The organism is Cytobacillus sp. FSL R5-0377 (assembly GCF_038004385.1).
Lineage (GTDB): Bacteria > Bacillota > Bacilli > Bacillales > Cytobacillaceae > Cytobacillus.
The window spans coordinates 4,781,098-4,896,440 of sequence record NZ_JBBORA010000001.1 but is presented as its reverse complement, the minus strand read 5'-3'; the positions used below and the strand labels follow the sequence as shown (position 1 = coordinate 4,896,440).

The following is a 115,343-nucleotide window of genomic DNA, read 5'->3' as shown; positions in this document are numbered from 1 at the left end:
AGCTTTGAAAAAGGTGAAAGACGGCTGCTTAGTGCTTGAGCGGTTCTTCCTGCAAATTGATTGAAGAGCATGCCAAGAAAAGAAGGCAGAACAATCATCCCGAATAAACCAGCCATCATTGGCACAGTATCAATCTGAACAGATTTCTGAAAAAATACCGATAAAGTAAGCGGTACAATAAATGGTGACAGAAAGGTATCTACCAGAATAATGGACAATGTCAGCGGAATATTGCCGCGATATATGGATACCCAAATAAAGCTTGATATGCCAGTCGGGATGGTCATAGCCAATACCAGACCGGTAATGGTGAACGAATCATCACCGAACGCAAGTGTACCGGTACTCCAGGCAAATAGAGGCATCAGAATATGAAGCAAGATCAAAATGAGAAAAAGCGGCTTTGGATGATGAATGATTTCCTTTAAACTGCCAAAACTCGAGTTCAGACTGCCCGAAAACGTCATAAATGCAAAAACCCATGGAATGATAAAGGCATAATCCTTTATATAACCTGCCAGCATAACACCAAGAACGACGCTTATTGGAGTAATCAATGGCATCATTTTCTCCAGCTGTTTATTGATTTGAATCAGCACACTGAGTACTCTCCTTTTCTGATTAATTACTAAGATAACTATACATTTTAACATAATCCGGATATCAAAAGTGAAAAAGAGCCAAAATCGGCTCTTTCCTCTTATCTCCGTTTTTCCGGCATATATTTCAGCCATTTTCCCAGTCTCCAGCTGTTCACTCCATACCCAAAAAGCGCAATGGCAGCTATACCTGCAGAAAACTGTGTGATTAGCATTTCTTCTGTATAAACACCAAATCCTGCCCCTGCTAAACCTAGCAAGAATAGCTGAAAAAGCTGTCTTTTCCGATTTTCATAGATTGTAAACTGAAACTCCCTTCTTTGCCCGGCCTCATGCAGTTTTTCCAATTTACGCGGTGTTTCCAGGAACTCCGCTGCTGAATGGAAAATTTTAAAGAAAGGCTGGGACTGAATAATGTTCCAAATAAAGGACCACCTATTCCCCTGTGAACTCAGCCATTCCATAAAAACAGGTTTTCCAAGCTCAAGAAGATCATCTTCCCCTGCCAGTTGGCGAACAATCCCTTCTATAGTCATAAATGACCTGCCCAGAAAAACAAAGCGGGTTGGCACCTGGATCGGAAGAGCAGCAATCAGATCGTTAAGTTCAAGCTTAAGTGCCACTATATCCAGCTCTTTTACTTGAGAGAGATCAAATGCCATCCAGTCTGAAAGCAGATTCTCCATTGTTCCCGCATTCGCTTCCGGCAGAAGAAATCCCAGCTCTGAAAGACTTTCAACTGCTTTACTGTAATTTTTTGCGAGAATGGATTCTATTAATTTCTGAAAAGATACGGCATCTTTTTTTGAAATTTCACCAGCCATGCCGAAATCAAGAAGAATGATCCTCCCATCCCTTGTGAACTGCACATTCCCTGGATGGGGATCGGCATGAAACATACCAGGCTCCAGCCATTGCGGCAGGAAGAGCTTCATCAAACGGCGTGCCAGATCCTCGCGGGATATCTCCAGGTTTTCAATCGCTGCCAAATCATTGAGTCTTTTCCCCTCCACCCATTCCATGACAAGCACTTTTGGGGTGCAAAGCTCCTGATGCACGTCCGGAATTTTCACCATCTCACTGTCTTTAAATCGCTCCTTAAAATACAGCAGGGTATCCTTTTCCTTTGTAAAATCCAGCTCCCGTTCAATTACCTGCTTAAGCTCCTGAAAAAGGACTTTTAAATTAATGAATCCCTTAGGAATAGGGGCAAATCGATCCGCGAACCAAACAAGAATACTTAAAATTCTGAAGTCGATATGAACAATGGACTGTATATTGGGACGCTGCACTTTAATGGCGATAATTGTGCCATCCTGCAGAGCGCCTTTATATACCTCTCCAATTGAAGCGGAAGCTATGGCTTCTTTTTCAATCGCTACCACCCTTTTAGAAAGGCCGCTTTCCCATTCTTCGTTTAAAATACTCTGGATTTCGCTCCATTCCGATGAAGGTACTTTATCCGTCAGGTCTTGAAGCTCCTGAATGAACGCATTTGGAAGCAAATCAGAACGAATGCTGATGAACTGGCCAATCTTAATCAGGAGCCCTTCCAATTCAAAAAGTGTTGCCCGGCATTTTCTGCCGATGCCAGACCATAATTTTTCCCACTCTGCTTCTGATTTCCGTGTCCATTTAAACCAGTAAATTTGAAAGATAATGAGAAGTGCCAGCGAAAAAACTTTGTACATGCGGAGCCATTTACTTCTCGTATTCATTTCGATCATCTTCTTCCCCATGTTAAATGTACTGTCTTATTCTGCATAATAGGCTGAATCTCCTTTTATACGATATCATGATTAATAAGTTTCATGACATAAGAAAACAGCCCGCCCTACACAAAGGACAAGCTGCTTGCGATATTTTGCCGGATATACTGATGGATGATGTTCACAATCTCTTCCTTATCATGGTCCATAGATGCCACATGATAGGAGTTATAGAGGGATACAGCTTTCTTTTCCATGGAGCCAATATTATCCAGAATAAAATCCGTACACTCTGCAGGCACAACATGATCCTCTAATGATTTAAAGCCTATTACAGGTGTTTTAATGGACGGCAGTAAGTCTGGTGTATTTTCCATGACATTCTGCAATTCAAAGATGGAGCGGATAGGAACTTTCCCGTACGTAATTTCCTCTACTCCCTCTTTTTTTATATCCGGTGCCCCTTCATCCAGGTATCTTGGATTTGTTTTTCCTTTTAAATATTCATAGCATGGAACCCTTAGTGCGGCATTCATTAGTGCAATACCTGCAATTTCAGGATATTTATTTGCCAGCCAAAGAGTCAGGGCACCGCCCATGGATTGGCCTGCAGCAAAAACAGATGTGCATCTTTCTTTTAGGAATAGATAACCCTTTTCTGCTTCCGCAAACCAATCCTCATGAGTGGTATTTTCTATATCCTTATAATGCGTGCCGTGGCCTTTAAGCCTTGGAGCATAGACCGTATAGCCAAGCTTGGCAAATGACTCCCCCAAAAACCGTACACTCTGGGGAGTTCCCAGAAAACCATGTGTGATCAGAATCCCGATTTCATTGCCTTCATAGTAGAATGATTCTGCACCGTCCAAAACAGGATAATGTTCAGTCATAATCTGTTCCTCCCTCAGAATTAATTATTCACATTATATTACCTACTATTCCGACCTGTCAACTTGTATTTATTCAAAGAACTGTTTTATTACTATATGCAGCGGTTAGAACTAAGCAGTCTTAAACAGAATGCTGCAGACAAACAGAATTCAAATACTCCCTGCTATCCGCTCAGTAAAAATAATAAAAATAGCAACAAACTTCGCAAAAACAGTCAAAAATATGAAAAGTATAATAGTTAATCCCAATAACTCCAACAATCATCCATATTTTGAGCCACCCCCAAAAAACGGCTGCACTTTCACGTGCACCCGTTCATTCATAGCTTAATATCTTTCAAGCAATTCAATAATCACCTTGAAAGTTGAGGCTGTATCCATATAGGCATATTTGCCGTTCCCATTATAAAAGTTGCCAGTTTGAATGACTGGATATCCCATTCCTTCCATCAATCTGATTTTCTCATCCAGATTATCAACTACAAAAGAAATATGATGGACACCCTCCCCGTATGTTTCCAGATGCTCCTGCCAAGTACTTGGTGAATCCCCCGGTTCGATTAATTCAATTTGAATAAGCGGTGTATTGATGAACATATATCTTGATGAACCTTCTGTTGGCTGACCCCTGAACATAACCTGTGCCGTTTCACTTGGGCCTGATTGTATAATGGCCGGCATATCGGCACCGAGAAGCTTACAGTAAGCTTCTGCAGCTGCATCCAGATCTTTTACGACAATGGCAAGCTGCTCGACTTTATTTGTTCCAAGCAATGGACTGAGTAATTCAGGGGCAGCCGCAGTATTTCTTCCCTCAGAGCTTTCCAGAAGCTCAACCAATAGCTTGCAGTCATTCAAGGTATCTGCATAAATATATCTGCCTTCACTCGATGTAAATTCTCCGCTTTGCAGTAATGGGTACCCGCTTTCCTCGAAAAATGGCATCCGCTCGCTGATGGATTCCACATCAAAGGCAATATGGTGTATGCCTTCTCCAGCTCTATCCAAAAACTCCCGCATCGTGCCTGGTTCCTCATTTGGTTCAATCAATTCAAATTGAACAGTTGGCGTATTTAGAAATGCTAATTTGCTTCTTGATGCAGTAGGCTTTCCGCGGTAAATTACCTTTGATACTTCCTGATCACCTGTTAAAAACCATTCTGGCTTGGGAACTCCCAGTAATCCCGAAAAAGCCTCACATGCCTCTTCAATGTCCCGAACAACAAATGCCAGCTGGTTAATCGCCTGATTTCCTGCTAACGGCTCTTTAGCGGTTTTACTATTTGCCATAAGTACACCTCCTAAATAACGCTTCTCCTTCATGATAGTCCCCGTACAGCAAGTCCTCCATCACTGGAAATCACTTCGCCAGTTATGGCCCGGGATTGATCTGAAGCCAGCAATACATATGCTCCCACATGGTCTTCACTTGTCATGGCAATGCGAAGGGGATTCCGGGATTTAATGCTTTTCGCTTTCGTATCCTGATCGACTGCTTTCACAAACGGCTTAAGCGGATGGATGACATTAAGGGCGGTCAATGTGCCGCCAGGGGCAACTGCGTTCACCCGGATATCCGGGGCTAATTCAAAGGCAAGCTGGCGCATTAAGCCAATTTGCGCGTGCTTGCTGGCTGTATACCAGACTCCGCCCCCGTCCGGGTAAAAGCCGGCTCCGGAAACCGTAAAGATCATATTTCCATTTGTTTTTTTTAATTCAGCCATTGAAGCTTTTGCCCCATTAAAATAGCCTTTGACATTAATATTGAATAACAGGTCATAGGCAGCTGACATGGCCTCTGGTGATACTTCACTAAATTTGGCAAACCCGTCGAATACGCCGGCATTGGCAACGAACACATCCAGTTTCCCCGCCGCCTCCACAGCAGCTTCCACAGCGTGAATGTGATCCTCATATACAGTGACGTCCCCTTCCATGCATAGAACATGATCCCCGAATTCCTTTTTCAATTGCTCAAGGCCGGCTGCTGACTTATCCAGCACCGTTACAAAGGCTCCTTCTCGTATAAAACTCTCAGTAACCGCCTTGCCGATGCCGGAGGCGCCACCGGTTAAATAGACTGATTTTCCGCTAAGCCGTGCCATACTGGATGCTCCTCCTTATACAAAAATAGCTAGATTTCTCGTATTAAGTGTCGTCTGATCGACAATGAAAACCCTCTTGGATAATTTCCAGACCCCATCTTCATATATAAATTCATCACGCCGTTCTCCTGAAATCAGGTCATGATGGATGTCTGTACTGCGGCTGCGATAGATTAGCAGATAACTCTTTACAGATGCTTTTTCATTCGGGATATAGTCTTTCAATCTGACATTGCTTACATAGCGGCGGGTACGGGAAGGAGGAATTTCCGCCCAGGCATAATCCGTTTTTAACCGTTCGACTCTCAGACTCAGCAGCTCTATATCATCATTAAAAGAAAACATATCTGCCGCATAATCCGGCCTTTCAGTGCCTTCTTTATTGACACGTACAGGCATTTGATAAATCAGGGATGAATGCATTAGGCTAAACCAGCCGTCAAAATCTATATCATCAAGAAGTTCAGCTTCCCTGTAGAGCCATTGTTCAAATTCATAGGTTGCGAGCATTTTCTCTAAACTCATTCTGTATTCCCCCATTTCAGGCATCATTCCTGTTTACTTAAGCATTCATGAGATCGAGCCAGCAGCGATAGAAGTTCCGCTGATTTGCTTCGGAAAACTTATCATCATAGACAACACCAGGACCGCTGAAATCAGTGACCGGTTCACGGTGCAAGCCCATCGTATAATTGTAGACAAGCTCTTTCATAACAGGCATGTGGCCTGATGCGGCAGCAGTTATATCAGTAAAAACTTCTGTATCATCCTGTTCAAAAATGCCTGATGGGCTGAACGTTAAAATGAAAGAATCCCTTGAACGCTTCTTCCAGTCCTCTGCCGCATTTTTCTCTACCAGGAACCAGGCAATTACCTCCATTTTGTCAGGACCAATCGGCCTCCACATCCGAACAGTTGTATTCGAAATCAGCTGCCCTTTCACTTTTGTATGCGAAATGAGGAAGCTCAGGTTTGGAAAGATGTTTCCGATCATATTTTTCAAATTGGCCAGCACATCATATTGTTCATCTGTTAAATTGGATTTATATTCAGCTTTTAGTTCTTCCGGGAATGCGAAGTCAGGGTTAGGAGTGCCCAAATTTAAACCATGCCCGTTTATTGTGTGGATTTGGTACCCCTTTTTCGAATAGGTCGCACTTGGCACCATGCCCAATTTTGCAATGGATCCATGTGTGACCATTGTGTGGTAGGAATCGCCGACAAAGTTATCTGCTCCCACCTTCCAGTTTGAATGGATGATAAATCGTTGCGGAGGGCCGACGACTTCCATTTCAGCACGCCCGGCTAAAATGTCCAGATACCATTTGAAATCCCCGAGGAAATCTGAAAGTGACTCGGCTTCTTCATTCCAGGTTCCAAAAATAAGGCCTTTATACGATTCAATTCTTATTTTGTGAAGTCCCAATTTGGACTTATCCAGGTCAGTTCCGTAGATATCCTTTTGCAGAGGGACCCCAATAAGATCACCATTGTTTTTAAAATTAAAGCCATGATAGGGGCATACAAATGAGGATTTATTTCCTTTATCAGCACGGCATAATTTCATCCCCCGGTGTGTGCACATATTGTAAAAGCCGCGGATTTCATTCTCTGAATCTCTTGTAATAATAATCGAGTACCCTGCCAAATCTCTTAACATATAATCATTTTTATTGGGGATTTCCGATTCATGGCCAATAAAAAGCCAGGTTTTCATAAACACCTTTTTATGCTCAATATCATAGATTTTAGGATCTGCCAGGATAAAGGCAGGAATGGAGCCGGCCTCAGGCTGTACTGTTTCATTTAAGTAGTCGATGGTTTCATTTTGGGTCATTTCTTCTACATTTCTGGTTGTCGTTTTGATCATATGTAAATTCCCCCTTCGTCTTAAAATAAGCTTCTCCAAGGAGAGAGGAAAAGAATAAACGATTCTCTTCCTGCTTTTCACCAGGCTCACATCTCATCCAACCCGGATTATTTCTTCCCTATTTTTCAGTGAAGCCAGAATGCTTAGGGCTGCCAGGTAGCTTGTCTTTGGATTGTCAGGCATCGGGTCATTTTCGACTTGAAGCGATAGCTTTCCAAAAGAACCTGCTGCCTCAATCGTATGGCTATTTTTCATGACTGCCGGGTCGGATATGATTTTTACTCCGGTATTTTCGGCACCTAATCCCGCAAGAGACAAAATGATGGAAACATTGATATTCCTTGGGAACAATCGAATAGCTTCGGCCGCAGATCCCTCAAAAAGCACCTTTTCCTCATCAAGCGGGGCACCAGGAAGTGCGTGTGGAGGCTTCCTGGTGATAATGGAGACAGACTTCAGTTCCCCAATCGATTTAGCTGCTTTTAGTACATCCAGGCCGCCAATTGCCCCTGATGGCAAATGGATTTTCGTATGATTTAAAAGGCAGATCTCTTCAAGGCAATGATAAAATTCCCGGTCTGCCAGTGCCCCGACACTGCTGAGGACCAGATCTTTGCCGGAAAGCAAAATGGAAGCAGCATACTCTTCCACAGCTTCAACAGTTGCTGCTTCAATTACCAGGTCGGCATCTGATTTTAATAGGGATTCCACGTCTGAAAAGATTTCTGTTTTAAACTCCCGTGATAGATCCTTTGCTTTTTCCAGGCAGCGGGTATGAAGGCCTATAATTTTCGCATTAGGGATTAAGCAGTCTTTATTAATGCTTTGCAGCAGGAACCTGCCTATATTCCCGCCTCCTATTAAGGCTATTTTCATTTCGGTATCCTCCTAATTGGCAAAGCCATAGGAATCTGCAAAAAACTCCAGGCCGCAATGCCGCGTTTCACGTGAAAGTCCGCTTTCCTTTAAGCCTGGGAAGTCCAGATGGAGATCCTGAAAGACAGTATGATTATTATGAAAAACAGCACCTGCTTCTAATCGGTCTGCCAATTCAATTGCTTTCGTTTCATCTTCTGTCCATACAGAAGCCCTTAATCCAAATTCGCTGTCATTTGCAAGGGTGATGGCTTCCTCATCCTCTTTAAATGGAAGGATCGGAATGACAGGTCCGAACTGTTCAACGCGGACAATTTCACTTTGCTGATCCACACCGGTAATAATGGCAGGAAGTATGAAGTAGCCTTTATCCCAGGACTCCGGATCGAGCTGAATCCCACCTGTGATGACAGTAGCTCCGGATTTTCTGGCACGCTCGATCAGGCCATTCACATAGTCGTACTGAGATTTATTGTTCAAAGGTCCCATCTCGGCATCCGGCTGAATGCCGTTTCCAACCTTAATATGCTGAAATTCTTTTCTTAGCTTTTCTACCAGCTCTCCGTATCGTGATTCATGGACATAGATCCTTTTAATGGCTGAGCACACCTGGCCTGCTGCCCGAAGAACACCAAAACGCAGACGTTTTATTGCACCTTCATCCAGATTGGCATCCTTGAGGATAATAGCCGCATCATTCCCGCCAAGCTCCATATACACCTTTTTCACTGTGCCTGAAGCAGCCCGCATGATTTCTTTCCCGGTCTTCGTACTGCCGACAAATGCAACCGTCCGGATTCGCGGATCTGAGCAAAGCTTATTGCCAATCACCCCTCCTGAACCGGTCACAATATTAATGACTCCGTCAGGAAAATAGGAAGCTGCTATTTTGAGGAAGGACATAATTGTCAGCGGACAGCTCGTCGCCGGCTTTACGACGACTGTGTTTCCGGCAAGAACAGCCGGGATCACCCGCTTAAAGGTAAGAATCATTGGCGAGTTCCATGGAGAAATCACCGCTGTTACCCCGCTGGGACGCTTGCGGATCTGGACCTTCTGTGAACCGGGAATGGATTCAGGCTTCCACCATTCCAGCAGCTCATCGGCAGCTTCCTTCATAATATCGACACAGCGAAGAAGGTCCTTTTTCGCTTCAACCAGCACCTTTCCATTCTCCCGGATCAGCAAAGTAACGTTCTCTTCGATACTTGCTCTAATTTCGTCGGCAGCCTGCTTCATCCGGTTTGCCCGGTCCTCAATCTCACTTCCCGACCAGGTATTGAAGGCCTTTGCTGCAGCAGAAATGGCGGTTTCAACCTGATCTTCAGAACACAAAGCCACTTCTCCCACAATTTCCTGGTGATCAGCGGGATTAAGGACATGGGCAGTATTTTCTGACTGGATCCACTCACCAGCCACTAAATATTTTCCTGAAACAAATGGATACGTCGAAATCACTATAAATCACTCCCTTACAACTTTTTCGGTTTGAACGCTTCCGCCGCGCCAGGAGGCCCTCCAAATGGTTTCGCCATTGGCCCGACTGCTTCCATATCCACTACGATCATGGATGGTTTTCTCCTGTCTATTGCCTTCACAAGCTCCGATTCAAATTCTTCCGGAGAACCGATTTTTGCAGAATCAAATCCCATGGACTGAGCCAGCAAAACAAAATCGGGGCTATGTAAATCGACCGCAACTTGCCGTCCATAGGCGGCTTCCTGAATATTTCGGAGGACCCCATATCCTGCATCATCAAACAGGATGACGATTATTGGAAGGCTTTCCTGTACGGCCGTTGCCATTTCCCCTACATTGACCATAAAGCCGCCATCTCCAGCTAATAAAACTACTTGTTTATCCTTACATCCCATTTGTGCTCCGATTGCAGTCGGCAATCCTTGCCCAATTCCACCGCCTGAAGCATGAATGGATGTACGCGGCTGATAAATTTCAAATAACCGGCTGCCCCAGACGTTTGCCTGTACCGTAACATCACGCACCAATACAGTATCCCTAGGGAGCATGTTCCGCATAGCATCAGCTATTTTCTCATATGGTCCAAGCGTTGCCCGCAGCTGCAGACGCAGTTCTTTCCTTACTGAAAGGACTTCTTCCAAATATTCTTCAGAAGGCGATACTGCATCCTTTGCCAATTCTTCATTAATTTTTCTTAAAATAAGCTTAGCATCACCTGCCAGACCGATGGCGGCAGCATAATTTCTGTTCATTGCCTGCAGATCGGCATCAATGCTGATATGATTCTCAGGAACTTCTATTTTCCAGTTGGACGTTTCATTTCCTCTAAATCTGACCCCAATGCTGATCAGGAGATCCGATTGCTTCACTAACTCTTTTGTTAATTCAAATGAGGCAAAGTGGCCAATGCATTGAGGGTGATCCTCCGGAATGCTGCCCTTGCCTGATTGGCTCGTAATAACCGCTGCCCCGATTCTTTCGGCCAGCTCCTGCACTTCTTTGGAAGCCCCTGAGCTAATGACGCCCCCTCCTGCCCAAATGACCGGGCGGCGGGCCTCGCTGATCCTCGCAATAACCTTTTTAGGAAGATACGCTATGGAGCTGTTTTCCTGTACTGATGCATGCACCTCTTCCAACGAATAATCTGGTATGATCGCTGATTGGAAATCGATTGGGATTTCTACTGAAACAGGGCCCGACGGTGCAGCGGATGCTTCTTTAATCGCTTGCCTGATAACGGCTGATGCCTGTTCAGGCCTTCTTAGCCGCATGGCTTTTTTGCAAGAGCCCTCCATGATAGACAGCTGGTCTTTACACTCATGAATATAGCCACGTCCTGTTCCCAAATAGGGAGCTGCAACCTCGCCTGTTATATGAAGAACCGGAACTCCCGCTGCCCAGGACTCAATCAAGGAACCAGCTGCGTTTCCTGCACCTGTCCCTGTACTCGTGATGACCACTCCCAATTTCCCTGTTGCACGGGCATAACCATCTGCCATATTTGCCGCACCGCTCTCCCCGCGGGAGCATACGAGATGAATACTTCCATCACGGAGGATGGCATCATAAATCGGCATATTATGAATGCTGACAATCCCAAATGCCACCTCAACCCCAGCACGGACAAGTTCCTTCACAACTGCATCTGCTGCAGTAAAGTCCATTTGTTCACTTGCTTTTATCGGTGCCATTACCATTTGTTCCTGTTGGCTCATCCTGATCATTCCTGCCTTTACTTTAAATTAAAGCGCTTTCCCCAGCGCTCCAGCTGTTTCAATGGTAGATCCTGAAACATAACTTGCCTGCTTTGAGGCTAAAAAGAGAATGACACCTGCTACTTCTTCTGCTTCTCCAACCCTGCCCAGCGGGATCTTCCGTTTTGCTGCAAGATCTTTGTAATATTCCTCGGCATCCATATCAGGTGCGTTTTTCATCCGTCTGCGTTCCCACTGGTCAGTGCGGATTAGTCCAAGACTTACGGAATTGACCAGGATATTATTTGATGCAAGCTCTTGGGAAAGCGTTTTACTTAAGTTTAATAGACCTGCCCTTGTCGCAGCCGTAGCAACCATATGTCTTTCAGGTTCCTTTGCGAGCGTCGCATTAATATTGATGATCCGTCCGCCTCCGCGCTTCACTAAATATGGATGGACAGCACGTACCGCATGGATAATGGCAAAATATTTTAACTGAATCTGCTCCTGCCATTGCTCATCTGTAATATCGAAGAAATGGCCCATAACACTTTGTCCGGCTGCGTTAACTAAAATATCAATACCCTCAAGCCGGGATGCTGCCGAATCGACAAAACGATTCACATCCCCTTTATTTGTTACATCACAGGTGGCGGCAAAGATAGATTCCCGGGATCCGAATTGCAATAAATGGTCAAATGCTTTATCCTTCCTCTCTTCATTTCTGCCGCATACCGCAACGTTTGCACCTTCTTGAAGGAACATTTCTGCTGTTTTGAGGCCTACACCCGAGGTCCCGCCCATTATGACTGCTGTTTTTCCTTTTAAACCAAAGTCCATCACAATACCCCTTTCAAATCACTTTAGGTTAATGCATTCACGTTAACCCATCCTGGATCAGGCTTTCCGCCCATCGCTGCACGTGCTTCCGGTTTTGGAGGTCCGGCTATTCCCCATTGATCCATCAGGTGCGGAACCCTTTTCCATACTCGGGCCACCCATTCCTCTTCATCTTCAATGGTTTCCAGATAACACGTGTATTCCATGACAAATTTGGCAGGATCCTGAAAGTAACAGAAGATGTTATTCCCCGGTCCATGGCGCCCAGGCCCCCAAAGCTCCTGATAACCTGCTTTCCTGACATTTGAAATCCCACGCATCACTTCGTCCACTGTATCTACTTCATAAGCGATATGATTGACTGATGCATGCTGGTCCTGATTGAAAGCTATTGAATGATGCTTCCTGTTGCAGCGGAGGAACGACATTTGATGTTCACTCCAGTCCGTTACCTTAAATCCTAGAATATTAGTATAGAAGTCTGTGATCATATCAAGGTCTGCCGTATTCATGACAACATGATTGAGCTTTACCGGATCCACATTTTTCTTATTCCAGATTGTCGTGTGCATTTCCACCCATGCCGAAAGTTCAATGCAGCGGTTTTCCGGATCAGCAAAGCGCAGTCCGTACCCTTTGCCTTCTTCATCTAAATAGCCCGGCGGTGAAATAATCGGGATACCCTTGGAAGCCAAAATCTCCGCAGCCCTGTCAACGGCGTTCTTATCTACCATACCAAATGCAATATGGTGAAGCCCCGCTTTTTCTCCCCGCTTCAAATGTAAAATATGATTCTCTGAACCTGCACCTCTGAAATAGACAGAATCCTTATTTTCGGATACCTTATCAAGTCCCCAAATCTTCTCGTAAAATTCAGCCTGCTCCTCAAGAACTGGAGTAATGAGACTGATGTGCCTCAAGTGCGTTATACCTAACATCCCATGCACCTCCAAATTAATAGATTTTCAATTCTCCGCGATGAACGTTTTTTGTTAAAGGAACCGGGATGACCCGGCTTATATGCAGCGGATCATCCCGGTCAGAATGCCAGTTTGCGAGAAACGATTATTTTCCGTTGATGATAGCTTCTCTCTCTTTCGCACGCTGAATGCGCAGCTCTTCAAGAGCACTTCCTTTCGGATATGTAGGAAGATTTGGCTTTACTGCTCCAAGCATAACCAGCATTAACGCTTCTTCATCGCCATCGTTATGAATGCCGCGGTACACTCCCGGAGGTGAGCTGATGCAATCACGCTCATTCAGGCGAATTTCATGTACTTCGTCCTTCCCTTCTTCCTGAATAAGAGCCTTTACACTCCCTTTAAGGATAAAGAACACTTCCTCCACATCATCGTGAAGATGAAGGGGCCCAACACATCCGGCTGGAAGCACCATTGTGCTCAGTGTGAAATGCTCCGCTGCAATCACATTTGAATCATTATTCGCAGTAGCTCCGCGTCCGATATACCTCATTTGCGCCCTTTTGTACTTTGGATCAACTTCCTCCTGAAATTTAAGAACATTCCAATCCAGTGTACGATCTTGCAGCCTTGCTACATATTTCTTTTCGAAAGCCTGCACATCAAATTTTTCTGCTGACATATCCTATCACTCCTAAACTTATTATGTTTTATATACAAAACAATGTTTTACTTACAGGTTAATAATAAATCCCAACATTTAATATGTCAATTATAAATATTGAGAAAAATTAAATTATTAAAACTTCGTTTCAAATATAAAACTATTAAACGATTACTTTACTCTTTGGAGGAATGTGCTCAATCCGAAGCTCTGCCGCTTCTTTTTTGATTGTGAATATATAAGCGATGAAACCAAAGCTTGCTGCGATAATAAGCATAACGATAGACGGGCCAAAATCCCCGCCTGCAAGGTCTCTCATCCAGCCCATGATATAGCTTGAGAAACCGCCCAATATGTTGGTGAATCCCATAAGACCGGCAGCACGCCCCGCTGTTTCAGGAGTCGAAAATTTAACGATAAACAAATTGCTTAAATGGAAGACCCCGCCCTGAGTTCCCATCGCGAGTCCCATACAAATGCCAGCCAGCACCGGATGTGGTGCAAAGATAGCTGCCGTTAAGAAGACTGCCGTTAAACTGAAGAGAATCGTGGCCAGCAGGCTTGGTCGTCTCGTTTTGTCTGCCAAATATCCGCAGGATAATACAAAGCCCAGAGCAAAAAGCCAGGATAATGAAGTAATCCCTGTCATTGCCTCTCTTGAGAATCCCTTCGCCTCAACGAGATAAGTAGGCAGCCAAATGCTGATTCCGAAAAACAAAAACGATGACATTAACATCCCAAACCAAACGATCCAATAGCGGTAGTCCTGCGCAAAGCTTTTCTTTGGTTTTTCAGTGCCATCAGACTTGCGGATATACGCAAGCTCTTCTTGATCAATGGCATAATGCTCTTCAGGAGTATCCCGCGTAAGAAACCAAAACATAGGAATAACAATAAATAGATTAAAAGCAGCCAGGAAGAAAAACGCAGCTTCCCAATGGAAAGTGGCAAGAACTAAAGTCAAAATAACAGCCCCGCAGGCAGGTCCGAAATAATTGCCCGCAAGCCAGGTAGACTGTGCCCGGCCAAGCTCCCGCTGGTTAAACCAATTGGAAATGAATTTTCCGCAAACCGGAATCATCATTCCTTCACCGAATCCAAGAATGACCCTGCTGATTAAAAACATCTCATAAGATGTTGCCAAACCGCCTGCAATCATAGTCGCAGTCCAAATGAGCAGCCCGAATACAGCTGTTTTCCGAGGACCTGCCTTATCAATAATAAAGCCCCAAAAAATGTTTGAAACCGCATAGGAGATTGTAAAGATAAAAGTTATTAAGCCAATTTTGGCATTTCTGTCTGCCCCAGTAAGCCCCAGATCACTAAGGAAGCCGGGATCCGTTTGAATAACCGAGATTCCCAGTTTATCAATTTGTCCAAAAAACCAGAAAAAGAATATAGGCACTGCAATATACAGCCATCTTTTGTTCCCTTTCAGCATTTGTGATCCCCTTTCAAGATTAATGAAATCGCTTTCAAATGCATTATTCAAACATTATACTTTATAAAAATATCTCTTTTGAGTGGTAGATTTTGCCCTCCCTTCAGTCATTCTATGTTTTATATACAAAACAACGTTTACCACTTAGTAATAGTGTAAAGTTTTTCGAAAATTGAGTCAATGATATTTTTAAATTTGTTTTGTTTGCTAAATAGTGTTTTATATACAAAACAAAAAAGCTTGCAGCAGGTGCAAGCTTTTAATCATTCTTTTATTTATAGATGATATCCCATATATCCTGATAACTTTTTCGAAATCTCAAGCACTTTAGGGAGTGCTACTTGTTCAATAAACTCATCATGGAATGTTGTCTCTGTTGCTACAACATTAATCGCCGCCATGATATTGCCAGTTTTATCAAATATAGGTGCCGCTACTGACTGAATCCCATGGTGAAGCTCTCCTTTTGTAATCGAGTATCCATTTCTTCTGATGATTTCAACTTCATTTTGAAAATCTGCCAGGGATGTTTTGGTCCGATCAGTATAAGGCTTCAATTCAGATCCATAAAAAAGCTGCTTCAGCTTTTCCTGTGACTGATAGGCAAGCAGCAATTTTCCATTTGCTGTTGCATGAGCGGGAAGCCTCAATCCGATATTGACATTTATAGCGGATACTCCTCTGACAGGAGCACTGCCAACATACACCACTTCATGCCCATCCAAAATAGATAAATGGCAGGAAGCCCCTGTTTCATCTCTTAATGTTTCCAAATATGGCTGGGCAATTTCAGGAAGTTTTAGCGTACTTAAATAGGAAAAGCCCAATTCTAATACCTGGGGCGTTAAACTATATCTTTTTGAATTTTCGTCCTGGTCAAGATAACCAAGTGATTGGAGAGTATATAATAATCGATACGGAACTGTTCGGCTTACATTCAATTCTTTTGCAATTTCAACCAATGACAGTGTTGGACGGTCTTCATTAAAGAGCTTTAGGATTTCCAGCCCCCGTACCAGGGCATTGGCGTTATATCGCTCTTTCTCCTCTTTAGCCATACAGGTCACCCCCTATTTACTTTTTTACAAAAACCACGTTAGAAACAAGTAATATTTCTCTATGGTTACCTTTCTGCCAGTTCTTCTTTTTTGTATGCCCCTTTAAGGAAATTCAAAATAAGAGCATTAAAATAGTCCGGATCCTCCTGATAGCATAAATGCCCTGTTTTGGGAATGGTTTTCAGAATGGAATTAGGGATATACTGATGGAATATTTCTGATTCGCTTACAGGAGTCACTTTATCCAATGCCCCGCAAATAACAAGGGCAGGAACAGAAATGGAAGGTAAAATATCCATTTGATTTAAATTTGAAAGAGAAAAGGCAACAGAGCGATAACCCATCGGCCTGACCTGGGACATGATCCGTTCTGCCTCCCTCTTTACTTCCGGATTCGGGTTAGGAGCAAGAAGTTCTTTTACTCTTAATTGGGCCAATTCCTTCGGATGCAAAGTATCAATATTATGTAATCGATTCCTCAGCTTTCTTTCGTTTTCCTCATGGCTCTGCCCCGCTGCACCGCGTGTGGGATCGGCTATTATTAGCCTGTTCACCCTGGCAGGATATCGGCTGCAGAAATCCAGAGCAATGGCTGAACCCATTGAATGGCCTAAAAGATTAACCGTTTTATACTGCAAACCGTCAATAAAACCCTTCAACACCTCAGCAAATTGGCTGAACTGTGTAAATTCCACCTTGGGATCTGAACTTTTTCCATAGCCGGGCGCATCCCAGGCAATAACAGTAAATTCCTTACTAAGCCCTTCCAGCTGATTCTTCCAGGATTGTGAATTGTTTCCCAGCCCATGAAGAATAACCAGCGGTTCACCATTTCCTTCTGCTTGATAATGGATAGTTAAATCATTAACATTAATATAGGGCATTTTATTACCTCCACATATGTTTGTTTTGTAAGTAAAACATCGTTTCGGTTACCCTTATCATAAAACAAATTCTGGAATAGTCAACAGAATAATCGAAAAATTTTAGTTGTTAGCTATAGGCATGTTCTAAGACACTAACACAACAGAAAACCCGATCATCTGTGATCGGGTTAGTAACTTTGATAACAGCTTAAAGTGACAATTATTGACCTTGTGCTCCACTTGTCGTGACTTTTCGCACGTGATCTTCCTCGAAGCTGTTTTTTCTGGCTGCCTCTACTTTGTCCTCCAATAATTCCTTTTGGTCAACCTGGCCAGATGGACTATTGTTTTTCTTTGACATGATTACATTACCCCCAAAAATAATATTTTGTTACCCGCTTATTTTGGTTTGTTTTAGTAAAAATAAACATCTATATTTTTTGCATACTGAAGAAATTGCCGGTCAGAAATCCTTTTGTAAACTATAACCTTTCTTAAGTTGACAAACTAGTATGTTAACCATAAAATAAAAACAGTTAACCTATTAATCTGAATTGGAGAGGTATTATGAAAGTTAAAGAGATGACATACGTGGCCTTATTTGCAGCGGTAATGGGAGCACTCGGTCTTGTTCCTCCAATCATGCTGTCCTTTACCCCCGTACCGATTACCCTTCAGACACTCGGTGTCCTTTTGGCCGGCGGTATTTTAGGTGCCCGGCTTGGCGGAATCAGCATGGCCGTATTTTTGCTTCTGGTTGCTGCAGGTGCACCACTATTATCAGGAGGCCGCGGCGGCATCGGTGTATTCTTCGGGCCCAGTGCAGGATATTTGTTTTCCTATCCGCTTACCGCATTTGTTATTGGATATTTACTCTCACGCTTCAAAACGTTAAAATTAATGAATATCATGCTAATCAACCTGACTGCCGGCATATTCCTCATCTATCTATTTGGAATCCCTGTTCAGGCTTTTATGATGGATATACCTCTCGCAGAGGCAATCAAACTTAGCCTGGTCTATATTCCTGGAGATGTATTGAAAGCAACTCTCGCCTCGTTACTGGTCTACCGGCTAATGAAGCATCCCATTATCAATAAACAATTTTCTAAATCTCTGGAGACACTATAAAGTGTCTCCTTTTCGATAAGGAGAGAAGTACCATTGACGAATATTACATCCAATATTAATAAATACGCCGAAAAATCTCCAAACAAATCGGCAATCATTACAAAAAGCCAAACTGTAAGCTATCAAGAGTGGAGCTCTCTTATCAGCAAAACGGCCAACTGGCTTCATTCCTTTTCTGCTCCCAATAAAACTGCCGCAATTATGCTGCCCAATGGAATTCCTTTTCTGCAATTATTCACAGGTGCCTCCATGGCTGGATGGACAGCTGTGCCTTTCGACTTAAAATGGAAGGCCGAAGAACTTAGGGAGCGGATCGAAATTTCCAGTCCTTCCATCGTCATCACAGATAGAGAATCCTATGAACAGATTGACCGCCTGCACACTTCCGTTATTATCTGGGATGATGCCCTGGAGGATATCAGCGGTCAAAGCACTTCATTTTCGATAGACTCGGAGAGCAACCCTCCGTTTTATATGGGGTTTACTTCCGGCACCACGGGAAGCCCTAAAGCATTTATCCGTTCCCATCATTCCTGGAAGGCAAGCTTTGAGGTAAATACTCATGATTTTAACATGAATGAAGAGGAAAATGTCCTCATTCCTGGAGCTCTCATCCACTCTCATTTTTTATATGGAGCAGTAAGTACCCTTTGTACGGGCGGAACGGTTCATTTGCTTGAAAAATTCAGTGCAGCCCAGGTTCTATCATCCATCACGGAGCACCCTATCAGTACCCTTTATACAGTTCCAACCATGGTTTCTGCTATTTTAAGAGAAAAAAGAATCATAGAGAAACCGATTAAGATCTTTTCTTCAGGTGCGAAATGGGATGAAGCATCAAAGCTGGAAATCTGCAAAATATTCCCCCGCCTCTCCATGATCGAATTTTATGGTGCCAGTGAATTGAGTTATGTAACGTTCCTTGCGGATGAAGATATCGATGGATCAGTCGGAAAGCCCTGCCATGGAGTGGAAATTGAAATTAGAGATGCAGACGGCAGGAAGCTGGCTCCATATGAAACTGGAAAAATATTTGTCAGGAGCGAACTCATTTTTGATGGATACTTAATAAATAACACAGTACAGAGCATTCAGGATGAGTATGGCTGGGCCACCGTTGACGATATGGGGTATGTTGATGATAAGGGTTATTTATATATCAGCGGACGGGAAAAGAACATGATCTTATATGGAGCTATTAATATCTTTCCTGAAGAAATTGAGAAAGTGATCAGCTTGCACCCGGATGTTGTGGAGGTTGCTGTAATAGGTCTGGAGGATCCATATTGGGGGCAAATTGCAGCTGCCGTCATAAAAGGCAGCACAACTGCCCTTGAAATGAAACGCCTGTGCAAAGAACATTTAGCTTCATATAAGGTCCCGAGAAGATGGATTTTCACTGAAGAAATGCCATACACAGCAGGAGGAAAAATCGCCCGGGCCCAGCTGAAGGATTCTATCGAAAGAAAGGTGATCAGCCATTAAGAGAGCCGTGATTGTACAAGCAAAAAGAACACCAATTGGAAAAGCAAATGGCATGCTGAAGGACTTCGGGCCACATGAACTGGCTGTCACGCTGTTAAAATATCTGGCTGAAGGCCTGAAGGAAAAAATTGATGATGTCATTTTAGGGAATGTCGTGGGACCTGGCGGCAATATCGCCCGCTTGTCTGTACTGGAAGCTGGACTCCCACTGTCCGTTCCGGGGTTAACTCTGGACAGACAGTGCAGTGCCGGCCTCGAAGCCATTCGGCTCGCATGCCATCTTATCCAGGGCGGTGCGGGTACTTGTTATATAGCTGGAGGTACGGAAAGTGCCAGCACCTCCCCATTTTCTAAAAGAGCGCGTTTCTCACCTGACGATATTGGAGATCCGGATATGGGCGCCGCTGCGGAAAATGTTGCAGATAAATACAGCATATCAAGAGAAGATCAGGATACCTATGCCCTATTAAGCTATGAACGGAGCTGGAAAGCTTTTGAAAATGGAATCCTGGCAGATGAGCTGATTCCTTTTGGAAGCCATACATACGATGAAGAGTTTCTTAAAAAAAGAAAAATGGATAGTCTTTTAAACCGTGCTAAGCCAATATTTAAAAAGTATGGCACTGTAACAGCAGCCAATAGCTGCGGCATACATGACGGTGCATCTGCTGTGCTGGTGATGGAGGAAGAAACCGCCATAAAAAATGGATACAGGCCGATCCTGCGTTTTGCGGATAGTGAAGTATCCGGGGTAAATCCCAACTATCCGGGTATTGCCCCTGTTCCGGCAATCCAGGATATTCTGGTACGAAATTACTTAACCATCGACGATATCGATTTGATCGAAATTAATGAAGCCTTCGCCTCCAAAATAGCGGCCTGCTCCAATGAGGTATCTATTCCATATGAAAAACTGAACGTTAATGGAGGGGCTTTAACAATAGGCCACCCCTATGGAGCTTCCGGCGCTGTAATGGTGACAAAATTATTTTATGAAGTGCAGAGAAGATCTGACTGCAATTATGTACTGGCTGCCATTGGAAGCGGAGGCGGCGTCGGTGTTGCTATTTTGTTTGAAGTGGTGGAATAAAAGCTTGAAGATAGCCTGGAGACGTGTTATTCCAGGTTATTTTTTGGCAGGATATTCATCAGAAACCGACGTAATAGCACAATTTTATCAACTGCTAGCACATTGATAGTCGACAAATATCAACTGATATCACGTGGATAACTCTTTTTGTTACAGCAAATGTGTTTAATCAGCTGCCTTAATCAGCGCATATGCGCCAATAACCGCACCGATGAATTCCAGCCATCCCCCTGCAGCCAGCAGGACTCTTTTTTGAATACTTTCTTCATCTTCTATAAGAATTCCGATAGCATCGAGAACTGCCGCTACTGAAATTAATGAGTAGCCAAGTGCTTCCAGACTGCTGAGAAATTGATTTTCCCCGTATTCAACAGCTTCCGCTTCCAAAGCTGCACCCACGGATTGAATCGTACTTCCCAGTGCATTGAAGCCTGACACAGAAACTGAAGGATTTTGAATTTCGATATTGTTTGCAGCGGTGTTGATGGAGTTTCCGCCTGCCTGTGTAAAGCTCCCGATAATGCCATATAAATCTGTATCTTCATTTCCTTCGGCTAAATGAATTCTTCCAAACCCCTGGAAGCTGTTGCCAACCGCCTGGACTCCATTTCCGTCCCGTATCAATTTTTTGTTGAGATTGTTTTGATCCGGGTCTATGGTTTCACCAACGGCAGAAATAAATGTGCCCACAACTAGCAAATACGCTCCAATTGTTAGTAGCTCATCTCCGTCTAGATACATGCTTACCCCTCTCTACAAAAGTTCTTCATTTAGCCACACAGAAGATTTTGAGTCTGGTTCATTGTTTTCCTCACTGCCCTCAGTATCAGGGTCATGGTTTACCTCGCTGCTCTCAGTATCAGAATCCTGATTTTCGCCCTCAAGCACACCGATTAGGGATAAGACGGAACCGACCGCCTGAATCCAGCTTCCAATGGCAATAATATTATTAGAGCTATCTCCTGGTCCACCACTCTCTTTTTCCCTGAGATTGGCCGTACCTCCAATTGACTGAAGTGAATTTCCTATAGATTGAAGCAGGTTGCCATTTATATTAAAAGCCTGGCCGGGTGCAGTGGGATCTTCCAATTCTTCTCCAAGTGCAGCCGCTCCTCCAAGAGCCTGAAGCCAGTTCCCTGTGATTACTAATTTCTCCTCATTTTCATCCTCCAGATCTAAAGTTAAGCCGGCAATAACAATACTGTTGCCAATTGCCTGTATCTCATTGCCGAGCTTATCAAGTGAAGGTCCTATTTGCCCGTCCGCCTGAAGCGCGTTGCCTGTTCCCTGCAGGGTGTTTCCTACGATATCAAGGCCCTCAAATAATTTATCCATTTTTTCTGACGTTGCGGGTATGGTTGAGACAGCAGAAATGATCGTACCGATGGCAGCTAAAGTGGCTCCGACGACCTCTTTTAGTTGATTGTCCATAACATACTCCTTAGCTGACGTATGATTAATTGTATTCATTCAATTCATAATGGGTGCGGAGTGAAGATGGTGAAGTGGTTTGAGAGTTTGAATAGGGAATTATTTAATTAATGAGGCTTAACTAAATATATAGCTAAGCAAATTTCGAGATTAAAAAGAGCATTTATGCAAATCGGATTCCGCAGTGCCTGTACACTAAGTACAAATTTAGATGTATTTTCTTAATAAGCTCTGTCCATGCATTTTAAATAGAGTTGAGGATTCCGATTTAGATAGATTATTGTGAACATAGTGCGAATTTAAGTTAATTCAATGATTTTTCTGTGCGATTTGACTGAATTCCGTATGTTTAGCTTATTTATGTGTGCCTGTTGCCCCAACTATATGCGCTTAAACTTGATTTCTGTGCGGATAACCATGTTTTATGCGCATAGCCCTAATTTATGTGCGAATAATGAAATTTCTGTGCGCTTAGCTTGATTTCTGTGCGCTCGGCCGAGCTAAGCTATATTTCTAAGTGCCTACACCTATGCAATAAAAAAAGCCGAATTCCATAGCTTTGGAAAAGTCGGCTTCTATTATGTCTAATTTGTTTAGAGTTTGTGCTGCGCTATTATTTAGCAGCACGCCACCCTGAGCTTATACTAAATAAATTTGAAGAAAAAGGCGATTGAAAATGCCGCCTTTCAACTCCTTAATGAAGGTGGAGTAAAGGATTTAAAAGTAAGGGACATCGCAAAGTGCGCTGGGACTTCTCCAGCATCAATCTATAATTATTATGGGAGTAAAGAGAACTTAATTGTAGAAAGTCTGAAATCATTTTATTAGAAAGAATATCAAAAACTAAAACAGCTGGTCGAAAGTGATGATGTGTTTATAAATCAGCTGCATAACTATTTCCTTCAAAAGCCTAAAAACACCAATTTGTTCAGGGAAGATATCATTAAAGAAACTTTAAATGAAAATAGTGAATTAAATAATGTGGTAAAAGAATATCAGGCATTAATTCTCCCCCTTTTTATCCGGTGGATTGAAAAAGGACGCAAACAGGGATATATAAAAGAAAACATTACAAATGATATGGTAATGATTTACTACCAGTTGATGACGAAATCAATCGAGCATCTATTTCGAAATTTACCAGAGGAGCAAGATAAGGAAAAAATATATAAAGGAATTATAGAAATGTTTTTCTATGGTTTTATCGAAGAAAAATGAACATCAGCATTAATAAGGAAATCAGCTTATTTATGTAAAAAATGAATCTAAATCAATTTCGCCATTTATTTAGCTAGTTCCAAATCATAAAATTAATAATACTAAATCATTACTAGTGTTTTACTATGTTAGAAGGTAAAACAGGGACTTTGCATGCGCCTGGAGCTAACATTTATTAAGAAGTAAGGGGTTCAGGCCCCCTGCTGCTAATGATTCATGGTGGAGGCGGAGAAGCTGAGAAATTTCAAAGGGTTGCCGACAATCTTGCTGATAGATACTCTGTTGTTACGTATGACCGCCGCGGGCACTCCCGGAGTATTCTTGAATATCCAGACGAGGACTACAGTATACGCCGGCACAGCGATGATGCTCACCTGCTGATTAGCGAACTGGCAACTGAACCGGCATTCGTATTTGGCAGCAGCTCCGGTGCTGTCATTGCCCTCGATTTATGCATCCATCATCCGCCTTAATACCTCACGAACCAGTTTTAGTTCAGCTATTATCAGGAGATGAACTCGAACAGGCAAAGTGTTTTTTAAAATCTCTGCAAAAAAATCAGCAAAAAGAAATATTAAAATTACTGGCATCATCTGAACTCGATAATAAAGATTCCGAACTTACAAACCGTCTTTTAAGTAATTCAACTTACTTTGCTGAAAAGGAAATTCTAGGAATACTCAACTATACATTAGATAGCCATGCACTTAAGATTGCACTAACCTCTTCGCTGTTTCAGGTACTTCCTGCAGCCGGCAGGGCTTCACGGGAATCTTTCACTTATGGATGCTCGATTTTATTACCTCAACAGCTGGAAACAAACTTCATTGAGTTCCCTGGTCATCATGGGGGTTACAATTCAGAGGTTCATCATGAGTTTGCTGAGAAGCTGCATGATGTTATTTGCCGTAATCGAGGCGAGAATTGAATATCAAAAGATCAACACTCAGCAACAGCATAATCTGAGCGCTGATCTGGATGATTTAATAACAAATCATTGCATATCTATTTACGAGCTTTGGCTGCCTTTTCAAAAATTAATGCTCGCCCTCTGTATAAATTTGAAAGTTCACTCCAAATTTATCAATTACACTGCCATATGAAGGGCTGAAGAATGTTTCCTGAAGAGGCATGGTTACTTGCCCGCCCTGCTGAAGTGCATCAAAAAATTTCTTCGATTTTTCAGGGTCTGATGTAGAAAGGCAGATTGTCACCTGGTTCCCTGTTTGATGATTCTGGCCAGGGAATGTGTCGCTAAACATGAGTTCGTTCTCCCCAACCTTTATTGTGGCATGCATAATGCGGTCCTTGGCTTCTTCCGGAAGAGGATATTCAGGGTTTTCAGGACCTTCCTCAAACGTCTGCTTATACAATACTTCTGCCTCCAGCGCTTCTCTGTAAAATTCAATTGCTTCATTCGCATTTCCGTCCATCACTAAATAAGGTATCACTTTCACTGTCATTCTCATCAGCCCCTAAAATAGTTTTATTTTTCTTAAAACTTACTACAGATTGATTTTACAACAAAGAACACATGTTCGCAATAATTATTTTTAAAAAAACGGTCTACTTTTCTCCCTAAGTTTATATTTTATAGAAATGGTGCTGGAACTTGTACCACATTCTATAGGCAAAGGTGAGATGAGAATGTTTGCGGTCTATTATCTTGATGGGAAAAATGTTTTATTAAATCAGCTTCGCAAAAGTGTTCCACATGAGGGTGAAGAGGTCAGAATCAAGGGGCGCAAAGGAAAAGTAACCAGTGTAATGGCAGTGGAGGAAAGCAAAATTCATGTACAGGTAGAACTTGAAAGTGTAAACAAAGCGAAGCTTGCGGCAGCAGATGATAAAAAGAAGAAAAAGAAAAGATAATAGAAACCCGCAGAAATCTGCGGGTTTCCATGTTAATGCAGGTCTGCTCTAATCTCCTGCATTTTTTTTCTGACCAGGGGATAAAAGTTATTTTTAGCGCTGTCAGTGGAATTCCCGCCGAAGAACATAGTGCCGGGACAGGTTTTAACTGCATGGCCCCGGGAGTTATCCAGGACTCTTTCCCCCGTGTTTATATCCCACCAATGGTGATAGGTGATGCTGTCAATGGATGGCGTCAGGCCATATTTCAGCATGAGTAGAGCTGTGACGGTCACAATCGTTTCTTTCTGTTCAGCCGTCATTTGATCAGAGTCAAAATCGCCAATATTTTCGATTGCTATGACATCCGCTTCTATCCTGTGCATTATCTCTTTATTCTTCAGGCCGAAGGAGCCCTCTGGTGCTAAATCAAATGGCCGTCCGACAGCCACCGTTCCATCCGGGAATGTGGTCAGCTGCTGGCTGATCATCTTCCACTTCATTCCGCTGACATGATACTCCTCCATCCCCTTCATAATCGCAAAATGATTCTTGCCATTGAACTGCTTGTAGGATGGCCTGTAGGTGTGATGCTGCTGAACCTGGGCCACTTTTCGTTTGAATTTGTGATTGAAAATCCATTCCTGGAATTCCTCTCTTGTCATAAGGACAAACTTGCCATCCATAGCCATTTTCTCAGGTGCAATTTTTATCTTTTGCCCCGCATGTAACGCATCGGAGGACAGTCCATTTGTTTCCCTGATAATCTGTATACTTGAATCATATTTATCCGCCAGCCCCCAGAGTGTATCTCCTGGAGCCACGTTATGAAAGATTGGGACACGCAGTTTTTGCCCAGCAATTAGTCTGTCTGACTGCAGGCCGTTATATCGTTTTATGTCCCCTTCTGCTGATCCATATTTTTTAGCGATGATTTTCAGGGTATCCCCCTTCTTTACTTCATAGATATGGCTCGGGCTGTTTTCGGCATGTGCAGTGCTCCCAATTATTTGACAGAATACTGCGAGACTGAGGAAAAAAATCATGCATTTTTTCATACTGAATGTCCTTTCCATCCGGTTTTTAATATTTTTGTATAACGAATGAAAATTATCCTCTCTTTTTGGCATGATAATGAAAACCGCAGGGTATTTTCTATAGCAGGTAAAAACGAAAGGTGTGTATCAGCATGAATAATTTCTTCTCAGAGATCTGTGTGCCCATTCAGACTCCATTTGGATTTAAACCGGCTGAACAAGAACCATTTGATTTTACGTTCGACCGGAAAGACGTCTTTATCGACTGCCAGATCGAAAAGGATGGGCAGGTATATGACATCAGCCAGGATGACAATGGCCAGTGGTATTTATTCAAGTCATTTGGATGTGATTCTCTTGATGAACTTAAGCTTTCCAGGCAGATTTTCAGACCGCCCTATTTACATAACGAGAATTTGCCTCTAGTGGATTTAATGGAGGGAGCTGATATTCATCCTCTTTATGAAGGCCATGACAAAGCCTACGGCCATGCACTGGCTCTTACTGATAATCTCTCATCTGTTCCCGCTTTCCGGCAGGCAAGACTGGCAAATTATGATGGCTCTGATGACCCCACCATTATAAAAAGAATTCATTATATCCAAAACGAATACAAAGAAGAAAGCACCCGGTTTATTTCCGGCTTTGAAACACGTTCTTTTGCAACGCTTACAGAGAATGAATATTATGCACGAGAAATTCACCTGCCGAAAAATGCACGAACCTATTTGAAGCTTTTTGTTTACTTTTCCAGATATGGCAGACTTCCTTCACAGCAGATGATGCCGCGTTTCCTGGCCAATTTATGGGCTTCTGCACAGACCTTGAATACTTCAGCCAATTCTGCCCTCTATAAAATGGAAGAAATAGAAGCACAATAGGGCCGCTCCTCCTAATCCCAGCGGGCCCCTCCATTTTAACCGGATGTCCCCATTTCTTTTATTGAAACATCAATGATGAATTTTACCGGTACCTCGCTAAACGTGGCATCCCAATTATTTTTAACCTTATTCCACTCTTGAGGGTAGCTGATTTGAAGGCTTTTTCCAAATCCGAGCACATCCATTTTATACTCTTTCTGCGTTTTCTCTAATACCTTTTCCGCCAGACGCCTAATCTCTTTTTCCGTAGCTTTCTCTGCTTTTTTCATGTTCTTTTCGTCAAATGACTTTCTGTTAATATCCCATTGCTCCGCTATACGCCCCTCCGTTTCAATTTTAACCGTGAACGAAATCGACCCTTTATTTACTGAAGGCTTAATTTTACTTTTCATTGACATACTTTCATACACAATGGGCTGGCGGGTCTCTTCATCGTAGCTATTTACAAGCCCGCCTTTTCCTTTCCCTTTTATCCAGGTCACGCCTTCAACCTCTTTATCGTCCAGAAATGCACGGAGGGTTTTCGTTTTTCCATCAATCATAGCAGCGCCTGAAAGCTTTCTGCCGTTCTTTTCTGCCGCAACGGACTGTAAAAGAAAGCTATTTCCTGAATTCAGCAGCCCTTCTATTTTAGCCATTGGCATATGTGTAAGGATTTTCGTGGTTCGATCCGCACCCTGTATCATTTCAACAAGCTGGATTGCAGGTATTACAGTGGGTTCGGCTGATTCCAGGGTTTTACTCGCATTTCCTTCAGCAATAACAAAAAGGGTACTTGGACGTAATTCCTGTTCCCGGCGAAAAAAATCAAGCACCTGTTCAAGATTGTAGCTGCGGGCAAGTTCTTCACCAAGAACGACGATTTTTGCATGTTCACCAAAAGCACGTTTGTCAGATTGCAGAACCATATTTCTTAAAGCTGGTATAACCGCATCGCCTGTTTCGGTTATATTTTTATAGGGTCTCACTTGTGCTTGCCCGCCATTTGTGGCATTATTGGCTGTCTCTGCCGTAACCAGCTGATTCGTCAGCTTGAAAACATTGCCAGTATCCTGTTCATTGGTTTCCAAATCAACTGCCGTAGCTATGATCAGGCCAAGGTCCTCAATTTCTTTGCTGCTCCAGCAGCCAGTTAATGTAATGAAGACTAGGGTCAAAGTTAAAAAAAGTTGTACAGCCTGTTTTCGCCTCATGCTTTAACACCCTTTATTTTTGAAATGATAAGCAGAACGAAGGGCAATAAAACAAATAATAAAAAGGCGGTGATTCCAATCATGTCGCCCATCGCAAAAACTTCATTCATGTTGCGCGGAATCATGCCCATCAGGTAGATAACAGGCAGAAGGGCAAATTGAATGGGTCCGATCTTCTTTTTTGAGATTTGTGCAAGGCCCAGGGAAGCGGCATAAAAAGTGATGGTGAAGGTGGTAAAGATCTGCATGATCCAAATAATCAGCAATAAAGACTCAAATCGTTCGAAAATGAGGCCTTGAATTTCAAAACTTCTAATCAGATCGATCGTTGGCCAGGTTTTTGTTACTACTCCATCTACAGACAGCGCTCCTATAACCATCACCACTGTCATCAAATAAAAGCACATCGAAGTTCCCGTCCCAATTAAGACAACCTTTACTGCCTGTGATGGCTTATCCATAAATGCAACAATAATAAGCATAATTTCAATTCCCAAAAATGCGAAAACGGTTGTACCCACACCTTTTACCAGAGGCATTATACCTGAACCTAAAACGGGACGGAGGTTATCCAGTTCAAAGATCCCAAAACTCATGCTGATGACAATCAAAAAGATGATGACCGTAATCGGAAGAATAGCTCAAATAACCGGGCAATGGGATCAATGCCGCCAGAGATCAGGTAAAGCCCTATCCACATAAAAGGCATAATGATGGCCCAAATCGGAGTGCCTTCAAGCAAAAATAAACTGGTTACCTCTGAAAGTACCCTTACCTCATACGCAGCCAGGCTAAAAAAATAAATGACCATGAGCAAACTGAGAAAAATGCCTGCCCATTTGCCTGCAATTTCCTGACTGTATTTATAAAAGGTTCTGCCAGGATATCTTTGACTGAGCTTTACGATGATAACGCCTGCACACATAGCCAAAAGGCCCCCCAGAATAACGGTTATCCAAACATCAGGCGAGTTTATTTTTTCTGCAGCAGTTCGCGGAAGCGTAAGTATGCCTGCAGCAAGAATATAATTAACCAGTATGACTGCTGCTTGTACACTTGATAGCTTTTCCTTGGAACCGATTTTCAAGCAAATGACCTCCTGTGAATCAGATTAGCCTTTCCTGCCGGGATCTTTTGGACTAAGCATACTTGGCCTTTGTTTCAATACTTTTAACGGAAAACGTATGATAAAGTCCTTCCAGTCGCTTAGACGATATGGGACCGCCAGGCTGATATAGGGAACACCAAAGCTTTTGAGCTTGACTAAATGGCTGCTGAGCAAAAGGAAAAACAAAATCACTCCATACAACCCAAACACAGCAGCAAAAAACATACATCCAAATCGAAGGTAGCGCAGGGAAATCCCCAGGCTGTATTCCGGAATAGCAAAGGATGAAATAGCAGTAACCGCAACGACAATAACCATAATCGGGCTGACAATGCCGGCTGAAACTGCTGCCTCTCCAATAATTAAAGCACCGACAATGCCGATTGCAGGACCAATCGGCTTCGGCAATCTAAGCCCGGCCTCACGAAGAATTTCAATGGCCACCTCCATGATCAGAGCTTCTATTATGGAAGGAAATGGCACTCCATCTCTGGTGCCGATTATGGACATAGCTAATTTAGTCGGAATCAGACCCTGATGGAACGATACGAAAGCGATGTAAAGTGCCGGCCCAAAAAGCGAAACAAAGATCGCAACAAAACGCAATAATCGAATGAGTGAGCCGGAAACCCACCGTTCATAATAATCCTCAGAAGCTTGAAGCATCATGCTGAATGTGACAGGAACCAGGAGTGCAAATGGGGTGCCATCAAGGAGAATGGCCACTCTTCCTTCCATTAGAGCAGCCATTACCCTATCAGGCCGTTCCGTATTCTGCACCTGGGGAAATGGACTAATGTAATTGTCCTCTATAAGCTGTTCGACATACCCTGATTCCATCACATGGTCGATGTCAATTTCCCTGATTCTTGTTTTTACTTCCTCAACAATGGATGGATTTGCAATATCTTCAATATAAGCAACAATAAGATCCTTTTTGGTGCGCTTTCCTACAATGAACTTGGAGAACGTAAGCTTAGGTCCGCCATTCTTCCGCAAAAGAGCTGTGTTATCACAAAGGTTTTCATTAAAGCCTTCACGAGGCCCTCTGACAGCCTGCTCGGAAACAGGCTCTTCAATACTTCGTGTTTTCCCCTTTGCTGTTCCTAACACAAGCATCTCTGAGGAACCATCCAGGAGAAGAACAGCAAAGCCCTTAAATATATGCGGTATCGTTTCATTTATCCTGGCGGCTGTTTGAACATCGCTAAGGAAAAGAATATGTTTTTTTATATTATCAATGGTATATCTCTTTTTTTCATCAAGCCGGCCATCATGCTGTATATCTGTAAACCCATGCATTAGCGACTTTATGATATATTTATCAATCAGATCTTTATCAGAAAGGCCTTCAACAAAAATCAGTACGCCTTGAACATTTGTAAGCCCAAGATTGAACCCGCGAAAATGGACGTCTGAATTATGGCCGATTTCTTTTTTAAATGCCTCCAGATCCCTTTGTAAATCACCAGATAGTCTGTCCGGAACTTCATTTTCATTCATCATGTCATGAATGGTTCTGGTTTTTAATGGTTTCTTTCTTACCCGGAAGATCTTCATTTTGGCGAACCATCCTTTGAAGGCCCAATTTTCCTGAAGAATGCTGAAATTCCTAGTGGTACAATCAGGACGGCAAAACTCTGCAAATATATCTCCCATTCAGGCAGATGGGAAATGACGGTTTTCCACATTTTACTCACCCTTTAAATTACCTAAAATATACTGCATTATGTAGTTAGGCTTCCACTTCTTGCCTATAAACATCCATTCAAATATCTTTTTTTCAGGCAGGCACCCTGTTTCGCCACAAAGAGCCATTTTCCGACCTTCCGGCGCAGGAAAAGTCTAATCCTGCGCTTTCCCGAGAAATATACAATGTTGATAAAGCGCTTACAATGCTGAAAAGCATAGATTTGGGAGAGTTGAAAACAAAAAAAGCAGGGAAATCATTTCCCCGCTCATTTGCCGTCCGTTATTTGTTTTAATATTTCATAGGAACGCTTTTGTTTTTCTTCATCATAGATATATGATACCGCCATGATTTCATCCACATTATACATACTCTGGAACTGCTCCAGCTGCCCTTTAACTGTTTCTTTGCTGCCCATCAGGGTCACGCTTGACATTCCCTCTGCCGCTTCCTTCTCCATTGGGTTCCAGATAGAATCCAGGTCCTCCACCGGAGGGCTCAATTTCATGGAAGTTCCTCTGACCACGTTCAGGAAGAACTGTTTCATCGTCGTTGACAGGTATTCAGCTTCCTCATCCGTTTCTGCCGCAATGACATTTAAGCAGACCATCATATATGGTTTATCCAGAAATTGTGAAGGCTTAAAGTTGGCACGGTAAATCCGGATGGCGTCCTCCATCCATCTTGGAGCAAAGTGTGAAGCAAATACATAAGGAAGCCCCAGCTCAGCAGCCAAATACGCTGAATCTGTCGAAGAACCAAGAATATAAATGGGAATGTTTGTTTCAACCCCCGGGTGTGCTTTCACATAGCTCTGCTCCTCTAAAGGGCCAAAGTATGTCAGCAGCTGCTTCACATCCTCAGGGAATGTATAAACAGAGTCATTCTTTGAACGGCGAAGCGCATTAGCTGTCATCATATCCGTGCCAGGTGCCCTTCCAAGTCCCAAATCGACCCGATCCGGATAAATAGTTGCCATCGTTCCGAATTGCTCAGCAACCACTAATGGTGCATGATTCGGCAGCATAATTCCACCGGAGCCAACGCGGATCTTCTTTGTATGCTCCAAGGCATGCTTTATTAAAATGGCAGTAGCAGAGCTGACCAGTGTAGGGGTATTATGATGCTCCGCAATCCAATAGCGCTCGTAGCCCATCTCCTCTGTTGCCTGAGCCAGATCAACAAGATCCTCGATTGCCTGCCTGCTGTCCTTCCCTTCCCTGATAGGTGCCAGGTTCAAAACAGAAACAGGTATTTGTATATTCGTCATTTTATGATCTCCTTTGTGAAGAATTGATTTTATTTTAACAACCGAAATAAATTAAGGAAACTTTAATGCTTAGTGTGAGCAGAATTCATGAAAAGCTGTGGTTTTATGAGGAGTTTCTGCAATGGAGTGGGAAGATATCAATTTAACCGCCAGTGCTTAATACAAAAAATCCAGCCCCCTGCTGTAAGGGACTGGCTATCAGCTTACTCTTAATGGTTCTTCACTTTCAACAGAATCACTGGTTTTTGCCGGTTTTTTCTTATTCAATGCCAGCAGCAGAATCATGCCAAAGATACAGGCAGTACCCGCCCATTGAAACATACCGAATGGTTCGTTCAGCCAGAGTACCGTAGTAAACACTGCGGCCAGCGGCTCCAGGCTGCTTAATAGGCTGGTTTCTGATGGAGACAGCGTTTGGAGACTTTCAATATAAAACCAAAACGCCAGCATCGTCCCAAAAATAATAACGAAAACCAAGTACAGGTATGCTTCAGCCGTTAAGCTGCCGAACTCCATTTTCCAAGGGGGATGGATGAAGCTCAATGCTGTTCCGCCAATCACCATCGCCCAGCCAACCACCACTAGGGAATCATACTCCTTAAGCAGCGGGATGGCATATAACGTATAAAATGCCAGTGCCACGCCGGATAGAATTCCCCATACAATCGCAGGTGACGGTACGGACAGCTGGGAAACAGAACCATTGGTCAATAACAGAAAGCATCCCGCTAAAGCAAGGGAAACGGTCACCATGTCCTGTCTGGTAAACACGGTCTGCTTTCGCAGGACCAGATAAATGATAATCATAGCCGGTGCCAAATATTGAAGCAGCGTGGCCACAGCCGCATTGCCATGATGAATGGATGCCATATAGGTATACTGTACACCCAGCATTCCCGCCAATCCAAAAATCAGCAGCATACCAGCTGCTTTTTTATTCTTCCACACACCAAACACCTGTGAGCGATCTTTGAGTGAAAATTGGACGGCCAAAAGAAGAACACCAGCAATCAGAAGCCGGGCTGTGACAAGCCAATCAACAGATATTCCAAATTCCTGAAAGAGCTTTTGGGCAACTGTCCCGCCAACTCCCCAGAATGAAGCTCCAAATATAACGAGCAGTAAGCCCGTAGTCCTTGAACGTCCTTTCATGTGCGAAGCCACCTTAAATATAATAATAGTGTTATAATAAACCAAATTAATTGATAAAAATAGCTAGATATCATAAAAAAATATAACAATATTGAGGTGGCTTTTATGCAGATTACAGATTTTGAAGTGGATGAAAGCCTGAAGGAAATGACGAAACACAGGACGGTGGTCATCCCTGTTGCCTGCTACGAAACGAAAATTGCAGATAATATCCATGGAAAAATCCCCTTGCACTGGCATGAGGAAATTCAATTTCTCCTGACACTCAAAGGCGACGCCCTGGTTCAGGTCAATGAGGAAAAATTTTCGGTTAAAGAAGGAGACTGCCTTTTCATTAATAGCGGATGTCTTCATTCGGCCCAGGATATTAGCGGTGATTGCGTTTACCTTTGTTTAAATGTATCCCCTCATTTCCTGCTTCCCCAGGAACTATTCAGCAGCTATGTTACTCCATATATTTCAGCCGCCAATCTATCATACCTCGTTCTGGACGGGTGCAAGGAATGGGGGAAAAATATAGTAGACAGCATACTTGAAATCAGGGACTTAATTCATGAGAGTCCGCCATTTTATGAGATGGACATTGCCTGTCTGCTTGCACATATTTGGCAGCAGTTAATCAGGAACGGATTCCAGCTGGAACACACCCGGACTGAGGATGAAAAACACAAGCGGATGAAGGAGATGCTGAATTGGATCCATGAGCATTATGCTGAAAAAGTCACCCTCAGCGATATTGCCAAAGCCGGCAGACTGAGCAAATCGGAATGCTGCAGATATTTTAAAAAGATACTAAAGACCACACCCATTCATTACCTGACTCAGCACCGCCTGCAAAAAAGCCTTCCCCTGCTTCAGGAGCCAGACTCGAATGTTACAGAAGTTGCCTATAAAGTAGGCTTCAACAGCAGCAGCTACTTTATTGAAAAATTCCGCATGACGATGAATATGACACCTTTAGCGTATAAAAAGAAGCGGAACTGAGGTCAGGAAATCGCCAAAGATGGCCCGAACCTTTCCTGGACATGGGGTGAAATCCGGCAATCTAAACTGATAAGATACTCGGCCATGCTTCCCTGAAAAACAACATCTACATTTTCCAGTTCCATAAACTCATGCGGCATAACAAGCGAGGGCGGTTTAGATAATTGGACAATTTCACATCCCTGCAGGACTGTTGCTACAAACTGAGAGCAAAAAAAAGCCTTTTTTCTTGAAAGCTGTTTATTAAACATAATGGCAAAAAGGCCAAGGAGGTTATAATTGTAGTCTTGTTTTTTAGATTCTATCTTATTTATGAGTGCTTTAAGCCTGCTGTGCTGTTCATCTGTAACAGAACAGCTAATAACGGTACATCTGGAGTTGCTAAAAAGTTCACCTCTGATATTTTCTTGAACAAAACCGCCTATGAATGGATTTTTCGCCGTTTTCCTGCCAAAACTGTACACTTCTTTCAATTCTGGATCAAGTGAGATAGAAGCATGATTATAAGGCTTTTTGGTGTACAGCTTAATAAGCCGCGTGAATAACGTTCCGGTATCCGTAAGGAGTATATAGATTTTTTGGTTAGACATAACGCATCTCCTTATCAAAAATATGAATACTTTTATGATATAGAGATGCGTATTTTAGAATAAGAAGCCTGCGCTGTATTTGGAGATAGGTCTTGAGGCTTAGGGGTAATGGGGGTGGTTGGGACACTATGTTAAGTTAGGACTCTGATTGCCTCTTTTCCCCTTCTTGTGTTCAAAGTTGGCTCAGGTTCTGACTCTAGTTGACTCTTTTCTCTTTTTTGGTCAGAAGTTGGACCAGGTTCTGACTCTAGTTGCCTCTTTTCTCTTTTTTGTGTCCAAAGTTGGCTCAGGTTCTGACTCTAGTTGACCCTTTTCTCTTTTTTGTGTCAGAAGTTGGACCAGGTTCTGACTCTACCTGTCTCTTTTCTCCTTCCTGTGTCAGAAGTTGGCCTAGGTTCTGACTCTACCTGTCTCTTTTCTCCTTCCTGTGTCAGAAGGTGGACCAGGTTCTGACTCTACCTGCCTCTTTTCCCCTTCTTGTGTCAGAAGGTGCTTCCGGTTCTGACTCTAGTTGCCTCTTTTCTCCTTCCTGTGTCAGAAGGTGCTTCCGGTTCTGACTCTAGTTGACTCTTTTCCCCTTCTTGTGTTCAAAGTTGGCTCAGGTTCTGACTCTACCTGCCTCTTTTCTCTTTTTTGTGTCAGAAGTTGGACCAGGTTCTGACTCTACCTGCCTCTTTTCTCTTTTTTGTGTCAGAAGTTGGACCAGGTTCTGACTCTAGATGACTCTTTTCTCTTTTTTGTGTCCAAAGTTGGCTCAGGTTCTGACTCTAGTTGACTCTTTTCCCCTTCCTGTGTCAGAAGTTGGCCTAGGTTCTGACTCTACCTGTCTCTTTTCTCTTTTTTGTGTCAGAAGTTGGACCAGGTTCTGACTCTAGTTGCCTCTTTTCTCTTTTTTGTGTCAGAAGTTGGACCAGGTTCTGACTCTAGTTGCCTCTTTTCTCCTTCCTGTGTCAGAAGGTGCTTCCGGTTCTGACTCTAGTTGCCTTTTTTCTCCTTCCTGTGTCAGAAGGTGCTTCCGGTTCTGACTCTAGTTGCCTCTTTTCCCCTTCTTGTGTTCAAAGTTGGCTCAGGTTCTGACTATACCTGCCTCTTTTCTCTTTTTTGTGTCAGAAGTTGGACCTGGTTCTGACTCTAGATGACTCTTTTCTCTTTTTTTGTGTCAGAAGTTGGACCTGGTTCTGACTCTACCTGCCTCTTTTCCCCTTCCTGTGTCAGAAGGTGCTTCCGGCGAGCACTCTACCTGTCTCTTTTCCCCTTCCTGTGTCAGAAGGTGCTTCCGGCGAGCACTCTACCTGCCTCTTTTCTCCTTCCTGTGTCAAAAGGTGGACCTTGGTTCTGACTCTACCTGCCTCTTTTCCCCTTCCTGTGTCAGAAGTTGCTCCCAGCACGCACTCTACCCGCCTCTTTTTCCCCTTCCTGTGTCAAAAGGTGGCCCGGTCTATGACTCTACCACCCCCAAACCCGCCATCTCTATCAGAAGCTGCACTCACCCAGCCCCATAAAAAAAGAGCATGCCCACAAAGGACATGCCCCTCACTCACTCCGGCATATTCAGCCGAGGGAAAAACTCTTTCACTAAAAATATCCCAAATGGCACTGTAAAAATAGCCAGCAAAAAGCCGCCAGTAAACAGCAGGCCAATGCTGAATAAAAGGGTGATGACGCCAAACCATGCTGCGAATGAAGAGAGCGTGTACTCATACATCCAGCCCAGGAAGGTGAAGGTTCTCCCAAGGAACTCTCTTTTCTCGCCTGCTTTTTTCACATGAATCATGGTTAAGATAAAGCTCCAAAGCAATAGCAAGGGAAGTCCCCCTACTAGTAAATAGCCAAAAAGTTTCATGCGTCTCCTCCAAAAATTACTCCATAAATCTCATTAAGTCCCCATGTACAATATCATCGGAGAATCCAAGTTCTTTTCTGGAGATATCCATTAAGGGTTCACAGCCCGTAATATCTGTTTCTTCTTCCGATTCGGTTTTATAGCATTTTCCGGATTTGTATAAATACTCTTCAGCTATGAAACTTCCATCCCGGAAGGTAACAGGATGCTGGGGATCCCTGGTAAACAGGTTCTGTCCGAAGCTGAAATTATCTTCAGCACTTATGCCGAGCAGGTGAAGAATGGTTGCCCTGATATCGATTTCTCCGCCAACATTGGAGAACGTTTTACCGCCCTCAAGACCCGGCACATGAATAATCAGCGGCACACTCTGCAGCTTCATGCGGTTCACCATCGTATCTTCCTGGCCCAGCAGCTCAATCACGCCATGCTCATATTTGTCTGAGATGCCATAATGGTCGCCGTACAGGACGAACATTGTATTTTCATAGAGTCCGCTCTTTTTTAAATCCTGGAAGAACGTTTTAATGGCTTCATCCTGGTATCTGACGGTTGTGACATAGCGGTTGACCACTGTTTCACTGGTATTGGCCTCAGAGATAAACTGATCTTCCTCCTCCAGCAAAAACGGAAAATGGTTTGTTAATGTAATAAACCTTGCATAGAAAGGCTTTTGCAGTTCCTCCAGATGCTGAATGGATTGCTGGAAAAATGGGATATCCTTAATCCCGTAATTCACAGAGTTCTCAGCACTGACCATATAATCTGCTTTTGAGAAATAACGATTATAGCCTAAAGAATCATACATGGTCTCCCGGTTCCAGAATGAAGCGTCATTCCCGTGGAAAACGGCTGAGTAGTAGTCCTTCTCGGCTAAAATATGGGGCAGGCTCCGATAGGTATTGCCAGGTTTTCGGACAAATGCCGAGCCGCTCGACAACGGATATAAGCCTGTATCTACCATGAATTCCGAATCGGACGTCTTGCCCTGTGCTGTCTGATCATAGATCCGGCTGAAATAGAAGCTGTCTTCTATCAGGGAATTAAGGAAAGGGGTTATTTCCTGGCCGTTCACCTTCTGGTTGATCACAAAATTCTGCGTGGACTCCATGCTGATCAGAACGACATTCATCCCTTTTGCGGCACCAAAGTAATCCGATTGCTTTTCTTCGTGGGATTGAACATAATCAGCCGAAGCCTTAGCGTCGGTCGCGCTCGCAAAAACGCGGTTAAGCGGGGTTGCAGCAGCAATGCCGATATCATAAAGATGATACTGATACAAGCCAATATGCTTCACAAGCTGCTGGCGATTATAGGATTCCGAGAATAAATGAGGCACCTTCACCATCCCGAGAGTAATGGTGATCAGAACAAACATTAGACTGACTGCACCGTAAAGCCTTTTTGATTTATTTTCAGCCTTCACGCCTCCTGATTTCCTTTTTACATAAAACAGCCAAAAAATAGCCAGATCCACCAATAACAGAAGATCCCATGGACTAATCAATTCAAAAGTACTCGGTCCAATCCCTCCAACATTTTTGAACTGAAAAAGGATCGGAACGGTTACAAAATCTGTATAGAAACGATAATATAGAAGATCGCCAAAAAGAATGCCGGTCAGAACGGCCATCACTGCAAAAATTGCTCCCGGTTTGACCTTCCGCTTAAAATAGAAAGGGATTCCGAGAATGACCATGATGGCACCAATCGGGCTTAAAGTCATAAATAAAACATCGGTCCAGTTCTCAGGGTGCATATTGAATCCAATAAAGGAGACAGCAACTGTCTTGATCCAGATCAGGATGACGGCAGCCGTAATCGGTGAAAGCTTGTTAAATAGCTTCATAATCATACCGCTTTTCAGACTGTTTTTTAATTATGTCTGCCATCATTTCGATAGCTGTCATGACCTTCTCTTCTTCCTGTGCCCCCATAAGTGCCACCTGAACCCAATTCCTTTCAAGCAGGTACCCGCTTTCATAGCTTAAAAGGATGCCTTTCTGTCTGCATAAGTCGCCAAATTCCCTGCTGGATATGCCCTCCGGCAAATGGACAGTAAGGATGCCCGGTGAATAATCGTCCCCGCCCAGAACGGTGAAGCCCTTCTCCTCCAGTACTTCTCTAACTTTTACAGATATTCGTGCTATTTTCTCATAATCTATCAGCTTTACACTCTCTTTTAATGCGTTAACCAGATTGGAAGAATGGGTGTATGGGATGCTTTCATGGTCCTCATACATCTTTAAATCCAGGTATCTGGGAACACTTCTATTCCCCTTAAATCTGTCTCTATGGAACACGATCGCAAGGCCAGGATATGAGCCAAATCCTTTTCCGCTTACAGTGGATGCCATATAAATTTTCTCAAGATTAAGCGGAACGATCCCTGCTGTACTGCATGCGTCCACGCAAAGCTCGGCACCATGCTTCTCACATATTTCTTGAATTCCGCTGATATCAAATAAATATCCGGTCGAGGTTTCACAGTGGACAGTCCAGACCCATTTTATAGAAAGATTTTCTTTCAGCATGAAGGCAATTTCTTCATGCTGAATCGGCTCATTCCAGTCCTTTTCAATCGTCTGAAAAGATAACTGAAATCTTCTGGCGTGATCAATGAGACGATAGCCAAATTCACCATTGGCCAGGATCAGCCCATTCCCCTCCAAGTTTTTCAGCTGGGCAGCGACAAGATCGTTGGATAGTGTTCCGGTCCCAACAATTACCTGCGCGCAGGAGGCACCGGTCATACTGCATAATTGTGCACGCAGCTCCTTCAAGCCCTGGATAAAATCATGATTGCGATGAGAGACGGCTTCCTTGGCAAAAGCTCTTTTCACATTCTCATGAATAGGAACCGGTCCAGGTAAAAAAGAGTGCTCAGAGTTTCTGGCCATTAAGCGTTTAAAGACCTTTGTGGAACGTTCGAAATTCTCTTTTGTTAAGTACATGGGCTGAAACTGGGCTCCTTCTTCTCCTGTCAGAGGGCCAAACGGCAAAAAGCCGATCCGCTTATATAATTTCAGCTGCCTCACAGTCCCAGATATCAGTGCCATCGTATAATTTTGTTCAAGACAAAGCTCAACAAGCTTTTCACAAAGCTGATAAAAGACTCGGCTGCTGCGGTATTCTTTCTTGACTGACAGCAGGCGTACCTCGCAAAATTCCCCTTTAACAGGCAAGTATTCTTCGAGATTGGGAAGTTTATAGTCTAGCGAAAACGGCCTTTTCGCACGGATGGCGATCATTCCTGCCACTTCATTGCCAGCCTTGGCAATCACATATGTATTTTCTTCATGGAATTTATCTATTAATTCCTGATTTTCATTTTGCTTATGCTGCGGAATTTCTTCCACAAATGTCTGATAGTTCAGCTGATGGATTTGTTTAAATTCATCAGGTTCAGCTGCGATTTTGCAGATAATATTCATAGTTTACCTCCTATGTTTAGGCATGATGAAATTTGTATGGGAAAGCAGAACGATAATTAGCATCACAGACAGGCCTGCCGCAATAATGAATGAATCCCCAATCATCCATGCTGCAATGGGAATAGAAGATATGGAGATTAAACCGGATAATGTATATTTCCGAATAACTGCGTACATGATTCCCATTACGGCAGCCATGATGGCAATCGTTAGCGGCTCCATAAACAAGGCAGAAGCCAGATAGACAACCACTCCTTTTCCGCCGCGAAAACCGATCTGAATAGGAAAAAGATGGCCCAGCAAAACGCAAACAGCGCTAAGAATGAATACAGCATCACCCTCAAAAAAGAGTCCAGCTGCATATAATGCTCCCCAGGTCTTTCCCGCATCCACTGCAATGGTCAGCAAAAACCCGCTCTTCCCGAGCGCTCTTCCGGCATTCGTAGCTCCTGCATTCCCGCTCCCTATATACCTTATATCCTCTTTCGCTAAATATTTAACCACATAATAAGCTCCTGTTATACACCCCAATGCGTATGAAAGAATCATAACGATCAGAGCGGACCAAACATCATCGATCATATACACCTACCCCGCCTCTACTAATTAAACGATCAAAAAGGGTAAAAAGTTTCATATACTTACAAATTTACAATCAGTTTTTTCTTGAATCTCACCTAATTTTACCATTAAACAATCAATATACCAGAGTCATAAATCATAAATCGCTATTTTATGGCATCTCTAAATTTTCAGTAATAATAAATTTTTGTGTTGACATTGTTTAGCATTCGCATATAATTTGCATTAAGGCAAAACTTTTTAATATATCCATAAATCTTGTCCATATGACGTTAAATTGCGTTATGACAATTAATTTGAATATGTTTAAATTTGGAAAATACAGGAGGATAAAAAATGAAGGATCCAGCGATCAGCATACAGGATTTGCATGTCTCCTATTTTGGAAATGAAGCGGTCACAGGAGTCAGCTTATCGGTAGATACCGGCAATCTGGTGGGCATCATCGGTCCGAATGGCGCAGGTAAATCAACTTTTCTAAAAGCCATGCTTAATCTCATACCAAAGGATAAAGGCGCAGTTAAAGTGCTGGGAAGACCCATCACGGAAGTACGCAAAAGCATCGCCTATGTCCCGCAGCGGAATGACATAGACTGGGATTTCCCCATCACGGTTCTGGATGCCGTTCTGATTGGGACCTACCCCCATCTAAAACTGTTCCGCCGGCCGAAGAAGAAGGATAAAGAATGGGCCATGGAATGCCTTCAGCGGGTCGGCATGCAGGACTTCAGCAAAAGACAAATCGGCGAACTGTCAGGCGGCCAGCAGCAGAGAGTTTTTCTTGCGAGAGCCCTTGCCCAGAAAGCGGAACTGTTTTTCCTCGATGAGCCGTTTGTCGGGGTCGACGTATCGAGCGAGGAAACGATTGTGAACATTTTGAAGGAGCTGTGCAGTCAGGGAAAAACGGTGATAGTCGTCCACCATGATTTAAGCAAGGCGAACGATTATTTCAATCAGTTAATCCTGCTGAATAAGGAATTGATCAGCTTCGGGACGGTTGAAGAGGTCTTTAAACCGGAAGTAATTGCAAAAGCCTATCAGGGGCAATTTGCATTTATGAAAGAGATTGGGGTGTCATTATAATGGCTTTTATCGAAGCGGTAATGCAATATGGTTTTCTGCAAAAGGCGCTATTAACCTCGATTATGGTCGGAATTATCTGCGGAGTGATTGGCTGTTTTATTATCCTGAGAGGAATGGCCCTCATGGGGGATGCCATTTCACATGCCGTCCTTCCAGGTGTCGCAATATCGTATATGCTCGGTGTTAACTTCTTCTTCGGGGCTGTAATCAGCGGTGTCATCACGGCGATCGCTATCGGGTTCGTCTCGCAAAACAGCCGGATAAAGCATGATACGTCCATTGGCATTATGTTCACTGCTGCCTTTGCTTCAGGAATCATCATTATTACGATGCTGAAAAGCAGTACAGATTTGTATCATATTTTATTCGGGAATGTACTGGCCGTAAGATCATCCGATATGTGGATTACACTTGCCATCAGTCTGATTGTATTGGGGGCTGTTTACCTTTTTTACAAGGAGTTATTGGTCACATCATTTGACCCGACAATGGGCGCAGCTTACGGTCTGCCTGTCCGTTTTATTCATTATTTCCTGATGACTCTTTTAACAATGGTAACTGTCGCATCCCTCCAAACAGTAGGAATAGTGCTCGTGGTTGCAATGCTGATTACCCCGGCTGCGGCAGCTTATCTGTTAACCGAGCGGCTGTGGGTAATGATCTTCCTGGCGTCCGGCATTGGGGTGATTTCATCCATCACAGGGCTTTACTTTAGCTTCACCTATAACTTAGCTTCTGGGGCAACGATTGTCATATCTTCCACCGGTATTTTCATTCTCGTTTTCTTATTCTCCCCTAAGCATGGGCTAATCTGGAAAACGCTGAAGGTAAAGAAAAAGAGAGCTTCATTAGTGTGATAAAAAATTTAGGAGGTTATCCCAATGTTAAAAAAAAGCTTCATACTGCTGGCTGCATCCCTTCTATTCCTGTCATTTTTGTCAGCCTGCAGCAGCGAAAAGAGCACCACAGCCAATTCAGATGGAAAAATACAGGTTGTCACTACCTATTCAATTGTGTATGACATTGTAAAAAATGTAGGCGGGGATTTGGTTGAGATTCATAGCCTGGCTCCTATCGGCTCCAATCCCCATGAATATGACCCGCTTCCTGAGGATGTGCAAAAAACAACGGATGCTGATGCTGTATTTTATAACGGCCTGAATCTCGAAGCCGGGAACTCATGGTTTAACAAGCTTATGGAAACCGCCGGAAAAGACGGTGAAGATGCGCCGGTCTTCCTGATGAGCAAAGGTGTTGATGCCAGACACTTAACAACAAAGGGAAAAGAAAGTGAAGAAGACCCTCATGCATGGCTCGACATCCGTAATGGGATCAAATATGCGGAAAATGCCAGAGATGGACTTATAAAAGTAGATCCAGACAATAAAGAAGTTTACGAAAAGAACGCGGAAGAATATATCGCAAAGCTTCAGAAGCTGCATGATGAAGCAGTCGAACAATTTAATAAAATTCCTGAAAACGAACGGGTTCTCGTCACAAGTGAAGGTGCATTTAAATATTTCAGCGAAGCCTACGGTTTCCAGGCAGAATACATCTGGGAAATCAACCAGGAAAACCAGGGAACACCAGAACAAATTACAAGAATTGTAGATATCATCAATGAAAAAGGCATTACAGGATTGTTCCTGGAAACCAGCATTGACGCCAGAAGCATGGAAGCTGTATCCGATGAAACCAATGTACCGATCATGGGAAAAGTGTTTACCGACTCTCTGGCAAAACCGGGTGAAGACGGAGATACGTACATCTCGATGATGGAATGGAATATTAAAACCATTAAAGAAGGCTTGACGAAGTAATTCCAGCAAGCAGGTGAAACATGTGATCCCCATTCGTATTAAAAGATATATTCTTGAAATTTATATCTTACAGGAAGCCCATGGGCATGCAACCATTTCCGGCCTTGCCAAGGTATTAAAGGTCACCGCCTCAGCAGCATCCAAAATGGCCGGAAAGCTTAGAGAGGACGGTTACATATACTTTCAGCCCTATGGAACCGTTACTCTGACAAAACTGGGAAAAGAAATGGGCAAAAAGCTGTTCGAGCATCATCTGGTTTTAATGGAGTTTTACCAATTAATTGGCGTTGAAGACAAACTGATCCGAAATAAGGTCAGTGAAGTTGAAATGCATATGGAAACAGAAGTTATTGAAAAAATTAAGAAATTTATAGAAGAACATAAGAAAAACGCTTGAAGTATTCAGTGAACACTTTCAAGCGTTTTTTGTCTATCAGGCCGTCTTTTTCCACATGTTTTCCATGTTCTCAAGGGTCTTCCCTTTTGTTTCCGGTACAAACTTCCAGACAAAGATTGCTGACAGAACACTCATCAATCCATAGAAGCCGTACGTTAAGCCGCCGCTGAATTCCATCATCATCGGATAAGTGGATGAAATGAAATAGTTGGCAGCCCATTGTGCTGCTACAGCGACTGCAACAGCCTGTCCGCGGATTTTGTTCGGGAATATTTCCGAGATCAATACCCAGCAAATTGGACCCCATGACATCATGAAGGATGCTGTGTAAATAATAATGAAAATAAGCGTGCCTATTCCAATGATATTGGAGAAGGCCATCCCTGCAACGCCGAACATCCCGATCGCCATGCCAATGGATCCTGTGATTAATAATGGCTTGCGCCCCCATTTATCTACCGTTAAAATAGCCACGACTGTAAAGACGACATTGATGACACCCATAACAATCGTCTGCAGCATGGACGCATCCTTTGCCGCTCCCATGCTTTCAAAAATACGAGGTGCATAATAGAGGGCCACATTAATTCCGACAAATTGCTGGAATACAGACAGCATTATTCCAATAACAATCACTAATTTTCCATAAGCAAACAGCTTTTCTGCCGGAAGATTGGCAGAGGCTCTGACTGATTTTTTGATTTCTCCCAGGATCGTTTTAGCCTCAGCTGCCCCGTTAATTTTCGTCAGTACATCCAGCGCTTTATTATCCTGGTTTTTAATGGCCAGGTACCGGGGGGTTTCCGGAACCAAAAGCAGGAGAAGACCAAAGGCAAGTGCCGGAATCGCTTCTGAAGCAAACATATACCTCCAGCCAATATCATTGATCCACTCCAATGGCCGGCCACTGGCAATGCCCCAGTTGACAAAGTACACGACAAGCATTCCGAAAATGATCATAAACTGATTAAATGAAACCAGGCGTCCGCGGATATCGGCAGGGGCAATTTCACCGATATACATAGGAACAACGGCTGACGCCAGGCCAACCCCTATTCCGCCAATAATGCGGTAAAGATTAAAGGTCAGCAATAAAGAAATAGTCGGCTCCCCTTTAGTGAAAAATAAAAATTCAGGAAAAGCAGAACCTAAAGCAGATAAGAAGAATAGGACAGCGGCAGCAATCAGTGACTTTTTACGCCCAAACTTTGACGCAAAATAACCGGATATCAAACCGCCAATAATGCAGCCAATTAATGCACTGGAGGTTGTCGCCCCATGTGCCAGCGATCCTAATCCCAAGCTTTTAATCAAATAAATTTCTAATGACTTTTCAGCCCCTGAAATAACAGCCGTATCATATCCAAAGAGCAAACCGCCGATCGCAGCAACCAATGTAAGTGAACCAATATATAGTGAGTTCCGATTCTGTTTCATAGTGTGTAAGACAGATTTGAATAAAATAGAACGCTTACATTTTTACCTGTTACTCAAATCTGTCTATACTCCTTTCTGCTGGTTATTAAACAACGAGAAACTTATAACTGGTCGTTGTTTTGAAGACTTCATTTTTCTCCAATACAATAGAAGGAAAATGTTCATGGTGAACAGCATCAGGCAGACATTGCGTTTCGAGGCACAGTCCCAAATGCTTTTTGGACTGCACGCCTCTAATTTGAAAATCGTTTCCAAGCATGTTCGATGTATACAAAACAACACTCGGCCTGTCCGTTGTCACTGCCAGTTTTCGCCCGCTTTCAAAATCCACTAGCGTCAATTCACCTGAGTTTAATTGAAAGGGATGATCATACCCACCGCCCACGAGCAGATTCTGCTGATGGCAAGACTCTACACCCTCTTTAATTTTCTTCCCTGCTCTGAAATCAAACGGAGTATTTCGAACAGGGATGAATTTTCCGGTCGGAATCAGGGTTTCATCAAGCTCGAGAAAGTGATCACTGTTTATGGACACCTCATGGTCAAGGATGTCCCTTTTTAAATTTCCGCTCAGGTTAAAATAAGTATGGTTAGTCAAGTCAATGACCGTTTTTTTATCAGATACTGCTTCATAGCTTATGATAAGTTCATTCTCATTGTTCAGAGTATAGTTTACCATCACCTCAAGTGTACCGGGATACCCTTCTTCTCCATCCGGGCTTCTATAGAAGAACTGGACGCTCGCTTCATTCAGGCTCTTTTTGGCGGCCGATTCCCAAATGACATTGTAAAAGCCGCCGCTGCCTCCATGAAGCTGATGTTCGCCATCATTCTTTGGCAGCTCATAATCAGTCCCATCAAGAGTAAAAGCAGATCCCGCTATCCTACCGGCCACTCTTCCGATAATAGCACCGAAAAATGGTGAATGATTGATATACTCTTCAAGTGTGTCAAACCCAAGGACTACATTCTCTATCGTTCCTTCACGATCAGGAACCGAAATATCCGTGATGATTCCCCCGTATTCGATACACGTTACACTCATTCCATGGTCATTGCTGATGGTATAAGATTTAATACGCTTTCCATTCAAGTTTCCAAAGATACTCTCCGTTATGTTCATGTAAGTCTCCCTCAAGTCCGCTTACTTTTTCCTAAATCCGGCCAGACTCTCATTCAGCTTCCTGGTCTCTGCATAAACTTGTTTGTATAACTGGAAAAGCTCCTGATAATTCTTAACATTTTCAGGTATCGGCGAATACGTTTTTTCGTATGTGATGAACTCATTTGCACAAGCTTCAAGAGATTCGTACCATCGGCATCCGTATGCCGCAAGCATAGCCGCACCTACAGCAGGGCCCTGCTCACTTGAAAGTTTAACAATGGTGCTGTTGAAAATATCAGCCTGTATTTGCAGCCAGGCATCACTTTTGGCTCCTCCGCCGATAGAAATGACGGTATCGATCAGCTTTCCGCTTTCTCTGAAAATCTCAATCGATTCATTTAATGAAAAAGTAATTCCTTCAATAACCGAGCGGACAAAGTCGTTCCGATTATGAGAAGAGTCCATGCCGATAAAGCTGCCACGAATTTGTGAATCCGCATGTGGCGTTCGCTCACCGGCCAGATAAGGTGTAAACAAAAGACCGTTTGATCCAATGGGAACGTCGCTTACACCAGACAGCAGGGAATCAAATGATTCCGTTTCGGCAAATGTATCTTTGAACCAGCTCAAACTATGTCCAGCAGCAAGGGTTACCCCCATTGTGTAGTAGGCATTTTCTTCACCATGGTTAAAATAATGGACCTTCCCCTGAAAATCCTTGTCATTCTGTTCTTCATAAGATAAAACAACTCCGGAAGTGCCAATGCTGCACAAGGTCTTGCCTTCAGAAAGAATTCCTGAACCGATCGCACCGCAGGCATTGTCAGCTCCGCCTGCAAATACCTTTGTTTCAGGAGATAACCCGGTCTCCTCAGCAATTTCTGGCTTTAGCGACCCTACAAATTCATGGGATTCAACAAGTGGAGGACAAATATCCACATCTATTCCGGTTAGCCTGTACATCTCCTCACTCCACATTTTCTCGCCAACATCAAGGAGCAAGGTGCCCGCTGCATCGCTATATTCACTATGAATCTTTCCGGTCAGTTTAAAACGGAGATAATCTTTAGGGAGCATAAAGACAGCTGCTTTTTCGAATAGTTCCGCCTCATGCTGCTTCACCCATAGCAATTTAGGCAATGTGAAGCCTTCCAGCGCCGGATTTTTAGTAATTTCCAGGAGACGCTCCTCACCGGCCATCTCATAAATCTGATTACACTGCTCTGTCGTGCGGGTATCATTCCAGAGGATTGCATTGCGCAACACCCTATTCTCTTCATCCAGAAGGACAAGGCCGTGCATTTGGCCTGAAAAACTAATTCCCTCTATATCTTCAGCTCTTCCTGCGAACTGGCCAGTAAGCTCTCTAAGAGCTTCGACTGTTTTATCAATCCATTCGGCCGGATCCTGTTCACTGAAGCCTGACTTTTCATGAATGAGGGGATAGGATTTGGAGACTTCGCTGCAAACTTCTCCCTTTTGATTCATTAGTAGTACTTTTACCGAGCTCGTGCCAAGGTCAACCCCGATTACATATTTCATGATTGATCATCCTTTAGATAATGAAATGTATGCTAAGCTGTATTTTTAAAAATGTACTGGGACCATATCGGAACCCCAGTACATTTACCTTTTTCTATCAATCTCTTATGCTTTTACACTCGCATAGGCTTCAAGAATGTATTTATTTAAAATCGCTTTTAACTGTTCCTGTCTTCCGGATTTGTTTTCGATCTTTTCAAGTCCAAGCGCATATTTCTCAAGTTTATGGAAGTCTGTTTTTCCTTCAACAATGTCAAGGCCAATGCCTTCTGTGTAGCTGCTGTATCTGTCAGTAATGAAGTTGTCTAATACTTTATCATCAATTAAACGCTGAGCCACTTTTGCACCAACCGCAAAGGCATCCATTCCAGCGATATGAGCATAGAACAGGTCCTCAGGATCAAATGAACCTCTTCGCACCTTCGCATCAAAGTTCAGGCCGCCTGTTCCAAGACCGTCATTTTTAAGGATTTCAACCATTGCCAGTGTGGTTGAGTAGATGTCTGTCGGGAATTCGTCCGTATCCCATCCGAGCAGAGTATCTCCCTGGTTGGCATCCACTGAACCAAGCATGCCATTGATGCGTGCTGTGTGCAGTTCATGCTCAAATGTATGACCGGCAAGTGTCGCATGGTTAGCTTCAATATTAAATTTAAAGTAGTCTTTTAAACCGTAAGATTGCAAGAATGCTAAGCTGGTAGCCACATCAAAATCATATTGATGCTTAGTTGGCTCCTTCGGCTTTGGCTCGATCAGGAATTGTGCATCAAATCCAATTTCATTTGCATAATCGATGGCCATATGGAAGAAACGCGCAAGATTATCCTGTTCAAGCTTCATATTTGTATTCAGCAATGTTTCGTAACCTTCGCGGCCGCCCCAGAATACATAGTTTTCAGCGCCAAGCTCCTTGCCGATCTCAAGTCCCTTTTTCACCTTTGCTGCAGCATAAGCGAATACATCAGCATTTGGAGCTGTCGCAGCACCGTGCAGCCAGCGCGGATGTGAGAACATATTAGCGGTATTCCATAGTAGCTTTGTTTTGCTGGATTTCATGTAGTCCTTAATCATACCGGTAATTACATCTAAATTCTTAAACGTTTCTCTTAATGAATCGCCTTCAGGTGCAATATCAGCATCATGGAAGCAGAAGAAAGGAACATTCAGTTTTTCATAGAATTCAAAGGAAGCTTCGACACGTGCCTTCGCCAAATCCATTCCGGAAAATCTGTCATATGAACGAATCATCGTACCTTCTCCGAAAGGGTCATTTCCTTCCGCCGTAAACGTATGCCAGTATGAAACGGCAAAACGCATTAGGTCTTCCATTTTCTTGCCGTTGATCATTTCTTCAGGATTATAATATTTAAAAGACAATGGATTAGTAGAATCTGGACCTTCGTATTTAACTCCGCTTACATTTTCGAAATAGTTCATTTTTCATTCCTCCAGTTTTTACAGATTTTTCTGTGTGTTATCGCTTTCATTTGATTACAAATTGATTTTAACACCATAAACTTAGTTTGTCTATTGAATGAACTAAGTTTTATTTTTATTTTTAATTATGGTATAAATGGAATATGATTGTACTAGACAAAGATATTGAGGATTTGAGGAGAAAATAATGACTTGGAATCAGCAGCTTGTAAAAATGAAAAACAAATCACGCGTCCTGCAGACGATCATCGACCAATCCCCTCTCTCCCGGGCTGATATCTCACAGCATTTGGGACTGACGAAAGGAACCGTTTCCTCATTGGTGAACGAGCTGATCGATGAAAAAATCTGTTCCGAAACAGGGCCAGGCAAATCGAGCGGCGGTCGGCGTCCGGTAATGCTTCTCTTTAATGAGAAAGCAGGATATGCGATTGGAATCGATCTAGGGGTCAATTATATTTTAGGTGTCATAACTGATTTGTCAGGCAATATTGTGAACGAAAACTTGAAGCATATGAATAGCATGAGGTACGAAGAAACCATTCTTGTGATAAAAGAAGTCATCCAATCCCTTGTGGACTCTGCCCCTGACAGCCCCTACGGTGTGGTTGGAATCGGTATTGGAGTGCCAGGAATCGTAAATAAAGAAGGCAGCAATATCCTGCTGGCCCCTAACTTGGGCTGGACAGATATTAATCTAAAAGCAGAAATTGAGTCAGAGTTTCACCTTCCCGTCATCATTGACAACGAAGCGAACGCTGGAGCATACGGGGAAAAGCGATTTGGTGCCGGAAAAAACTATGAAAATCTTATCTATGTAAGTGCTGGAATTGGGATAGGTGTCGGCTTTATTTTACAAAACAGCCTTTACCGGGGAGCTGAAGGATTCTCAGGTGAAATGGGCCATATGGTCATTGATATAGATGGAAAAGAATGCAGCTGCGGCAGCAAAGGCTGCTGGGAATTGTACGCTTCTGAACAGGCATTGCTAAACCAGGCAAAGAACTCCAAACAAGAGGATCTGAACCTGGAGTCATTAATTGACATGGCGGAAGTAGATGAGGAAGTAAAGGATGTGTTCCGTCATATCGGCCGTGGCCTCGGTATTGGCATAAACAATATCATCAATACCTTCAACCCCGAGCAAATCATCATTGGCAATCGCTTAGCCATTGCCAATGAATTACTATCCGAGTCGATTATGGAAGTTGTCAGGAATCGTTCCTTAAGATTTAATCAGGAAAATGTCAATATTACATTTGCCGAATTAACGATTTATTCAGCAGCACTTGGGGCTTCAGCATATGCTACTGAGAGCTTTTTGAACTCGGATCTGGAGGAGCATTTGAATAAATAGGGTGCGGTGCTTATCCGGTTGATCAAACTCCTGCTGAACTTAAGTAAGTTTCTCATTTCTTAGGAATTTCGAAAAAAAAACACCGGATTATTCACAATTGAATATTCCGGTGTCATACTTAAATAAGTTACATGTTTTTTTACAGTGAAAAGGAGTCACCTTTCCCCTCACTCAAAGCTTTTTTATATACCTTAGAAGCTGCCATTGTGTCAAGAAATCCTACCCCGACAGATTTATAAAAGGTTATTTCACTTGTGTTTTCACGTCCAATTTTTTCCCCGCAAACGATTTCACCAATTTCACCATAAATGATATCCGTATTCCAATCTCCTTTTTTATGAGGAACAAGGAGATCACCAGCTTCGTGCATGGCTCCTTCCAATGTATCGACCACTACTTTATTACTCCTGATTAGTGTTTGAGCATCGACCTCTTGCATATGTGCCTGATAGGAACCAATAGCGTTAATATGAGTTCCATCCCTCAGTACCGATCCATCAAAAAGAGGTGTTGAGCTTTTTGAGCTGCAGATGACAATATCTGATTGAGCTGCAGCCGCATTGGCATCCGCTTGAATGGAAATGGTCCCCCTCCAATCTGGATACAGCGAATAAATTTCGTCTTTGAACATTTTCGCTCGGTCTAAAGTGCGATTATATAGAATGATGTGTTCAATATCCCTTACGGACATTACAGCTTCAATTTGGCCATATGCTTGTGCTCCACACCCTAAAACTGAACAGACCTTCGCATCCTCCCGAGCTAAATATTTCGTTGCAGCTCCACTTGAAGCACCGGTTCTTAAAACCGTCAAGTAGCTGGCATCCATTAAGGCAACATGCTCGCCAGTCCTGGCATCAGTCAGCAGAATCACTCCCTGCAGAACCGGTTTGCCCCTGCCTGAATTATGCGGGAAAATACTTACAACTTTAACGGCTGTATAATTTTCCGGTTCAATATAGGAAGGCATGTATAATGTTTCTGCTTCGTATTTTGCATGCGGGACAGACATCCTTACAGGTGTTAAAGTTTTATTTCTGTAACCATAAAAAAAGGCCTTCTCAACATCCTGAATACACTCTTCCATTGAATACAATTCTTTTATGGTCTCTTTATTGATCAATAACATAGGAAATCACTCCAATATGAAATTTTCATATATTTGTATATTAAATGGATTGCTTTTCGCCGCAGCTCCTTCCATTTCTACATATTGACAGTTTTAGTTTGAGTGCTAAGTGCCTTCTTAGCAGAGAACCTGTCCAGTCTAAACGGAGTTAAATCAATATCTGACATTCCCTTTGTTATGAGGTCACATATAACACTCCCAGTTGATAATGCCATGGAAATTCCACTCATTGCATGGCCGGATGCGATAAATAAATTATTCAGCGAAGGTGTTTTTCCAATAATAGGCAATCCATCAGGAGTCATAGGCCGCATTCCGCACCACGCCTGTTCTTCTCCGTGAATAGACTCCCTCAAATATTGAGCAGCAGAACTCTTTAAACTATCAATTCGACGCTGATCCAGATTAGTATTAAGGCCAGATAGTTCCATGGTTCCTCCAATTCTTACAGAATCATGAAAAGGGCTAATAGTCACCCTTGAATCACCTAAGTAAAGCGGCTGCTGAAACTGAATAGAAGGATTAGACATGGTGATGCTGTAGCCTTTCCCTGCTGTCATGGGGATGTGTATGCCCACTTGTCTTAAAACCAGTCCCGCCCAGGCTCCTGCAGTGACAAGAAAGTGATCTCCCTCAATGGTTTTCTTCCGCGTTTTAACTCCAGAGATATTGTCCCCTTCTTGGATAAATCCGATTACTTCTGTATGAGAAAGAATCTCAGCCCCATTTGAGATAAGCCATTTTTTTAGAGCTTTGGTAAGAGACTCAGGCCTAACATGCCGTTCAGAAGGAAGATAAACGCCACCAGCCACTGTACCAGCAAGGGCAGGTTCCATATCCATTACTTCTTTTTTTGTTTTTGCTACAGGAGCCGGCAAACCGTAGCTTTCAACAATACTATAGGAATCCAACTTTTCATCAATATAACTTTGATCTAAAAAGACAAAAAGCAGTCCTTTTCGATGCATTTCAAATTCGATACTGCCCTCTTTCTCAAGGTCATCGAACAAACTTAATGTTTTTCTGCTCAATTCTAAGGATGCGGTATACCCTCTTTGGTAGGATTCCTCACTGCAAAACCTCCAGAATTGCTTGAGCCAGGGATATAAAGAGGGGACAATGGATGGCTTAATATATAGAGGACTATCCCGCTTTACCATCCACTTCAAACTTGACTTAATCAGACCGGGAGCAGGAACGGGATCAGATAAACTGGGGCACACCCATCCCATATTTCCACTGGAACATTCCGATCCGGGATCACCTTTATCAATTAATACTACTTCCTTCCCCTCTTTCCTCAGGTAAAAGGCGCATGCTAAGCCAATAATTCCTCCGCCTATAATGATAGCCTTCGTCATTCCCTTCCCTCCAGTTAATAAATAAATTTAGATAGATTTATAGCATAATTATATAGGTAGAATTTTCCGAATAATATGTACAATATATATGATAAAAAATAACTTTCAACTGAATTTTTTGTGGTATTTTACATTCTCTAGTGAAAAACTTTAAAGCTAAACTGGAAATATGGTAATTATAGTCTAATTTCTGCTTGAAAGTGCTCTATTTTTTATGAAAGTTGCACATAGATAATGAATTCCAAAGATAATATATTTAAATTACAGAATTTTTTAAATAAATAGATTAATAATTAATGAAGGAGGGTTTTCTTAAAGGTCGATCTATTTATACAGAACGCGCCCTATTAATGTATTAAAGATCCTATGCTTTTGAGTCCTGATAACAAAGGGGTTGTTAAATTTGAAGGAGAACCAGGTAGTTTGGGGTTCAAGAATCGGATTTATATTAGCTGCTATGGGAATGGCGGTTGGTACGGGAAATATTTGGAGGTTCCCGCGAATGGTGGCTGAACATGGCGGAGGTTCTTTCCTAATTGGCTGGGCCATATTTTTATTTGTCTGGTCATTACCGCTTATCATGGTTGAAATCTTCATAGGAAGAAGAACGAGAATGGGAACAATGGGGTCATTTGGAGAATTTATCGGCAAACAATTTGCCTGGTTTGGACCTATAATCACAATCGTTTTAGCCGGAATCACATTTTATTATTCTGTAGTAGTTGGCTGGACTTTTAAATATTTCATCTTAGCATTACAGGGAACTTTTGCAGAAAAAATTGACTCAGCTGCTCAGTGGGAAAACTTCACGAGTCATCCAGCAGAACCTGTCATTTACCATTTTATTGCCGCTTCCCTTTGTGGACTTGTCGTTTTTATAGGGATTACAAAGGGAATTGAAAGAATGTCTAAAATCTTCCTGCCACTTTTATTCCTCTTGCTCATCTTTACTGCTGTCCGTTCCATTACCTTGCCGGGTGCAATGGAAGGGCTTTCATATATGTTCACACCACAGTGGGAATATCTTGGGAAAGCGTCAACATGGCTTCAGGCTTTATCACAATCTGCCTGGTCAGTAGGGGCCGGCTGGGGATTATATGCTACCTATGCCATTTATACAAAAAAGCGAGACGATATTGCCCAAAATTCGTTAACAGCAGGCCTAGGAAACAACTCAGTCGAATTACTTGCCGGTTTAACCATCATTCCTGCTATCTTTGCTTTAGCTCCTTCACAGGAATATATTACCCAGGCTACAAGTTCAGGCAATACCGGGTTAACCTTTATTTATATGGTGGAATTGCTCAGTGTCATGCCGCAGGCTTATTTCTTTGGCATTGCGTTTTTTGGAGCATTGGCATTTGCCGCATTTACTTCATTAGTTGCAATGGTGGAATTGATAACCAGGAACCTATCAGACTATGGGATCCGCAGAAACAAAGCAATCGTGCTGACTGTTGTTTTGATTTTTCTAGGCGGAATCCCTTCAGCCATTAATATGAAGATATTTAATAATCAGGATTGGGTTTGGGGAGTTGCACTGCTGCTCTCATGCTTCCTGTATGCATATGCTGCGATAAAATATGGGGTCGAAAGAATGCGTGACGAAATAAATGAAGTCAGCTTCATTAAGATAAACAAATGGTGGGTTTATTCTATTAAATATTTAATACCCGCTCTGTTTGTCATAGTAACTGGGTGGTGGCTATATCAAGGTGTGGCATGGTATCCGGACACTTGGTGGAAGCCGTTTGAAGAATTCAATGTCGGAACAATATTCCTTCAGCTCGGGATTACTTTCCTGCTTGCATTCGTGCTGCTCCGATTTAATAAAAGATTAAGAAGCTCAGTAAAAGAAGAAGGACTGAACGATCAAGAAACTCCGATTTCTACAAATATAGACATCAAGGAGGAATTATAATGACAGCATCTGCAATAATTATGATGATCTTAACCTTGAGCTTATTCTGGGGAGGCTTTTCATATATGGTTTATAGAACCCTTACAACAGACTACGATGATAAGTAAAAAAAGCACATGATCCGCCTGCCTGGGACATGCTTAAGACATGTGCTGGAAACAGTTTTTTGCCTGCAAAATGATTTTCTTAAGACCTCGAGCAGATGGCACACGGAGCTCAGACAGTTATCGAGGATCTTAACTTAATACATTTTTTAATAAAAAAAGGTGCCGGATACCATCATTTGATGGTTTATCTGGCACCTTTTAAGTTATTTACTCAGCATGTACAAAATGTTTGCTGATTAAATACTTATTCACTTTTCTGCTTACAGCTATTCCGTTCTCTATTGCACCGTCAATGAAGCCTGCCCAGCCATTTGCATATGTGGTTCCTGCTAAAAACACAGAACCTTCTGGTGTGTTCCATTCTTCAAGATAAGCAGTTAACTGCTTAGGTTTCAGCATAGGCCAAGTTTCTTTTGAAAACTCATCATTGACCCAGTCATGGCCAGTACTCTCAAGTACTTGTATATTCGGAATCCAGTATTTCAATGCGGCTTCTACCGCTTCGCTGTCATTAGGATTCAGCTTCGCTGCACTTGGCCCGAAACCGACGAGGATGCTATTGCCATCAACATATCGATCCAAATGAACTGAATTTAAAGGGTAGCTGCCAGGGGCCAGTGCATCGAATGCCTCTAACTCCCCTTTCACTTTCGCCCATACTTTGACTCCTTTTGAGGTTTGTCCCTCTCTTGAAGACTCCCGTTTAGCTTCTGAAAGCGCTGGCTCAAACTCTATGTTATTCAAAGTCGTTAATGGGACTGTAACGATTACTGCCTTAGATTCATAACAATCTCCATTTGCCGTAAAGACTTTAACCGCTCCATCTTTATGTTCTATTCGTCCAGCAACAGCAGATAACTTTATTTCCGCACCACTGTCCTCAGCTATTGCTTCGATTAACCTTCTTGTTCCTTGTTTTAAGCGGTAACTTGAAACCATCGCACTGTGTGTATCCCAGTTTCCTTGGGAAAATGCCCACCAGCGAAAAATTTGGGTAACCGCACCCTCTGCAGGGTCACCGCAATAATCTGATGCAATCCAGCCATGCAATACATCAAATTCCTCTGCTGTTAAATTGATTTCTTTTAAAAATTGCTCTCCAGATATATGATCCAATTTTCGAAAACTGTCAGTATGAAGAGGGTCAAAAGGAAATGGCATGTGTTTGCTGCTTTCCTTCATTACCCTTTCAACAGTTGCTCTAAGCCTTTCTTTGAACTCACCCGCTGGTAATGAATACGTCTTTCCGCCTGTAATCCAATACACTTTTTCGGCTTTCGGCCCAGAAGCCAGTTCGAGCCCATATCTTGTTATTTCAGCCCATACATGAGGCTGATGCCAATGAACATATGTGCCTCCCATTTCGAGGTCTGCTCCTAAACGGTGATCCACCCATGTTCTGCCTCCGAGTCTATCCCGAGCCTCAAGGACTAGAACTCTTTTGCCAAGCATACTTAACTCCCTTGCAGCAGTCAATCCGGAAAAACCTGCGCCTATGATAATAACATCATATTCTTTTATATTCATAATTTTTATTCTCCTCTCAGTTTCATGAAATAAACTGCAGGGCCTTAGAGGCGAACTGCAGTTACATATTTTTATATTTCATCTCTCACAGCTGGGGTTACATTTTCTGCATTAATAGGTAATGTGATCTTTTTGCGTGTGTACATGAAGTAATAATACACATAACAAAGGGCTATAAAGCCAAGACCCCAGTATAAAGAGGTTCTCTGTGTAGGATCAAAAGCCATAACTGCAAAAATGGACAGGCACATGACAATGCATAGGATCGGAACAAAAGGATATAAAGGCACCCTGTATTTTAAATCCTCCACTTTTCCTCCATTTTTAGTATATTGGCTGCGGAACCCTATTTGTGCTGCAGCAATGGCTAGCCATGTGAGAGTGCCGCCTAATCCGCTGACAGCCAGCAGAACAACAAATAAAGTATCTGCTGCTACATAACTTGTTAATAGCGATAACAATGCAAAACCAAGAGTTACTAATAGGGCATATGAAGGAACACCCCTTTTATTCAGCTTTCCAAAGACCTTTGGAGCCATTCCTGTTTCTGAAAGCGAGTACATAATTCTTGTGCAGGCGTAGAGACCAGTGTTTCCAACTGATAAGATGGCCGTAAGGATAACAAAGTTCATAATATCCGCTGCATATGGAATGCCTACCATATCAAAAACGGTTACAAACGGACTTTCCATTACCCCTGCTTCTTGCCATGGAACAATGGCTGATAAAACAAAGATAGCAAGAACATAGAATATCAGGATTCGAAAAACGATCGTACGGATGGCTCTTGGAATATTTTTTTCCGGTTCTTCTGTCTCTCCTGCAGCCACACCCATAATTTCTGAACCCTGAAATGCATAGATCACAGACATCATTGAAATGAAGACCCCAACCAAGCCTGCAGGAAACATACCGTCCCCAATGAAATTGGTTAAATAAGGGGCCGGGGAGCTGTCCATAGAAATAATGCCAAAAATAGCACCTAATCCAACAATGATAAATAAGATGACAGTCAGGACTTTAATACCAGCGAACCAATACTCTGTCTCTGCAAATGCCTTCGTTGTAAGAGAGTTGATTGAAAATAATAGAACTATAAAAATGGCACACCAAATCCATGTTTGAACATCTGGAAACCATCTTTTCATCAGCAATCCCGCTGCCACGAATTCAAGTCCGACATACATGGCCCAGCTCAGCCAATAGATCCATCCGACGACAAAACCTGTTGCGGGACCAATAAACTTGGTCGCATGCGCCTGAAAAGAGCCTGAAACAGGCATAACAACTGACAATTCTCCCAGACAGACCATAGCCAAATACATGAGAAGGCCGCCAACAAGGTATGACATTATTGCACCTGCGGGCCCTGCCTCTCCTATTGCATACCCAGACCCCAGGAACAATCCTGTCCCGATAATTCCCCCTAATGACATCATAAATAAATGGCGGCTTTTCATTTGCCTTATTAATTTTGATTGACTCACATTTTCACCCTGCTTTCAGATTAAAATAGATCGCTTTTATAGTAAGCGCTTACAAAATGGTGAAAAATTTTAGTCTATGGCAGCAGCAGTATTTTTGGGAAGCGGCAATACTTTTTCTAGATCTCTCTGAATCATTAAATGAAAATGGTGAACCAGATTTTCGGTAAGCGAGAATCTTCCTTGTGAATAAGCCCCTGTCTCTATCCCTTTTTGTACCATCTCACATATATCAAGATCTTCTTTTCTGACAAGCTCATCCATGTTCATTAGCTCTTTTTCTTCCTCTGTGACCTCATCACCCATGAAAAAAGTTGTGTACACATATTTTGTAGTTTTAGCATCAATTGGTATAGATTGATGGATGGAGAGATTAGGCGGGCCAGGATCGAAAGAAAACCATGTATTTGGATAAAGCCAATAATATCTGCCGCCCTGTCCCATCTCAAAGTCCAAATTTCTCCCCTTTAACGGTGTTCCCTGGTAAGAATAATAATCGGACATGGTCATTTCGTATTGTTTCATATCCAGTTTTGAAACGAGTGTCTTATGAACAATAGAACAATGATCGCACTCAAGATAGTTATCAATTCCTATTTTCCAATTTGAACGGCAAATGGTCTCTTTTACAGACACACGGTTTAAACGATCCAGATCATATTTTGACACATGCTTAAAAAGATCAGGGTATTGAATTTTCATTGATACAGCATCAGGATTAAGATTGACAAAAATAAACGAGTGCACAATTTCCAGCTTAATCGTTTTTAAACAAAAATCCTGATGATCGAAATGCCCGCAACCTTTCATATTCGGAGCACTGAGGAGCGAACCATCTGTCCGGTATGTCCAGGCATGATAAGGACAAGTAAAAACGGCCTTATTCCCTTCCCCTTCCACTAGCTTGGAAGCACGATGAGAACATACATTATAGAACCCACGCAATTCTCCATCTTGTCCGCGGCTAATAATTATAGGACGGTCAGCAACTTCAGCCGTAAAATAGTCTCCCGGACTACTGACTTGACTCATATGCCCTGCATATTGCCAAGTCTTCCTAAAGATTTCTCTTTTTTCTGCCTCCAAAACTTCTGGATCTGTATAGATCCACGATGGCAGTGTATGTGCTTCACTTATGTCAGTACTGACTCTAACTTCTTTCACGAATTTCGCCCTCCCTTTTACAAATCACATCTAGTGCATAACAGTGTATTAAACTTATTTTAAATTAAAAATATTCTGAATTATATGTTTAAATTGACCAAAAAACAGAGAATGATAAAAAACTATTTTTGGTTTTTTTGTCTAAAAAAACTGCAGGTGCTAGCTCTGCAGTTCACCTCTCAATTAAAACTCACCATTAACGCGCATTAGGTTAGCAATTATTTCTTTAAAAATACTTCCTCTACTATAACCCGCCATCATGAAGAAGACTCAGTTGGACTCCTCTTTTGCAAATTTCACTTCATATGGACAGCTGCCATGGTCATCCCTTCCATACCCAAATCCTTCCTTGATAGGGTCAGAATCTAATGCCGAAGGTTCATAGAAAAGCATTACAATAGGGCTGATTAAAAGTGTTAGTGCTAAACGCTGCTCTGGCACCTTGATAGCTAAGAAGGATAATCGTGGCATCGTTCCCCAAGACGGACTTTTTTTGTTGTTCTAAATTGTAGAACAAACTACTAGATTAATGTAAAATTAGGTTATATAATTGTCGATATTTTATAAATATTATAAATTTTATTGAGTTCTTTTTCCGGAGGAATACGTTATGAAGTTCCATGGTGTGAGCCGCACTCCCATCAGGCGGCAATAAGTGTTGAACGAATTTATTTTAAGGCTTATCACGCAGGCGAGTATCTATCTACTCCTTTTTGTTGATTTTTTCAAACCAAAAACAAAAACCTTTCTCTTATTGAAGTTAAAGATGCAGAGAATCCATACAAAGTCCCATAACCAGTCTGGCAACTCATTATTAACGCTCTAAAGAGATTGATGAAATCTTTTAGGCACCATAATAACTTAGTTACAGATGAGGATCTCTTGAAAATGTAAGAGTTTAGAAAGGAAAGCAAAAAGAATGAAAATCCTTGAAAATATTGCACAGGACATAGTGGAAAAAACCAGTGAGATATTGGAGTATCCAATCAGCATCACCGATAATGAGGGATACATTATTGGATCAACAGACCAAAGCAGAATTGGGATCTTTCATCGTCCTTCTCTTGACGTAATTAATAAAAATACCACGGTGGTCTGCAGGAATGAAATAGAGAAAAAAATTCTTCCTGGTGTATCTGCTCCTTTAAAATTTAACAATAAAGTAATTGGTGTGCTTGGAATTGTGGGCAATCCCGCAGAGGTCGAAAAATATGTACAGCTTGTTAAAAATCAAGTGGAAATGATGTGCCAGGATGCTTTCCGAAAAGAAATGCTGGAATTGAAAGATAAGATGGCAGAAATGCTGGTTCATCAACTTATTCATTATACAGATTCTGGGCATGAAGAAAAAAAGGATATTTTCCAGTATGCTAAACTGCTCGATTTTGATCTCGCCATCAATCGGACCTGTATTATTATTGATGTAACTAACCCTCTTTCAGGTGACCGGAACCTTTTTGAGGATCTTTCGTTTCAATACTTTCAAAAAGAAGTGCTGAGCTTTTTAAAGTTAATCTTTAATGAAAATGACAATGATATCTTGTCATTTCTCGATTTCAAACGTTTCATTATTTTTAAATCCATGCCCTTTCCTCTATCATTTGATTCTTTCCTGGAAACTTTGGGTGAAAGACTGGAAAAAATCAATTCATTCCTTAATGCTAAATACAATTTTTCAGCAAAGATTGGTGTGGGAGATGTTCAAAATGGCCATAAAGGATGCTATGAATCTTACCAAAATGCAATGAAAGCAATGAATATTGGACTGAAATTTCAAGATCATCCTCATATTAATTTGTATATAGAAAGGGAAGCCATGCTGAGTCTTTTGCCAAGAGAGCTTTCTTCTGACTATAAGCAAAAGCTCTTAAACTTGATATCTTCTTTAAGAGCGCAAGATAATTATGAGGTATTATCGTCCACCTTTATTGGATTCTGCAAGTACAATATGAATTTGAGTGAAGCATCAAGGAATATGTTTATCCACCGGAACACCATCATTTACAGACTGGAAAAAATAAGCGAAATTACTTCCCTCAATACCAGCAGCTTCGAACATTGCATGCTGCTCTTCACAGCCATCAAATGCTATGAAGAGATGCAGACATCATGCCGCTAAGAAATTACAAAAAACACCTTCAGTAAGAGCTTGGCTCCTACGAAGGTGTTTTTTTTAATTAATAAATCGCATCCTCGATAATAAGGTCTTTCTCTGCAAAACGTTCCACTCTTAATGGAGATAAGTCCAGTGTTCCGTATTTTCCCGTCCGAATCAGCTCAGACAGGCATTTACCGACTGCAGGAGCCTGCTGCATACCATGTCCGCTGAAGCCAAAGGCAACATAGTAGCCTTTCATTGACGGGTACTCACCAAGAATGGCATTATGGTCTTCCGTGTTAAAATCATACAGTCCTGACCAGCCTCTTTCGATCTTGGCATGCTCGAAGTTCTTGATCCGGTTTGCCAGCACAGGCCAAATGTGTTCCTCAAAAGCAGATCTTCTCCACTTAAAGCTGATGCCAGGTTCAATTTCCTCCGCATAGCCGGATATAAATTTTTCCCCTTCATGCCGGAAATAAACACCTGTTGGGTCCATTGTTAATGGGAGATAATTTTTGAGCGGCTCCTTAATATCAAATTGAAAAATTTGTCTTGGAAGCGGGACAACAGGAAGCGGCAGTCCGGCTTTATCTCCCAATATCGATGCCCAGGCCCCTGCACAATTTACAACTACAGGGGCATGATATTCCCGCCCATCAGCAAGTTTGATGCCCTTCACTTTCCCTGTCTCAGTAATCAAACTATCTACCTCATCGTAAACATATTCTGCACCGAGTTTTTTGGCATATTTGACATAGCCCAGCATTACAGAATAAGGATCTAAATAGCCGCTTTCACTGCAGTACAGCCCACCGGCAATATCGTCTATATTTAGCTCCGGGATAATATTCAACAGGCTTGGCCCTTCTAGAAGCTGTGAATGTATGCCGTTTTGATTTTGAAGCTTTAAGTGTTTTTCAAAACGGGACATCATTTGATCAGTCGCTAAAAATAAGTAGCCCCTTTGCTTAAAATCAATTTCTGCTGCATCTCCGTCAATGGACATGTTTTTTGAAAAATCTTTGTAAATCTGAAGGCTGTATTTGCTGAGCTGCATATTAATGACGGTAGTATATAGCTGTCTGAATCCTCCAGCGCTTCTTGGCGTCGAAGCAAACTCATAAAGCCCATCCTTCTCAAATACCACAATCTTACCCGTGAATCCGTCATTTAACAAATTATAAGCAATGCTTGATCCGATGACTCCCCCGCCAATAATAAGAATATCTGCTTGGCTTGACAATTCGCTTCCCTACCCTTCTTTCTAGCATTTATTTAGTTATAATGTTACTGATTAGCAGTCTGGGATGCTATGTACAAAATACACGGAAAAAGAATATTTTGAAAATTTTTAATTGTGTATTTTAACAAGGGTTTTTAATTATGGAAGAAGAATCTATTAAGAATTAGCAGAAAAGGGTGATCCATTTGAGTTTTTTAAAAGAAATCTCACAAGTAATTGTAGATAACACCTCAAATATAATAGAATACCCAATTAGCATCAGCGATAATAAAGGCATTATCATTGGTTCCAGCGACATTTGCCGATTAGGAAGTTTTCATCAGGCTTCTCTTGAGATAGTGGAGCGAAAAACAACCATTGCTTATGAAGTAGACGAAGCAAAAAAACTCGATAACGTATTGCCGGGTGTAGCTGCGCCGATCATGATCAATCATGAACCAATTGGAGTTCTGGGGATTGTAGGAGAGCCTGCAGAAGTGCGAAAATATGCACAGCTCGTAAAAAGCCATGTGGAATTAATGTGCCATGAGTATCTAAAAAAAGAAATGACTGCGATTGAGTCAAAAACCTTGGATAACTTAATCCGTTATCTTTTAAACTCTCAAAAGCCGGAGGATTTGGAGTACAGTATAAGATATGCCAAAATGCTTGGATACAATTTGGAGTCGTATCATAACCGAATTTGCTTATTAATCCAGTTCGAAATAGACCTGGATGACAGCCATTTAGTTACAGATAGACAGAATTCCGAAAAGTATTCCTGGCCATTCCTCAAAAATAATTTTTCCGAGATACTAGGCTATTATTTGATGGATAGTAAAGAAGATATTCTTTCTCCACTGACACTTGATCAATTTCTGCTGATTAAAGTTGTGAGCAAGGAAGAGTCTCATGAACTTTTTATCAAAAGACTGGAACATAAAATTCAAAGATTACTGCGATATTTAGAAAACGAAAATAATTGTACAGCAAGCATCTCCATTGGCAGCTCAGAAAAAGGAGCTCTTGGAATAAAAGTTTCCTACCAGGCAGCTTTACACGCCTTAACGGCTGGAAAACAGTCAAACAACTCTCCAAAAATTTACTACTATAATGATTGGAACATTATTTTTGAACTGTTAGGAAATGGTTTAAATCAGTATGTTAATGAGAGATTACATGAAAAATTGGAGGATTTTATTAATCATGTAAATTTTCCAATCCTTGCGCAAACCTTTTTGGCCTATTGCAAATGCAGTATGAATATGAGCGAAACTGCACGTATGCTGTTTCTCCATCGAAACTCACTTGTATACCGCATGGAAAAAATTAATGAACTTACCTGTTTGGATATTTCGAGGTTTGATCACTGTATGATGTTATTTTTCGCGATTAAGAATTCAGGCATATCGGCTCCAGGGTGTGAGGAAACAAAGGACACGCTGACAGCAGCACATACCAGAGATGCCTCCCCTTCAACCAGATAGATATAGAATAAAGAAAAAGCAGCAAAGATAATTTGCTGCTTTTTCTTTCCTATACTTAACTTTTAGACACTTTGCACACGACTATCTGAGACGCTCTTTCAATTTCTTGCAGATGTAGTCACCAACTTGCTCTGTCGTCGATTTACCCCCTAGGTCAGGAGTCAGCACTTCCTTTTCCTGTAATACATCTTCCATGGCATCAATTATAGCTTTTGCTGACTCTGCCTGCCCCAAGTGATCAAGCAACATACTTGTACACCAGATAGATGCAATGGGGTTAGCAATACCTTTACCAGCTATGTCCGGTGCCGAGCCATGAACGGGTTCAAACATGGATGGAAATTTCTTCTCGGGATTGATATTGGCAGAAGGTGCAATGCCTAAGCCCCCCACAATGGCTGCACCCAAATCTGTTAGAATATCACCAAATAAATTGGAAGCTACAACAACATCCATCGTCTCCGGCTTGCTGATAAAAAAGGCTGCTAAGGCATCAATATGAACTGTATTGCTTGTCACTAGGGGATACTCCTGATTAATCCGTTCAACATATTGGTCCCAAAAAGGCATCGTATGGATAATACCGTTCGACTTTGTAGCTGCCGTTACATGCTTCCTTTTCCCTTGCTTTTCGGCAAGATCAAACGCGTATCTCAGAACCCTTTCTACTCCCTTACGCGTAAACACACTGGTTTGCATTGCCATATCAAGATCTGTTCCTTCGTACATTCTCCCTCCGATACTGGAATACTCTCCTTCATTATTTTCTCTAATGACAATGAAATCGAGCTGATCAGATGTTTTTCCCGCTAATGGAGAATCCAGTCCCTTTAAAAGCTTAACAGGACGAAGGTTGATATATTGTTCAAATTGACGCCTGATTGGCAGCAATAAGCCCCAAAGCGAAACATGGTCTGGCACTCCCGGATAACCAACTGCTCCCAGAAAAATAGAATCGAAGTCTTTCAATTGTTCCAGACCATCTTCCGGCATCATCTTGCCATACTTAGCGTAATATTCACAGCTCCAATCAAGCTCTTTGTAAGTTAAGGAGAATCCGCCATGAAGATCACTTATGGTATCTAATACTTTCTTCCCTTCCCGAACAACATCCACTCCAATACCATCACCAGGAATCAAGGCGATTGAATAATGATCCATACTTGAGCTCCTATTCTAATATTTTTTTATTTAGCACTTCAGGATTTGCAAGAAATTCAGCCTTTTTTCCATTAAGTACATTAATTACATTTTTAGCAACGGTAGTAGACGTGATGAAATTGCATTCAGCCGTTGTACCGCCTACATGGGGTGTCAGAACCACATTAGGCAAAGAAAGCAGCGGAAGATCCCGGGCTGGCGGCTCCGGATCAAATACATCCAATCCAGCTCCTGCAATTTTTCCATCTCTTAATGCCTCATATAAATCCTCTTGGTTTACAACCGCTCCCCGTGCAGTATTGATTACATAAGCGGTTGGCTTCATGATGGAGAACAGCTTATAATCAATAGAATATCTTGTTGAATCATTTAAGGGAATATGCAGGGATATAAAATCCGATTCCCGGAATACCTCTTCCAAGTTTGTACTAACTCTAATACCGAGTCCTTTAGATAAGCCGTGCTTTTCTGGATGATACTCCCTTACCCATGCAGTTACATCCATTTCAAAACCGAGCTTTAAACGTTTAGCCACTTCTTGTGCAATGTTTCCAAAACCAATCAAACCAGCTTTTTTGCCCTTAAGCTCATGAGGAATAAGATAATTTCGCGAATTATAATCTCCCTTCCTCATCTTGTCATGCAGCGGAATAACCGACTTAGCCAGTGCCATTAGAAGCATGACTGCATGCTCAGCTGTTGATACTTTATTGACAGAAGGTGCATGCAGTACGGGAATTCCCTTCTGTGTTGCATATTCCACCTCAATATTATCAAGCCCTACTCCGGCACCGGAGATGACTTTTAAGTAAGGATTCGCATCAATCACTTCCTTAGTAATTCGTGCAGGTGCTCTCAAAACAATTCCGTCTGCACCCTTCACCATTTCACATAAATGGTCTGGGCTATAATTGTCAGTTTGAATTACTTCTGCACCTTCACGAAGAAGCTTTTCTCCTTCTGGATGATACATCGGAAGTATTTGCAAAACACGGGGTAGGCGCATGTTAAATTCCCTCCAGCACTTTATACTCGTAAATTTTCAACGATCGTTGCGATACCCTGACCGCCGCCAATACAGGCCGTGATTAAACCATAGCGGCCGCCTCTTCTTTCAAGCTCATTCATGATTTTGACAGTCAAGATGGCTCCGGTTCCCCCAATTGGATGGCCTAACGCAATAGCACCGCCATTAACATTTAATTTACTTCTGTCGATATTCAACTCTTTGACAACAGCCAGTGCCTGAGCAGCAAAGGCTTCATTCAGCTCTATCAGGTCTATTTCATCAAGAGTCAGCCCCGCCAGCTTAAGTGCCTTCATGACAGCTGGCACTGGACCAATACCCATAATTTCCGGCGATACCCCGGCAGCTGCTTGTGAAATAACCCTGAGGCGAGGGCTAAGCCCTCTGCTTATGGCTGCTTCCTCGGCCATCATCACCAATGCTGCAGCTCCATCATTGCGTCCGCTCGCATTTCCAGCTGTAACAGTGCCTCCTTGCTTGAACACGGCTTTTAAAGAAGCAAGTTTATCTAAACTCGTTAAGCGTGGATGCTCATCTGTATCAAAAACAATCTTTTCTTTTTTCACTTTCACTTCATATGGAATAATTTCCTCTTTAAACTTCCCCTGCTGAATAGCGGCAGCTGCCTTTTGCTGACTTTCAAGGGCAAATTCGTCCTGTTCTTCTCTGCTGATGAGATATCTTTCAGCGAGATTCTCAGCTGTCAGTCCCATTGTCAGGTTCCCATATACTTCAATCGGCTGTGCCCTTGGCTGGCTTTCTGTATTAGGATCCACAATTTCTGCATTTCCTGCACCATACCCATATCTAGCCTTCCTCAAATAATAGGGAGCCGTACTCATGCTTTCCCCGCCGCCGGCTAGCACAATATCAGATAATCCGCACTGAATTTGCTGTGCTGCATTATTGATCGCCTGCAATCCTGATCCGCACTGGCGGTGAACGGTATATCCCGGCACCTCGACAGGAAGTCCGGCTCTTAACGCTGCCAGCCTGGCTAAATTGGGGACATCTGAACTTTGTTTCGCATGACCCCAAACCACTTCACCAACTTCTGAACCTTCCAGCCGGCTTCTTTCAAGTGCTCCCCTCATTACTTTTTCTGAAAGAAAATCAACCTCTATATCCTTAAGTGTACCGCCCATCCTTCCAATGGCAGTTCGTACACCTTCAATTATAACTGCGTTTCTCATCATTTCCCCCTTGTTAGATGTGGTGTATTCGCTACTTAGCGACTGTTTACAGGCATTTTTTTATGAAATTCCCTGTTTAGTTCGCCGGCAATAATGTTTTTTTGAATTTGGCTTGTGCCTTCATAAATTTTCGTAATTCTCGCGTCCCGGTAAAAGCGTTCAATTGGATAATCCTTCATATACCCAATGCCACCGTGTATTTGGACAGCTAAATCCGCCACGCGATTATATACTTCAGATCCATATAATTTTGCCATGGCTGCTTCTTTGACAACCCTCTTACCCTGATCAGCCATCCAGGCTACACGATAAGTCATGGAACGGAGCACTTCAATCTCCAATGCCATGTCTGAAAGCATATGCTGAACAGCTTGCTGTTCAAAAATCGGTTTGCCAAACTGTTCCCGCTGCATAGCATAGCTCATGCTGAGTTCAAGAAGCTTTTCACATGAGCCCAGATTTCTGGCTGCAAGCCCAGCTCTGCCATTTGCGAGAATTTTCAGTGCGTTCACATACCCTCTGCCTTCTTCTCCAAGAACATTTTCTGCAGGCACCTCACAATTTTCAAAGAAAAGTTCAGCTGAATGGGAACCTCGAAGTCCCATTTTCCGCTCTACTGCACCAACAATAAATCCAGGAAAGTCTTTTTCCACTATAAATGAAGTGATTCCTTTTGCCCCTTTACTCGGATCGGTGACAGCCATTACCGTAAAAACGTTTCCGCAGACCGCATTCGTAATATAATGTTTAGAACCATTTAATATATATTTATCTCCCTTTTTTTCTGCCTTTGTTTTCAGATTCGAGGCATTAGAACCTGCACTCGGCTCCGTTAGCGCAAATGCGCCAATCCATTCACCGCTTGCCATCCTAGGAAGATATTTTTCCTTCTGTTCCTTTGTTCCAAGCTCCACAATTCCCGCCGTACCGATGCCAGTATGGGCGCCGATTAACGTTGTGTATCCATTATGGGTTTTTCCCAATTCTTCATAAATAGCACATTTCCCAACCCAATTTAGGCCCAACCCGCCATATTCCTCTGGTATACTTAACCCGAATAATCCCATTTCCTTCGAGCTCTCAACGATATGGCTTGGAATTTCATCATTCTCCTCAATATCCATCGCCACCCGCTCTACTTCGCCTTGCACATAGTCTCCAACTGCTTTTTTTAGAAGCTGAATGTCCTCTGAAAATGTAAAATCCATCATTTTTCCCCCTAATTGTTGAAATTGGTTACTTACCTTTAAATTGTGGTGTTCTTTTCTCTAAAAAGGCTTCTGTTCCTTCCAATTTATCTTCCGAGCCAATTAATATAGTCTGAGCAAGCTTTTCCAAATAAAGCGCTGTTTCCATTTCCATGTCTGCTCCGCGATTAACAGCAGCCTTCGCCATTCTTAATGCAAGGGGCCCTTTTAAGCTTAATTTTCTTGCATATTCTTTTGCCGTATCAATCAGTTCTTCCTGCGGAACGGCTTTACTGATTATATTCAATCTTTCCGCTTCTGCTGAGGTAATTACATCACCAGTTAGAATGAGTTCCATTGCTTTGCCCTTTCCTATAATTCTGGAAAGGCGCTGTGTACCGCCGGCTCCAGGGATAATCCCTAAGCCTACTTCTGGAAGCCCCACCTTTGCATTTAAAGAAGCTATACGGATATCACAGGCAAGTGCAAGCTCCAATCCCCCTCCTAAAGCATATCCATTAATTGCAGCTATGGTCGGCTTCTCATAGTCTTCTATTTTCCGGTAGGTTGCTGTCATATTTGGCTTAAGGGCATCAATCATGGTCCTTTTGCTTAGCTGGTTTATGTCTGCACCAGCGGCAAAAGATTTTTCGCCAGCACCCGTAAAAATGATGACACGGATGTTTTCATTTTCCCTCAATACATCCAGTGCTTTTTCTACTTCCAGCAGGGTATCAAGATTTAAGGCATTTCTTAATTCAGGACGGTTAATAATGATAAAACCAATACTTTCTTCTTCACGAACCAGAATATTATTTAGATCCATTTTTAGCACCTTTCTATTAAACAGGCATTTTTTTAAGTTTTTCTGATATGATAAAAGCTGCATCTGTCATACTTCTTATTTCCTCAATAGTGGTGTTATTAGATATTTCCTCAAGAAACAGCTGTCCATTGTACACTTTAAATACAGCTTTTTCTGTCACAATCATTTCCGCCTTACGAATTCCACTTGAAGGATAAGTTAGGGTACTCACAATTTTCGGGAGATTGTCTTTAGTTACATGGGTAATTGCAATTATAATTTTTTTTGCACTCGCTACTAAATCCATGGCACCGCCAACTCCCAAAATATCCTGACCCGGAACTGCCCAGTTCGCTATTTCTCCTGATCCGCTTACTTGAAGTGCACCTAAAACGGCCACATCAATATGCCCGCCGCGAATCATGACAAATGAGTCAGAACTTGAAAAAATGCTGGCGCCTAATCCCAATGAAATCGGGTGTTTGCTGGCACTGATCAAATCCATATCTATCTCCTCCTCTGGAGGAGTAGGCCCCATTCCCAGCAGACCGTTTTCTGATTGCAGGTAAACTTTGCTTTCAGGCCTTAAATAGTTCTGAATTAAGGTAGGTATACCTACACCAAGATTGACAACAGAGCCTTGCGGGAGCTCCATGGCAATTCTTTTTGCAACCCTTACTTTATCTGTATCCAATTTCTTGCCGGCAACGCTCAACATACTCACCACCTATTTTTTCATAGCGATCATTCATAACGACCATATCAACAAAGGAATGGGGTGTAACTATCTTTTCAGGATCAAGCGTACCTGCTTCAACAATCTCATCCACTTCGGCAATAACCAGTTTGGCAGCCGTTGCCATCATCGGGTTGAAATTCCGGGCAGTTTTTGAATAGATAAGATTCCCAAGTGTATCCGCTTTTTCAGCTTTTATAAGAGCCACGTTTGCTTTTATGCCTCTTATGAAGATATACCTTTCCCCATCAAAAGTGCGTTCTTCCTTTCCATCTGCCAGCTTAGTTCCAACAGCTGTTTTTGTATAAAATCCGGCTATCCCCGCACCACCTGCACGAATCGCCTCTGCAAGAGTACCCTGAGGAATAAGTTCAATCTCCAGTTCGCCGTTTTTCCATGCTTTTACTGCATCACGATTCGATGTAAAATACGAACCAACTGCTTTTCTTACATGTTTAGAAATTAGTAGTTTTCCTAAGCCTTTGCCTGCTTCCCCTAAATTATTGCTGATAATCGTTAATTCACGGGCATGATCTGTTTCTGTAATTGTGTCTATTAGTGTAAACGGAGTACCGCAAAGACCGAACCCCCCTACCAATACACTGTCTCCCTGCTGAATAAACTGTACGGCTTCTTCTGCTGTGGCAAGTTTTTCACAGTTGTTAGTGTTGTTCATACTACCGGCCTCCAATCATGGACTATACTAGACTTCATATTCGTAAAATCCGCGTCCTGATTTGCGCCCGAGTCTTCCGGCTTTAACATATTTAATCAGGAGCGGACAAGGACGATATTTTTCACCCAGGGTCTTATGCAAATACTCCATGTTTCTCAGTCTGGTATCCAACCCAACCAAATCAGCGAGAGCCAATGGCCCCATTGGATGATTCAAGCCAAGCTTCATAGCTTTATCAATATCCTTTGCAGAGGCAACACCCTCCATAAGAAGATTCATCGCCTCATTGCCGATCAGACAGTTCATCCGGCTGGTAACAAATCCAGGGAACTCGTTTACCTCGACTGTCTCCTTGTTAAGCAAACTGCCTATTTCTTTGGCTTTTTCCACGGTCTCATCTGATGTCTGCAGACCTCTAATAATTTCAATAAGCTTCATTTTGTGAACAGGATTAAAGAAGTGCATGGCAATGCATTTTTCCGGTCTGGATGTTTGTGCGGCAATTTCTGTGGGGCTCATGGTGGAAGTGTTGGTTGCGAGTATCGTATGTTCCGGACAATATTGATCAAGCTGTTTAAAAATATCAATTTTTAGCTCCATCATTTCGAAAACAGCTTCTATAACTGCATCTGCATTTTCAGCAGCCGATTTTAAATCTGTTGTATATTCTAAACAGCTGAGAGCAGCTGTAACTTGATCATGGTTCAGGTAGCCTTTTTCTGCACTTTTTCTCATTTCTGTTTCAATATAATTTTTTGCTTTTTCCAGATTCACTTCGTTCACGTCATGTAAAAAAACATAAAAGCCTCCGAGTGCTGCTGTATAAGCAATTCCTCTGCCCATCACACCAGAACCGACAACTGTTAAAGTTTCCATACTAAATTGCTCCTTTTGCGAAATGATGGTGGTTTCCCTCATTAATCTTTATGTTTTATATAAAAAAAGGAGTTTAAAAACTTCTTAAACTCCTCATGTGTCATCACTATCTCATTACAAAATTAATAGTTATCAATCTGCGCTCTCTGCAGCTTCCCGCTGTAATCCACGTAAATGGATTTCCATTCTGTATAGACATCCAGTGAAGCTACACCGGAATCCCTATGGCCATTGCCAGTTCCTTTCGTTCCGCCGAATGGAAGGTGAATTTCTGCTCCGGTTGTTCCTGCATTCACATAAACAATACCAGTATCCAAATCTCTCATAGCTTCGAAAGCCTGATTGACATTCTGGGTATAAATGGCGCTGGAAAGACCGAATTCTACCATATTATTAATTTCAATGGCTTCTTCCATACTTTGAATTGGTATTATTGAAACGACTGGCCCAAAGATTTCTTCCATTGCGATTCTCATATTTGGTTTTACATCTGTGAAAATAGTCGGTAAGTAGAAATTTCCTTTGTCCAAACCATCACCAGTGGCAATTCTACCGCCTGCAAGCAGCTTTGCTCCTTCTTCCTGGCCTATTTTTACATACTCATCGATTCTTTCAAGGGAAGAGCGATTAATCACTGGACCAACCTTAACTGTTTCGTCCAGCCCATTGCCAAGCTTCAATTCTCCAATGCGATCCAGCAGCTTCCCTTCAAGTTCTTCTTTTACATTTTTGTGCACCAAAACACGGCTAGTAGCGGTGCATCTTTGACCGCTTGTTCCAAAAGCTCCCCAAAGGATTCCTTCTACAGCAAGATCAAGATCTGCATCCTCCAGCACAGTAATGGCATTCTTGCCGCCCATTTCAAGAGAAGTTCGCTTTAATAAAGCTCCTGCTTTGCCATTGATATCTCTGCCGACTTCGTTCGATCCTGTAAAAGAAATTAAATCGATATCCGGATGTTCAACCATTGCATTTCCAACCACACTTCCCGACCCATGAACAAGGTTAATTAACCCTTTTGGCAGACCAGCCTCCTCATAAATTTTCACAAATTCAGCTGCAAGGATTGGCGTTTCAGTTGCCGGCTTCCATACAATTGCATTACCGGTAACAAGAGCAGGCAGTGATTTCCATGAAGCAATCGCAATTGGGAAATTCCATGGAGTGATCAACCCTGCCACGCCAACAGGCACCCTGACACTCATGGCAAATTTATTGCGAAGCTCAGACGGAACGGTATCTCCAAACATTCTGCGTCCTTCGCCTGCCATGTAGTACGCCATATCAATCGCTTCCTGTACTTCTCCTCGGCCTTCATCAATCACTTTTCCCATTTCACTTGTAAGAATTTGAGCCAAGTCTTCTTTTCTTTCTTTTAGTAAAAAAGCAACTTGATAAAGAATTTCAGCACGCTCTGGGGCCGGTACTAATCGCCAGGACTTCTGAGCAGTTTTTGCAGCTTCTACAGCTCTATCAACATCTTCTTTTGCTGACTGTGTTACTTCAGCAAGAACCTCACCTGTTGCAGGATTTAAAACAGAAGCAGTTTTGCCGGCTGACGAATTACACCATTCACCATTAATAAAATTTAATACTTTTTTCATAAAAAAACCTCCAATAGTTAAGTTAGTGATTATCCTATTACAATTTTTAATTTCTCTTTTATTCGATTAACTGCTTCATACAATCGCTCATTCGGCACAGACAGGGACACTCGGAAATACCCTTCTCCAGAAGGCCCAAAAGCATTGCCCGGAGTTAGAATAACACCAGTCTGCTCCATAACGCTCGAAACAAATTCGGCAGAAGTGTAGCCATTAGGCACTGGAGCCCATATGAAGAAACTTCCTTTTGGTGGATTAACTTCAATCCCAATACGGCTCAGACCGTCAAGCATCGCATTCATCCGCTCTTTGTAGATAGCGTTATGCTTTGCAATACATATTTGATCACTGTTTAATGCAAAGGCTGCTGCCTTCTGGATGGAAGTCAGCTGACCCGTATCTGTATTGCTCTTATATACAGAAAGCGCTTTAATTATCTTTTTGTTTCCAACCGCATAGCCTATTCTAAAGCCTGTCATATTATAAGTTTTCGATAAGGAGCCAAACTCTACAGCAATGTCTTTGGCTCCTTCCGCTTGAAGAATGCTCGGCGCTTTGTAAGAATCAAAAGTAACCATGTTATAGGCTGAATCATGCGCTATCGGAATTTGGCAATTATGCGCAAATTCAACCGCTTCCTCAAAGAATTCAATATCCACTGTGGCGGATGTCGGGTTTCCGGGATAATTTAAAAACATAAGCCTTGCCTGCTTCAGAATATCATCAGGGATAGCAGTCAGATCTGGCTTGAAATCATTCTCCCTGGACATCGGCATGTTATGATACCTTCCATTTGCTAGCAGCGTTGCCATACGATAAACCGGATAACTTGGATCCGGAATAAGCACATATTCACCGGGATCCACTAGAGTTGGAACCAAATGAGCTATCCCTTCTTTGGAACCGATTAAGGCAAGAACTTCTGTTTCAGGATCCAGCCTTACTTGATACTCCCTCCAATAGAAATCAGCCACCGCTTGCTTGAACTCCATACATCCTGTAAAACTGGGATACTTCAAATTGGCGGGATTCTGAGACTCTTGTACAAATTTCTCAATAATGTGGCTTGGAGTAGGCAAATCCGGATCTCCAATCCCTAAATCAATGACATCGATACCCGCTTTTTTCATAGCTTCTTTCTTTTTATTGATTTCTGCAAATAAATAGGGAGGTATTTGCCCCACTCTGTCTGATGTAAAGTTCAAAGGCTCACCATCCTGACCAAATAAATTTTCGTAAATTCTGAAAATTAATCGTTCATACTATTAATTTAAATGATTGAATACTAAATCACTATGGTTGTTTTGTACAAAAATTCATCTTATTTTCCAATAGATTCCGTACGTTTTTTACAAAGAATAGACTTTAGAATGAATAGAAAAAAGAATGTCCCTGCACATAACCCTGTCAAGTAGACAATGAAAAAAGAGTATACTAAGCTGCGGCCTTTTCACGATATTCAATTGGGGAAAGGCCGTTAAACTTTTCTTGGAATCGTTCATTATTGTAAAAATTAATATATTCCTCAATCGCTAAGTAAGCTTGCTCAATCGTTTTAGGACGCACTAAATATAACTTCTCTGTTTTTAAATGGGAGAAAAAACACTCAATACATGCATTATCATGACAATTTCCTCTTCTGGAATGACTTCCTTGAATATTCAACTTCTTTAGGTGATTTTCATACACTTTAGTTGTGTATTGAAATCCTTGATCGGAATGTATTAGTGCTTGTTCTTTTAATGGTTTGCCTTCTAATTGCTTTAATGTATTTAACACTAATTCAAGGTCATTTCTTTTAGATAATTTCCAAGCTACAATCTCATTATTATATAAATCCAAAACTGCAGAAAGATATGCGAAATCCTCTCCAATTCGTACGTATGTTATATCTGTTACGAGTTTTTCAAACCGATTCTCGGCTGAAAATTCCCTGTTCAATACATTTGGAAATACAATTGAACCTCTATGCCCATAGAAAGGTCTTTTCTTCCGAATAACTGATTTTATGCCTAATTCCCGCATTAAACGTCGAACGCGCTTATGATTTATTACAATTCCTTCTCTAGATAAAGCCCGCGTCACTCGCTTATATCCAAAGTAAGGGTGTAGTTTATGAATGGCTAATATATGTTCTTTAAGTAAAATATCTTCTTCCATACGTAAAGTACGCGTTGAACGGGTTCCACGCCATTTATAATATCCAGCTTTAGATACTTCCCCAATCTTAAATAGCCACGCAAGTGGATACTTTCTTCTTATTTCATCAATAATTTGAAACCTTTCGGATTTCAAGACCACTCCTTCCCGTGTAGATTTGGATTGCGCTTTTTTAGGTATTCGACCTGCGCTTTCAAATATGCATTCTCTTCTTCTAAGCTGTTAAAATTCTTTTTGTTCCAAAGTCCACGTTGATCTTCGAAGGATTCATTATTATTTACTTTTTTTACCCAATTCGCTATTTGGGCATCACTTTTAATTCCAAAGCGTTCACGAAGCTGACTGTAGGACCAGCCCTCCTCCAATTTCAAACGAACTACTTCACGCTTTAATTCCTCAGTATACGAAGTAAATGTTTGTCCTTTTTTGGCCATAGAAAAATCCCCTCCTGGTAGACTATTAAGAACATCATATCATGTCCTCTTTTTTTCAAGTCTACCTATTGGGGATAATACCACCCTGCATGCAAGGACATTCTTTCTTTATATGTTACTAGTTAAAACCCACTAATGGCCTGTAGCCATAAGTAATCGAATGATTCGACTTATAAAGCCAAGTAACTAGTAATCCCCCTAAATAACCTATAAAGAAAATGGCCATCGAAAAACATTCCATGGCCGTTTTCTTTCGTATAGTGATTCCTTTACAAATGCTGTGCCGTAACCGAGCGCTCACACTCCAATATTCCTGCCGGCGGTCCCTCGTACAGGATTTCTCCGCCTCCTGCGCCTCCATCCGGACCTAAATCGACGATCCAATCACTTTTCCGGATGACATCGAGATTATGTTCAATGACAATAACGGTATTGCCCTTTTCCACCAATTTATTAATGATTTCCAGGATATTGGCGACATCGGACATATGCAGTCCTGTTGTCGGTTCATCCAGTATATAAATATTGCCTTTTGTATTCAGTTCCTTTGCCAGCTTAAGCCTTTGACATTCGCCTCCTGACAAAGTGGTCAGCGGCTGTCCCAGTGACAAATAGCCAAGACCGACTGTGTTAAGAGCTTTGAGTTTTCTCTGGATGTCTTTTGCATCAAAAAATTCCGCAGCGTCCGCAATAGACATCTCCATGATTTCAACAATATTCTTGCCTTTATATAAGTATTGAAGCACGTCCTGCCTAAAACGGCTTCCATGACATTCACTGCATTCGACTTCCATTGTATCCATAAAGGATAAGTTGATTTCAACAGTCCCGGTGCCTCCGCATGTCGGACATCCGCCGGTTGAATTATAGCTGAATAATCCGCTTTCCACTCCATTTGCATCAGAGAATGACTTACGGATCGAGTTCATAATGCCGGTAAAAGTGGCCGGATTGGACCGTATGTTGGCATGAACCGGACTTTGGTCGATTCTGATAGCCTCCGGAAAATCTTTTGCAAACACTTCATTCACCAGTGTGCTTTTTCCGGAACCTGCTACCCCGGTAATCACCGTAAATACCCCTTTTGGAACAGAAAGACTCACATCCTTTAAATTGTGCAGCGTGCTTTTCCTGCTTTCCATAAAATCAGAGACCGGGCGCGGATTTGTGTTCAGCTCTGCACTGCGGTTTAAATAATTGGCAGTCAATGTATCAGAAAATAAGAATTCCCCGTAACTGCCTGTATACATGATCTCTCCCCCGTTTGTCCCCGCATGCGGCCCCACATCAACGATATGGTCAGCAATATGGATGACATCCGGATCATGCTCCACAACTAAAACGGTATTGCCTCTGTCCCTTAAGCGCACCAGCAATTCATTTAACCGGTGGACATCCCGCGGATGCAGTCCGGTGCTGGGTTCATCAAATATGTACATAAGGCCTGTTAAGTTACTGGATAAATATTTAACCATTTTCACCCTTTGGGATTCACCGCCCGATAAGGTTGGCGTTTCCCTTGTCAGATCCATATAGCCCAGACCAATATCACACAGATTTTGCAGACGTTCCATGACCCCGTCAGCAATTGGCTTTGCTTCCGGTGAAATGATTTTTGGAAGAGTATGAATAAGCTGATCCAATTGCATGGATGTCAGATCATAAATGGAGTAGCCTTTGATCTGAGATGAAAGCACCTTTTCGTTGTACCGCTTACCTCCGCAGGAAGGGCAAACAGTCATAGTGCTGAAGGTCTTCAGGAGCTTCTCGCCCGTTTTAGACGTCTCCTTGTCCCTTTTCACATGCTGGCGCATAAATTTGACGGCCAGACCCTCATAGGTGGCATTCATATCATTATTCATATAACTGACAGTCACTTTTTCCGGTTCAGCAAAGACAAGCTTATTAAACTCCTCATCTGTATAATCCTTAATTTTCTTATCACGATCGAAGAATCCGGATTCCGCATACGCTTTCCATTGCCATGTTCCAGGTCCAAAGCCCGGAAGCAGAATAGCACCTTCATTTAAGCTTTTTTCTTTATCAAGAGCAGCATCCAAGTTGAGGGTGATAATTCTCCCAATCCCTTCACATTTCGGGCACATGCCGCTCGGATCATTAAAGGAATAAGCATTGCTGTACCCTATTTGAGGCTCTGCAAACCGGGAGAATAACAGGCGAAGAAGAGGATTAATATCTGTAGCAGTTCCAAGTGTGGACCGGGCATTTCCGCCGAGCCGTTTCTGATCGACGACAACAGCTGTAGAAAGATTGTTGATTTCATCTGCTTCCGGACGGCTATATCTCGGAAGAAACAGCCGCTGAAAACTGCTGTACGTCTCATTTAACTGCCGGCCAGCCTCCTGTGCAATCGTATCAAACACGATGGATGATTTGCCGGAACCGGACACTCCTGTGAATATTGTGATCTTTCCCTTTGGAATTTGAAGATTGATATTCTTCAGGTTGTTTACTCTCGCATTAACAATTTCAATGAATTCCTGCTTCACACAATCAGCTCCCTTTACGTTCATTTTTCGTATGTATGTCATTTGCGCGGAGAATTATCATACCAATAGTTGAAAGCAAATTGCAATAATATTCTTTATTTATTTTTAAATTTTTTATGAAAAGCTCTCTATATTGATGGAATCACAAGTGCTCTACACGCTTTTTTATAAAACTCGATGGGCCCTGCACCTCCAATTCTCCCCCGATGCCCCCTGATCTTTCTTTCAGACAGCCAATTAGCAGTTGAGAGGATGGATTATTTTACAATCTGACAAGCTGGCTTATATTTCTGCACACTTCATTATTCAAAGCATTCTCTCCGTGAATTTTACTGGATGGCTCAAGTTCATCACCTTCTGTTTTGATCACCTTAACAATGAATTCACTTAAGAAACGTTATTACCTGCCAAATGTTAATAATTTTTCAAATTTCAAAGGAAACTGTAAAAAATAACCGAAATAGAAGAGTAAGGAGGTGAGATTTAGCGATGACCATCATTTTTTACAAAGCGATGGAGGCGTTTAAGAGGGATGCGGAACGTCTGGAGCAAGAGAAGCTTCAAAAGGAAAAGCCGGATGAGAAAAAAACAAAATAATGCGTTATTTCTTCTCTCCCCATTGGGGATTTTTTTTTGGTATTTTGAGAACCGGGCCTCACACAAAAAAATGCGTCCCTGCAAATTGCAGATACGCATTAACTTTTCCTTTTAATTTATTCTTGATTTTTTAGTCTTCAGCAAAATATTTTCATCGATTCTCCGATAGATTTCTTCCAATTGTTCTTTATCTTTTAGGATATTTTTCATGTTTTCTTCTATGAGTTTATGAAATGTTTTCTTTTTCATAAATAGCCCTCCGTTCTAAGCTTAATCGTACACTCAGCACGTTGCCTTTAACAACAATGCTTCCGCAACAAACTTTTTGATCCCTTCTTCATCTTCCGGCTCCGGATTGAACTCTATCCTTAAGGGATTCCCTATTACTGTTCCTCCCTGTTCTTCAATCAGCCTCTGAAGCTGATCCAGTGCGCCGCAAAATTCAGGATAGGACGTATCCCCGGATCCAAAGATGGCAAAGGGCTGACTGTCGAGTTCCAGCTGTTCGATTTCTTCAATGATGTCGAGGCATTCATCCGGATAATCGCCGTCTCCCCATGTATACATGCCTATAAAAGTAAGATCATAGTTTAGCAGGTCGGAAGCAGTTTGAACACTCATGAAATCTTCCACTACCACTTCATGATTCTGTTCTTTCAGCTCCTCCGCGATAATATCTGCAATTGATTCCGTGTTACCGGACATACTGGCATAAAATACCCCTATTTTCATTCCTCTCCACTCCTATCAATGAATGAATGCTGATGTGTTAAATCTGTGAGTGATCCACTTACTTTCTCTATGTGAACAAATAAAAAGCTGGTCTTCAAAGCCTGCACCTCTGAATCCATGGCCAGTTACGGTTTCAATCGGAATCAGGGACAAGCTGTTTTTATCAATTTCGTAGATTCTTGAAAAGCCATTTTCATCCTGGCTTGTTGTCGCATAGATCTTTTCATTTGCTTCAAAGATATCCAGGAATGCTCTCTCTGCAATAGGCTGCTGGCATATATCCCAGCAATTTGAAAAAGGATTCAGCACTTCAATCGTTCCCACACCAGAGCGGGCGTTTCCTTTAGCAATGAAGAGAAGATCATTTTCGTCCCGATAAATGGAGGAAACCATCGAATGCTTTTCTTTTTTTATATGCTTTAACTCCCCGCTTTCAACATGATATCTCCATAAACCTCCATACTGTTCATTGATTTGCGTGCCAATATAGATGCTTCCCTGATGATAGAGCAGCGACCGAATCAGGGGCCTTTGCTGTAAATCTTGAAACGGTTTAATAACAGACCAATCTGACCCGAAATTCGTTGATATGTATAGGCAGCTGCCGCCATGTGTCACGATTAATCCCTGACGGTTTCCAGTAATATCCCACAGCCGCTGGGCAGTCGGGAATGAGGTTTGATTCCATTTTTTAAGATGCAGATCATATCGGATAATGGTGCCATGGTCTCCGATTCCGAAGATAAAATGGCCCAGCTTCACAAGCTTATATATATTTTGTGACAGCCCGTACTCCAGGAACCAGTCTCCATCCTCAAAGGAATAAATGCCAGACTGCTTAACTGCAACAATGAATGGCAGATCCGGAGTTGACAGCACTGCCGTAGAACCCTTATCAAACATGTTCCATCTCCTTATTTCTGACTGCCCATTCATAGGCTGATTCGGCAAATTGCTGACACTCCAGAATTTGCTCCTCTGTTTCAGGGTTAAGTTCTATCTTTAACCTCTGCTGAAATACATTGGCTCCTCTTTCACTCAATTTGTCAGCAAGCTCATCCACCGCTGCACAAAATTTTGGATAAGCATGATCGCCAGAACCAAAACATGCAGCCTGTATGCCACTTAAATCATGAACATCCAAGTCCTCAAAAAAATCCTCAGCTTCATAAGGAAGATCACCATCCCCCCATGTATAAGCTCCAATAAAAATACAGTCATAAGCCAGGATATTGTCTACCGCTGTCTCATCCAGGCATCCCATATCTATATCACACCCTTTAAATTCAAGAACATTTTTCAGAATGGAAGCCATATCTTCGGTATTTCCTGACATACTTAGATACCCAATAAACACTTTCATATCATCGACTCCTAATTGATAACGATTTTCAATTATTGTTACACTGATGATAATTGAAAATGATTATCATTGTCAATTATTAAATTACTTTTGAGACAATTTGCCCAGTTGAAGGATAAACCGTGAACAAGCCAAATAAAGCTAACGCGCTTACGCTAGCCCTATCGTGATTATTCAGTTTAAATTGCCTTGGCTATGTAATAGTCTAATTCCTCTTTCAGGCTGCAGGTTTCTCTAAGCTTTCGGCTATTCTCAGCAAAAGAGACTTTGTCCCCCGCTTCCAGATCCTGATCAATTTTATAATGCAGGTAATTAATTTTCAGGTCTATATCTAGCTGTGATGATATCCGTTCCTCCAAAAAATATCTCTCTATATCCTCCAGCGCCATGTAAAACGCCTGCTGTCCATTGATTACCACAAGCGCATACCAGCCCATAAAGGTATATTTCCGGTCAGGCGTAACCTCCATTAAATCTCCCTTTTTAAAATGGAGTATATTCACATGATCAGCATCGGGACAAAAGCAATCAACTTGATGTTCAAATTGCTCGATTGCAATATACAGTTCACTCATAATTCAACTCTCCCATACATCAAATTCAGCTGCTCCGATAAGATCCAAACCGCAGCAAGGGCAGCTGTCTACATTACATTCATCAGCTTCCATATCCGTTAGATACCCACACCAGCCGCAAATACATTGCTCAATTGACATAGCTCCCTCCTTTATAGTGGATTTCCTATGTAATTTTCGACTTTATTGATAATGATTATCATTGATAAACCCTATTTTAGATGAAAATGATTATCAATGTCAAGTAAATGTGGATGTTATTATTCGCGCCAAGTTTCAGGCATGGAAACAGCTGCTTTTCCTCGGCTCCTATTTTCAATGGAAGTCTTATAGCGACCGTTTTTACTGGTACCTCCTTTTTTTCGGCGTCATAGCCCTTCTATGGCGACCGTTTTTAATGGTGCCTTCTCCTTTTCGGCGTCATAGCCCTTCTATGGCGACCGTTTTTATTGATCCCTTCTCTTTTTTGGCGTCACGAACTCTCTATGGCGACCATTTTTTTTCCGGCCTCCTCCTTTTCGGCGTCATGAACCTTCTATGGCGACCATTTTTAATGGTCCCTTCTCTTTTTCGGCGTCTTGAGCTTTCTATGGCGACCGTTTTTAATGGTGCCTTCTCTTTTTCGGCGTCATGAATCTTCTATGGCGACCGTTTTTAATGGTGCCTTCTCTTTTTCGGCGTCATGAACCTTCTATGGCGACCGTTTTTAATGGTGCCTCCTCTTTTTCGGCGTCATGAGCTTTCTATGGCGACCATTTTTAATGGTGCCTTCTCTTTTTCGGCGTCATGAACCTTCTATGGCGACCATTTTTAATGGTGCCTTCTCTTTTTCGGCGTCACGAACCTTCTATGGCGACCATTTTTAATGGTGCCTTCTCTTTTTCGGCGTCATGAACCTTCTATGGCGACCGTTTTACCTAGGCCTCCTCTTTTAGGTCGTCATAATCCCTCTATTGGCACAGTTTTCCACCGCTCTTAACTTTTAGGGACCATGAACTCCTTAGTTTTCACTTTCATAGGGCAGCCTGAACCACCTACCTGGATGGGGAGATGTATCTCCTCTACCATAATAGTATTATGTAAACCAAACTCCATCTAATCCCACCTCTTCCGCCCAAACCCCCAGTTCACAAATCCGTCACACCCTCCCCATAACTACCATGACCAAATCCTCCCTTGCTCAATATATAGAAGGAGAAAGGGTGGTGCATTTTCATGAATTTGAAATCAGGCAATCTAGATCAGTTCAAGCAGTTTTCTCAGTTTAAGAATCTCCAGGAGTTTAATACCCATTTAGAAATGTGGCTAGCGGCTCATAAGGACTCGTTTTCTAAGGGCGAACTTGCCGGATTAAAGAGGCTGGTTCGTTTTGCTGCAAAAATTCCGGGGGTATCCAACGCCAAGATTGGCACTGTTTTGAAAGCAATTCACGAAGAATATAACGGAAATGGCATTTCCCGCTCTACTTTTAAAAGAATGATTGCCAAGGCAGCAAAAATCGGTATTTTTACGGTTCATGAAACAGAGAGAAAAAACGGTTCCCAATCCAGCAACCTGTATGTTTTCAATCGTTTTCCCAAGAGTGAACCACCTAAGCAGGAAATATTGGACCACCCTAATAAAACTATCAATCTTTCTAAAACTAATAAAAATCAAAAGATTACTAAACGTAGCGAAAACGTCCTCGATTACTCTTTTACAAGTGACCGTGTGCCACAATCATTTATCAGCACTGTAAAGTACTTTTTTTCAGAAGCCAATCAGATTGAGGAGTTTTGGAGAATGGCATCTCTTGCAGCATATAAAAACAATTGTGAACAAAACTTGAACACTATTCTAGAAACAGCCATCCTTTCCTTTAAGCAGCTGATCCGGAAAATGAAAACCCGCGTCATTGCTAAGCCCATCGCATATTTCTATGGAATCCTGAATAAGAAATTTGAAGAAAAATACTTTCAGGAATTGCATGAAATGGGGTTTTCGGCTGAGGAAAATGACGTCTCGCTAAACTTTTTTTACAAAAAATAAAAAAAACATGCTAAATGCCCCTAATTTGGGAGTTACACCCCCTAACTTCTGAATTAGACCCCTTAACTCCGGAATTAAGGGGGTTAACTGGCCGTTTTCCTGCATTTACTCAATTCGCAAAAAATTTGCGGTCAGGCTATTGTTGAGCTACCCGGGAATTCACAGAGAGCGCGCTTTCCTGAAAGGAACTTTCATGGAGAGTTTTGAACAGCTTGCAGCAAAATATGAACCTATGATTTATGACATCATCCATAGGCTGAACATCTATAAAAACTATGAGGAATTCCATCAGCTTGGTTTAATTGCACTATGGCAGGCGTGGAAAAATCATAACGAAGAAAAAGGGAACTTCCTATCATATGCTTACAGTATGATAAAAGGACATATGATGATTGAATTAACCAAACAAACTAAGCAGATGGATCGATATGTCTATCCGGAAGCAGCCTTCTGGGAATTCATCGAAGACACCTCTTCAAGCCCCAGCTTAGAGATAACACAAGAGCTTTATAAAAAATGCAGCATGTTATCTGAAAATCAATTGAAATGGCTCCAATATACTTTATGTGATCAGCTGTCTGTCAGGGAAATTGCAGAAAAAGAACGAGTCTCCTTGTCTGCAGTCAAAAACTGGCGGCAGGGTGCCCGTGAAAAGCTGAAAAACATATTGAAAAATAATTAAAATTCACCCTGTCTTTTTCGCCCTCAAAACTATATATAAAGGGTGAAAGGAGGTGATAAACATGGCACAAGCAAATAAGACTGATTCCAAACTTCGAATGGTATATGAAACAGGCCTTAACGGGCAGGGCAAGCCGGTTCTTAAGTCAAAAACCTACAGCAACATCAAGCATTCTGCCACAGCAGACCAGCTTTTTACAGTTGGACAAGCGATCGCAGGCCTAAGCAAATACCCATTGACTGAGATTAATAGAAATGACAGCTACAATATCTTAGGTTAATCACAATCTATTAAAAAAACCGGAAAACATAAGGAGGGAATAGTAAATGGCTAAATCATTAGAAATGACTTTCGTCACTGAACTGGGCAAGACAACAAAACTATCCGTTGATAACCCGATTGAACCAATTGATCCTGCTGCGGTAAAAGCTGCCATGGAGCAAATCATTGCTGCCAATGCCTTTGATGGCAACGGCGGTGATTTGGTTTTAGCGGAAAGTGCCAGGTTAGTAGAGCGAAATGTAACTGATTACGAATTAGTTTAATCATGAGTGGCCGGATTCCTTGGAACCCGGTCATTTTTACAATACACGCCAGAAAGGAGCAGCTGCCATGGAACAGATGGTCACTTTGATCAGCGAGCTCGGCTTTCCAATTGTCGTCACCCTTTTTCTGCTGAACCGAATTGAAGCCAAACTCGATGTTGTTGTGTCGTCCATTCAAGGATTGCCGGATCGCCTTAAGGAATAAGAAAACCAATAAGCTGCCATTAAACAGTATGGCAGCTTTATATAAATCACTTTATGCCTGCTTCCAGGCCTTTTCTTAATGGATCATAAGGTGACAGATCCAGTTCCAATTCCCTTTTCAAAGCAAGATCTGCAGCCAGGTTGCCCACGTATGGGCCCATTGTAAGCCCCGATGCCCCTAATCCGGTTGCGATAACCAGTCCCTCTGCAGCAGGAACCGTACCAAGCAGCGGCAAAATATCAGGTCCAGCCGGACGGAAGCCAATTCTTACTTCTTTTAGCGTGCCTTCAGCTAATCCTGGTGCAACCAATAATGCTTCATCCAGCACTTCTTTCACACCTGCCGCCGTTAGTCTATAATCAAACCCGGATCCCGTTTCCCTGGTAGCTCCAACCACCACTTTAGAATGGTCGAAAGCAACTAAGTAATGAGTGCTCTCCGGAAGAACAACCGGCCAATTGGAAGTGTCCTCACCATTCACTTCCAAATGGGCAATTTGCCCGCGCTGGGGCTCGATTTTAAGATCAATGCCGAGCGGTGCAAGCAGGTCCTTAGCCCAAGCACCTGCTGTAACGATAACAGCATCGGCAGCAATGACATTCCCGTCCACTTCTACTCCTGTAACCTTATTATTTTGGGATACAAGGTCACCTTCACCATTAAGAATGACAGCACCATGTCTTTTTGCGCCATTTAGCATAGCGTCTCTTAACAGCCTGCCATCCAATCTGGCTACACCCGTAACATGGACAGCCTCCAGATCCTCACGGAGCGGCGGATAAAGTTCCCTGGCTTCCGCTGCTGTTAATCTCGTAATCTCCCCAACCTCAGGGGTTTCAGCTTTTTTTTGACGGACACTTTCCTCGATCGCATTCAGCTCATCAGAATTGCTGCTGACTGACAGAGCTCCTACCATTCTATATCCAAAATCCCCTTCACCATCCTGTTTAAGATTTTCTATTAAAGATGGATAGTAAAGCGCTCCTCGTTTTGCAATGGCGTACCAGTCTTTATGATCTACTCTGGAAATCCACGGGCAAATGATTCCTGCGCCTGCTGCAGTTGCCTGTCCCTGATGTTCCTTATCAACAATGACTACCTCTGCCCCTTCCTTTGCGAGGTGATAGGCTGCACTTGCACCGACGATTCCGGAGCCTATAACTGCTATTTTCATGGTTGGACTCCCCCCTTTTAATCCGCAAAACTCTTCCCATTCAAATAATAATCAGCCTCATTATATGCAGTAAATGCCACCTCAACCTCCGGAACTCCAAGCGAATGAACATGACTCGAAACTATCCCGGCAAATTGGCTTTGAACTTCTTTACCTCTGTCAAACCACTTTACTTCTATAAACGGATAAGCTGGAACTTCTTTTTGATCAAACACAAAAGTTGAATTCAAAACTTCCAATGTAAAGTTATCTTCACCGCTATCACAGAGCAGAGCCAGGTCTTTCACCAGCTGCGTGCTGATTTCCTTTGTCTGGTTGACTGTAATACCCCTAATAAACAAATGTGGCATCCTATTTCTCCTATCCTGTTTACATAATATTTTTCCTGGCAACCAAGAAAAGTTATAATATTATAACTAAATATGATTCATTTAACCAAACCTGCTTAAAGAATACCTGTCGATCGGAATCGAAGTTTCCCCATCCATGATCAATTCTGTTATTAAGGTGCCAATTAAAGGAGAAAGTGTCACTCCGCTATGGGTGGCTGCCACATAAAGGTTTTCAAACCCCGGTACCTCACCAAGAATGGGAAAACCATCCTCCGGCATGGCCCGGATTCCGGAAAAGGCGCGGACAATTTTAGCCTTTCTTAAGCCAGGTACATATTGGACTGCCATATTGGCTGTTTCCTGAATGACATCAAGCGTTGTTGCCCGATTAAACCCTGCTTCCTCCATTGAATAGCCCATCAGTACTTCACCATTATTTGCCTGCCTTAACCCGCTGATTGTAAAATTTAAGAAAGGCTTTAATGGTTCTGACACCAGAATCTGCCCTCTCAATTGATTAACGGGAATCTTAATTCCAAGCATTTCTCCGATTTCTCTCGACCAGGTTCCCCCAGCGAGGATAAGGTTTTTACATTCAAAAGCACCCTTATCTGACACAACCAAGTATTTTCCATTATGCTTTTTAATCTCTGTTACTTTATTGTAAGCAGAATACCGTACGCCATTTCTTTTAGCTGCCCTCATATACATATCAATCAGGCGGAATGGATTGACATTGCCATCAATGGAGCTGTAGGTTGCCCCCGCAACTTCCGGATTCATATAGGGCTCTTTTTCGAGAACTTCTTCTCTGGATAACACCTTGATTTTGATGCCGATTTTCCGGTAAGATTCTGCGAGCTTTTGTGCCTTTTCACGGTCACTTTCATGGAAAAAAGGTGAAAGCCCCCCTGTCCGCTTGTATTCGACGTCCCCGATCTTTTTAGACAGATATGGATAGAGTTCGGCACTGTACATATTAAATTCCGCATACCAGGAAGGCGTTTTATTATGTACCCATACCCATGCCTGGGTGGATCCTGAGGTACCTGACATGGGATATTTTTTATCCAGCACAAGCACGCCTTCTTTGTATCGCTCAGAAAGATGGTAAGCAATACCGCTGCCCACTACTCCTCCGCCGATCACAATTGTTTCATAATCTGTTTCCAATTACTTCACCTTCCCTTCTTCCAATTCCACCTCATCAAGGACAGACTTGACAGCATTAAAGGATGTACTGTTCGTTGCCAGTGTTTCAAGTTTAATAGGGGATAGCGGCATCCTCATTCTCGGCAGCGGAATCTCTGAAGGTGACAGCCCAGTCTGCTGCTGAATAATTTCTGCCACCATGCTGGTGCAGATTTTAGCCTGGCAAGGTCCCATTCCACAGCGGGTAATCCTCTTAACATCATCAAATGTCCTTCCTCCATTGCTGATAACCTCTTCCACTTCCTCACAGCTGATTTCTTCACACCTGCAGATGATCGTCGTTTTATCCAACTTATTCACCTTCTTCTCTCTTTTCCTGTCTAGGAGACAAATACATCCTTCAGTATTGGGCTTGTAAAGTTCTCGAGATGCTTGACTCTTTCGCTGTATACTTCTTTGTACTCCAGTATTCCGAGTTCTTTCCAAAGAGTCTCTCTTATCTCTTTTGCCTCTGGAGCGCTGATTGCCTGCAGTTCTTCACTTACACTGATGCCGGCAATCATCCCTGTCAGGAGAAGCGGACCGTGAGTCGTTATGCCAGCCGCATTCCCAGCTATGAATACCTCTTTCCTGTCAGTTTGAAATGTATGACTATATTGCGGAACCCAGCCGCCAAGTATCTCTTGAAACCCAAAGGAGCAGCCCAGCTGGTAAAAAACATCCAATATGGGTGCCCTGCCTCCATCCAGGCAAACGAGATCCACATCCAGGGTGATGATTTCACCATCCAGCTCGATATCAACCTGTTCCACCTGCCCATTACCTCTTGCTTCCCTTATAAAACTATTAAAATAGAAAGGAACCCCCTTACGTGATAGTTCGCTCACTTTTTCCTGCTCTTTGGCTACAGCGGTGGATCGTTTTTCTATAATTCCTTTTAACTGAATGCCCACATCCATCAGCTGCAACGCTGTTTCCATGGCAAAGTCACTGGAGCCCACAATCACAGCTTCTCTCCCAGGCTTCACAAAATCACGATTGATCAATGTCTGTGCAGCACCGATTGTCATGATTCCAGGCAATGTCCATTTTGGAAAAGGTACTGCCTTCTCAGCTGCTCCGGTAGCCACAATCACCTTTTTTGCTTTAATAGGGAAAACATTTTCTTCATCGGTAATTCCGGCGCTTCCATCCTCGTAAAATCCAACCACTCGGTGATTCAGGAGCGGCCTTACATTCAAATCCTTTATCTGCCCGATTAGTTTATTTGCCAATTCAAACCCACGCATCGGTTCATATACAGAAGGAAGCGAACGTAGCGCTTGAGTCTGCTGGTTAAGCTGCCCCCCAAGCTTGGAAGCTTCGTCAACAATGGTTACATCCAGTCCCCTAGATGCCGTCTCAATGGCAGCTGATAGTCCTGCAGGACCGCCTCCGATGATCAGTACATCAGTCTCCATCAATCTCCCTCCTTACCTCAGGGTCATCCATGTTCGGGTATATTCGCATGCCATCTTCAACCTCTGTCATGCAGCTCCGAACATGATCCTCACCGTCAATGGTCATATAGCAGCTGCAGCATCTCCCGCGCGAGCAGAATAATCCTCTTGATTGGACCAATTTTCGGCTGACACCCAACTTCTTAATTCCATTTGCCATTAAGGCGGCAGCAACTGATTGCTGCGTGTAAGCCTGATAGGGCTGATCATCGAAGTAAATGGTTACAGGCCTGTGAAGCTGCCTGCCAAGAACGGGATGATTTTCAATATGCATACAAACCTCTCCTATCTAATTTTTCGAGGAAAACACTTTTCCTACACCAAGCACTCTTTCAATAACGAGCATTAATACAATTGTGAAGAGAATCATGATGCTTGATACGGATGTAATAATGGGATCATATTGATATTGCATGTAGGTGTAGATACGTACAGGCAGTGTCACAACGTCTGTGCTGACAATAAATAAGGCCACAGTTAAATCATCAAATGAAGTAATAAAGGCAAAAATGGCGCCGGCTATCACACCTGATTTAATGATCGGCAGAGTGATTTGAAAGAAAACCTTCATCTGTGATGCTCCAAGGTTCAGGGCCGCTTGTTCGATAGAACGGTCGAACCCGACAAGGCTTGCAACCACCAGGCGCATTACAAATGGAACCGTTAAAATGATATGGCCTAAAATTAACGCAAGCGGGCTCGCAGCTAAGCCAATCCATGAGTAAAACTGCAATAGTGCTACACCAAACACAACAGATGGAATCAAAAGAGGCGAACCGACTAATTGAACAATTGCACCCTTCCCCTTAAATTGACGGCGCACGACTGCAAGCGAAGCCAATGTGCCAATGGCAGTAGCAATAATGGCGGTTCCGAACGCCACAATAATGCTCAGTGTAAAGGACTGCATAAATTCCGGATGCTCAATTAACTCTGTGTACCATCTGAGAGTCAGGCCTTTTGGCGGAAAAACAATGTATTCGGTAGTTGTTAAGGAAGAAAGCAATACAACGACGATTGGCGCCAGCAGGAAAATATAAACGAGTAAACAAACAAAGTTAAAGAAATACTTGGGCAGCTTCCTGCTCATTGTATGGCCACTCCTTTCTCAGACTTGGCAAGGATTTTGCTGTAGGCGATGATGGTTATGGTGGCAATCAGGATTAACAGGAAGCCTATTGCGCCTCCATACGGCCAGTTCAGCATGACAGCTACCTGTTCATACGTCAGATAGGACATAACCTTCACCTGCGGTCCGCCAAGAATGGCCGGGGTAACAAATGAGCTGACGCTTAAGCTGAACACCATAACCGATCCGGCGAAAATACCTGGCAAGGTTAACGGAAGCAAAATGGAAAAAAAAGTTCTGAAGGAGCTGGCCCCAAGATTCTGCGAGGCTCTGATGACAGAAGGGTCTATTTTTTCGAGTGAGCCCATGATGCTCAGCACCATGTAAGGGAAAAGAACATGCACCATCCCGATGACCACACTCAATTCAGTGTATAAGAGGGTTAAAGGCTGATCTATCCAGCCCATTTTTAAGAGCGCATTGTTAACTACACCATTGTTGGATAAAAGAATCACCCAGCCATAGCAGCGGATAACCATGCTGATCAGCAGCGGGGAAAGCACCAGAAGGGTTAAATAATTCCTGGTTCTTCCTTTTGATCTGGAAATCTGAAAAGCTACCGGGTAAGATATAAGAATCGTAATCAAAGTGGTTAATAGAGCGATTTTTACTGTGCGCCAGACCACTCCAAGATAAAAAGGATCTGACATGAACTTGATATAGTTTTGGAGCGTCCATTCATTTCCCACTCCAGTGCTTGCATCAAAATTTTTAAAGCTTGTCATAAATAAGAAGAACAATGGCAGCAAAAAGAAGAAAAGGAAGATACCCAGCGTCGGCAGTAAAAGCAGCCAAGTATCAAGCCGTTTTTTATTCAAATTCTTTTTCTTTTGCTGAAGCAATATGTCATGTTCCGTTCCGATTCCGGCTTGCATATGAGTCACCTCGCCATTCTCGAAGGGAGCAGGTCTTCAGGGTTCCAATAAGTATAGACACTGTTTCCTTCTTTAATTTCGGTGGGATTCAGAACAGTATTGGAAATATCCGCAATCAGATGCCGATCATGCACCTTCAGGATGTATCTGGTCTTTGCTCCAAGAAACATTTTCCTTTCCACCTTGGTCTGAAAAGCCTCATTTCTTTCAGGTGATCCGGCTAAGGCAATTTGGACTTTTTCCGGCCGGATGAAAAAATGAACCTCGGAATTCTTCACAGATGGAACTGAAACGATCTGTTCATTCCCAAAGAAGTGCATTTTGCATTTCTTATTTTCATAGGTTTCCAGGACTTTTCCCTGTATGTGGTTCACTTCCCCTATAAACTGGGACACGAAGTCAGTCTTTGGATGATTATATATGGAAGCCGGATCATCAACCTGTTCAATCCGTCCCTCATACATGACTGCGATCCGGTCCGAAATTGCCAATGCTTCTTCCTGGTCATGTGTGACAAAAATGGTGGTAATCCCTACCTGCTTTTGTATATCAACGATCTCTTCACGCATTTCCTGGCGCAGCTTGGCATCCAGATTGCTCAGTGGTTCATCAAGAAGAAGCACCTTTGGTTTAATGACCAGGGCCCTCGCCAGGGAGACACGCTGCTGCTGTCCTCCGGAAAGTTCCTTTGGATAGCGTTTTTCATAGCCAGCCAGACGTACCATTTCCAATGCTTCAAGCACCCTTTTGCTGATTTCATTTTTTGGCACCTTTCGAAGCTTAAGTCCGTAGGCAACATTATCAAAAACCGTCATATGCGGAAACAAAGCATAATTTTGGAACACCATGCCCATTTCTCTTTTATTGGGAGGAAGCAGGTGAACGGGCTTCCCATCCACCTCAATCTTCCCGCCATCCACTTCCAGAAATCCGGCAATCATATTAAGTGTCGTCGTTTTTCCGCAGCCCGAAGGCCCCAAAAAGGAGACGAGTTCCCCTTTTTGGATGTCAAGGCTGAGTTTTTTAACCACTTCTGTTTTATTAAATGTCTTGACCACGTTTTCCAGGCTTAAGTAACTCATTCGCTTCCCCTCTCTTTTAATGGGCTACTTCAATTTCTTTATTAGCCCGTTCTGTCCACTCTGCCCGTTTTGCATTGACAGTTTCCCAGTCGACTTTGATCAATTTGGCAATCTCTTCTTCCCCATAGGCCACTTTATTGACGATGTCACCTTCAAGCTTCACATTCTTATTTACCGGTCCATCAAATAAGGAGTTGGCAAATAGAAGCTGTGCGTCTTCATCCAGGACAAAATTGACAAATTTCTGTGCAAGATCTTCATTTGGAGCATCTTTCACCACACTGACAGTTGCCATCAAAGCTGGAGCCCCTTCTTCAGGAATGACATACTCAATCGGGAATCCGCTATCCTGCAGTGTAAATACCCGGCTGCTTCCCCATGCACTGGCAACGGTCTGCTCTTGCAGGAAGTAGTTGGATACGTCTGCTGTTTTATCAAAAGTGATTGCGTTTTTGGCAATTTCCTTCATTTTTTCAAAGCCCGGTTCAATGTTTTCTGCATCTCCTCCATTGGCAATCGCAGTCATGAGCAGAAAATGAACTCCATACGTATTGGCAATGGAAGGCAGAACGAGTTTTCCTTTAAACTTTGGATCGGCCAAGTCATTCCAGGATGCCGGTGGTTCCCAGCCATTCTGTTCGAAGACATCCTTGTTATAAGCCAAGCCCGTTGAAATGATCCCGAAACCAACGCCCACATTATCCTTGTCTTTGGCAATATCATAGACATTCGCCAGATTTGTAACAATACTTTCATCCAATGGCGCCAGCAATCCAAATGCCTTTGCCTGAGCCTGAGGACCATCATCAAGGAAAGCAACATCGATTTGCGGATTATCCTTTTGGGCCTGAAGCTTGGATAGGGTATCAACAGAGCTTCCCGTAATATATTTCACCTTTACGCCATGCTCTTTTTCGAACTTTGGAATCAAGTCCTCCTTCATCTTTTGCTCATAGCTTCCTCCATATGCCGCTAAAACTAGAGTCTTTCCATCACTTTTTCCTGACCCTTCATCTGCAGAACTTCCTGTTTGGCCGCTGCATCCTGCTGCCGTTACAAGCAATAAACAAAGCAATACCATTAAAAAAGCTTTCTTTTTCAACTCATTTCCCCCTCGTTTTGTTTTGCTTTTGTGAACTTAAGGAGCTGTTCTAAGATGAAGAAATGCTAAAAAGATACCTCCTTTTTGCTTTAGATCAATCTATTGAAAGAGATTGATTTTTATATAAAATATAAAGATATAATATTATAACTTTATATCTTTTAAATTTATAAATGCTCCAATAGGATTTCACCAATTTTTTTACAATTGAACTTCTGTATAGTAAACCGCTTTATCACTGCGGATATAGAACTTAGAAAACTCAATAATATCTTCTTGCTTTGTGTAAGTCGTACGCTCCCACTCAAATACAGGGGTTCCCGGTTCCACCTGAAGCAGCTTAGCCTGGTGATCAGGAAGAATATAGGGCCGGATAAATACCTTAGCCCTGTTTAGCGCTATATGAAATCTGCTTTTTAAAATGTTAAAAATTAAGTCGTTATTGATCATTTCAGGTGTAAGCCCCTGACACTTTTCCGCTGGAAGATAAGTATATTCCAATGCGAGAGGGTCATTATTTTCCACTTTTAATCTCTCAATTCTGATCACCCCATCCTCTGGATCAACCCTTAACTTCTGGGCGATTTCAGAACCTGCTTTCTCATATTGAAAGTTTAGTAGATCATGAGGGTGTTCCTGTTCCGAACCGGTGGAAAGCGATAAGATTGAATTAAGATCCTGCTCTTTGGCAGCCCCGGATACAAATGTTCCTTTTCCTCGCTGTCTGAAGAGATAGCCTTTATTCACAAGTTCAATTACAGCCCTTTTAACCGTTATGGTGCTGACATCGAATCGACCGGATAGCTCCTGCTCAGTCGGCAGCTGGCTCCCTACCTCCCATTGGCCGGAAATGATTTTTTCTTCAAGAATCTGCTCTACTTGTCTATATAGGGGTATATGTGAACTCTTATCAATCTGCATTTATGTATCTCCCTTGAAAGAATATAATGTTATAACTTTATATTATTTTATAATTTATCTGTTTTTTGGGTAGTTGTCAATATTTTTTGAAAATTAAATATTTAAAGCAACCCAATTGGGATCTCTATTTATTAGTTTCCTAGTTTCTGCGCTGCTGCAGCTGTTTAACTCTTTTAAGTATGGCTGGCTCGGGGGTGCTTTTTATTCCTTTTGATTACTTCATTGACGCTGATGTTTTTTTGGTCGCTATTCCTCCTAATTAACTACCATTTTATTCTCGCTACGCCCTTTTTGGTCGCTATTCCTCCTAATTAACTACCATTTTATTCTCGCTACGCCCTTTTTGGGCACTATTCCTCCTGATTAACTACATTTCTCTCTCACTCCGCCCCTTTTGGTCACTAATTCCCCTGATTAACTACCATTTCACTCTCGCTCTGCCTCTTTTGGTCACTATTCCCCATATTACCTGCCCACACATACCACCGCCATCTTCCCACCTAGCCCTTACCCCAAAAAAACTCCATCACAGCACCAATCCGATCCTTAAAGCCAGTATAATTATGCCCCGCCCCCTCAATGATGCGAAACTCAACCTCACAACCGCTGCTCTTTAGCCTTTCATAAACCGCGTTGTTAGACGCCAAAAATAGTTCACTCATTTTCCTATTTTCCCCTGCCTCTGCAGTGCCGCAATCCAGATATATTTTCCCTGATGGAGGTGTGATAGCTGCCAGTTTTTCTATTTCCTCCTGATTCGGGTAGAAGGCGGATGACACTCCTGCGATTTTTCTAAAGGTATCAGGATATTGGCAGCCGGCATAAACAGAGTTCAATCCGCCCAATGAGATGCCCGCCATATAGTTTTTGGCAGCCATCGTCCTATATTTGTCATCTATTAACGGCTTCAGCTCATTCACAATAAAGTCAGCATACTCTCTGCCCTTACCGCCTAAGCTGCTTTTGTACCCTAATACCTGCTCGCTGAAATCCCCATTTTTCCATGGGCAATATTCATTGAGCCGTTCTTCGCCTTGTGTATTTTGGTCGATTGCTGCCACAATCAACTCTGAATTAGTTTGATCCAGATATTTGTGCAGCTCCAGGGACACTCCGCCAATTGCTTCCTCTGCGCCAAAGACATTTTGCCCGTCATGCATGTATAGGACCGGATAACGTTTATTGCTGGTGCCATACCCCTCCGGCAGGTAAATCCGAACTTTTCTTACCCCATTAAAAATGGACACAGTTAACACTTCAAGCATGGCTTGCACCTCATAATCATTATTCAATTAACCAGTTTTGTTTCTGGCTCAGCCTCTTTCTGCAAAAACCGCACTCTAGCACTTGTAAAATATTGTACATCGGTCCTCCGAAAAAAGCTCAAAAAAAGACTGCCGATCATTCTCAGCAGTCTTCATTCCATTTAACACAGTCTAACGGGCAGTAATGGCCCGATTGGTTCAACTAACAATCAGTGAGGCCACCCCACTGATTAAAGTTTCACTTTATTTTTTCAAAGCTTCATATTGCTTCAGTATTTCTCCTGCGAGCTCACCTGATTCTTCAAGTCCGCATACTTCTTTCAGTACATAGGCCACTCCGTTTTCCTGGATCATGGCCTGCAGCTTAACTGCTTCTTCATCTTCCCTGTTATCAAACAATAGGGCTGCAGCGATGGCTTTTGCCAGGTTCGTGTAAGATATGCCTGCCTTCTGGGCCTGCAGTGCCGGGCGAACGAGCCTGTCTTCAGGTCCGAGCTTCCTTAATGGTGAACGGCCAACCCGTGTGACACCGTCATTCAGGCGGGCATTCTCAAAACGGCCAATGATTTTATCGATATATTTCTGATGCTCGTCCGGATTCAGGCCATAGCGATGAATTAAATAGGCACCTGTTTCGCCAAGTGTTGCCTTCACCTGCTGGTAAATATCTTTATCAGCAAGTGTCTGGTCGATGGTTTCTTTGCCTGCCAGGTAACCGAAATACGCAATTACCGCATGTCCTGTGTTAACTGTAAACAGCTTTCTTTCGATAAACGGCGCAAGCTCTGGAACAATCTTCATTCCTTCAATATGAGGAATGTCTTCGGTCGTTTCGACAACCCATTCATGGTACGGTTCCACCAGGACATCAAGTGATCCCTGGTTATTTTGAATAGGAACAATCCGGTCTACAGCGGAGTTTAAGAAGGAGACATTCTCAAGATTAATGCCGCTCTCCAAGTTCTCCAGAATATAGCCCTTTAATAAGTCAGTTGCCGAGATCTGATTTTCACATGCGATGACATAAAGCTTTTCCGTAATACCAGCTTCTGCTCTGGCAGCCAAGCCTTTTGCCATTAACGGCGCAATGCGGGGAAGGATATTTGGCCCTATAGCTGTTGTTAAGAACTCAGCCTGTTTAATGGCCTCAATCACTTCAGCCTCCTGCTTCAGATTGTTCAATCCTGACACATTCGTAATGGTCAAGCTTTCCTGTTCATCTGCAGCCAGAATCACTTTGTATTGTTTTTCTTCGTTTAACTGATTAATAATCTCATCAGCAATATCCACAAATGTCACATGGTAGCCTGACTGTGAAAATAGTGCTCCGATAAATCCTCTTCCAATGTTCCCTGCTCCAAAGTGTACTGCCTGTTTCATCGAATCATTCCTTTACCGGTTTATTTTAAAATGAGACTGGAGGTATTCTGTGAAAATCGCTTCCAGCTTCCTGAAGATCATATCTTCGTTTGCGGAAGAAAATAGTAATATTGCTTCCTCTGTCTCAATGATATTCGTGCTGATTAAGCTTAAGATTTCCTGCTCTCTTCTGCTTAGTTCGTCTGGCGCGAGCATGAGCAGCAGGTTTTTCATGACCACTTCTTTTCCGTCCATTCCCTTTACGAGACAAGGCTCTGGCAGATGGGCGATTTGGAAAATAAGTGTTCGGACGTTTGGGTTGCGCGCATGAAAGAGAGCCATATTCGTTTCAGGAATTCCAAGACCGCCTTTTTGTTCCCGACCCCTTAAGGATTGCAGAACATCTTCCGGATTTATCAGCAGATGATCTCCTTCTGCATTCTTCACCATTTTTGCGAGAATCTGCTCCTGGCTTGCTTTCCCATCCATTCGGTAAAACCGGAAGTTCTGAATAAGAGACTGAATGCTCTCGTGAATATCTCTCATCTCCTCAAGCATAGAGTCTAAAGAGACGTTGCTCTGCTCTGTCTGCTGGTGCCTATCCTCCGCCACTTCCTGATACTGTTTTCCTTTAGTGAGCCTTTCAATATTGTTCTTCAGGTAGTTTTTTATCGTGAGAATATTTTCTTCACTTAAAAGCGGGTTCACCAATATATACTCGGCATGTATAAAAGGAAGCCTGACAGTAGAAAGGATTAAATCATATTCCTTCATATTCGCACCCTCCGACATTTCCTTAATCGATTTGATTTCAATGAGATCAATCTCAGCCACTTCTTTTTTCAGCCTGCTTTTCAGCATCTTGGATGTGCCGATGCCTGTCGGGCAAATGAGAAGCGCCTTTATAGAAAGGTTCTCTTCCTGCATGACAAGTGCCGAACCGAAATGAAGGACGATAAACGCAATTTCGTCATCGGAAAATTGATCAATATCAGTGAACACCTCTTCAAGACTGTTTTTCACAGCCATGAACAGAACCGGATATTTACGCTTGATTTCCTCTTTAAGCGGGTTGTAGGACTCCATATTCTGTTTAATCCGATATAAAGATGGCTCCATATGGGCGAGCAGTCCCTGAAATAAGGAATAATCCTTGTTCAAATCCACATGCAGCTGCTCAGACACAGATTTAATCACGTTCCTGATCATTTGGGCGAGTACAATGCTGTCATACGGAAAAGCCTCCGTACCGCTCCATTTGGTGCCTTTAAGTATACGCGACAGGTAAAGGATATCCCCTTCGGAAAAATCACAGGCAAATGTTTGTCCGAGCCTGTTTGTGATTTCCTGAATCAATCCGTATTCAACCGTAACCTCTGTGTCCAGAAGCTCCGTCCGTTCAACAGGAAAACCGCTGAGTGCCCTTTTCACTGTTATGCAGGTATGCAGCACAATCTCCAGGTAGCCGCTATCCGCAAACCGGGCAGGTGCACCAGTAAATACAGATTGAAGGATGCTGTTCACATGGCGAAGGCCTCCAGCGTCAAAGTAGTGAAGAATCCTCTCTTCCCCAAGCTTCCCTTTTTCAAGCAAAAACAATTTCTCGATTAATTCTTCATGAAAGTAGTGAAGGAGAAATTGGGCAAGCACGCGGCGCTTATCTGCTTCCGTTCCATGAAGTTCTACGCCTACTCCCCGCTTTCTCGTCAGTTTCACCCGGAAAAGGGACAGCCATTCGGCCAGTTCGTCCAGATATGCTGTCAAGGTTGCCGTGCTGATGCCAAGATAGCCGGCAAGTACCTGGGTTTTGTAGACATCTTCTGCAAGAATGGCCAAAAGAAGGCGCAGCTTTTTTTCCTGTGGAGGCTCATCGATTGGTTCACTATTGGTCAAATGCTGGATCAGCCTGAAAATCTGCTCGTTTTTCCCTTCAATGACAAGTCCCTGATTCATATTCCGGGTTAAGGTCAGTCCGAACTCATTGACAATTTTCTCAACTGCCTTTAAGTCCCTCTGAATCGTTCTTGCACTGACATTCAAGGAAGAAGCAATCGACAATGCCGTATGTTTCCCCGATGTTTTAATAATCAATTCAATAATGGCTTTTTCCCTCGATGTAATATACATGAGATCAGCTCATTTCTAAAATTAGTGACGATAAACGAGGAAAAGAAAAGCGCATAAGGACGCTTTTCTATTCCTAAGGTTTATTTCTTGCCGATAATATCCATGATGGTCTCAACAGATTCGGCTGAAGCCAGCTTCTCGATATTATCCATATCCGAACATGTTACCGCTATGCCTGATAAGATTTCAAGATGTGTGCCGTCTTTTCCTGCAATTCCGAAGATCAGACGAACCTTTTGGCCATCAAAATCAACGCCATTTGGTACCTGGATAACCGTAAAGCCTGATTTAATAACTGCCTTTTTCGCCTCTTCCGTTCCATGAGGGATCGCTACATCATTCCCCATATAGGTGGAAGTGATATTATCACGTTCAATCATCGCTTCAATATAGCTTTCTTCCACATATCCGGAATCCACAAGCACTCTTCCGGCAAATCGGATGGCTTCATCCTTATCCGCAAACTCTTTGTTCAGGAATATATTTTCCGGACGCAATAAATCGTCTTCATGCGCCATTTCCTCATCCGTTGCATCAGGAACATTTTCCTCTGCATCTTCAACGATTTCGTGCAGCTCCGAGTTAGCCGGGAACTGCAGTGCATCGATCAGTTTGTCATACTCCGGGCTTGATAGGAAGTTATCAACTGATACATGAAATGCATTCGGCACTTTCTGACGTGCCCTTGGTGTCAATTCATCCTGTGTAATGACGATTTGGGCATCTCCAGGAAGATTAGAGATCGCTGTATTTGTAACAGCTATGTCCATGCCTGCTTCCTTCACCTTTTTGCGCAGCAGGGATGCACCCATGGCACTTGAGCCCATGCCCGCATCACAGGCAAAATAGATTTTTGATACGTTATCAGGCATTGCAGCATTTCCGCCTTCAAATACATTTGAAACAGAGCTTTTCTTGCCTTTCATTTCCTGCATCTTTTTCGACGCTTCTTCAATGTCATCTTCACCCTGCTTGCCTGTTTTCATAATAAAGGCAGACACGAAGAATGATACAGCAGCAGCCACAAGCACAGCTGCGAAGTTCGCAATATATGCACTTGCATGATGAGGTGTAACTGCAGTAATGGCAATGATGCTTCCCGGTGATGAAGGAGCGAACAATCCGCCGCCTAATAGAACCAGTGTGAACACACCGCTCATTCCTCCAAGAATTACCGCAATCATCAGCATAGGACGCATTAAAATGTACGGGAAGTAAATTTCATGGATCCCGCCGAAGAAGTGAATAATTCCGGCACCTGGAGCAGATTTTTTAGCATTGCCTTTTCCAAAGAACATATAAGCAAGTAAAACTCCAAGACCGGGTCCAGGGTTTGCTTCTAGCAGGAACAGGATGGACTGACCTGTTGATTTAACCTGTTCCACACCGATTGGCGACAGAACACCATGGTTAATGGCATTGTTCAGAAATAACACTTTCGCCGGTTCAATTAGAATGCTTGTCAGCGGCAGAAGTCCTGTGCCAATCAGCCAATCAACACCAGCTACAAGCCAGCTAGTGAATTCATCCACTGCAGGCCCTATTCCGAGGAACGCAAGGATGGCCAGAACAGCACCAAGAATTCCTGCTGAGAAGTTGTTCACGAGCATTTCAAAGCCTGCACGCACTCGGCCTTCAATCATTTGGTCAAATTTCTTAATAACATAGCCGCCCAGAGGACCAATCACCATGGCGCCCAAGAACATTGGGATTCCTGCCCCGGCAATAACCCCCATTGTCGCGATGGCACCAACAACGGCTCCTCGCTGATCATGAACAAGCTTACCTCCGGTGTAACCGATTAACAATGGAAGCAAGTATGTCACCATTGGATCTACCATATTGGCAAGGCTTTCATTTGGAATGAAGCCAGTAGGTATAAATAAAGCTGTAATCAGACCCCATGCTATAAAAGCAGAGATATTCGGCATAACCATGGAGCTCAGAAAATTACCGAACTTCTGTACAGCAACTTTTAGATTAGATTGAGCCATATACACTCATCCTTTCAAATAAGTACTTTATTACTAATGGTAAAGTACATAACCGCCCAACTCAACAAAGGAGAAACTCAACTTTGTCGCACGGCACATGACAAAACTATGGTTTCTCCTAATTTTCCTTCTTATTCACTTCAATAACCGAGGTTGCCCCAACCGGTTGTCCCCCTGCCATTAAGGCTCCGTGATTATTAGAATTAAGAGTTACAGTAATTTCATTTCTGCCTTCCTTCAGTTTGCCTAAATGATAGTACTCTCCGTAAAGGCGGCTGATTTTTTTGCCATTTATGTAAATGTGGGCATGTCCCTCGTTATAGCTTGGCTGCATTTCGCCCGCTTTTTCAGGGGCAAAGGCAAAATGATGGAGATCCAGCTTTAATAGCCATGTATCCGGACCATCCGGGGTTACGGTTAAGTTTACCTCAGGAATCTCCATATCTTTTGGAATTTCCACATATCCATGTGACATATGATTCGCTGCACCGGTCTGATTATGAGGATTCTGACTGGTATAAAAATAAAAAAAGCCTAAGAATATAATGATAAAACTGATCAAGCTTCCAGCCTTTTTCATCATGCTTCCTTCTCCATCCTCTTAATCATCATCCCGATTATGACTAGCAATAATCCAATAGCTAAAAAGGCCAGATCATACAGTAAAGGGTTTTCTGCCAATGGCCTGACACGGTGCACCTGGAGGATATGATGGTCCACTATTCCTTCAACAAGGTTGAAGGCTCCTCCCCCTATGAATATACCGCCAGTGAAGATCTTCCAGCTGGTACCCAGTTCGTTTTTGCGGGCATCCTGAAAGATCTTCATCCCGCCCCAAAGCAGCTTCGCCGAAAATAATGCCGTAAATAAGCCATCTGTAAAGATTTCGAGTTTAATATTTGGGCTCAGAATCATATGATGCCATTGCAGCAGCTGATGAAATACGATGCCATCAATTGCCCCCACAAGACCTAACCCAAGGATTAAGCCGGCTATAAATAGGTTTTTATTTTCTTTTTTCATAAAAGCACCCCCCGAGAATATTCATACTTCGATTAGTGCCCAAAACATGGTTAATTTATTCTATTTTTCACAAAAAAAGGAAAAGCCTCATCCGGTCTTTTCCTTTTCATAATTATTGATGATGTTCTTCTTCTGCAGCCATGGCCTCTGCCTTTGTTTTATGAACCGTTCCAAAAGGATGCTGCGGCGGAGCATAGATGGAATATAGCTTGAGAGGCTTATTGCCTGTATTGATGAGGTTGTGATATTTGCCTGCCGGGACGAAAATCGCAAAATCATCCGCTACTTTTTGCTGAAAATCCAGACGGTCAGGACTGTCCCCCATCTGGACCATTCCTTCACCATCTTCTACTCTAAGGAATTGATCCAGCTCTGGGTGTATCTCAAGGCCAATATCCTCGCCGACATTGATGCTCATTAAAGTCAGCTGCAAATGCTGTCCGGTCCAAAGCGCTGTCCGGAAGGTGTTATTTTTCTTCGCTGCTTCCTCAATATCCACAACAAATGGCTGGGGACCAAAATCTGTCACCCGATTATTCAGTGAAACCAATCGAGCGGCATTATCCTGTTCTCCGCTCATAGCCCATAAGAATACATTCTGAACCTGTGGAAGCTGAGTAAGCACGGAACCCCTCTGGTTCTCCTCGTACCCTTTCATTTCGATTTGATACGCTCTCTGCAAACCGTCGCGGTAATGGTCAATGGCTACATAGTCGACCTGATACTCGGGCTTTTTTCCTGTTAAATTGTAATAAAGATTGCAAAAATGGTTCAGATGAACTTTCTTTCCTTCTATAACCTGAATAATATTCTGTTTGTGCTCTTCATTCGGGGCATGTTCTGCCAGCTGCGTGTACAGTTCAAGTGCAGAAGCTTCCCTTTTGACTCCTTCTAGAACCGTTTCACAAAGCTGCTGAAAATGATCCTGATTGCTTCTTAACATTTCATCAGTATACACGGGTGAATGAGGCTGCGGGTAATAAGGATAGGAAAACGCATAAGGATGATACAATACTTGTCATTCCCTTCATAGAATTATCACCACATCATATGCCTAATAGAATAGAAGGTACGTTGTTTTATTAAGTTGGGCTAATGTATGCAAAAGAACCAGCCTGATTCCAGACTGGTTCTCAATAATCAATTATTTTTTCGGTATCTCACAGCCGTCATCATCACAGATCATCCCGTCGCCGTCATTTAATAGAGTGATCTCGTCCTCTGCAATAATCTTTTGCAGCGCTTGAACGATCATCTCAGTTGGCTGTGCTCCGTTCAGTGCGTACTTCTTATTGATAAGAAAGAACGGCACCCCTGTAATGCGGTACTGCTGAGCCAATTGCTCGTCTGCGCGGACTTCATCTGCAAAATCGCTGCCAGCAAGCACTTGTTCAGCTTCTTCCCGGTTCAGGCCAGCTTCTTCTGCTAACAGGGCTAAAGTCGAAGGATCTCCAATATGTCTGGAATCAGTAAAATAAGCACGCAGCAGCCGCTCTGTCATTTCCTTCATTAATCCTTTTGTTTTGGCAAACATCGTCAGACGATGCGCGTCAAACGTGTTAGTAAGGATGATGGTATCCATGTTGAATTCCAGCCCGGCGTTTTTCGCCATCTGCACCACGTTTTTCGAGTTGGCCTTCGCCTGCTCAATCGTCATCCCATATTTCTTCGCCAATTTTTCATACATGTTATCCTGAATATCCCGCTCTGCCGTCGGATCCAGCTCAAAGCACCTGTAAGTCACTTCGATTGGATGGTTAATCTGTTTAATGGCATCCTCCAGATGCCTTTTGCCAATATAGCAAAACGGTCAAGCGAAGTCAGTCCACATTTCAATATGCATACCTGATTCCTCCCATATAGTTATTTCTTCTTTAGTATAGTTGGGGGGATATTTTTTTACACGGAAAAAGCTCAGAGTTAGGGGGTTGCTGACTATGGATTTTGGCGTTCCCCGTGCGGGCTGATGGCAGGTATGAGCGCGGAAAATGAACGATTCTTTTGGGTGGCTGCCCTTTTCGGCGTTATTCTTTTCGAATAACTACCATTTCGCTTGAGTTGACACCTTTTTGGCGTTATTCCGCTTGATTAATTCCCATTTCGCTCGGGGATCCGTGGTTTTGGGCTTTATTCCACTCAATTAACTACCATTTCACTTGTCTACCCGACGTTTTAGGCGTTATTCCCCTCGATTAACTACCATTTCGCTTAGCGACCCGTCGTTTTCGGCATTATTCCCCTCGATTAACTACCATTTCGTATGGCTACCCGTAGTTTTGGGCGTTTTTCCGCTCAATTAACTACAATTTCGCGAGCCCACACCATTTGGTCCCTATTCCTCTCATATATCTGTACGCCAGGCGGGCTGCCATTCTCCTGCAAGACTCTCATTTATTCGCCAGTTCATCATGGTCTGCCGGATGCGGCGACTCCTCGAACCAGCCATTCTTAATCAGAATCTTTGCACCGTCCTCAGCATAGCTGGCGATTTCTGCTGACAAGCGGATGAAGGTAATCGATATATCTTTTCGTGCACTTGATGCAGCACTTGTTGCATATATCCCTGCACTTAAGGCAATGAGCGAGGTTGTCATAAACATCATCAACTTATCTGAAAAGGGAGGGGTTGTGGAATCTGTTACTTCCATATCCCAGGACATGCTGGCAGGCAAATAGCTTTCCTCGAGCATTTGAGAAAATACCTTTGTATGCTTTGCGGCTATATCCCTTCCCCTTACCATGAACTGGCCAACTTCCTTGGATCGGGCAACCTGGCTAAACCCGATCATGATCGAATTTCCCAATGCATTTCTCTTCAGATTGGAATGTATATTTGTAATTTCAATGACATTTAGCGGCCTTTTATCACCGAACATACCACCCATGAATTTTTTGCTTTCGACAAAGCTAGGGCCTTTCACCGGGATGATATGAGGGGATCTTATATACAGGTGTTTGTCTAACAGCATATTCTTGAGTTTAGTTTCATACTCATTCACTTGTCTTAAGCAATTGTTGAAATATTCAACGACATCTGGCCGAACCGCGAATGTTTTGGCCAATGCATAAAAACTCACTGCAAACATGACATAATTATAAAGGAAATGCAGAGAGAAATTCTCTGAGAACAGTTTTGGGGCAGCAGTATTCACATCCTCTTCAGCCTTGAATCCATATGGAACGAAAATTCCCTCATTTTCAAAAAATCCAGTCAGCTTCTGTAAATGTGCATCTGATATTTGAATACCTTCCTGAAGCATGGACTGTAGTTTCTGGTCTTCAACTGTATATGAAAAATATAAGAAAATACATTTACTCATGCTGCTGTTCAAATATCCCGACCATAACTGCGCTATCTCAGCCGAAGATAATGCAGAGTTCTGATTAGCATTCATCACTACACGTCCCTCCTTTTTCTTATAGCATTTCCAAAAGCAGAAAGAAAAACAATCAGATTTATGAAATGATTAAATATTGCACATTCTAACAAAGGGAGGTGTTTGTTTTGATCGTTTATTACGGTTCCATCAAGAAATTGGATCGCTTTCAAATAGAGCCTGCAGGTCAAACATCAATACAGGAGTTTGATACACTTGGGATCTGGTGTACATCGGATTTGGAGTCTGCCCGGCCATTTGCCACTGGGACAGAATCAGTCTGCGAAAAATCAGATACGGAGTTCTGGGAAGATGGAACACCGAAAGTGGTCCAATACGATAAGGCCATCCGCGGTTTCATTTATAAAGTGTATATGGATGAACCAAGCTTAAAGGAGTATGATTCCTATGAACTTTTCATGAATGAAAGGGATCCTTATTGTGACTACGCAAGCGCAAAAAAAAGACCCCTCAGCTGGAAAGATAAGGCGATCCTTTTGAATAAAGATGAAGCTAATGCTGGTTTCCGCAAAAGTCTTATGAAGCAGGGCTTCGATGGCATCCTCATTCGGGAGATGGCTATTGAAACCGGCCCGGAGGATATGTATTGCATTTTATCAGGTGATATAATGCAAATTGCTGATGTCTTTTCATTTGAGTAGTCTAAATCACTTTCTTCAGCCAGAAAATCACTTGATCAAGCTCTTCTTTTGTCGTATTTCTCCCCAAACTGAATCTAACAGCACCCATTCCTATGTGCTCCGGAATCCCCATTTCCCTCAGAACAGGAGATAATTCCACTTTTCCTGCATGACACGCAGACCCTGTAGAGGCTGCAAGCTGAGGTATGGCGGATAAAATGTCCTGGCCAATTCGGTTAACAAAACTGACATTCAAGGTATTAGGGAGCCGTTTTTCTTCATGTCCATTCAGAACAACTTGATCTCCAAAAGCCTCTTTCAATTCTCCCCAAAAATAATTCGTTAAGTCTGCAAGTCTGCCGTCCGCAGCATGCTCACCAGCTAACTCACATGCTTTGCCAAGCCCGGCTGCAAGTAATGTGTTCTCTGTTCCTGCACGCATTCCGAACTCATGTCCTGCCCCATGGATCAGCGGTTCAAGCTCTGTGCCTTTTCTGATAAATAAAGCCCCAATCCCCTTCGGCGCATACAATTTATGGCCGGCAATGGTGAGCAGATCCACCTTCAGCCGATTGACATCAACAGGCACCTTCCCTAGGGATTGGGAGGCATCGGTATGGAATGTGATCTTATGTTCCCTAGCGATTTCCCCTATTTCTTCTATTGGCTGAAGCGTCCCTACTTCATTGTTTGAATGCATAACAGTGATCAGGATGGTGTCTTCCCGTATGGCCTTTTCGATATCACCGGGAGAAACCATTCCGTACTCATTCACATCTACCATCGTAATCTCAGCACCTAAACGCTCCAGGAATCGTAAAGGTTCGATAACGGCAGGATGCTCTATTTTTGATGTAATAATGTGCTTGCCCCTATTCAGATGCTTGAAAAAATAGCCCTTTAAGGCCAAGTTATTGGCTTCGCTTCCGCCACTGGTAAAAATAATCTCTTCAGGTGAGCATGACAGAAGGTCAGATACCTGTTTTCTCGCACCATTCAATTTATCTTTTACCGGCTGCCCGGCCCAGTGCATCGCAGAAGGATTTCCGTAAAAGTCTGTCAGAAAAGGATTCATATTATCTGCAACCTCTGGTGCCAAAGGTGTACTTGCGTTGTAATCGAGATATACTACTTTATTCATTTCCCTTCCCCCCTTCTTAAAGAATATCAAAAAAAGGGATGCACCCGCACCACTCTCTTAAACATTTAACAATTAATTTACAGACCTTTTATCCTGCTTTAATAAAGAAGGTTTAGAATGAAAATATGCTTAGTTAGCGAAAGGGGGCGGGAGCATGCTTGAAAAACTGTTTAGGTTAGTGGTCCTGACTGTGTTTTGTACGCTTTTCCCGTAATCTTAGAGATTTAGACTCACCCCTCTTCTTTTTCGCTTTCTGTGTCCGAAGGTGCCAGGTTCTGACTCTAACCTCTGCTTTTCCGCTTTTTATGTCAGAAGGTGCACCAGGTTCTGACTCTAACCTCTCCTTTTTCCCTTTTTGTGTCCGAAGGTGCACCAGGTTCTGACTCTAACCTCTGTTTTTTCGCTTTTTGTGTCAGAAGGTGCACCAGGTTCTGACTCTAACCTCTGTTTTTTCGCTTTTTGTGTCAGAAGGTGCACCAGGTTCTGACTCTAACCTCTCCTTTTCCGCTTTTTATGTCAGAAGGTGCACCAGGTTCTGACTCTAACCTCTGCTTTTCCGCTTTTTATGTCAGAAGGTGCACCAGGTTCTGACTCTAACCTCTCCTTTTTCCCTTTTTGTGTCAGAAGGTGCACCAGGTTCTGACTCTAACCTCTGTTTTTTCGCTTTTTGTGTCAGAAGGTGCACCAGGTTCTGACTCTAACCTCTCCTTTTTCCCTTTTTGTGTCAGAAGGTGCATAAGGTTCTGACTCTAACCTCTCCTTTTTCCCTTTTTGTGTCAGAAGGTGCACCAGGTTCTGACTCTAACCTCTGCTTTTCCGCTTTTTATGTCAGAAGGTGCACCAGGTTCTGACTCTAACCTCTGCTTTTCCGCTTTTTATGTCAGAAGGTGAACCAGGTTCTGACTCTATCCACTCCTTTTTCCCTTTTTGTGTCCAAAGTTGCACCAGGTTCTGACTCTAACCTCTGCCTTTTCGCTTTCTATGTCAGAAGGTGCACCAGGTTCTGACTCCAACCTCTCCTTTTTCCCTTTTTGTGTCCGAAGTTGCACCAGGTTCTGACTCTAGCCTCTGTTTTTTCGCTTTTTGTGTCAGAAGGTGCCCGGGTTCCTTTGCTTTTCCGCTTTTTGTGTCAGAAGTTTCCTCAAGCTCCGACTCAACCCTCCGCTTTTTATGTCAAAAGGTGACCCCGCTTTACCAAAAAAAGAGCCCTGCCCAAGGACAAAGCTCTTTTCCCTTAATAATAGTAATAAGGCGGATATGGTGGATATGGAGGGTATGGATAATAGTAAGGGTATCCAAAGCCTGGTCCAGGTGTAAGCAACGCTCCTGTCGCAAGGCCACCTAAAAATCCAAGCCCGAGTCCAAGACCAGGAAACCCTGGCCGGCCGAATCCAAATCCAGGCCTTCTTCCAATTCCAAAGCCGGGACGCACTCGATAGTCAGTAACATACATGCCATTGTGCGGAACATACTCCTGATTCACCGGCATGTACGGATATTGGTAATTCAAACAGAACTCCTCCTCTGTATTTGTCTACAGTAAAGGATATGCGGCAGTTGCCTATAGGGTTTGGGCTGCCCTTAAACCGAAAACAATCTTCAATTAATAGATAAGTAACCACACCTCTATCAGCGTTCTGTCATATCTATAGTTAAATTGATATTAAAAAAGAGGGATTCTATTGACTAGAAGAAAACAAATTCCTTGCCTTTTCCCCGGATACAGATGGTGCGGCCCCGGATGCGCGGGCCGGATGCCCCTATTAATGGTGTGGACTCCTGCCGCAGGGCACACGATCATTGCTGGGCAAGCGGCAGATCAAAATGCGGCTGTGACCGGGAATTTCTGAGATGTCTGAAGCCAAAAACAAACCTGCATGGCGAAGAAGGCACCATTGCAACAATCATCTATATTTACATGAAGATTCAAACTGATTTTACCTGCGGACCGGTTTCGGAGGAGAAATCACTATTAAAAAGCGGCGCTAGTCGCTTTTTTTATTCCAAGCCCTATTGCTTTATAAAATTGCTTGGATTAAACTCAAGATGTTATTGGAATAATACGAATACTAAAAGGAGGAACTATGAAACTAGGAGCATTTTCAGTAAGTTTAAGCGTAAAAGACATTAACAAATCAAAAGAATTTTACGAGACACTTGGTTTTCAGACCCTTGGCGGAAATATTGAGCAAAATTGGCTGATCCTGAAGAATGAAAACTGTGTCATCGGTCTGTTCCAAGGCATGTTTGAGAACAACATCCTGACATTTAACCCTGGCTGGAACCAGAACGCAGAAAATTTAGAGGATTTCACGGATATTCGGGACATACAAAAGTATCTGAAGGAACAAGGAATTCCACTCATGACGGAAGCAGATGAGTCAGGCTCCGGCCCTGCTAGTTTCACCCTCGAGGATCCGGATGGCAACGCCATTCTATTCGACCAGCACCGGTAAGGTCTGCATACATAAAAAACATACTAAGATTAGTAGTGCTGACCAAGGCATTGGTTGGCACTACTATTTTTTTATATAGTAGAAGTGAAGAATAGGTCGTTGCAGTCTTAGGATCTTAGAATCCGTACAAAAAACTGACCTTCTTCACTTACCTTATTCGAATCAGGTTTAAGTATGTTGGATCCTTGAGATCGTGTATAAGAAATGGGAGTCGATAAGAGTAAGTGAGGGAACTTCAAAACTTTTTTGGGGGAAATAACGTGAAACATGTCATCGCATTTGATGTAAGTATGGGAAAAAGCTACATGGTAATTTACAACACACTAAAAAAGTGTATTTATGAAGGAGAAATCAAGCATTCACGGCCTGAATTTGAAAACTTAAAGAAGAGGATCGACAGATTAACAGAAGGTTATGGTGAACAGCCACATATTGTATTTGAATCAACTGGGGTCTATTCCAGGCAATTGGAGCGGTTTATGAATGTAAATGGTTTTTCCTATTGTTCCTTGAATCCCCTGGAAGCTAAGCTCCAGTGCGACTCCTTGAGGATCCACAAAACGGATAAGAGTGATGCCCACCAACTTGCCCTTACCCACTTTTCAACGCAAAGGACTAATCGAAATGGCACAGAAGATCTTTTTCTCCAATTGAAGTCGCTATCCCGATTTTACAGTGAACTTGATGACGAGTTATCCGTAACACGCAACCGCATGCATAAAGTTATTCAGCTAACCTTTCCGGAACTGGAAAAAATCTTTACAACCAAATCAGAGCTATTCCTCAATATTGTTCAATTGTACCCACATCCAGACTTGGTGCTCCAACATTCAAAAACGGTTATAAAGAACAAAATCCGGACAAACACTGATAAGAATATTTCTACCGCAAGGGCTGAAAAAAAAGCTACTCAATTGCTTGAAGCGGCGCATTTATCATTTCCTGCCGTTTCGTCAACCGATGTCCTGTGTAGCCAGCTGATATCTTACGCTAGGCGTTACCAGGAACTCCTATCCATGAAAGAAAGGTGTATCGAGGACATGGCGCAACTAGCAGAAAGCCGGGCTGAATACCATATTCTCCTCAGTTTCCCGGGGATTGGCTCAAACACTGCAGTACGTCTAATGGCAGAAATAGGGGATATTAGACGTTTTGAAAACAATAAGCGACTAAACGCATACGCTGGTATTGATATTCGCCGTTACCAATCAGGTAAGACCTTTTACAAGGACAAGATTAATAAACGTGGCAATAAGCATTTACGTAAGCTCCTTTTTATCATTATCCAGAACATGATTAAACTACGCCGTTTCAGTCAAAACCATATTGTTGATTATTACGATAAATTAAAAACGCAACCCTATAACAAGTGCCATAAGGTTGCATCCATTGCCTGTGTGAATAAGCTTTTGAAGATTATCTTCCACCTTATTACACACAATATGAACTATGACTTCCGGTTAGCCACCCAATCATAGTTTAGTACATAATACCACAAAGGCAGGTCTAGTTAAAAAACGCGAAATCACTAGGCCTATTAGGTATACCTATAAATCTGGCCCCTCTTCAAACACAACGTTGAAGGGGATTCATTTATACAGAAAATAAATTAACGGTTTAAAGGTGCTTGACTAATCGTAAGAAAGACAGCAGTGCAGCCGGCACTGCTGTTTTAACTCAGCCGCTCATTGCCCCGTTTAAAGTTCCCTGTTATCTTCGCCATTATTAATTGCCTGCTCTTCTCGTCTTCAGCATCATTCATTCTTTTTAAAAACTTCGCTGCCTCTTTTCCTTTAAGAATCTTCACTTGCTTGCCTTGATAATCCAAAAACACTGTACTATTTTTATTTACCCGATAACTAAATGGTTCTTCATCCAAGCGGTTCCTTTTATCAATTTGATTCATAATTCCGCCTCCCCTGCTTAAATCAAACTATAATTTAGAATATTCAACAAGAGTATTTTTCAATAAAAGGAATATTCTATAATGTATATATTCCATTGAAGAAGCGGAGATCATGTTTATGAGCATAATTTTAGCCCTGCTGGCCGCATTATTTGCGTCCTTCACCGCCATCCTTGCAAAGATCGGCATTGAAAAAGTTGATTCCAATCTGGCTACCGCAGTACGGACTGTTGTAGTAGTAATCATGGCCTTCCTGATGGTCGTCATTACTGGCGAAACGGAAAGCATCTTGACCATTTCGGTAAAATCGTACATATTTCTCATTCTATCAGGCCTGACAACCGGCCTGTCATGGATCTGTTTTTTTAAAGCCATTCAAATTGGAGATGTATCAAAGGTTGTTCCCATTGATAAGTCCAGCGTCGTCTTAACCATCGTCTTGTCATTTATTATTCTCAGGGAACCCGCCACCCTTTGGGTTGTTTCAGGCGGAATCATTATTTCTGTTGGGACCTTTGTGCTGATCGGCCGAGACAGGAAAAAGAACCGTAAGAAGAAAGTATTTAATACAAAGTCATATATTTTTCTGGCAGTCCTTTCAGCTGTTTTTGCTGCGGCGACCAATATTTTAGCCAAAATCGGAATCGAAGATGTGGACTCTAATGTCGCTACATTTATCCGGACGGTGGTCATCATTCTTTTCGCCTGGGGAATTGTGTTCTTTCAGGGGACCTACAAGGATCTAAAAAAAGTCTCCAGGAAATCTTATCTATTTCTTATCCTTTCCGGTGCCGCAACGGGGCTATCCTGGCTGTGCTATTTCGGTGCCCTCGCCATCGGCAAGGTTAGTGTCGTGAACCCCATTGACAAGTTCAGCATCGTGCTGACAATGATTTTAAGCTTCATTATTTTAAAAGAAAAGCCAACAATGAATATCATAGCGGGTGCCATTTTGATTACAATTGGGACCGCTTTGCTGATTATTTAAACGACAAACACATTAATAACGGCCTGATTGGGGCCGTTTTCTTGATTCGGACTTTGTATCAAAATGGTACCCGCTCATTTTTAGTAAAGAAGCTGAGAATTTCACTATGCGCAAATAAATCGTATAGACGAAAAGGGCTATGTGAAAGTATTTTATCCGAAAGTAAATTTGGACTATTTGCAAGTAAATTATACTGGCACCAGAAAACAGATGATGGGGACCGCTTTGCTGATTATTTAGGCGATAAATACAAAAAAAAGGCCTAATTTGGGCCGTATTTTTGATTTTCAATATAGATTGGACTACGCACAGCTGCTTTTTAAAGCCAAAATAGCATTTATGTGCGGATAGGCCAAGTTTATGTGCGGATAAAATATTTTATGTGCGGATAGCCCTTTTTTATGTGCGGATAAAATTATTTATGTGCGCTAAAAGCATTATCCCCCCTGCCTTACACAACCCTTAACTGTATTTTGCAAAATAGCCGGCCCTAGTGTACCGGAACGTGAATTGGAAAGGCGCAATTGCACAATTGCATCAGGAGAAAACTCAGCTGATATTTCGTCAAACTTGCCAACCCATGGGATGCCGCCAAAGATACTTGGCTGATCTTCTTTAACTGGGTACATTTTGAATCTCCAGCTGATTACACCAGGTATTTGTGCGTACCCTTCGTATTGGTCATAATCGCCAAATTCGGAAGGCTGGGGCACCCAGTCAGCATAGATTCCAATCGCTGTCCGTTCCCTGACAGGACTGTCCGGCTCATCTGTATAGGGCTTCTTCACTTTGGTTATAAGAGCTGTTCCCTGCATATTCGGTATATCTTTTACAGGCTCCAGCAAAATGATGCAGGGATAGGAAAGAGATTCTGCATGTGCTTCAAATAATGGAATTGAAAAAAACACAATCAAAATCATTAGTATCCGTTTCATCTGGTTCCCTCCGTTTCAAAGACTAATTTGCCCTCCATTCCGCTGTAAAATTCGGAGGAACCTTTGACATTTTGAATAGATGAACATATAATGGTCCCTGTATCAAATTATTTTAGGAGGATTATTAAAAAATGACACACGCGATGAGACTTCGATTCCCAACTTTGAACCAGTAATTTAATACGTTCAAAGGCTCTGTTTGTGTGAACAGAGTAAACGGGATTAGTCTGTCCTTTTTTAATAATCTTCATTTCATATGAAATAGCCCCTATCAGTGCTATTTCCTAAATTGCCGTGGCAATTTTATTATGAATGGAAAGGCGGATTTTTCTGCCTTTCTTTTTTTTGTCTATGAGCCTTCCCATAGACAGCAAAAGGAAGGTTTATTTGCTGACGGCTCCTGATCAGCCCCTAACCGAATTAGGATGGGTCCTCTTCCCTTTACTCTGAATCACAGGCAGATGCCTGTGATTTTTTTATTGAAAGGAAGAAGAAAATGGATAGTCACGCTAAATATAAAAATTATGTAAATGCCCTTAGATGCCCGCTATGTGAGGATTCACTGCAGGTTTTCCAATCGAAAAGCCTGCTTTGCCCGAACAGGCATACCTTTGATATTTCACACCATGGCTATGTGAACATGCTCAGCCATTCACCGAAGAGCCGGTACAATAAAGTCTTATTTGAAGCCAGGAAGAAAATCATTATGGAGAGTGAACTGTTTACACTCCTTCATGAGAAAATATCAGCCGTCATTGACTCCTTTTCCGCCAATTTTGATGCCTTATTGCTTGACGCAGGCTGCGGTGAAGGGTCACATCTGGAGAAGGTTTTGGGCAATTCCAGGAACGGAACAGTGACAGGAATTGGCCTGGATATTTCTAAAGCAGGTATCGCCCAGGCTGCAAAAAGGTATAAAAATTCAATTTGGCTTGTCGGGGATCTGGCAAAATCTCCTCTGGCTGATCACTCTGTGAATATGATTTTAAATATCTTTTCTCCTTCTAATTACAAGGAGTTTAAACGGATTTTAGTTCCAGGCGGGCTCATCATTAAGGTGGTTCCGCGTACTGCACATTTAAAAGAGCTTCGGAATGCCATACATGG

At 42.6% G+C, this 115,343-nt stretch carries 110 protein-coding genes and 3 pseudogenes (2 of these 113 only partly in view); 29 read left to right on the top strand and 84 right to left on the bottom strand.

What is annotated here, in order from left to right; translation table 11 throughout:
* The 17 genes from NSQ49_RS24750 to NSQ49_RS24670 all read right to left on the bottom strand — a co-directional run.
* Positions 1 to 599 carry the 5' portion of a bile acid:sodium symporter family protein gene (locus tag NSQ49_RS24750; protein ID WP_251284279.1) on the bottom strand. It extends 370 nt beyond the left edge of the window, so only the first 599 of its 969 coding nucleotides appear in the window; the start codon lies at positions 597 to 599; the stop codon falls past the left edge of the window.
* 101 nt (positions 600 to 700) lie between these two features.
* A complete protein-coding gene (locus NSQ49_RS24745) occupies positions 701 to 2,326 on the bottom strand; it encodes an ABC1 kinase family protein (RefSeq protein WP_341071544.1) in 1,626 nt (541 codons plus the stop codon).
* A 107-nt stretch (positions 2,327 to 2,433) separates the two neighbouring features.
* Positions 2,434 to 3,198, bottom strand: a complete 765-nt coding sequence (locus NSQ49_RS24740) for an alpha/beta hydrolase (protein ID WP_159867622.1) — start codon at positions 3,196 to 3,198, stop codon at positions 2,434 to 2,436.
* A 327-nt stretch (positions 3,199 to 3,525) separates the two neighbouring features.
* Positions 3,526 to 4,488 carry a VOC family protein gene (locus NSQ49_RS24735; protein ID WP_251284260.1) on the bottom strand — a complete coding sequence of 321 codons (963 nt, stop codon included), beginning with the start codon at positions 4,486 to 4,488 and terminating at the stop codon, positions 3,526 to 3,528.
* Positions 4,489 to 4,517: 29 nt separating this feature from the next.
* The gene (locus NSQ49_RS24730) at positions 4,518 to 5,303 is read right to left on the bottom strand and encodes an SDR family NAD(P)-dependent oxidoreductase (protein WP_251284259.1); all 786 of its coding nucleotides are present in this window, start codon (positions 5,301 to 5,303) and stop codon (positions 4,518 to 4,520) included.
* A gap of 15 nt (positions 5,304 to 5,318) precedes the next feature.
* Positions 5,319 to 5,828, bottom strand: a complete 510-nt coding sequence (locus tag NSQ49_RS24725; RefSeq protein ID WP_251284258.1) for an aromatic-ring-hydroxylating dioxygenase subunit beta — start codon at positions 5,826 to 5,828, stop codon at positions 5,319 to 5,321.
* Between the two features lie 37 nt (positions 5,829 to 5,865).
* On the bottom strand, positions 5,866 to 7,173 hold the full coding sequence (locus tag NSQ49_RS24720; RefSeq protein ID WP_159867613.1) for an aromatic ring-hydroxylating dioxygenase subunit alpha: 1,308 nt from the start codon (positions 7,171 to 7,173) through the stop codon (positions 5,866 to 5,868).
* A gap of 93 nt (positions 7,174 to 7,266) precedes the next feature.
* Complete coding sequence (nadX, locus tag NSQ49_RS24715) at positions 7,267 to 8,049, bottom strand: aspartate dehydrogenase (protein ID WP_251284257.1); 783 nt, start codon at positions 8,047 to 8,049, stop codon at positions 7,267 to 7,269.
* Positions 8,050 to 8,061: 12 nt separating this feature from the next.
* Positions 8,062 to 9,507, bottom strand: coding sequence for an aldehyde dehydrogenase family protein (locus NSQ49_RS24710; RefSeq protein WP_251284256.1), 1,446 nt, complete (start codon positions 9,505 to 9,507; stop codon positions 8,062 to 8,064).
* Positions 9,508 to 9,521: 14 nt separating this feature from the next.
* Complete coding sequence (locus NSQ49_RS24705) at positions 9,522 to 11,243, bottom strand: thiamine pyrophosphate-binding protein (RefSeq protein ID WP_251284255.1); 1,722 nt, start codon at positions 11,241 to 11,243, stop codon at positions 9,522 to 9,524.
* Between the two features lie 27 nt (positions 11,244 to 11,270).
* Positions 11,271 to 12,062 (bottom strand): SDR family oxidoreductase, encoded by a 792-nt coding sequence (locus NSQ49_RS24700; RefSeq protein ID WP_251284254.1) that lies wholly within the window; start codon positions 12,060 to 12,062, stop codon positions 11,271 to 11,273.
* A gap of 23 nt (positions 12,063 to 12,085) precedes the next feature.
* On the bottom strand, positions 12,086 to 13,000 hold the full coding sequence (locus NSQ49_RS24695; protein ID WP_159867600.1) for a VOC family protein: 915 nt from the start codon (positions 12,998 to 13,000) through the stop codon (positions 12,086 to 12,088).
* 127 nt (positions 13,001 to 13,127) lie between these two features.
* On the bottom strand, positions 13,128 to 13,664 hold the full coding sequence (locus NSQ49_RS24690; RefSeq protein WP_159867597.1) for a cupin domain-containing protein: 537 nt from the start codon (positions 13,662 to 13,664) through the stop codon (positions 13,128 to 13,130).
* A gap of 145 nt (positions 13,665 to 13,809) precedes the next feature.
* Positions 13,810 to 15,087, bottom strand: a complete 1,278-nt coding sequence (locus tag NSQ49_RS24685; RefSeq protein WP_251284253.1) for an MFS transporter — start codon at positions 15,085 to 15,087, stop codon at positions 13,810 to 13,812.
* Positions 15,088 to 15,362: 275 nt separating this feature from the next.
* Complete coding sequence (locus NSQ49_RS24680; protein ID WP_159867591.1) at positions 15,363 to 16,145, bottom strand: IclR family transcriptional regulator; 783 nt, start codon at positions 16,143 to 16,145, stop codon at positions 15,363 to 15,365.
* Between the two features lie 65 nt (positions 16,146 to 16,210).
* A complete protein-coding gene (locus NSQ49_RS24675; protein WP_159867588.1) occupies positions 16,211 to 17,029 on the bottom strand; it encodes an alpha/beta fold hydrolase in 819 nt (272 codons plus the stop codon).
* Positions 17,030 to 17,231: 202 nt separating this feature from the next.
* Positions 17,232 to 17,372 (bottom strand): hypothetical protein, encoded by a 141-nt coding sequence (locus tag NSQ49_RS24670; RefSeq protein ID WP_201306571.1) that lies wholly within the window; start codon positions 17,370 to 17,372, stop codon positions 17,232 to 17,234.
* A gap of 206 nt (positions 17,373 to 17,578) precedes the next feature.
* On the opposite strand from NSQ49_RS24670, the gene NSQ49_RS24665 reads away from it, so the two are divergent.
* From NSQ49_RS24665 to NSQ49_RS24655, 3 genes are read left to right on the top strand one after another with little or no spacing between them, the layout of a single operon-like run.
* A complete protein-coding gene (locus tag NSQ49_RS24665; protein WP_159867585.1) occupies positions 17,579 to 18,142 on the top strand; it encodes a biotin transporter BioY in 564 nt (187 codons plus the stop codon).
* 33 nt (positions 18,143 to 18,175) lie between these two features.
* A complete protein-coding gene (locus NSQ49_RS24660; RefSeq protein ID WP_251284252.1) occupies positions 18,176 to 19,627 on the top strand; it encodes an AMP-binding protein in 1,452 nt (483 codons plus the stop codon).
* The gene (locus NSQ49_RS24655) at positions 19,623 to 20,717 is read left to right on the top strand and encodes an acetyl-CoA C-acyltransferase (RefSeq protein WP_251284278.1); all 1,095 of its coding nucleotides are present in this window, start codon (positions 19,623 to 19,625) and stop codon (positions 20,715 to 20,717) included. The genes NSQ49_RS24660 and NSQ49_RS24655 overlap by 5 nt, the downstream gene beginning before the upstream one ends.
* Positions 20,718 to 20,882: 165 nt before the next feature.
* Here the strand turns inward: NSQ49_RS24655 and NSQ49_RS24650 are convergent, their stop codons facing one another.
* Complete coding sequence (locus NSQ49_RS24650; RefSeq protein ID WP_251284251.1) at positions 20,883 to 21,458, bottom strand: DUF6944 family repetitive protein; 576 nt, start codon at positions 21,456 to 21,458, stop codon at positions 20,883 to 20,885.
* 105 nt (positions 21,459 to 21,563) lie between these two features.
* A pseudogene (locus tag NSQ49_RS24645) lies at positions 21,564 to 22,148 on the bottom strand (DUF6944 family repetitive protein); the annotation flags it as partial.
* 654 nt (positions 22,149 to 22,802) lie between these two features.
* Between NSQ49_RS24645 and NSQ49_RS26770 the strand changes: the two are divergent.
* The 3 genes and pseudogenes from NSQ49_RS26770 to NSQ49_RS24635 all read left to right on the top strand — a co-directional run bounded on the left by NSQ49_RS26770 (position 22,803) and on the right by NSQ49_RS24635 (position 24,294).
* On the top strand, positions 22,803 to 22,976 hold the full coding sequence (locus NSQ49_RS26770) for a TetR/AcrR family transcriptional regulator (protein WP_159867570.1): 174 nt from the start codon (positions 22,803 to 22,805) through the stop codon (positions 22,974 to 22,976).
* A 42-nt stretch (positions 22,977 to 23,018) separates the two neighbouring features.
* Positions 23,019 to 23,366: a hypothetical protein gene (locus tag NSQ49_RS24640; protein WP_159867568.1), complete on the top strand. Its 348-nt coding sequence runs from the start codon at positions 23,019 to 23,021 to the stop codon at positions 23,364 to 23,366.
* A gap of 125 nt (positions 23,367 to 23,491) precedes the next feature.
* Positions 23,492 to 24,294: pseudogene (locus tag NSQ49_RS24635) on the top strand (alpha/beta fold hydrolase).
* A 109-nt stretch (positions 24,295 to 24,403) separates the two neighbouring features.
* Here NSQ49_RS24635 and NSQ49_RS24630 read toward each other — a convergent pair.
* The gene (locus tag NSQ49_RS24630; protein WP_159867566.1) at positions 24,404 to 24,829 is read right to left on the bottom strand and encodes a VOC family protein; all 426 of its coding nucleotides are present in this window, start codon (positions 24,827 to 24,829) and stop codon (positions 24,404 to 24,406) included.
* A 184-nt stretch (positions 24,830 to 25,013) separates the two neighbouring features.
* Between NSQ49_RS24630 and NSQ49_RS24625 the strand changes: the two genes are divergently transcribed.
* Complete coding sequence (locus tag NSQ49_RS24625; protein WP_159867563.1) at positions 25,014 to 25,238, top strand: hypothetical protein; 225 nt, start codon at positions 25,014 to 25,016, stop codon at positions 25,236 to 25,238.
* A 32-nt stretch (positions 25,239 to 25,270) separates the two neighbouring features.
* Here NSQ49_RS24625 and NSQ49_RS24620 read toward each other — a convergent pair whose 3' ends face one another.
* Complete coding sequence (locus tag NSQ49_RS24620) at positions 25,271 to 26,152, bottom strand: LysM peptidoglycan-binding domain-containing protein (RefSeq protein ID WP_445662640.1); 882 nt, start codon at positions 26,150 to 26,152, stop codon at positions 25,271 to 25,273.
* A gap of 254 nt (positions 26,153 to 26,406) precedes the next feature.
* Between NSQ49_RS24620 and NSQ49_RS24615 the strand changes: the two genes are divergently transcribed.
* The gene (locus NSQ49_RS24615) at positions 26,407 to 27,135 is read left to right on the top strand and encodes a hypothetical protein (protein WP_201306569.1); all 729 of its coding nucleotides are present in this window, start codon (positions 26,407 to 26,409) and stop codon (positions 27,133 to 27,135) included.
* Positions 27,136 to 27,170: 35 nt separating this feature from the next.
* On the opposite strand, the gene NSQ49_RS24610 is transcribed toward NSQ49_RS24615, so the two are convergent.
* The 5 genes and pseudogenes from NSQ49_RS24610 to NSQ49_RS24590 form a co-directional block, all read right to left on the bottom strand.
* Positions 27,171 to 28,328: a Ger(x)C family spore germination protein gene (locus NSQ49_RS24610; protein ID WP_159867560.1), complete on the bottom strand. Its 1,158-nt coding sequence runs from the start codon at positions 28,326 to 28,328 to the stop codon at positions 27,171 to 27,173.
* Positions 28,325 to 29,415 (bottom strand): annotated as a pseudogene (locus tag NSQ49_RS24605) (spore germination protein). Before NSQ49_RS24605 ends, NSQ49_RS24610 begins: the two are co-directional and overlap by 4 nt.
* Positions 29,416 to 29,439: 24 nt before the next feature.
* Positions 29,440 to 30,996, bottom strand: coding sequence for a spore germination protein (locus NSQ49_RS24600; protein WP_159867557.1), 1,557 nt, complete (start codon positions 30,994 to 30,996; stop codon positions 29,440 to 29,442).
* A 398-nt stretch (positions 30,997 to 31,394) separates the two neighbouring features.
* The gene (locus tag NSQ49_RS24595; protein ID WP_251284249.1) at positions 31,395 to 32,396 is read right to left on the bottom strand and encodes an LLM class flavin-dependent oxidoreductase; all 1,002 of its coding nucleotides are present in this window, start codon (positions 32,394 to 32,396) and stop codon (positions 31,395 to 31,397) included.
* 198 nt (positions 32,397 to 32,594) lie between these two features.
* A complete protein-coding gene (locus NSQ49_RS24590; protein ID WP_159867551.1) occupies positions 32,595 to 33,548 on the bottom strand; it encodes a DMT family transporter in 954 nt (317 codons plus the stop codon).
* Positions 33,549 to 33,653: 105 nt separating this feature from the next.
* Here NSQ49_RS24590 and NSQ49_RS24585 point away from each other — a divergent pair, with 105 nt between their 5' ends.
* A complete protein-coding gene (locus tag NSQ49_RS24585) occupies positions 33,654 to 34,532 on the top strand; it encodes an AraC family transcriptional regulator (protein WP_159867548.1) in 879 nt (292 codons plus the stop codon).
* Positions 34,533 to 34,534: 2 nt separating this feature from the next.
* Here the strand turns inward: NSQ49_RS24585 and NSQ49_RS24580 are convergent, their stop codons facing one another.
* The 5 genes from NSQ49_RS24580 to NSQ49_RS24560 all read right to left on the bottom strand — a co-directional run bounded on the left by NSQ49_RS24580 (position 34,535) and on the right by NSQ49_RS24560 (position 40,981).
* Entirely contained in the window at positions 34,535 to 35,122 is a 588-nt protein-coding gene (locus NSQ49_RS24580; protein ID WP_251284248.1) for a hypothetical protein, read from the bottom strand.
* A 1,537-nt stretch (positions 35,123 to 36,659) separates the two neighbouring features.
* Positions 36,660 to 36,965, bottom strand: coding sequence for a hypothetical protein (locus NSQ49_RS24575; protein ID WP_251284247.1), 306 nt, complete (start codon positions 36,963 to 36,965; stop codon positions 36,660 to 36,662).
* A gap of 16 nt (positions 36,966 to 36,981) precedes the next feature.
* Positions 36,982 to 38,814 carry an LTA synthase family protein gene (locus NSQ49_RS24570; protein WP_159871029.1) on the bottom strand — a complete coding sequence of 611 codons (1,833 nt, stop codon included), beginning with the start codon at positions 38,812 to 38,814 and terminating at the stop codon, positions 36,982 to 36,984.
* On the bottom strand, positions 38,801 to 40,399 hold the full coding sequence (locus NSQ49_RS24565; RefSeq protein ID WP_159871026.1) for an aminotransferase class V-fold PLP-dependent enzyme: 1,599 nt from the start codon (positions 40,397 to 40,399) through the stop codon (positions 38,801 to 38,803). Before NSQ49_RS24565 ends, NSQ49_RS24570 begins: the two co-directional genes overlap by 14 nt.
* Positions 40,400 to 40,402: 3 nt before the next feature.
* Positions 40,403 to 40,981, bottom strand: a complete 579-nt coding sequence (locus NSQ49_RS24560) for a glycerol-3-phosphate acyltransferase (RefSeq protein WP_159871023.1) — start codon at positions 40,979 to 40,981, stop codon at positions 40,403 to 40,405.
* Between the two features lie 336 nt (positions 40,982 to 41,317).
* Here NSQ49_RS24560 and NSQ49_RS24555 point away from each other — a divergent pair, with 336 nt between their 5' ends.
* From NSQ49_RS24555 to NSQ49_RS24540, 4 genes are read left to right on the top strand one after another with little or no spacing between them, the layout of a single operon-like run.
* The gene (locus tag NSQ49_RS24555) at positions 41,318 to 42,064 is read left to right on the top strand and encodes a metal ABC transporter ATP-binding protein (protein WP_159871020.1); all 747 of its coding nucleotides are present in this window, start codon (positions 41,318 to 41,320) and stop codon (positions 42,062 to 42,064) included.
* The gene (locus NSQ49_RS24550) at positions 42,064 to 42,921 is read left to right on the top strand and encodes a metal ABC transporter permease (protein WP_251284246.1); all 858 of its coding nucleotides are present in this window, start codon (positions 42,064 to 42,066) and stop codon (positions 42,919 to 42,921) included. The genes NSQ49_RS24555 and NSQ49_RS24550 overlap by 1 nt, the downstream gene beginning before the upstream one ends.
* A gap of 24 nt (positions 42,922 to 42,945) precedes the next feature.
* Positions 42,946 to 43,884 (top strand): metal ABC transporter substrate-binding protein, encoded by a 939-nt coding sequence (locus NSQ49_RS24545; protein WP_159871014.1) that lies wholly within the window; start codon positions 42,946 to 42,948, stop codon positions 43,882 to 43,884.
* Positions 43,885 to 43,906: 22 nt separating this feature from the next.
* Entirely contained in the window at positions 43,907 to 44,281 is a 375-nt protein-coding gene (locus tag NSQ49_RS24540) for a metal-dependent transcriptional regulator (protein ID WP_251284245.1), read from the top strand.
* A gap of 36 nt (positions 44,282 to 44,317) precedes the next feature.
* Here NSQ49_RS24540 and xylE read toward each other — a convergent pair whose 3' ends face one another.
* The 4 genes from xylE to xylA form a co-directional block, all read right to left on the bottom strand.
* The gene (gene xylE, locus NSQ49_RS24535) at positions 44,318 to 45,718 is read right to left on the bottom strand and encodes a D-xylose transporter XylE (RefSeq protein WP_251284244.1); all 1,401 of its coding nucleotides are present in this window, start codon (positions 45,716 to 45,718) and stop codon (positions 44,318 to 44,320) included.
* A gap of 85 nt (positions 45,719 to 45,803) precedes the next feature.
* Entirely contained in the window at positions 45,804 to 46,841 is a 1,038-nt protein-coding gene (locus NSQ49_RS24530; protein WP_251284243.1) for an aldose epimerase family protein, read from the bottom strand.
* A 21-nt stretch (positions 46,842 to 46,862) separates the two neighbouring features.
* Positions 46,863 to 48,365, bottom strand: coding sequence for a xylulokinase (gene xylB / locus NSQ49_RS24525; protein WP_251284242.1), 1,503 nt, complete (start codon positions 48,363 to 48,365; stop codon positions 46,863 to 46,865).
* 105 nt (positions 48,366 to 48,470) lie between these two features.
* Complete coding sequence (xylA, locus tag NSQ49_RS24520; protein WP_251284241.1) at positions 48,471 to 49,802, bottom strand: xylose isomerase; 1,332 nt, start codon at positions 49,800 to 49,802, stop codon at positions 48,471 to 48,473.
* A 187-nt stretch (positions 49,803 to 49,989) separates the two neighbouring features.
* Between xylA and NSQ49_RS24515 the strand changes: the two genes are divergently transcribed.
* The gene (locus NSQ49_RS24515; protein WP_251284240.1) at positions 49,990 to 51,159 is read left to right on the top strand and encodes an ROK family transcriptional regulator; all 1,170 of its coding nucleotides are present in this window, start codon (positions 49,990 to 49,992) and stop codon (positions 51,157 to 51,159) included.
* A 139-nt stretch (positions 51,160 to 51,298) separates the two neighbouring features.
* Here the strand turns inward: NSQ49_RS24515 and NSQ49_RS24510 are convergent, their stop codons facing one another.
* Both NSQ49_RS24510 and NSQ49_RS24505 read right to left on the bottom strand, forming a co-directional pair.
* Complete coding sequence (locus tag NSQ49_RS24510) at positions 51,299 to 52,288, bottom strand: ornithine cyclodeaminase family protein (protein WP_251284239.1); 990 nt, start codon at positions 52,286 to 52,288, stop codon at positions 51,299 to 51,301.
* A gap of 77 nt (positions 52,289 to 52,365) precedes the next feature.
* On the bottom strand, positions 52,366 to 53,649 hold the full coding sequence (locus tag NSQ49_RS24505) for an NAD(P)/FAD-dependent oxidoreductase (protein WP_251284238.1): 1,284 nt from the start codon (positions 53,647 to 53,649) through the stop codon (positions 52,366 to 52,368).
* A gap of 403 nt (positions 53,650 to 54,052) precedes the next feature.
* On the opposite strand from NSQ49_RS24505, the gene NSQ49_RS24500 reads away from it, so the two are divergent.
* The gene (locus NSQ49_RS24500; RefSeq protein ID WP_251284237.1) at positions 54,053 to 55,570 is read left to right on the top strand and encodes a sodium-dependent transporter; all 1,518 of its coding nucleotides are present in this window, start codon (positions 54,053 to 54,055) and stop codon (positions 55,568 to 55,570) included.
* Positions 55,570 to 55,677 (top strand): MetS family NSS transporter small subunit, encoded by a 108-nt coding sequence (locus NSQ49_RS24495; RefSeq protein WP_251284236.1) that lies wholly within the window; start codon positions 55,570 to 55,572, stop codon positions 55,675 to 55,677. The genes NSQ49_RS24500 and NSQ49_RS24495 overlap by 1 nt, the downstream gene beginning before the upstream one ends.
* Before the next feature lie 207 nt (positions 55,678 to 55,884).
* Here NSQ49_RS24495 and NSQ49_RS24490 read toward each other — a convergent pair whose 3' ends face one another.
* From NSQ49_RS24490 to NSQ49_RS24475, 4 genes are all read right to left on the bottom strand, one after another.
* Positions 55,885 to 57,204, bottom strand: coding sequence for a flavin monoamine oxidase family protein (locus NSQ49_RS24490; RefSeq protein ID WP_251284235.1), 1,320 nt, complete (start codon positions 57,202 to 57,204; stop codon positions 55,885 to 55,887).
* Between the two features lie 71 nt (positions 57,205 to 57,275).
* Positions 57,276 to 58,664: an amino acid permease gene (locus NSQ49_RS24485; RefSeq protein WP_159871035.1), complete on the bottom strand. Its 1,389-nt coding sequence runs from the start codon at positions 58,662 to 58,664 to the stop codon at positions 57,276 to 57,278.
* Between the two features lie 96 nt (positions 58,665 to 58,760).
* Entirely contained in the window at positions 58,761 to 59,852 is a 1,092-nt protein-coding gene (locus NSQ49_RS24480) for an aromatic ring-hydroxylating oxygenase subunit alpha (protein ID WP_251284234.1), read from the bottom strand.
* Positions 59,853 to 60,122: 270 nt separating this feature from the next.
* The gene (locus NSQ49_RS24475; protein WP_251284233.1) at positions 60,123 to 60,323 is read right to left on the bottom strand and encodes a hypothetical protein; all 201 of its coding nucleotides are present in this window, start codon (positions 60,321 to 60,323) and stop codon (positions 60,123 to 60,125) included.
* 448 nt (positions 60,324 to 60,771) lie between these two features.
* On the opposite strand from NSQ49_RS24475, the gene NSQ49_RS24470 reads away from it, so the two are divergent.
* Complete coding sequence (locus NSQ49_RS24470; protein ID WP_159870972.1) at positions 60,772 to 61,971, top strand: CdaR family transcriptional regulator; 1,200 nt, start codon at positions 60,772 to 60,774, stop codon at positions 61,969 to 61,971.
* Positions 61,972 to 62,029: 58 nt separating this feature from the next.
* Here the strand turns inward: NSQ49_RS24470 and NSQ49_RS24465 are convergent, their stop codons facing one another.
* A complete protein-coding gene (locus NSQ49_RS24465) occupies positions 62,030 to 63,196 on the bottom strand; it encodes an NAD(P)/FAD-dependent oxidoreductase (protein WP_251284232.1) in 1,167 nt (388 codons plus the stop codon).
* A 185-nt stretch (positions 63,197 to 63,381) separates the two neighbouring features.
* On the opposite strand from NSQ49_RS24465, the gene NSQ49_RS24460 reads away from it, so the two are divergent.
* Positions 63,382 to 64,662: a CdaR family transcriptional regulator gene (locus NSQ49_RS24460; RefSeq protein WP_251284231.1), complete on the top strand. Its 1,281-nt coding sequence runs from the start codon at positions 63,382 to 63,384 to the stop codon at positions 64,660 to 64,662.
* A gap of 81 nt (positions 64,663 to 64,743) precedes the next feature.
* Here NSQ49_RS24460 and NSQ49_RS24455 read toward each other — a convergent pair whose 3' ends face one another.
* From NSQ49_RS24455 to NSQ49_RS24370, 18 genes are all read right to left on the bottom strand, one after another.
* Positions 64,744 to 65,823 carry a tartrate dehydrogenase gene (locus NSQ49_RS24455; protein WP_251284230.1) on the bottom strand — a complete coding sequence of 360 codons (1,080 nt, stop codon included), beginning with the start codon at positions 65,821 to 65,823 and terminating at the stop codon, positions 64,744 to 64,746.
* Positions 65,824 to 65,833: 10 nt separating this feature from the next.
* Positions 65,834 to 66,829: a hydroxyacid dehydrogenase gene (locus tag NSQ49_RS24450; protein ID WP_251284229.1), complete on the bottom strand. Its 996-nt coding sequence runs from the start codon at positions 66,827 to 66,829 to the stop codon at positions 65,834 to 65,836.
* 20 nt (positions 66,830 to 66,849) lie between these two features.
* On the bottom strand, positions 66,850 to 68,043 hold the full coding sequence (locus NSQ49_RS24445; RefSeq protein ID WP_251284277.1) for a thiolase family protein: 1,194 nt from the start codon (positions 68,041 to 68,043) through the stop codon (positions 66,850 to 66,852).
* 35 nt (positions 68,044 to 68,078) lie between these two features.
* On the bottom strand, positions 68,079 to 69,251 hold the full coding sequence (locus NSQ49_RS24440; RefSeq protein WP_251284276.1) for an acyl-CoA dehydrogenase family protein: 1,173 nt from the start codon (positions 69,249 to 69,251) through the stop codon (positions 68,079 to 68,081).
* Between the two features lie 28 nt (positions 69,252 to 69,279).
* Positions 69,280 to 70,056, bottom strand: a complete 777-nt coding sequence (locus tag NSQ49_RS24435; RefSeq protein WP_159865789.1) for an enoyl-CoA hydratase/isomerase family protein — start codon at positions 70,054 to 70,056, stop codon at positions 69,280 to 69,282.
* Between the two features lie 16 nt (positions 70,057 to 70,072).
* Positions 70,073 to 70,753: a 3-oxoacid CoA-transferase subunit B gene (locus tag NSQ49_RS24430; protein ID WP_251284228.1), complete on the bottom strand. Its 681-nt coding sequence runs from the start codon at positions 70,751 to 70,753 to the stop codon at positions 70,073 to 70,075.
* Positions 70,716 to 71,447 carry a CoA transferase subunit A gene (locus NSQ49_RS24425; RefSeq protein WP_251284227.1) on the bottom strand — a complete coding sequence of 244 codons (732 nt, stop codon included), beginning with the start codon at positions 71,445 to 71,447 and terminating at the stop codon, positions 70,716 to 70,718. Before NSQ49_RS24425 ends, NSQ49_RS24430 begins: the two co-directional genes overlap by 38 nt.
* A gap of 27 nt (positions 71,448 to 71,474) precedes the next feature.
* Entirely contained in the window at positions 71,475 to 72,323 is an 849-nt protein-coding gene (locus NSQ49_RS24420; protein ID WP_251284226.1) for a 3-hydroxyacyl-CoA dehydrogenase, read from the bottom strand.
* Between the two features lie 122 nt (positions 72,324 to 72,445).
* Positions 72,446 to 73,927: an aldehyde dehydrogenase family protein gene (locus tag NSQ49_RS24415; protein ID WP_251284225.1), complete on the bottom strand. Its 1,482-nt coding sequence runs from the start codon at positions 73,925 to 73,927 to the stop codon at positions 72,446 to 72,448.
* A 29-nt stretch (positions 73,928 to 73,956) separates the two neighbouring features.
* The gene (locus NSQ49_RS24410; protein WP_159865777.1) at positions 73,957 to 75,132 is read right to left on the bottom strand and encodes an LL-diaminopimelate aminotransferase; all 1,176 of its coding nucleotides are present in this window, start codon (positions 75,130 to 75,132) and stop codon (positions 73,957 to 73,959) included.
* A 229-nt stretch (positions 75,133 to 75,361) separates the two neighbouring features.
* Positions 75,362 to 76,521, bottom strand: a protein-coding gene (locus tag NSQ49_RS24405) for an IS3 family transposase (protein ID WP_445662633.1) whose coding sequence is annotated in 2 segments (ribosomal slippage) — positions 75,362 to 76,263 and positions 76,263 to 76,521 — 1,161 coding nt in all. Because the reading frame shifts where the segments join, the coding sequence is not laid out codon by codon here.
* A 269-nt stretch (positions 76,522 to 76,790) separates the two neighbouring features.
* Positions 76,791 to 79,031, bottom strand: a complete 2,241-nt coding sequence (locus NSQ49_RS24400; protein ID WP_251284869.1) for an ATP-binding cassette domain-containing protein — start codon at positions 79,029 to 79,031, stop codon at positions 76,791 to 76,793.
* A gap of 708 nt (positions 79,032 to 79,739) precedes the next feature.
* Positions 79,740 to 79,877 carry an FbpB family small basic protein gene (locus tag NSQ49_RS24395; protein WP_251284870.1) on the bottom strand — a complete coding sequence of 46 codons (138 nt, stop codon included), beginning with the start codon at positions 79,875 to 79,877 and terminating at the stop codon, positions 79,740 to 79,742.
* 33 nt (positions 79,878 to 79,910) lie between these two features.
* Positions 79,911 to 80,360 carry a flavodoxin gene (locus NSQ49_RS24390; protein WP_251284871.1) on the bottom strand — a complete coding sequence of 150 codons (450 nt, stop codon included), beginning with the start codon at positions 80,358 to 80,360 and terminating at the stop codon, positions 79,911 to 79,913.
* Between the two features lie 15 nt (positions 80,361 to 80,375).
* On the bottom strand, positions 80,376 to 81,263 hold the full coding sequence (locus tag NSQ49_RS24385; protein ID WP_159865766.1) for a hypothetical protein: 888 nt from the start codon (positions 81,261 to 81,263) through the stop codon (positions 80,376 to 80,378).
* The gene (locus tag NSQ49_RS24380) at positions 81,256 to 81,723 is read right to left on the bottom strand and encodes a flavodoxin (protein ID WP_251284872.1); all 468 of its coding nucleotides are present in this window, start codon (positions 81,721 to 81,723) and stop codon (positions 81,256 to 81,258) included. Before NSQ49_RS24380 ends, NSQ49_RS24385 begins: the two co-directional genes overlap by 8 nt.
* A gap of 179 nt (positions 81,724 to 81,902) precedes the next feature.
* The gene (locus tag NSQ49_RS24375; protein ID WP_159865760.1) at positions 81,903 to 82,298 is read right to left on the bottom strand and encodes a hypothetical protein; all 396 of its coding nucleotides are present in this window, start codon (positions 82,296 to 82,298) and stop codon (positions 81,903 to 81,905) included.
* A gap of 3 nt (positions 82,299 to 82,301) precedes the next feature.
* Positions 82,302 to 82,439 carry a hypothetical protein gene (locus NSQ49_RS24370; RefSeq protein ID WP_251284873.1) on the bottom strand — a complete coding sequence of 46 codons (138 nt, stop codon included), beginning with the start codon at positions 82,437 to 82,439 and terminating at the stop codon, positions 82,302 to 82,304.
* Positions 82,440 to 83,513: 1,074 nt separating this feature from the next.
* On the opposite strand from NSQ49_RS24370, the gene NSQ49_RS24365 reads away from it, so the two are divergent.
* The 5 genes from NSQ49_RS24365 (at position 83,514) to NSQ49_RS24345 (ending at position 85,758) form a co-directional block, all read left to right on the top strand.
* Positions 83,514 to 84,326 (top strand): hypothetical protein, encoded by an 813-nt coding sequence (locus NSQ49_RS24365; protein WP_251284875.1) that lies wholly within the window; start codon positions 83,514 to 83,516, stop codon positions 84,324 to 84,326.
* Positions 84,327 to 84,519: 193 nt separating this feature from the next.
* Positions 84,520 to 85,008, top strand: coding sequence for a sigma-70 family RNA polymerase sigma factor (locus NSQ49_RS24360; RefSeq protein WP_159865751.1), 489 nt, complete (start codon positions 84,520 to 84,522; stop codon positions 85,006 to 85,008).
* A gap of 61 nt (positions 85,009 to 85,069) precedes the next feature.
* Positions 85,070 to 85,288 carry a DUF1659 domain-containing protein gene (locus NSQ49_RS24355; protein ID WP_159865748.1) on the top strand — a complete coding sequence of 73 codons (219 nt, stop codon included), beginning with the start codon at positions 85,070 to 85,072 and terminating at the stop codon, positions 85,286 to 85,288.
* Positions 85,289 to 85,334: 46 nt separating this feature from the next.
* Positions 85,335 to 85,553, top strand: a complete 219-nt coding sequence (locus NSQ49_RS24350; RefSeq protein WP_159865745.1) for a DUF2922 domain-containing protein — start codon at positions 85,335 to 85,337, stop codon at positions 85,551 to 85,553.
* A 67-nt stretch (positions 85,554 to 85,620) separates the two neighbouring features.
* Complete coding sequence (locus NSQ49_RS24345) at positions 85,621 to 85,758, top strand: YvrJ family protein (RefSeq protein ID WP_019380521.1); 138 nt, start codon at positions 85,621 to 85,623, stop codon at positions 85,756 to 85,758.
* Positions 85,759 to 85,804: 46 nt separating this feature from the next.
* Here the strand turns inward: NSQ49_RS24345 and NSQ49_RS24340 are convergent, their stop codons facing one another.
* The 20 genes from NSQ49_RS24340 to NSQ49_RS24245 all read right to left on the bottom strand — a co-directional run bounded on the left by NSQ49_RS24340 (position 85,805) and on the right by NSQ49_RS24245 (position 106,187).
* A complete protein-coding gene (locus NSQ49_RS24340) occupies positions 85,805 to 86,932 on the bottom strand; it encodes an NAD(P)/FAD-dependent oxidoreductase (protein WP_251284876.1) in 1,128 nt (375 codons plus the stop codon).
* Positions 86,933 to 86,949: 17 nt separating this feature from the next.
* On the bottom strand, positions 86,950 to 87,282 hold the full coding sequence (locus NSQ49_RS24335; RefSeq protein ID WP_251284877.1) for a DUF1904 family protein: 333 nt from the start codon (positions 87,280 to 87,282) through the stop codon (positions 86,950 to 86,952).
* Between the two features lie 81 nt (positions 87,283 to 87,363).
* Entirely contained in the window at positions 87,364 to 88,437 is a 1,074-nt protein-coding gene (locus tag NSQ49_RS24330) for an NAD(P)/FAD-dependent oxidoreductase (RefSeq protein ID WP_251284878.1), read from the bottom strand.
* On the bottom strand, positions 88,438 to 88,776 hold the full coding sequence (locus NSQ49_RS24325) for a (2Fe-2S)-binding protein (protein WP_251284879.1): 339 nt from the start codon (positions 88,774 to 88,776) through the stop codon (positions 88,438 to 88,440). It abuts the gene before it with no gap.
* Positions 88,777 to 88,796: 20 nt separating this feature from the next.
* Positions 88,797 to 89,876 carry an NAD(P)/FAD-dependent oxidoreductase gene (locus tag NSQ49_RS24320; protein ID WP_251284880.1) on the bottom strand — a complete coding sequence of 360 codons (1,080 nt, stop codon included), beginning with the start codon at positions 89,874 to 89,876 and terminating at the stop codon, positions 88,797 to 88,799.
* Positions 89,866 to 90,189 carry a (2Fe-2S)-binding protein gene (locus NSQ49_RS24315; protein WP_251284881.1) on the bottom strand — a complete coding sequence of 108 codons (324 nt, stop codon included), beginning with the start codon at positions 90,187 to 90,189 and terminating at the stop codon, positions 89,866 to 89,868. The genes NSQ49_RS24320 and NSQ49_RS24315 overlap by 11 nt, the downstream gene beginning before the upstream one ends.
* Positions 90,190 to 90,204: 15 nt before the next feature.
* Positions 90,205 to 91,005 (bottom strand): ABC transporter permease, encoded by an 801-nt coding sequence (locus tag NSQ49_RS24310; protein ID WP_159865707.1) that lies wholly within the window; start codon positions 91,003 to 91,005, stop codon positions 90,205 to 90,207.
* The gene (locus NSQ49_RS24305; RefSeq protein ID WP_159865704.1) at positions 91,002 to 91,919 is read right to left on the bottom strand and encodes an ABC transporter permease; all 918 of its coding nucleotides are present in this window, start codon (positions 91,917 to 91,919) and stop codon (positions 91,002 to 91,004) included. The genes NSQ49_RS24310 and NSQ49_RS24305 overlap by 4 nt, the downstream gene beginning before the upstream one ends.
* 5 nt (positions 91,920 to 91,924) lie before the next feature.
* On the bottom strand, positions 91,925 to 93,001 hold the full coding sequence (locus NSQ49_RS24300; protein ID WP_159865701.1) for an ABC transporter ATP-binding protein: 1,077 nt from the start codon (positions 92,999 to 93,001) through the stop codon (positions 91,925 to 91,927).
* Positions 93,002 to 93,017: 16 nt separating this feature from the next.
* A complete protein-coding gene (locus NSQ49_RS24295; RefSeq protein ID WP_251284882.1) occupies positions 93,018 to 94,103 on the bottom strand; it encodes an ABC transporter substrate-binding protein in 1,086 nt (361 codons plus the stop codon).
* A gap of 201 nt (positions 94,104 to 94,304) precedes the next feature.
* Positions 94,305 to 95,024 (bottom strand): GntR family transcriptional regulator, encoded by a 720-nt coding sequence (locus NSQ49_RS24290; RefSeq protein WP_251284883.1) that lies wholly within the window; start codon positions 95,022 to 95,024, stop codon positions 94,305 to 94,307.
* A 500-nt stretch (positions 95,025 to 95,524) separates the two neighbouring features.
* Positions 95,525 to 96,289: an alpha/beta hydrolase gene (locus NSQ49_RS24285; protein WP_341071507.1), complete on the bottom strand. Its 765-nt coding sequence runs from the start codon at positions 96,287 to 96,289 to the stop codon at positions 95,525 to 95,527.
* A gap of 243 nt (positions 96,290 to 96,532) precedes the next feature.
* Positions 96,533 to 97,669: a mannitol-1-phosphate 5-dehydrogenase gene (locus NSQ49_RS24280; RefSeq protein ID WP_251284885.1), complete on the bottom strand. Its 1,137-nt coding sequence runs from the start codon at positions 97,667 to 97,669 to the stop codon at positions 96,533 to 96,535.
* Positions 97,670 to 97,681: 12 nt separating this feature from the next.
* Positions 97,682 to 99,775 (bottom strand): BglG family transcription antiterminator, encoded by a 2,094-nt coding sequence (locus NSQ49_RS24275; protein WP_251284886.1) that lies wholly within the window; start codon positions 99,773 to 99,775, stop codon positions 97,682 to 97,684.
* Positions 99,776 to 99,855: 80 nt separating this feature from the next.
* Positions 99,856 to 101,769 carry a PTS mannitol transporter subunit IICBA gene (locus NSQ49_RS24270; RefSeq protein WP_251284887.1) on the bottom strand — a complete coding sequence of 638 codons (1,914 nt, stop codon included), beginning with the start codon at positions 101,767 to 101,769 and terminating at the stop codon, positions 99,856 to 99,858.
* 118 nt (positions 101,770 to 101,887) lie between these two features.
* Positions 101,888 to 102,352, bottom strand: a complete 465-nt coding sequence (locus NSQ49_RS24265) for a hypothetical protein (protein WP_251284888.1) — start codon at positions 102,350 to 102,352, stop codon at positions 101,888 to 101,890.
* Positions 102,349 to 102,792, bottom strand: coding sequence for a DUF2243 domain-containing protein (locus NSQ49_RS24260; RefSeq protein ID WP_251284889.1), 444 nt, complete (start codon positions 102,790 to 102,792; stop codon positions 102,349 to 102,351). The genes NSQ49_RS24265 and NSQ49_RS24260 overlap by 4 nt, the downstream gene beginning before the upstream one ends.
* Before the next feature lie 112 nt (positions 102,793 to 102,904).
* Positions 102,905 to 103,804, bottom strand: a complete 900-nt coding sequence (locus tag NSQ49_RS24255; RefSeq protein ID WP_251284890.1) for a cupin domain-containing protein — start codon at positions 103,802 to 103,804, stop codon at positions 102,905 to 102,907.
* A 132-nt stretch (positions 103,805 to 103,936) separates the two neighbouring features.
* On the bottom strand, positions 103,937 to 104,590 hold the full coding sequence (locus NSQ49_RS24250) for a DsbA family oxidoreductase (RefSeq protein ID WP_311315976.1): 654 nt from the start codon (positions 104,588 to 104,590) through the stop codon (positions 103,937 to 103,939).
* Between the two features lie 589 nt (positions 104,591 to 105,179).
* The gene (locus tag NSQ49_RS24245) at positions 105,180 to 106,187 is read right to left on the bottom strand and encodes a DUF3231 family protein (protein WP_251284895.1); all 1,008 of its coding nucleotides are present in this window, start codon (positions 106,185 to 106,187) and stop codon (positions 105,180 to 105,182) included.
* Positions 106,188 to 106,288: 101 nt separating this feature from the next.
* Here NSQ49_RS24245 and NSQ49_RS24240 point away from each other — a divergent pair, with 101 nt between their 5' ends.
* A complete protein-coding gene (locus NSQ49_RS24240) occupies positions 106,289 to 106,831 on the top strand; it encodes a hypothetical protein (protein ID WP_251284891.1) in 543 nt (180 codons plus the stop codon).
* Position 106,832: 1 nt separating this feature from the next.
* Here NSQ49_RS24240 and NSQ49_RS24235 read toward each other — a convergent pair whose 3' ends face one another.
* Complete coding sequence (locus tag NSQ49_RS24235; RefSeq protein ID WP_251284892.1) at positions 106,833 to 107,951, bottom strand: cysteine desulfurase family protein; 1,119 nt, start codon at positions 107,949 to 107,951, stop codon at positions 106,833 to 106,835.
* Between the two features lie 1,234 nt (positions 107,952 to 109,185).
* Entirely contained in the window at positions 109,186 to 109,440 is a 255-nt protein-coding gene (locus tag NSQ49_RS24230) for a hypothetical protein (RefSeq protein WP_396399546.1), read from the bottom strand.
* A 595-nt stretch (positions 109,441 to 110,035) separates the two neighbouring features.
* On the opposite strand from NSQ49_RS24230, the gene NSQ49_RS24225 reads away from it, so the two are divergent.
* A complete protein-coding gene (locus NSQ49_RS24225) occupies positions 110,036 to 110,407 on the top strand; it encodes a VOC family protein (protein WP_251284893.1) in 372 nt (123 codons plus the stop codon).
* Between the two features lie 260 nt (positions 110,408 to 110,667).
* Positions 110,668 to 111,885 (top strand): IS110 family transposase, encoded by a 1,218-nt coding sequence (locus tag NSQ49_RS24220; protein ID WP_341071500.1) that lies wholly within the window; start codon positions 110,668 to 110,670, stop codon positions 111,883 to 111,885.
* Positions 111,886 to 112,079: 194 nt separating this feature from the next.
* Here the strand turns inward: NSQ49_RS24220 and NSQ49_RS24215 are convergent, their stop codons facing one another.
* On the bottom strand, positions 112,080 to 112,313 hold the full coding sequence (locus NSQ49_RS24215) for a hypothetical protein (RefSeq protein WP_251284652.1): 234 nt from the start codon (positions 112,311 to 112,313) through the stop codon (positions 112,080 to 112,082).
* A gap of 118 nt (positions 112,314 to 112,431) precedes the next feature.
* Between NSQ49_RS24215 and NSQ49_RS24210 the strand changes: the two genes are divergently transcribed.
* Positions 112,432 to 113,301 (top strand): EamA family transporter, encoded by an 870-nt coding sequence (locus NSQ49_RS24210; protein WP_251284651.1) that lies wholly within the window; start codon positions 112,432 to 112,434, stop codon positions 113,299 to 113,301.
* Positions 113,302 to 113,738: 437 nt separating this feature from the next.
* Here NSQ49_RS24210 and NSQ49_RS24205 read toward each other — a convergent pair whose 3' ends face one another.
* A complete protein-coding gene (locus NSQ49_RS24205; protein WP_251284650.1) occupies positions 113,739 to 114,236 on the bottom strand; it encodes a hypothetical protein in 498 nt (165 codons plus the stop codon).
* Between the two features lie 131 nt (positions 114,237 to 114,367).
* Here NSQ49_RS24205 and NSQ49_RS26765 point away from each other — a divergent pair, with 131 nt between their 5' ends.
* Complete coding sequence (locus NSQ49_RS26765) at positions 114,368 to 114,412, top strand: erythromycin resistance leader peptide (protein ID WP_142301762.1); 45 nt, start codon at positions 114,368 to 114,370, stop codon at positions 114,410 to 114,412.
* Positions 114,413 to 114,732: 320 nt separating this feature from the next.
* Positions 114,733 to 115,343: the 5' portion of a putative RNA methyltransferase gene (locus tag NSQ49_RS24200; protein ID WP_251284649.1), read on the top strand. The gene runs 259 nt beyond the window's last position; 611 of the gene's 870 nt are visible here — the first part of the coding sequence; it begins with the start codon at positions 114,733 to 114,735; the stop codon falls past the right edge of the window.

Excerpts from the sequence above, each read along its gene's own strand:
- NSQ49_RS24320 (WP_251284880.1), bottom strand. The coding sequence starts at position 89,876 with ATGGAGACTGATGTACTGATCATCGGAGGCGGTCCTGCAGGACTATCA.
- NSQ49_RS24670 (WP_201306571.1), bottom strand. The coding sequence starts at position 17,372 with ATGTCAAAGAAAAACAATAGTCCATCTGGCCAGGTTGACCAAAAGGAA.
- NSQ49_RS24590 (WP_159867551.1), bottom strand. The coding sequence starts at position 33,548 with ATGAAAGGACGTTCAAGGACTACGGGCTTACTGCTCGTTATATTTGGA.
- NSQ49_RS24340 (WP_251284876.1), bottom strand. The coding sequence starts at position 86,932 with ATGAAAATAGCAGTTATAGGCTCCGGAATCGTCGGTGCAAGTGCAGCC.
- NSQ49_RS24735 (WP_251284260.1), bottom strand. The coding sequence starts at position 4,488 with ATGGCAAATAGTAAAACCGCTAAAGAGCCGTTAGCAGGAAATCAGGCG.
- NSQ49_RS24610 (WP_159867560.1), bottom strand. The coding sequence starts at position 28,328 with ATGAGGCGAAAACAGGCTGTACAACTTTTTTTAACTTTGACCCTAGTC.
- NSQ49_RS24560 (WP_159871023.1), bottom strand. The coding sequence starts at position 40,981 with ATGATCGATGATGTTTGGTCCGCTCTGATCGTTATGATTCTTTCATAC.
- NSQ49_RS24445 (WP_251284277.1), bottom strand. The coding sequence starts at position 68,043 with ATGAGAAACGCAGTTATAATTGAAGGTGTACGAACTGCCATTGGAAGG.
- xylE (WP_251284244.1), bottom strand. The coding sequence starts at position 45,718 with ATGAAACAGAATCGGAACTCACTATATATTGGTTCACTTACATTGGTT.
- NSQ49_RS24580 (WP_251284248.1), bottom strand. The coding sequence starts at position 35,122 with ATGTCTAACCAAAAAATCTATATACTCCTTACGGATACCGGAACGTTA.
- NSQ49_RS24630 (WP_159867566.1), bottom strand. The coding sequence starts at position 24,829 with ATGACAGTGAAAGTGATACCTTATTTAGTGATGGACGGAAATGCGAAT.
- NSQ49_RS24665 (WP_159867585.1), top strand. The coding sequence starts at position 17,579 with ATGAAAGTTAAAGAGATGACATACGTGGCCTTATTTGCAGCGGTAATG.
- NSQ49_RS24440 (WP_251284276.1), bottom strand. The coding sequence starts at position 69,251 with ATGGATTTTACATTTTCAGAGGACATTCAGCTTCTAAAAAAAGCAGTT.
- NSQ49_RS24550 (WP_251284246.1), top strand. The coding sequence starts at position 42,064 with ATGGCTTTTATCGAAGCGGTAATGCAATATGGTTTTCTGCAAAAGGCG.
- NSQ49_RS24745 (WP_341071544.1), bottom strand. The coding sequence starts at position 2,326 with ATGATCGAAATGAATACGAGAAGTAAATGGCTCCGCATGTACAAAGTT.
- NSQ49_RS24690 (WP_159867597.1), bottom strand. The coding sequence starts at position 13,664 with ATGTCAGCAGAAAAATTTGATGTGCAGGCTTTCGAAAAGAAATATGTA.
- NSQ49_RS24235 (WP_251284892.1), bottom strand. The coding sequence starts at position 107,951 with ATGAATAAAGTAGTATATCTCGATTACAACGCAAGTACACCTTTGGCA.
- NSQ49_RS24600 (WP_159867557.1), bottom strand. The coding sequence starts at position 30,996 with ATGAAGATCTTCCGGGTAAGAAAGAAACCATTAAAAACCAGAACCATT.
- NSQ49_RS24625 (WP_159867563.1), top strand. The coding sequence starts at position 25,014 with ATGTTTGCGGTCTATTATCTTGATGGGAAAAATGTTTTATTAAATCAG.
- NSQ49_RS24305 (WP_159865704.1), bottom strand. The coding sequence starts at position 91,919 with ATGCAAGCCGGAATCGGAACGGAACATGACATATTGCTTCAGCAAAAG.
- NSQ49_RS24225 (WP_251284893.1), top strand. The coding sequence starts at position 110,036 with ATGAAACTAGGAGCATTTTCAGTAAGTTTAAGCGTAAAAGACATTAAC.
- NSQ49_RS24245 (WP_251284895.1), bottom strand. The coding sequence starts at position 106,187 with ATGAATGCTAATCAGAACTCTGCATTATCTTCGGCTGAGATAGCGCAG.
- NSQ49_RS24205 (WP_251284650.1), bottom strand. The coding sequence starts at position 114,236 with ATGAAACGGATACTAATGATTTTGATTGTGTTTTTTTCAATTCCATTA.
- NSQ49_RS24680 (WP_159867591.1), bottom strand. The coding sequence starts at position 16,145 with ATGGCTAAAGAGGAGAAAGAGCGATATAACGCCAATGCCCTGGTACGG.
- NSQ49_RS24570 (WP_159871029.1), bottom strand. The coding sequence starts at position 38,814 with ATGAAGCTATTTAACAAGCTTTCACCGATTACGGCTGCCGTCATCCTG.
- NSQ49_RS24470 (WP_159870972.1), top strand. The coding sequence starts at position 60,772 with ATGAAAATCCTTGAAAATATTGCACAGGACATAGTGGAAAAAACCAGT.
- NSQ49_RS24495 (WP_251284236.1), top strand. The coding sequence starts at position 55,570 with ATGACAGCATCTGCAATAATTATGATGATCTTAACCTTGAGCTTATTC.
- NSQ49_RS24505 (WP_251284238.1), bottom strand. The coding sequence starts at position 53,649 with ATGACGAAGGCTATCATTATAGGCGGAGGAATTATTGGCTTAGCATGC.
- NSQ49_RS24335 (WP_251284877.1), bottom strand. The coding sequence starts at position 87,282 with ATGCCACATTTGTTTATTAGGGGTATTACAGTCAACCAGACAAAGGAA.
- NSQ49_RS24575 (WP_251284247.1), bottom strand. The coding sequence starts at position 36,965 with ATGAAACTTTTTGGCTATTTACTAGTAGGGGGACTTCCCTTGCTATTG.
- NSQ49_RS24740 (WP_159867622.1), bottom strand. The coding sequence starts at position 3,198 with ATGACTGAACATTATCCTGTTTTGGACGGTGCAGAATCATTCTACTAT.
- NSQ49_RS24555 (WP_159871020.1), top strand. The coding sequence starts at position 41,318 with ATGAAGGATCCAGCGATCAGCATACAGGATTTGCATGTCTCCTATTTT.
- NSQ49_RS24615 (WP_201306569.1), top strand. The coding sequence starts at position 26,407 with ATGAATAATTTCTTCTCAGAGATCTGTGTGCCCATTCAGACTCCATTT.
- NSQ49_RS24585 (WP_159867548.1), top strand. The coding sequence starts at position 33,654 with ATGCAGATTACAGATTTTGAAGTGGATGAAAGCCTGAAGGAAATGACG.
- NSQ49_RS24455 (WP_251284230.1), bottom strand. The coding sequence starts at position 65,823 with ATGGATCATTATTCAATCGCCTTGATTCCTGGTGATGGTATTGGAGTG.
- NSQ49_RS24685 (WP_251284253.1), bottom strand. The coding sequence starts at position 15,087 with ATGCTGAAAGGGAACAAAAGATGGCTGTATATTGCAGTGCCTATATTC.
- NSQ49_RS24545 (WP_159871014.1), top strand. The coding sequence starts at position 42,946 with ATGTTAAAAAAAAGCTTCATACTGCTGGCTGCATCCCTTCTATTCCTG.
- NSQ49_RS24695 (WP_159867600.1), bottom strand. The coding sequence starts at position 13,000 with ATGTTAGGTATAACGCACTTGAGGCACATCAGTCTCATTACTCCAGTT.
- NSQ49_RS24315 (WP_251284881.1), bottom strand. The coding sequence starts at position 90,189 with ATGCATATTGAAAATCATCCCGTTCTTGGCAGGCAGCTTCACAGGCCT.
- NSQ49_RS24210 (WP_251284651.1), top strand. The coding sequence starts at position 112,432 with ATGAGCATAATTTTAGCCCTGCTGGCCGCATTATTTGCGTCCTTCACC.
- NSQ49_RS24215 (WP_251284652.1), bottom strand. The coding sequence starts at position 112,313 with ATGAATCAAATTGATAAAAGGAACCGCTTGGATGAAGAACCATTTAGT.
- NSQ49_RS24385 (WP_159865766.1), bottom strand. The coding sequence starts at position 81,263 with ATGTTTGATAAGGGTTCTACGGCAGTGCTGTCAACTCCGGATCTGCCA.
- NSQ49_RS24725 (WP_251284258.1), bottom strand. The coding sequence starts at position 5,828 with ATGAGTTTAGAGAAAATGCTCGCAACCTATGAATTTGAACAATGGCTC.
- NSQ49_RS24700 (WP_251284254.1), bottom strand. The coding sequence starts at position 12,062 with ATGGACTTTGGTTTAAAAGGAAAAACAGCAGTCATAATGGGCGGGACC.
- NSQ49_RS24425 (WP_251284227.1), bottom strand. The coding sequence starts at position 71,447 with ATGAACAACACTAACAACTGTGAAAAACTTGCCACAGCAGAAGAAGCC.
- NSQ49_RS24485 (WP_159871035.1), bottom strand. The coding sequence starts at position 58,664 with ATGAAAAGCCGCCATTTATTTATGATGTCATTAGGGGGAATTATCGGG.
- NSQ49_RS24300 (WP_159865701.1), bottom strand. The coding sequence starts at position 93,001 with ATGAGTTACTTAAGCCTGGAAAACGTGGTCAAGACATTTAATAAAACA.
- NSQ49_RS24395 (WP_251284870.1), bottom strand. The coding sequence starts at position 79,877 with ATGAAAAAGAAAACATTTCATAAACTCATAGAAGAAAACATGAAAAAT.
- NSQ49_RS24530 (WP_251284243.1), bottom strand. The coding sequence starts at position 46,841 with ATGAACATAACGGAGAGTATCTTTGGAAACTTGAATGGAAAGCGTATT.
- NSQ49_RS24450 (WP_251284229.1), bottom strand. The coding sequence starts at position 66,829 with ATGCGCCTACCCCGTGTTTTGCAAATACTTCCGATGTATCATCCAGAA.
- NSQ49_RS24435 (WP_159865789.1), bottom strand. The coding sequence starts at position 70,056 with ATGGATCTAAATAATATTCTGGTTCGTGAAGAAGAAAGTATTGGTTTT.
- NSQ49_RS24260 (WP_251284889.1), bottom strand. The coding sequence starts at position 102,792 with ATGAAAAAAGAAAATAAAAACCTATTTATAGCCGGCTTAATCCTTGGG.
- NSQ49_RS24720 (WP_159867613.1), bottom strand. The coding sequence starts at position 7,173 with ATGATCAAAACGACAACCAGAAATGTAGAAGAAATGACCCAAAATGAA.
- NSQ49_RS24360 (WP_159865751.1), top strand. The coding sequence starts at position 84,520 with ATGGAGAGTTTTGAACAGCTTGCAGCAAAATATGAACCTATGATTTAT.
- NSQ49_RS24510 (WP_251284239.1), bottom strand. The coding sequence starts at position 52,288 with ATGTTATTGATCAATAAAGAGACCATAAAAGAATTGTATTCAATGGAA.
- NSQ49_RS24370 (WP_251284873.1), bottom strand. The coding sequence starts at position 82,439 with ATGTCAATTGAGCAATGTATTTGCGGCTGGTGTGGGTATCTAACGGAT.
- NSQ49_RS24365 (WP_251284875.1), top strand. The coding sequence starts at position 83,514 with ATGAATTTGAAATCAGGCAATCTAGATCAGTTCAAGCAGTTTTCTCAG.
- NSQ49_RS24285 (WP_341071507.1), bottom strand. The coding sequence starts at position 96,289 with ATGCTTGAAGTGTTAACTGTGTCCATTTTTAATGGGGTAAGAAAAGTT.
- NSQ49_RS24730 (WP_251284259.1), bottom strand. The coding sequence starts at position 5,303 with ATGGCACGGCTTAGCGGAAAATCAGTCTATTTAACCGGTGGCGCCTCC.
- NSQ49_RS24650 (WP_251284251.1), bottom strand. The coding sequence starts at position 21,458 with ATGTATCTAGACGGAGATGAGCTACTAACAATTGGAGCGTATTTGCTA.
- NSQ49_RS24565 (WP_159871026.1), bottom strand. The coding sequence starts at position 40,399 with ATGAATATTATCTGCAAAATCGCAGCTGAACCTGATGAATTTAAACAA.
- NSQ49_RS24230 (WP_396399546.1), bottom strand. The coding sequence starts at position 109,440 with ATGCCGGTGAATCAGGAGTATGTTCCGCACAATGGCATGTATGTTACT.
- NSQ49_RS24415 (WP_251284225.1), bottom strand. The coding sequence starts at position 73,927 with ATGAAAAAAGTATTAAATTTTATTAATGGTGAATGGTGTAATTCGTCA.
- NSQ49_RS24355 (WP_159865748.1), top strand. The coding sequence starts at position 85,070 with ATGGCACAAGCAAATAAGACTGATTCCAAACTTCGAATGGTATATGAA.
- NSQ49_RS24345 (WP_019380521.1), top strand. The coding sequence starts at position 85,621 with ATGGAACAGATGGTCACTTTGATCAGCGAGCTCGGCTTTCCAATTGTC.
- NSQ49_RS24705 (WP_251284255.1), bottom strand. The coding sequence starts at position 11,243 with ATGAGCCAACAGGAACAAATGGTAATGGCACCGATAAAAGCAAGTGAA.
- NSQ49_RS24490 (WP_251284235.1), bottom strand. The coding sequence starts at position 57,204 with ATGAATATAAAAGAATATGATGTTATTATCATAGGCGCAGGTTTTTCC.
- xylA (WP_251284241.1), bottom strand. The coding sequence starts at position 49,802 with ATGAACTATTTCGAAAATGTAAGCGGAGTTAAATACGAAGGTCCAGAT.
- NSQ49_RS24595 (WP_251284249.1), bottom strand. The coding sequence starts at position 32,396 with ATGACGAATATACAAATACCTGTTTCTGTTTTGAACCTGGCACCTATC.
- NSQ49_RS24290 (WP_251284883.1), bottom strand. The coding sequence starts at position 95,024 with ATGCAGATTGATAAGAGTTCACATATACCCCTATATAGACAAGTAGAG.
- NSQ49_RS24475 (WP_251284233.1), bottom strand. The coding sequence starts at position 60,323 with ATGCCACGATTATCCTTCTTAGCTATCAAGGTGCCAGAGCAGCGTTTA.
- NSQ49_RS24515 (WP_251284240.1), top strand. The coding sequence starts at position 49,990 with ATGACTTGGAATCAGCAGCTTGTAAAAATGAAAAACAAATCACGCGTC.
- NSQ49_RS24310 (WP_159865707.1), bottom strand. The coding sequence starts at position 91,005 with ATGAGCAGGAAGCTGCCCAAGTATTTCTTTAACTTTGTTTGTTTACTC.
- NSQ49_RS24270 (WP_251284887.1), bottom strand. The coding sequence starts at position 101,769 with ATGGCTCAATCTAATCTAAAAGTTGCTGTACAGAAGTTCGGTAATTTT.
- NSQ49_RS24375 (WP_159865760.1), bottom strand. The coding sequence starts at position 82,298 with ATGAGTGAACTGTATATTGCAATCGAGCAATTTGAACATCAAGTTGAT.
- NSQ49_RS24280 (WP_251284885.1), bottom strand. The coding sequence starts at position 97,669 with ATGAAACAGGCAGTACACTTTGGAGCAGGGAACATTGGAAGAGGATTT.
- nadX (WP_251284257.1), bottom strand. The coding sequence starts at position 8,049 with ATGAAAATAGCCTTAATAGGAGGCGGGAATATAGGCAGGTTCCTGCTG.
- NSQ49_RS24430 (WP_251284228.1), bottom strand. The coding sequence starts at position 70,753 with ATGTTGAGCGTTGCCGGCAAGAAATTGGATACAGATAAAGTAAGGGTT.
- NSQ49_RS24350 (WP_159865745.1), top strand. The coding sequence starts at position 85,335 with ATGGCTAAATCATTAGAAATGACTTTCGTCACTGAACTGGGCAAGACA.
- NSQ49_RS24275 (WP_251284886.1), bottom strand. The coding sequence starts at position 99,775 with ATGTATATTACATCGAGGGAAAAAGCCATTATTGAATTGATTATTAAA.
- NSQ49_RS24265 (WP_251284888.1), bottom strand. The coding sequence starts at position 102,352 with ATGATGAAAAAGGCTGGAAGCTTGATCAGTTTTATCATTATATTCTTA.
- xylB (WP_251284242.1), bottom strand. The coding sequence starts at position 48,365 with ATGAAATATGTAATCGGGGTTGACCTTGGCACGAGCTCGGTAAAAGTA.
- NSQ49_RS24380 (WP_251284872.1), bottom strand. The coding sequence starts at position 81,723 with ATGAAAGTGTTTATTGGGTATCTAAGTATGTCAGGAAATACCGAAGAT.
- NSQ49_RS24675 (WP_159867588.1), bottom strand. The coding sequence starts at position 17,029 with ATGCCCTATATTAATGTTAATGATTTAACTATCCATTATCAAGCAGAA.
- NSQ49_RS24390 (WP_251284871.1), bottom strand. The coding sequence starts at position 80,360 with ATGAAAATAGGGGTATTTTATGCCAGTATGTCCGGTAACACGGAATCA.
- NSQ49_RS24420 (WP_251284226.1), bottom strand. The coding sequence starts at position 72,323 with ATGGAAACTTTAACAGTTGTCGGTTCTGGTGTGATGGGCAGAGGAATT.